A 115,343-nucleotide genomic window follows, 5' to 3' on the forward strand; every position below is an offset into this window, starting at 1 on the left:
AGGGACCATCCCCGCGGGTGCGGGGAGCAGGCGGACGGTGAGGACCCGCGGTCGGTGCTGGCGGGACCATCCCCGCGGGTGCGGGGAGCAGGCGGACGGTGAGGACCCGCGGTCGGTGCTGGCGGGACCATCCCCGCGGGTGCGGGGAGCAGGCGGGAGGGGCGGTGCCGTACATGGTGCCCTAGGGACCATCCCCGCGGGTGCGGGGAGCAGTCAGGGGCCGGAAGCTTGGTGGGCGTGGGCCGGGGACCATCCCCGCGGGTGCGGGGAGCAGCCAAAGGAGCTGTTGCCCCCGGGTACGCCGTCAGGACCATCCCCGCGGGTGCGGGGAGCAGTAGGCGCCGGCGGCGCCCGCGTTCGCCGGTTGGGGACCATCCCCGCGGGTGCGGGGAGCAGCAGACATGGCACTGATCAACCCCGGCATCTCCGGGACCATCCCCGCGGGTGCGGGGAGCAGGCTGTCATCGACCGCGTGATTCCGGTGAGCCCGGGACCATCCCCGCGGGTGCGGGGAGCAGGGCTGGTTCGTTCCGTCGTAGAACCCGGAGAAGGGACCATCCCCGCGGGTGCGGGGAGCAGGCGCAGAACGCCAAGGAGGAGATCCTTGCCGCGGGACCATCCCCGCGGGTGCGGGGAGCAGCGCCCGATGCGCATCCACCACCCCGAGCGGTTCGAGAAAGGGACCATCCCCGCGGGTGCGGGGAGCAGAGCCACGTTCCGGCCGCCGCGCCGCTGTTGACGGGACCATCCCCGCGGGTGCGGGGAGCAGGTGAGGCCGCTGCAGTCGTAGCCGTTCGGGCCGGGACCATCCCCGCGGGTGCGGGGAGCAGGGAGCCACTACGGCTTCGAGAGCGGGTACTTCGGGACCATCCCCGCGGGTGCGGGGAGCAGACTCCACGACCTGCATGTTTGCAGGACTGGACTCAAGAAAATTAGCACTTGCAGGGAAAGCGACAATTGGGACCAGAAGCGGAGCCGCCGCCAGATGGCGAGTGGGCGCGGACTCTCTCGGTAGCCGCCCTTCCTTTGCGCGGGGGTCCAGATGGCGCAGTCGACCGCACACCTCGTCGACGTCCTCGCCGATGCCGACGACGTGCTCAGTGCCGGTGTGCCTCGCCCACCAGACGGGCTGCCAGTGGAACACAGCGGCGACCCGCCGCAGCGTGACGTCACCGGCCTTGGCTGGGGCTCACACACCTTCGTTGGCGACGCGGGCCTCCTGCTTCACCTCGGCCTTGAGCAGGCTCATCTTACGAATGCCGTGATCTTGCACGCGCACCATACGGTACAGCGCTGCGTTGCCGAGCATGGTGGCCGTGGAGCCGTCGGCGTTGAAGCAGCGGACTTCGCGGTGGCGGACCCGGTGTCGCGGGGTGCTGGGACCAGGCCGTCAGGTTGGGGGCCAAGTCGGTCTACTCACTGCAGCTTGTACTCCTGGGTCGACGGGGGGAGCGCCCTTCCCCGACCTGGCGCCGGGAGGGAGAGAGCCAGCGATGGGTCTCGGCCTTGCCCATGGGTGGGCCGCCCATGCTGAATTCGGCGAGGGCGTGCAGGATGACAGCCGTCGGCGACCGGCTCCTTGTTGCTCATCTCCTCGAGGGCGTCGCCGGTCGCGATGTCTTCGTGGCGTCCTGGCCGTCGGCTCCCAGCCGCAGTTCCATCAAGGAGCTCCGTCAGGCCGGCGCCACCGACGTGCTGCCCGACCTCACCGACGCAGCCGCGGTCGTGGCCTCTCTCGTGCACCGGTAACTCACCGCGGCAATCGCACCGCCGGCAGGTGGCTGCGCAGCAGCGTGCACGGTTGCGCATCGGCCGTTACTTGGTCGGGCTGCGCAGCCCGACGCGGGATGGCGTGCTGCCTACTCATGGGCATTCGGCTGCTCCTGCGCGTTGCGCTGCAGAGCCGTGATTGGTCGTGTGCGGCGGTGAGTTGGGGCGTTCCGGCTGTGACCTGCGGTGGTGAGTGCCAGGCGCTGAACTCACCGATCGGGGATGGCAACTCACCGATTCGATTGAGGCCGAACCGTGATCTCAGACCCCCCAAATCGGTGAGCGAATCGGTGAGTGCTCTGAGGCTTCATAGGTGGCGTCACCTGCGTCTACCTGCTCGGGAGCCCGCCCATGACCGCCTCTGTTCTCCGACCGCGCCCACCCTCGAAGGCGGGTGCAGCCTCCCCGCCACTGCACACGCCACGTCCTCCTCTGAGCGCGTTGAGGGTGACCCGCCGGGGTGTATCGGTAGCCCGGATAGCGGTGTGGGCGGCGCTGGCGGCAGGACCGCTGGCGCTGGCCGCCCAGTGCGCAACAACCAGCGTGCCAGCTACAGTTACGCAGCCGCAGCCCACGAGCAGCACGACGGTGCGCAGCGCGGACCCGGCCGGCGTGGCGGAGCTCTTCACCGATCTGTGGTTGCGCAGCGATCGTGCGGACGAGCAGAGCGGCACTGCGCAAGCGGCGCATGCGCTGGCGCCCGAGGTGCCGCTGCCGCAGCGGTCCGGCAAGGCAGCACAGCAGGTGCTGTTGCGGACAACCGCGGTGCGCAGCGTCCGGCTGTCCGACGGGTCGTGGTCGGTGATCGTCGCCGCCCAATACGCGCCCCGCACGGCTGCGGCCTCGCCGGACCCGTCAGACGCGGTGGTGCGGTACTTCGCCGTCCCCGTGCTGTCGAGCGACGGAGCCGGCGGGGCAGGTGCATTCACTGTGCGAGCGGCACCGGCAGAGGTCAGCGGTCCCGCCGTCGCCCCGATACCCGAGGCGCCCACCGACCGCATCCTGCCTGGCAACGGGCTGGTGGCGACGCCACTGCGGGAGTTCTTCGCCGCCTACCTCACCGGCGTCGGCGAGGTCGACCGCTACCTGTCTCCCGGCACCACTCTGGCGCCCGTGCGCGGCTCCGGATATACGGCGGTGACCGTCGACCAGGTCTCCGCGGACACCGAGGCCGCTGACGGCCCGGTTCCCGAGGACGGCCGGCGCGCCAGGGTCCGGGCGCAGGTGACCGCGACGGATGCCTCCGGTGACCGGTGGCCGCTGGCCTACGACCTGTCGTTGACGGCCCGGGACGGCCGCTGGGAGGTCACCGCCTTGGACGCCGGTGCCCCCACGCTCGCTGGACAGGACTCCCCCACGCCCACCACCACGACGACCGGAGGTGAGTCCCGATGAATGTCACCGCACCCGTGCAGTTGGCCGGCAAGTTCGCCGACGTCGGCAACAGCCTGTTGTCCCTGGCCGGGGACTGGGCGGAGAAGGCCCTGCCGATCGTCCTGCTGACCATCGCGGTCGTGACCGCCGCCCGGAAGTTCAGTCTGAAGGCCGGGCTGGGCGCGCTGATCGGTCTGGCGCTGTGCATGGGCATCTACGCCTCTCGCGACAGCCTGTCCGACGCGTTCAGCGACGAGATCAACAACCCCGCCCACGGGTCGGCGCCGATCGTCCGCACGGTCTCCGATCTGCCGGTCCCGCCGCAGTACCGGGCACCGGGTGCTTCGGCGGGTGCGCGGTGAGCGCCGCGGCCGGGCAGGCCAGGGTCGCCCGCGTCTACACCTCTGCGCGCCGGCACCCGTGGGTGCTGGGCAAGCTCGGTGACTGGACGCTTCCGTTCGGGCCGTACACACCGGCGCAGCTGGTGGTCATGGCCGGCGGTGCCATGGTGCTGATCAAGATGTTCTCATGGTGGTCGTGGCTGGGGCCGCTGCCGGTCGCCGTGTGGGGTCTGTCGATCTGGGCTGTGCGCGGCGCGAGGATCGGTGGACGGAGCCCGTTCGCGGCCGCGATGGGGTGGCTGGCGCTGGCCGCGCTGCACCCGGCCGGGCGGATCGGTGGCCGCGCCGCCCGTGACCGCCGTCCCCGCCCGCTGACCGGTGCCTTCGTCATCGAAGCAGCCCCTGCCAGTACCGAGCTCACCGCCGCGACGGGCCGGGCGCGCAAGTGTGCTCCGGCGCAGCGGTCAGGTCCGGTCAGCGGCCTGGCCCAGCTGCTGCAGCGGACCGACACCGCTGGGGGGTGGACGTGATGCGGGTTCCGTTCCGGCACATCGCCGGTCACCTGGTGTGGTCCACCTCCGGCACCGTGTGGGCGATCTGGCGGGTGGCGCCGATGGGCGGCCGCCATGTTCCGGCGCGGGTGCGCGAGGAGATCCTGGGCTGTGTGACGGGGCTGGTGCGCTCCCTGCCTGGGGCCCCGCGGTTGTTCGGTCTGGCGGCCCGGGTCGACCCGGGCGAGCTCGCCGAGCAGATGGTGACCGGGCTGGACTGGCAGCGCCTGCCGGCGTGGAGGGAGACCGCCGCGGCGTCGCTGGAGCTGCTGGCCGGGCAGGAGATGCACCGCCGCACGCTGTGGCTGGCGGTGCCGCTGACGGCGTCAGGTAGCAAGTACGACCTGTCGGCGTCCGTGCAGGCGATGTGGTCGGAGCTCGCGGCCGCCACCGGTCTGCCGCCGGCCCCGGTGCCCGAGGCGGAGGTCCTCGACTTCACCGAGCGCGCGCAGCGGGTCCAGGCGGCGCTCGGAGGGGGCCTGTCGGTGCGGCCGGCGTCCCCGGCAGAGATCGTGTGGATGGTCCAGCACGCCCTGCACCGGGGCCTGGAGGAGCCGCTACTGGCCGACGCCGAGGCTTCCGTGCTGTTCGGCGGGCAGGTACGCGACGGAAGGCTGCGCTCCCCGTCCTACGCCGACCTGGGACAGGTCCGGCTCGCCGAAGGTGGCCGCCCCGCGGCTTTCGACGAGGTTGAGCAGCCTGAGGACGCCGCAGGGAGCTCGGGCAGGAGGAAGCGGGCGCGCGAGAAGCGGCGACCGTGGTGGCGTCGCGAGGACGGTGCCTCGCCGCTGGTGCGGCGCTGGCTTCAGGTCGAGTGCGAGGCCGGCACCGCCTACCAGGCCCACCTGGCGCTCGCTGAACTGCCCGCCGCCAGGGCGGTCGAGGCCTCCGACGTCCTTGCACAGCTGGAGGGCCTGGACTTCCCCGTGGACTTCACCGTCGACCTGCAGATCGTTCCCGCTGACAAGGCCAAGGAGCAGGTGCAGCGCAAGAAGCGGGAGCTGCTGGACCAGGCCGAGCAGTATGGCGCCCAGCCCACCGGGATGCCGCACTCGCTTCCGCACGCGGCCGGTGACCTGGCCGAGCAGGACGCGCGGCTGTCGCAGAGCAGCGTGGAGGTCGAAGTTCAGTCGGTGACGGTGCTCACCGTCTGGGGCGATGATCCGCGCACCTGTGACGCCCGCGCGCGGGCGCTGGCCGCGGTGCTGTCCGGCGCGGACTACCGGGCGATCCGTCCGCACGGCATGCAGGAGCACCTGTTCTCCCTCGGTCTGCCCGGCGCCGCGCGGCCAGCGGTGGTGCGGGAGTTCACCCAGCACCAGCTCTCTGGGGACTGGGCCGCAAACGGGGCGTTCACATCGATGGTGGTGGGCGACCCGACGGGGCTGATGGTCGGGGTGGATCTGGACTGCGGCACCATCCGCCCGGTCCTGCTGAACATCGCCGACGCCCCACAGCGCAACGCCTCCGCGTCCCTCGGGATCGTCGGCGACCTGGGCGCCGGCAAGAGCGTCGTGGAGAAACTGCTGACCTGCGGCGTGGTGGACCGTGGCGGGCGGGCGATCGTCATCGACCGCACGCCGGTCAAGGAGTGGGCGGCCTTCGGCCGGTCGGCGGCCGGAGCGGGCTGCCAGGTCATCGACGCCGCGCATGCGGAGCTGTCCATCGACCCGCTGCGGGTATTCGGCGGCCGGATCGGCGCCCACTACGCCCTGTCCTACCTGACGCTGCAGCTCGGGGTCGGGCCGATGTCCGCGGCCGGCGCCGTCCTGCACCACGCGGTCGAGCAGGCCGCAGCCGCACCGGACCCGTCCATGGCTCACGTCCTTCAGGCACTGACGGGGCTCGCCTGCGACGAGACGATGCCGGGCACACGCCGGGATGCGGCCGCCACGATGGCCGACCTGATCCGCATCGTCTCGGCCAACCCGCTGGCCGCCATGGTGTTCGACCCCGCCCTGCCGCCGGTCTCCCTCGAGGGCGACCTCGGCTCGGACATGGTCGTGGTCACCACCGCGGGCCTGACACTGCCGCCGAAGGAGGCGTTCGCCAACCCCGACGTGCTACGGCAGCAACCCTTGGAAGCGCTGATCGGCCGGGCAGTGCTGTATCTGCTCGCCGCTCTGGCCCGGCAGGCCGCCTTCACCGACCCGGGCCGGTTCTGCGCGATCGCGCTGGACGAGTGCTACTGGCTCACCTCGTCCGCGGAAGGCTCGGCATTGGTCGCCGAGATCCTCCACGACGGCCGCAAGCACGCCGCCGGCGTCATCCTCGGCGCCCACAACGTCGACGAACTCGGCGCGGACGCCGGGCTGCTGGCGTACAAGCTGCTGGCCCGCACCAGCGATCACGCACGCGCCGCCAAGGGACTTGCCTTCCTCGGCCTCGACGGCGAGTCCGACGACCTGGTGCGGCTGGTCACCACCGGGCTGTCGCCGGTCGGGCAGGCCGGCCGGGAAGGCGAGATGCTGCTCCGCGACCCTCGGATGCAGGTCGGCCGCATCAAGGTGCACGTACCGCCCGTGCCCCGTATCCAGCAGGCAATCTTCACCACTCCCGGTGCAGGCAGCGCCACGCCGGCTGAGGGAAGCGTCCGATGACGCGCCCCGGCCGAAGCCGAGTGCGGTTGCTGCTGAGCGCCGCGACCGTGCTGGTTCTCATCGGCTGCACCGCAGCGGCGTGGCTGTTACCCCGGCCGCCCGCGGCGTCTGCGAGCGGCGCGATGCTGCAGGACACGGCCACGGTCACCGTGGCCGGCAGCTCCAGCCCGTGCGAGCTGATCGCCGGGCCCGCCCGCGCCTACTGCACCGCGTCCAAGAGCAATTCCGTCACGGCTCCTGCTGCGGGCTGGGGCGCGCAGGGGTGGTGGCTGCTGGGGTTCTCCACCGCGGCCATCGCGGCCGCGGCGGCGCTGATCGTCACCACCGGGAGGGACCGATGAGGCGCTTCGATCGCGGCACCGCACGTGCTGCGGGCTTCGTCGCTCTGCTGGTCATGGTGTTCCTGACGGTCAACACCTCGGTGGCGGCAGCCGCCGACCACGCAGCCACCGGCGGCGCGGGACTGCTGGCACCACTGAACGTCACCACCTCCGAGGGAGCACCGCTCAGCGGGTACGAGCTGCGGGCCGACGGCGGAGACATCACCGACGTCACCCGCCAGTTCCAGACCCTCATCCTCGGCGGGCTGTTCTCCCTGGTGCGGCTCCTGGTCGGGCTGGCGTGCTGGCTGATCGGGTTCGCGTTCAAGTTCCCGCTGCTCACCGCCATGCTCCGCCCCGCCCAGGCCGTCTCCGACGCTTACGCCACGCACGTGGTCGGCGCGATCGGCCTGGAAGGGGTGCTGCTGTCCTGGGCGTTCGTGTTCGGGCTGATCCTGGTCGCCCGCGGCAAGGTCGGCCGCGGACTCGGCGAGATCCTCCTGACCCTGGTGATCGCGGCCCTGGCCGCGTCGGTGTTCGTGCGGCCCGACTACCTTCTGGCCAAGGACGGCCCGCTGGACCAGACCCACCAGGCCGCGATCGAACTCGCCGCAATCACCAGCAACTCCTACTTCGGCTCCACTCCCACCAGCGGCCCGGGCAGCCCAGCCTGCGACCGGGTCGACCGCCCCGCACCGGCCAGCTGCACCGGGGCGATGGCAACTGGCGGAGTTGACGTGGCGAAGTCCGTGCAGGACGCCCTGACCAACGCGCTGGTCGTCAAGCCATTCCAACTGCTGCAGTACGGACGGCTCCTGGACGACGGCAAGCCGGAGAACCGGGCCGCCTACGCGGCGCACCTGAAAATGGTGAAGAGCACGGATGCCGACACCGACCGCGACTCCAGCGCGTGCGATCGGATCCCGGGACCGGCAAAGGACTACTGCAACGGCACCGCTACCTCTCCGCTGGACCAGAGCCCCGAGGACGCGAAGTTCAGCGCCCTGCTGGACGAGCTGGAGGACGCCAGCGACGTCGGCAAGCAGGCCGCCGACTACGCCAGGGCCCCGTCGTGGGACCGGATCGGCGGAGTCCTGCTGCTGGGCATCGCCGCCGTGGTCGTCACGGCCATGGCCGTTTCGCTCGCGCTAATCCTGCTCGGCACCCAGGCCGCCGACGTCGGTGCGGCCGCCGTCGGTGGGATCACGTTCATCTGGGGCATGCTTCCTGGTCCGTCCCGCATGGCGGTGTGGCGGTGGCTTGGAGTCTTCCTGGCCTCGGTGATGGTCATGTTCGCCACCGCCATGACCATCCCGATGTTCGGCATCGGCATCGACGCGCTCCTCACCTCCTCCGGCGCAGGCCCGATGGTCGAGCGGCTGCTGCTGCTGGACGCCTTCGCGATTGCCGCGCTGGCCTTCCATCGGCGGCTGATGGCCGCCACCTCCCAGTTCGGTCAGCGTCTCGCACTACGGATGCGCTACGCCAAGGTCGGTGGCACCCACCTGCCCGGCGACAACTCCGAGCTCGGCGCTGCGATCGGCGCGCACCTGTCCAACCTCGGCGGGGGCGGGCTCGCGCTGGGGCGGGGCGGGCTTTCCGCGCCACACGGCGCGCTGCTGCTGCGGCACCGGTTCCTGTCCCATGCGCTGGCGATGACCGACGGGGCCGGCATGCCCGCCGATACGGGGCGGCTCGCAGGCGACGCCCTGGCCGAAGCTCGCCGGGGCCTGGCTCCGCTGGGCATGGCCGTTACCGCAGCAGCGCTTGGGGTGCGCGGCGCCTACGGCACGCTGATCGGTCGGCGCCCCGACGACGAAGCGCTGGCTCGCATGCGCCGTCCCGTGGGCCCGGGCGAGGAAGACGCCGAAGGGAACGTCGTCACCCCGGGCGAGCCTATGGTGGCCAACCGGCACACCGGTGAGCTCCTCCACGACCCGGATCAGCACCGGACGCTGCTGAGCACCCGCTTCCACAACCGGGCCGTCCGCTTCCGCGGCTACCGCATCGCTCGCCGCGGCGCCCTGGTCGCCTACGGTGCCACGCTCGGCCTGCCGCGCAGCGCCTCCGATACTCGCCGGCACGCGAGCGAGTTCACCCAGGACGCCCTGCACCAGTTGCGGGTCACCGGTGGCCGCCTGCGCGAGGACGTCGACGACTGGACGGCCGCCGGGCGTGACGTCGGTCGCGGGGCCGCGCACGTCGGCCAGCGCTTGGCCACCGCCATCGACGTCCACGACCCGGCGATGCGCACTCGCGCTTTCGTCCGGGACGCCGCCGTCGGCGGCTGGCTGCTCGGCGCCAGCAGCTCCGGCAGCCAGGCCGCGCCCTACGATCCTCGCCCGTCCGGGTCACTGCCGGACACAGGACCAGCCTCCGACCGGCGGCGGGTTTTCGAGGCGCTGATGGAAGCTCAGCGTTCCCTGTGGGACTGGGATGACAACGGCGGTGACCGGCGGTGAAGGCCATACGCAGAAGCTGCCTATTGACCGCCCTGTTGGTGGCGGCCGCGGTGTGCTGCGCCGGCCCACTCGGCGCGATCGTGGTCGCCGGGATCAGCCAGACCGCCATGACCAGCGGCCTGGCGGCCGTGACGGGAATCCCGGCGAGGATGCTCACCGCCATCGCCCACGGCGCCCAAGCGGTGCACGACACCTCGCCCCGGTGCCGAGGAATGCGCTGGCAGGTCCTGGCCGGCATCGCCACCATCGAGTCAAACAACGCCGCCGGCCACACCATCAACCCGGGCGGGGACATCAGCCCGCGCATCCTCGGGCCGCGCCTGGACGGCTCCGGCGCCGGCGGCAACACCACGGCAATCGAGGACACCGACGACGGCCGCTGGGACGGCGACCGCCTGTTCGATCGGGCCGTGGGCCCGTTCCAGTTCCTGCCGGCCACCTTCGCCACGTACGGGCGGGACGGCAACCGCGACGGCCGCATCGACCCGCACAACGCCGACGACGCCGCCCTCGCCGCCGCGACCTACCTGTGCGGCGACGGCCGCGACCTCACCAACGAAGACCAGTTGCGGGACGCGGTGTACTCCTACAACCACTCCACCGCCTACGTCACCGACGTCCTGGGCGCCATCCACCGCTACGACACCACCGGAACCACCGGGGGCGGAGGTGCCGCCGCAACGGGCGACGCGCGCACGGTCGTCGCCGCGGCGCTGGCCCAGCAAGGGGTCCGGTACTCGTGGGGTGGCGGCAACGCGACGGGGCCGGCGCCGGGGATCTGCTGCTCGCCCGGGCAGCACCAGGACGGCCGCCAGATCGTCGGCTTCGACTGCTCCGGGCTGACCCTGTACGCGTACGCGCAGGTCGGGGTGAGCCTGCCGCGTCTCGCGCAGGACCAGGCCTCGGTTGGCCGCCGTATCCCGGCTTCTGCCGGATACGGCGCGCTACGCCCGGGCGACCTGGTCTTCTACGGCCCGAATCCGCACGGCAACGCCGGGATCCACCACGTCGGGATCTACCTCGGCAACGGACAGATGATCAACGCCCCCAAGCCCGGCACCCGCGTGCGGATCGACCCGCTGACCGCCCTTCCCGACTACGCCGGAGGAGCCCGCATCCTATGAACGCCCACCCCACGCCCCGGCTGTCCGGAACCGCCCTGACCGGCATCGCCACCGTCCTGGCCGCCATTGGCGCCGGACTGCTGGCCATGTCCGCACCAGCGAGCCCGACTCACCCCGCGGCGGTGTCCCAGACCGCGGCTGACGAGCCGCCGACCGTCACCCAAAACCCCACCGTGACGACGCCGGCTCCATCCGCCGTGCGCCTCACGGGACAGTCGCGATCTCCACAAGCCAGTCCGGCCCGACAGCACGCCGTCAGCACGAGCGCGCCCGGCACAGGCAGCGCGCTTCCGCCGCCCGGTGCCGAACCGGAGGCCGACCCCCTCGTGCAGCACGGCCTGGACCAGGCGCGGGTCGAGGGCCTGACACCGGCCACCGCCCGGCATCTGGTCGCGCTGGCCAAAGCAATCTGGACAGCGGATGTCACCGGCGCCGGCCGGGACCGGTGGCCGGGCTATTTCACCGACCCCGTTCCGCAGGCCGTCTACACCCGGTTCCGGATTCAGGCCGCCGTCGCCGACCGCGACACCGCGCGCCCCAAGGCCGCGGTGGTGCGGCTGGTGTGGGCGGGCGCCGACCCGGCCGGCACGTTCCTGGACGGCCGCACCGCCACCATCCGTCTGACCAAGAAGGGAGCGTCATGGACCCCCGTACGGTGATCCTCGCCGACAGTGCGCTGTGGAGCGGCACGGCCGACCTGTTGCTGGTGGCCTGGAACGTTCTGCTGTGGGTGCTCGCCAACGCGTGGTGGCTCAGTTTGATCGCCGCCCTGGTCTGGGTCGGCTGGGAAATCACACGGCGCATCCTGTCCACCATGGCGCTCAAGGAGCGCACCTACGTCGAACTGGTGCCCGGTGGGCAGTTCGAGACATCCGAGGAAGAGATCCTGCGGTTCGGTGCCCAGTTGATCCGGGCCGCGTCCGCGGGCAAGTGGTGGGTGCCGCGCGACGCCCGCACCGTACGGATCCGCCTGCGCGCCGACGGTACACGGCCGCTGACGTACCGGGTCGAGGCCCCGGCATCAGCCGCACATATGCTCCAGCAGACCCCCTACGCGCGGGTCCGCAGCGAGCCCGCGCGCCCCGTCGCCGACAAGACGCGCCAGCACACCGTCCGTGCCGTGTTCTCCCTGCACGGCACGTCCGCGTCCCGCCTGCGGGAGGTTCCGCTCGAGCCGGACCCGCTGCAGCCACTCATTGACGCTGTCGCCGACCTGCGCGCGGACCTCGGCGACCTCGCCGAGGTGTGCCTGGACCTCTCCCCCGCCTCCAAGTGGCACCTGGGGAGCCGTCGGCAGCAGGTCGTCCACGCCTCCCGGCAGCGAGCCCGTCAAGAAGCGCGCCGCGAGGCGCAGTGGATGGCGCAGGACGCCGCGACGTTGGAGGACTCGCTCGGCTGGCAGCTCACGCAGCTGCTGACGCCGCCGGATCAGCGCACCAGCCGGCGTCGGCTGATGATGTCGCCGCGGCCGCCGCGGATCGACCGCGAGAAGGCCCTGGGCAAGCTGATGGAGGACACCGGCCTGGTCCGGGTGCAGCTGCTCGTGCGGTGCGCATCGGACCAGCTAGGGCGGGCGGAGCGGCGCCTGCGGCACATCGAAGCCGCGTTGGATGTCTACGCGGCCCGCACAAGGTTGTCGTCGGTGGGCTGGTCGTGGGGCCCACTGCGGTTCGGACCGGACCGGTGGCCATGGCGGACCCGGTTCGACGAGCGGTGGGCCAGCGGCCGCATCCGCCCACGCCGGGACTCCTGGGCGCGGATCGATGAGCTCGCCGGGCTACTCAAGCCTCCGACGACGCATGCGCGGCTGCCCCTGCTGGCCGGCGACATCCCCACCTACCGGCCGAACAAGAACCTGCTGCCGCAGGGCTGGTACCGCAGTGCGGACGGCACCGAGCGGCTGCTGGCCACCCGGGAGGCGGACACCCTCTTCGAGATCCAGGTCGGCAAGGCTGGCTGGGGCAAGACCACCCGCGCCCTGGTCCAGGCCGTCGCCATCGCGCACGACCAGGGCGGGCTGGCGTTCATCGACCCGCACCGCGACTCCTGGGCGACCGTCGCCCCTTACCTCGCCCACGACACGATCATGAACCGGGCGTGGCTGTTCGACCTGACCGTCCGCAAGGCCACCGACCGGCTCGCGTGCTGGAATCCGCTCAGCATGACCTCGGCTGCGGCAGGCCACGAGGTCACTGCCGCGGTCGTCGATGCGTTCGCCACCTCGCTCGGGTGGGGAGACGCCAACGCACCCCGTGCCATCACCATCCTGACCAAGGCCGTCGAAGCCCTGGTCACGGTAAACACGCAGGCGGTAGCGGCCCGCAAAGCCGACTGCCAGGCCACCGTCTTCCAGATCCGCTCACTGCTGACCGACCCGCTCTTCCGCGCCCCGGTGGTGTATCGCCTCGACGACGACGCCAAGCGGTGGTGGGCCACTTCCTTCCCTGCGATCCCCGCCGACGCGCTGCCCACCGTCCTCAACCCCATCGACCGCCTCGCCGCCTCACCGGTCATCAAAGCCTTCCTCGGTTCCCCGATCGGCAGCTACGACATGCGCCACGCCATGGACCGCTCCAAGGTCGTATGGATCTGCCCGGCCGGCACCGGACCCACCGACCGACTCCTGACCTCAATGATCGTGCGCGACATGCTCCGCGCCGGGCTGTCCCGCCGCGACCTCCCCGAGCGCGACCGCACCCCGTTCCGGCTGTATCTGGACGAGCTGATCTCCCTCAACGGCGCCGCCTCCAGCTCCCTCGCCGAGATCACCGAGCAGCTCCGCAAATTCGGGATCCGGATGCACGGCATGACCCAGCTCCTGCACCGCATCAGCGCGGACGTGCGCACCGCGCTCCGGCAAAACGCGTCGTCGCTGTCGACGACCGCAGGCTCCATCGAAGCCGTCCGTCACATCACCGACGAGTGGGGCGACCAGGTCAGCCCGGCCGACGCCGCCGAACTCGGCCGCTACCAACACTTCGCCTCCTTCACCGTGAACGGCAACCGCATCGGTCCCCTACGCCTGCGCGGCCCCGAACTCGACCACGTCTTCCGTGGCCTGGCCCGCCCCAACGCCAGGGGCGCCTTACACCGCGCCACCCACGAGAACACCGGCGCCCGGCCCCTGGCCGAACTCACCGCCGCCGCCTCCACCCACGAAATATCAGTCCTTGACTTCCTCACCGGCCCAGAGCCCGGCACCGACCCGGATGCCGGCGGCCAGGGCCCCGACGAGCCCAATCCGACACCCACCCAGCCACCCACCACCAACACCCAACAGGGGCTGTTCGCATGAGCACGGACACCAACCGCGATGCCCTCACCAACGCGTCAGCCATAAGCACCAAGCCACAAAGCCAGCCCAGCACCAACGACACCTACGCCCACAAGGTCCTCGCACTCGTCGCGCAGCACCGACTCGCCACCAGCCCACAGCTGCACCAGCTCATCTCCCCCGAAGGACGCCGCCAGACCATCTCCGCCGTCCTCAACCGACTGCGCGAGGACAAGCTGCTCTCCTACACCGTCCTGCCGGCCAGCAACCGCACCCGGGCCTGGTACCTCACCCCTCAGGGAGCCCGCGTCGTCGCGAGCTGGCCCGAACTACGCGGCCGCCCCGTCCAGGCGCCCTCCGGAGGGACCGATGCCGGCCTGCGTGCCGCCCACACACTCACCGTCCTACGCGCACACCTGGCATTCCTGCACGACGCCCGAGCACGCGGCGATGAGTACGGGCCACTCGACTGGGTGCCCGAGGTCGCTCACCGGCTGCCGGACACCGGCGGTGAGGACCGGCTGATCGCCGATGCCGTCCTTCACTACACCGCCATCACCCCACGCAGGCTGCAGTTTCGGGCGTTCGTCGAGGTCGACCGGGCGACCATGAGCAGCGAGCGCCTGTCGAGAAAACTGATCTCGTACGCGAGGTTCCACGAGTACCTGCCGCAGCTACCGGGCCGTCGGGGCACCGTCGCGGACCAGGACGCGATGCTCGCCTGGCAACGGTTCTACCCCCGCTTCCCACGGGTCCTGTTCGTCCTCACCGGCGCCGGACCGGACGCGCTGCAGCAACGGATCAACGACCTGCGGGCCATGGTCGCCGGGCACCCACTCGTGACTCAACTGGCGGGGAAGGTACAACTGGGTGCGGCAGTGCTCGAGGACCTAGAGCAATACGGCGCAACGGGTCCCGTGTGGAGCCCGCTGTCCAGCACGAACGACGAGCGCCGCTCGTGGATGGAGTTGTAGGCGCCGATGAAGAAGCTACGCAGCCGGCCGCCGCGGATCATGGCACTGGACAACAGGGCTGTCGACGATGTGCGGCTGAGCGTGTTGGACGTCGCGATGCCCGCCGTGGCGCTGCGCTGCCCGGATGGCTGAAGCATGCGGAGCGCCTACAGGCGGCGGGAAAGTTAGCGCCGCTACCGGCGCGTGCACCGCCTCCAGACGCTGACCCGAGTGACGCGCCTTGCGCTTCAGCGGTGAGATCACTTCGATTGGACCAGGGTCCACACAGGGGTTCCATGCATGCGCCGGGTGCGCACTGCCTCCAACCCCGTCGGTGGTCCGTTACAGGGCACCTCAGTCGTCCGGATACGAAGGGTAACGCATGACCCCCAGCACAGGAGACCGCCAGATCTCGGGAGACGACCAGGTCCTCGCCTCTTGGAACCGCATCGAGGGGTGGCTGACCCAGCACGCACCCCGTACTCTGCGCTCTCTCAATCCGCCCGGGCAGTTCGAAGCGATACGTGCGGCGGAGCGGTCGCTTGGAGTCGTTTTCCCAGGGGACCTCGTCACCTCTCTTCTCCGGCACGACGGTGTGCGTGGGGAAGACGATCAAGGTGAAGTCGATCCCGCGGCCTTCTGCCTGCCGTCGGAACACCGGCCCCTCTCCGTGACTGAGATTGTTGCCATGACCGGGTTGCTGCGGTCCGTCCAGGGCGATTCCGCGACTGGGGAGTGGTGGCGGCCCTCGTACCTGCTGGTGGCGTCGTACGACGTCACGACCGACGGCACGGTGCTCGACTGCAACAGCGGCAGGACGGGTGTCTTCTCGCGCATGAGTGGCTGCACCTTCGTTGGTCCGGCGTCTCTTGGTGGACTCCTGGCTGAGGCAGCCGACGGCCTGGAGCAGGGTCGCGCGCTATTCATCGACATGGATGAGGAGGAGATTGCGGACCAGGCACTCGATGCGGTGCCCTTGAACGAACGGGCCGTCATCTGGCCGTAGTCATCTGTCCAGCAGTCGACTGCTTGGGACGGCCGTCTCGCGGCCGGCGGTCTCGTGCGTGACGAGGCGGCGCGGACATCGCCCGCGCCGCCCCTTGCTGGTCGGTCAGGCTATGGCTTGAGCTCGCACTTCACCGTGGTGCCGGAAGCGTCGCAGTCGTCCAGGCCGGGGACGTCGACCCAATATGGGTCGGTGTCCAACATTCTGAACTCCGGCACGAAGGTGGAACCGAAGCGATTCATGGCGGCCGAGTTGATCCATCCGGACATCGACGACCGGCCGCAGACCTCCGACCACGTCGGATCGGCGTAGCGGAGGTCGTTGTACAGCATGTCCCTTGTGGCGTAGGTCTGTACGCATTCGGCGCCGCGCAGTTCACCGACCGGGTTGGTGCCTCCGAGCAGCGAGGGCATGCCGCCGGACTGGTACGTGGCGTTGAACGCGTACTCGTCGCACGACTTGGTGTCCGGGGTACCGGTCGACACGAGTTCGTCGAACGTCCCGGTCTGCGGGTGCTTGACGAACTTGCCCTTGCCCGTCCGGGGACAGATCACCTTGCGGTTCTCCTTGTCTGGGACGATGTTGGGCGCGTTCCGCTCCTGGTTGGGCAGATAGGTCAGCGGGTGCAGTGGATCGCGTCCGTAGTTGCTGGGCATCTTCTCCTGCATCAGCCAGGCGTGCGCGGCCGCAGCAGGGGACTTCGCACTATTGATCACGTAACCCGGCACGTACTGCGGGAAGACGCAACCCGGAACCTTGTTTCCCGGCAGCTTTGCCTTGTCGCACCGGGCGAGGAACGTCGGGGTTGCCAGGTAGGGGTCGACCGGTCCGGCGCCGGGCAACTGCGAGGTGTAAAAGCCCGAGATGCTGAGGGGCAGTTGCTTGGAAAGGTCCGCATCCTTGGCGCTTGTGGCGTTCGGCACGCTGCCGTTCCACTTGAGTGTGGCGTTGCCCTGCGCGAGGTCGCCGTCGAGTGAACCCGCCCACGAGGGCGACCGGCCGGACTCCCAGTCGAAACCTGTCTCGCCGTCGGTTTCCGTGCAGGCTGTGCCCGGGCACAGGGCGCCCACGTTGAAGTCGATGGCATCGGGCTGCGCCGGATACGGCAGGTAGGGGGCGTAGGAACCCGCGATGGGGGTGAACTGCAACCACTGCTTGATCTCGTCGCCCTCACGATTCAGCTTGATCTGCCACATCAGCTCGAATTCCTGGTGGTAGATCTTGGGCGGGGAGGAGGACGTGTCCGTGTGCGTGACCTCCCACAGGTAGAGCAGGCAGGCCTCGTCACGGGTGAAGTAGGACTTTTGCGCCGTCAGCGTCGGGTCGCACCACCTGTCGGTAATCACGGGGCCGGTGTAGGCCGCGGCCGCCCTGGCGGCACCGGTGCTGCTCTGGCCCGTGGCATCCGCCTCGGCCTTCTTCAAGGCCTCTGCTGCCGCCTTCGTGCGCTGCTGGAGCGGCGTCACCTTGAGGGTCGTTCCGTTCTTTTCGGACGTCCTCGGGGCAGAGTTGGCGAGCGATTCCCAGCCGCGCCAACCGAAGGCCGGCATAGGGTCGTTGAGGTACTGGGGCTCCGTCGCGTCCTTGTTCGGGGTCGGCAGCTTGATCTCGACCGTGTGCGGCCGGGTCACGTCGGCCCCACCCGCGATGAAGCCATATGGCAGGACAGGACCGGCGTTCTCGGCACGGTCGACGGGCTGCAACTCGAGCTCGTGGCCACCGTCCTCGGCCGGGGTCGCCGACAATGTGGCCGTCGTGCCCGAGCCCGCCGCGGTTGTCGGGGCGCTGGAGAAGGCGCCGGAGTCCGGGACGTCGTCGCCGTCGGTGTCGGCTCCATCCAAACGGTAACGGATCGTGTTGGCATCACTGGACGCTGCCACGGTCCATGTGCCAGGTGTGCCGGCACCGCCTCCCACCCAGTCCTCCGGATAGGTGGAGGACGTCACCGACGACGGAGCCGTAGGTGCGGTGGTGTCGACCACGAATTGTGTCCATGGGGACCAGGAGAGGTTGTAGTGAGTGCCGTCGTAGGCGTTGGTGCGGAACTTGTAGGTTTTGCCGTTCTGGAGCTGTCCCGCTGGGACGGTAACGCTGACGGGTTTGCCCTGCTCCCCGAAGTTGGAGACGAGGAGGCCTTCGCCCGCCGGAGTGGTGATGGGGGTGTCGGTGGCGGCGTCGTAGACCTGGAAGGTGCCGTTGACGGTGTCGCCGTCGGGGTCGGTGAAGGTGTCACGCAGGGTTGGCGTCGTCGTGTTCACCGCCCACACACCGGCGTAGGACTTAAAGGGTGCGCCTGCCTGACGGTTGGTGCCGTCGGAGGGACGGTAGTTGTATGTGACGGTCAGCTTCGGCTGGTTCGTGGTGGCGTTGCCGGAGTTGACGCGCTTCCAAGCGCGGGTGTCGTCACTGATGGCGCGTAGGCCCATGTAGCCACGGGTGGCCTTTGCCGAGGCCCAGGTCTGGACGAGGGTGTCGACGTCGGCGTTGATCCACCCGTCGGGCTGGGTGGCGGCGCAGTCGGTGTTGCCTCGTGTCTGGGTGGAGGAGTGGTACTGAGCGTTCCAGGTGGGCTGGTTGGTCCACCGGGATGAGGTCGACGCCGCAGTGGTGTCCCAGATGGTCCAGGACTGCGCGGTGCAGTCGGTGTTGCCAGAGTGGAAGTTCCACAGCGCCAGGTTCGTGTCGGTGATCAACGCGTCTTGGATGGGCGTGGTGTTCCAGTGGATGAACGATCGGGCCACGCGCGTGGTGCCATCGGCGTTGGTGGTGCCTGGGTTGCCGAAGTCGAGCTCGGTGTCGGCAGACCAGTCGACCGTCTCACCGCGCTGCACGTAGGTGTCGAACGTGGACGCCAGGGCGGAGGTAGAAGGATCCACGGTGACCGGATACGTGGTCTTCGGGTCGGAGAGGAAATCCGGGCTGGGCGTGACGACCAGGTCGACACGGCCGGCGCCCTTGTTCACGACCTTCATGCCGACGCGGGCCCGGCGGGTGTGCTCGCCGGACCGCTTGTCCACCGTGGCGTCCCACATGACTGGGGTCGGCATCGTCGCGCGCCGCTCACCGGTCTCAGCGTCGGTGAACGTCACCGACCCGTCCGTGTTCGCCTTGGCCTTCAAACCCTTGGCCTTGACCGGCAGCGTGTAGGAGTAGGAACCGGAAGGCTTCTTGTTGATTTCCACGAACTGCTCGAAGCCGGTCCTGGTGGCCTCGACGACGACGTCGGCGCCGGGCACGGCCTCACGGTAGCGGGCCGTAGTGCCGTTCAGCTCTGGCGCGGGAAGGCCTCCCTTCCACTGCAGTGTCACCGTCTGATCACCGCTGCCGAGGGTGACGAGGTCCCGCGGGGCGGCGTCTTGCGCGGCCGCCAGGGTGCGGGGAGCGGTGCCGCCCTTGCCCCCCAGACGTAGCCCGTTGGGGTGTTCCTTCGCCATCACTGTGCCGTCGCCAGCCCGGGTCAGGGCGACGTCGACCTTGCGCCACTTACCGCCACGCCAGACCCGCTCGGGCCCAGAGGTCAGGTCGGTGGTCAGGGTGCCATCCGGGTTCGCAACCGTGTACGAGGTGGCCGTCGTCTCGTCATAGGCAACGACCTTCTTGCCGGTCCTCTTCGCCTCGAGGATCGCCCACGCCTTCGAGCCCTTGGCATGTTGAGCGGCCCAGTCCATGTCGGCGTCAAGGATCTCCGCCTCGGAAGGCTGGGAGACCGCAGCCTGCTCGCTACCGCGCTCCTTCGCAGGAGCCGCGGCGGCCTGGCCCGTAACGGCAATGCCAGCCTCGGCGATCAGCAGCAGTGCGGCCGCCGCTGCAATCTGATTGCGTCGTCTCCGTCTTGTCGCGGTGGATCGTATAGATGGATACACGAAGTGCAGTGCCCTTCCTCATCGGTCAGCTCAAAGTCTGTGCAAAGTTGCACCGACGGCAGTGACCCTAGGTAGGAAGATCCGCACTGATGAAGCTGGATTCAGGACACGTGCATGCGTCAACTACAACGCTCAGAACGAATCCGTGACACCACTGGACGCCCCCATGGTTAAACGTCAGGTTGCTCACAGGGCGCGGTCTGGCCCGTACGCACGGGGCCAAGAGGCGCAGGCTAAAGGCCCCTTCTCGCTTGCTGTGTGAGCTCGCCGATCCACAACAGAAGGGAGTCATGGTGCTCTATAAAGGCTATCTCCGGAACGTAACCGACAAAGCAGGTCCATTCAGGGTCTGTCCCTAAGTCGGCGTGACTTAAAAGCAGTGCTTGCTGGATGCGTGACGCACGGATATGACGTTCCTTCGCCTGGATGCCCTGGATGGCTGCCTTACGGCACCTGGCCCGGCAGGACACCATGACTTGAGGTGGAGACGTCCGTGAACTCTTTTCCAACTTCACGCTGAACCTGTCAGGGTTCAGCGTGAGGGTGATCTAGTCGGGTCTGCGATCTAGTTGGCGCTGCGTGGCGGTGCGGCGGGGAGCGTCGCCATACTGGCCCACTTACGAGATGAGGAGTCCATGGCCGACGGTCCGTCGTGCACCGTGGGGACTCCGTTTCGACCGAGAGGCCGGCAAGTGGACCGTGATGAGGCGCGTACCAGGTGGAGCGGGTGGCGCAGCCGGGAGATCGAGATCTCGGAGGATCTGCCGGAGCGGCCGGTACCGGTGGAGATCAGGGGCGGGTGGACGAGCAACTTCCAGATATTTCCGCTGCGGAGGACGTCCTCGGAGATCGTCACAGGAGGCGAATTGGGCTGGACCAGGGGTGTCCGGCCGACCCGGGCCGTCGTGCCCGCCGGCTTCAACTCCCTGCGGGTGGTTCGCCGGTGCCCGGGGCGCAGTGTCGGTGGGGTCGCCCGCTGGCGGCTGTCGGTGCTCTCTGGTGAGGAACTGCCGCATCTCTCGGGGACGGTGTCCGGCAGTGGAGCCGCCGTGTTCCGCTACGAAGGTGGACCGGCCGGTGTGGCCTTCGACTTCCATTCTGAACTCGCGGCCAATGCCCTGGTGTTCAACCGGGCCAGGGGCGGGGAGGCGATCCACCTCTCCCGGCATTCCCAGTTCAAGGGTGTGGGCCGGTTGCCCGGTGCGGGGTTCCTGAGCGTTCCCGACTGCCGGCGGTGGGTCGTCAAGGTCCTTTGAGGGCCGCACCAGGGGTCGCTCCGACCGGAGCGACCCGGACGCTTCCCGCGGGCCCCTCGGCTGCGGCGGCACGGGTCAGGCGGGAAGCCAGCCGGGCCACCACGGAGGTATGTTGCTCGGCGGACAGAGCCCCGAATCGCCGGGATAACCGTCGGGGGTTCCCTCCACCATGAAGTACCAGTCCGCCAGCAACGCCAGCGCCGTCACGACCAGCAGCAGCGGCACACAGACGCGCAGGAGGGTCGGCGCGCGGAACGTCGCAATCCAGCCCGCACCGTGCACGACGAGCGCGCACAGGCCGTAGCCGATGACACTCGCAGGGAGTTCGACGACCACGAGCCCGAGCTTCTGGCCCGGTTCGAACGCGGCATCGCAGTACGCGCGCGCGTTGACGACCAGCAGCCAGGCGCCGTAGCCCGCGAACATCCCGAGGACGGGTGCGCCGACCCACAGGATCCTGCCGTATGACCGCGACTTGCTTTGGCTCATGATCGAACAAGACGCCTGGGCATGCCTCACAGTTGCACGCGCCTTGCCGCTGCGGCGCGAGGCCCCGGGGACGTCTTCCGTGCCGCCCGGGAGCCGGGATGCCGCGCGCTACAAGACCCACAGGGCGGCGTCGACGGCGATGAGCACGAATCCCAGGGTCAGTCCGATGAAGCCGTTCTTCTTCACCCGGTCCACGGTTTCGGCGGCGCCTTCCGCTCTGTCCCGTCGGGCCGAATTGAGCATCATGACGGCCAGCAGCAGACTGATCAAGCCGACTGCTCCGAGGAAGACCCCGGCGAGCCTGCCGAGCACGAGCAGTGTTCCCGCTTCCGTCGCGGCGATCAATGGGCGCACCGCGTGGCCGTCCTCGTCGGCGCCGTGCGAACCGTGACGGAAACGGTAGGGGCCCCCATACCTGGGCAGCGATCTGCTCGGGGGTGGGTTCGACAGGAAGAGGGTTGGAGCGATCCGCGTCGTCGCTGCTGACGACGCGGATGGCGGTCTGACCTGTGTCGAGCCTACGGCTGTCATTGCCGCGTGGCAGTGTAGGGGTGTGGTCCCGCCGCGTTACGTCGCCCGTCGCGGCAGGGCCACTCGCGTCTACTCGGCGCCGTGCGCGGTGCAGATCTCGTTAATCCGGCGGGCTAGGTCGAAGTCGGCGGCGGTCAGCCGGTTACCCATGTCGTGCGTGGTGATCGCGAATTTCACGGTCTCCCACCGCAGGTCAATGTCGGCGTGGTGCCCGATGAGCCGCTCGATGTCGGCGACGTGCACGATGAGCGCAACTCCGCCGTGATACCGACCGGTGCGGAAGGTGCGCACGATCTCGTCGCCCACGCGCTCCCACCCCGGCAGCCCGGACAGCTCCCGCTCGATCTCCTCATCGGACAGTACAGGCGCCTCGGCCATGGCTTACCCCTCCACGACGGTCGCCAGAACCTCCGTCAGGTCCCGGCCGACCGGCGCATCATGCCACGGCCGCATGGCCTGTTCGAGAGTCCGCAGCTGCCGCCGCATCCGGGCGCTGCCCGTCTCGACGGCGACGGTCGCGACCTCGCGGGCGATCTCGACGGCCTGCTCCGGGTCCTGCGCGGCGGCCGCGGCGGTCGCCTGGCGGGCCATATACACCCCGCGGTCCCGGCGAGCCGTCGTCGGTACGGCGTCGAGGACTTGGGTCCACAGGTCGCCTGCCTCGCGGCCGAGGCCGAGCCGGCCGTAGCAGGTGGCGCGCTGTACTTCGAGGTAGCCGGGCGTGCGGCGGCACGCGTTGCCCTACGGCAGGTCGTCGTCGACGCGGCCGACGATGTACGAAGCCTCGTCGATGAGCCGGTCGACGGCGGTTCGGTCGCCAGTCAGGGATGCGCCGTGGGCCTGCTGTTGCAGAGACATCACGGCCACCTTCGGCGCGAGCTCGCGGCGGTAGTCGAGCGCGGCCTCGCACAGGTCGATCACGCCATGCCCGTCACCGAGGTCGGTCCGTACCTACGCCAGGTTCACGAGCGAGTACCCGACGAGGTTCACGTCACGGGACCGCATGGCGATCTCCTGCGTTATGCCCCACCAGAAGCTCGCGGCGCCAAGGTCGCCGGCGTCCTGGTACAGCCAGCCAACGAGGGCAGCGTAGGCGGCGCCGACGCGGAGCAGACCGCGCCGGGTCTCGCCGTGCGCGACGCGGACGTGCCGGTCGATGACGGCGTACAGCACGGCACCACGGGCCCAGGCGCCGCAGCGCCGCACATCGGCCAGCCAGCCACAGCACCGCTGTGCCGGGGCCATGCGGGCAGGGCGCCCTGATTTGGCGATCTATGTCAGAGGATGTTCCATCGCGATTGCCATTCCTGACGGTGTAGACCCTCGACACGTTGCCGCACTTCATTCAGGCTGTTCGGGTTGTGGTGGACTTTGCGGGCATTCGTGGTGATCATCCGTAGCTCGCGGATGGCCGTCAGTGTGCGGTAACCCGACCAGCGGGTCACGTCCCAACCGTATGCGTCAGCAAATGCCGCGTAGTGGGCCTGCCCGTGGCCGAAACGCCTGCAGTGAACCTCGACGGTGACTAGGTCCCACTCGGGTTGGCCAATGGCTGCGGTGTCCCAGTCGCAGAGGAGGGTCTCGCCAGCGCCAGCGTGTAGGGCATTGCGGTGTTGTGGATCGCCTTGGATTACCCCGTGCGGTAGTGCAAATTCCACCTCGCTGAGATCCGACTTGAGCCGATCGGTGAGTTCAGTGAGGAAGAGGATTTCCTGGTCGGGAAGGCATGTGATGGCTGTCAGGGATCGGTGGATTGCGGCGATGTTGTCGTGTGCAGGAAGGTCAATGGGCGGAGTGGGCAGCGTGTGTAGCGCATATAGAGGCTTTGCCAACTGGGCTGCAGCGACAGGATGATTGGGTTGGGGGAGATACGTCCAGAAGGTGATGGCGTGTTGATCGACAACGACAGGTTGATCGACTGGGTGCAGGGGGGCCGTGGGAAATCCGGCCTCGGTAAGCCAGCGGACAAATCTGACAGTGCGTGTGACGTGGTCGATGGGCGAGCCCTTCCGTGCGATCTTGACTACGACGTTCTCTGCGTTGAGGTGGACAACTGCATTGGTGTGTCCGCGCAAGAGGCGAGCGTCTGCAGTGTTGAGGCCAACGATCGAGCAGCCTCGGTCCAGCACGCGCCGCATCTCAGCCTCGTCAAACCCGCCGGGCGCCGGCGTCGTGTCTGTCATGACACCCAGGCTCGCCGACTTTCCGCGTCGCTGTCACACCTGTCCGGGAGGAAGCGCCAAGATGTCACGAAGCTCACGTACCGCGCGCCCGTCCCGTATGCCTGGAGGCAAGGCCTGGATCACCTCGTGAGCGCGCTGCTCCACGATAGGCGTGCGATGCGCAGGAGTGATTCGCAGGATCGCGGTTCCTGCGACCTGACAGGCCTCGGCTGCGCTGCGCTCTCGGGCCAGGCAGATGGCCGTTTCCAAGCTGAGGAGCGCTGGGTCGATGCCGGTTCTGGCTGGATAGAGGCGTAGTGCCGCGTCTTGAGTACGTCGGGCTCGGCTGGTGTGGCCCAGGGAGGTGAGTGTTCCGCTTTCGTAGAGAAGGAAGCGTCTCTCGGGGAAGCCGAAGGCGTCGTTGTCGGTCGGCCCGCCTGCTCCGCTTTGTTCGAATGCGGAAGCTGCGTGGCGTAGTGCTACGTCCGCGCCGAGAGCGTCGCCCATTTTCGCCAGGGCCCGGGCTTCGGCCGCGGCGGCGAACGCCGCGGTGGCGGAGGGTCTGCCCCGGCAGATGATCCGTGCTTCCCGTGCCAGGTTCACGGCGGCTTCGAGGGGGCCGTAGTAGAAGGGGAGCATTGCGGCCTGTGCCCTGACCCGTGCCCGCAGTTCTGCGTTGCCGCTGTCATCGGCGGCATTGCGGGCCGTCGCGTACCAGGACTGCGATCTGGAAAGCTGTCCGAGCTTCATAAGCGCATCGGCGACCAAGGTGGCAAGCATGGCCACCAACTCCGAGAGTCGGACTTGCACCGCTGCCGGCTGCCGGTGGGCGGAGAGCTCGTCGACCTCTGCCAGGTGCCGGAGCAAGGTTTCGATCATGGGTGCTGGCGGAGTGTAAACGTACTGCTCGCGGGCCCAGAGCACCTGCTCGTCCAACAAGTCGAGCTGAGTCGCGCTGACGGTTCCGGCTGTAAGGGTACGGTCCACGGACCACCTGGCTGCGTCGACCTGCTGTGCAAGGGTGTCGGTGTCGGTGAAGCCTTTCTGGGGTGAGCGCGGAATCAGGGCCTGTATGGCGGGCACGTTGGTGGGCGACATGGCGCTGCGTGCGAACCCGATGTCCGCCACGGTGCAGTCGAAGAACTCGCAGAGCAGTTCGATGGTGTTGTTGCGCGGTCGGCGGCCTGACTCCCAGTGTCCCAGTTGATCGCCGTCGGTCCGCGGAGCGTCGGCGCGGCCTTCTGCGATGCGGTTGAGATCGTCGGCGGTCTGCTTCAAGGTGAGGCCACGTGCGAGGCGCTGTGCGCGAAGTTCGGACACCCCGCAGTGCACATGGATGATTCGAGCGATTTGCTGGTTCGAAGCTCCCCGCTGGCTGGCTGCCTGCCGGAGCTGCTTTGCGCAGGATGGTGGGTGCGCCGCCTGGGGCATCAGCCCTCCTTCGCTCGGTGGTCGCGTTAGAAAGAGCGTAGTGACGGGCCGTCATAGGCGCTGCCAATCAGTCAGTCATTTCCCGCGCCGGACGAGAATCAGTGACTTCTTTCCTTCGCAGTAACTGATCAGTGACTGATGCGGCTTGCCTGCCTGGTCGCCTTGGGAGCACCTTTCTGGTCTCGCAACGCAGAGCTTCTCCTCGGACGACCCCGCCTCCAGTCAGCGGAGGCACCGTCCCTCGGCATAGGAACGCGGCTTGTCCCCAGGTCAGGCCATAACCCAGGAGGTGTACAGCATGACGGCGCCGACCAGCAGACAGTTCCTGACAGCGCTGGCGTCCGGGGAGGGAGTCGATCGCGTCTCGGTTCACCTGGAAAGCACGGCAAGTTCCGTCGGCAAGGCGCGCCGCTTCGTCGAAAGGCAGCTCGTCTCTTGGGGGTTTCCGCCAGACGAGGACGTAGTGCAGCGGGTCGTGCTCACGGTCAGCGAACTGGCCACCAATGCCGTGCTCCACGGTAGGTCGCGACCGCCGGCCGAGGATGAACTGATCGAAGTAGCCCTCTCGCTCAAGCCGGACTTCGCGCTGGGAGTCGCGGTCACCGACGACTCCGATGCACTGCCCCTGACTCCGACAAGCACTTCAGCGACGGCAACGCGCGGGCGAGGGCTCGTTCTCGTCAGTGCCCTCGCGGACAGCTGGATGACCGCGCCCCGCCAGCGCCAGGAAGCCCATCAAGGCAAGGACGTATGGGCGTTCTTCCGTTGCCACGAAACCAGCGTCGCGCTTCCGCGGACAGCGTGACCACGGTAGCGACCTCCCCCTCTATGGACAGCCGATCGTTCTGGACCCCAGCGGTCGAAAGCGAGCCCATGATCACACCGCCTCGGAGTTCTCTTCTGTGGTTCCCGCCAATCCCCCCGCGGCGTGCGCACGAGGGTGCCGGACCGCGACACATGACGTTCCCGTCACTCGGCTCTGCGATGACTGGTGTCCGGCGTCATCGTCAGCCAACGGCCATGTCGTCCTATGGACCCGGAGCGGTGTCATGAGGCCGACGACCTTCCTCAGCAATGGGCTGCGTGTCCCGTATGTGGTTGCGTGGACAGCCGAGACACCGCAGGTGGCACCGGTGAGAATTCGTCCGGGACCCAACGGAGCGCGTCTTGGGTACGTGCACGAGGATCCCGTGGCCGACCTGTACGAGAACGTGCTGTGGGTCCGGCAGCCGATCGCACCAGGCCGCGGGCGGCCCCACTTCGCTGGCATCCACTCGCGGCGCCAGCGCCGATGCCTGCAGTACATGCTGTGCCAGGTCTGTGATGTGACTACCTTCGCAAGGGCAGACGGCCGTCACCTGTTTCTGTTGCGGGCGAATGGCGAGCAGCCGATCGCAGAGGGCGAGAGGACCACCGCAGGACCGGTGTGTGTGCCGTGCGCAGTGCAGTCCGTGGCCTTCTGCCCGCACCTGCGAGGCTCCTATACAGCAGCGCTCGTCAGCTACTGCCCGACGTGGGGAGTCGCAGGTGTGGTCTACGACCCCGACACCCTGCACCCGCTCTCCGCAGGGCCTGACAACCCTCTGGAACTCGTGGCTCATGACGACCCGCGGATCTCGTGGACGCTGGCCGCGCGATACGTCGTGAGCCTGCACGGCTGCGAACCAGTCAACGTTGCGGATCTCGAGAAGGCCGAAGCCGACACGCTTCACCCCCCGGCCAGCGGCTCGGCGCCAGGGGCGACGGTCATGAAGGGCATCCATCCGGTCCATCGTGACCAGCCTCCCGCTCTGCTGCCCGAGGGCCTGCCGAGACGCCTTCCCCCTAGACCGCTGCCCGCCCCACCGGGCAGCTAGGACGCGTCGCCGACCGCGTCCGACTCGTCACGGCTCCGTTTCCCCCTGACGGATCCGGGACGTGGCAATACCCCGTGCCGACGTCGCGACCCCATCGTGCGCGTCGTCGGCACGGGGGCACCCCAGTCCCGCCTAGGAGATGCCTGCCTTGAACGCGAAGCACCTGAGGATTCTTCGCATCGTGGTGTTCGCGCTCGCGATCGTGATGATCTTCCTGGCCACGTGGCTGCCGCACCACTGAGAGAACCCAATTTCTGCCCACCTTGGACGGCCGTGTTCGTCCCGACCGGAGTTTCGATGCCATCCCCTTCCAGCACGATCCAGCCCTGGCAACTCGCGCTGTCCGAGTGGCCACGTCCGGCAGGGCTGCCCGCACAGCACGACATCGTGGCCACCGCGATGGGCGTCGGCCTGCCGGCCGTTGAGGCATTACGTCTCCAGCCGGCCACGGTGGGACCCATCCTGTGCTGCCCGCTGCACAGGTTCTTGCTGATCCCCGTGCCCGCGGGGACCGCGGAGGTGTGGCAGGCGCCGCACTCGCGGTGCTTGCCGGGTGGGCGCTGGGACTGCGCCGAACTCCTGGGGTCCGGCCCGGCTCGCTGCGGCAGCCGCTTCTGGCTTTTCGACGGCGTCCAGGCCCCGGCTGCGGTCACCAACGCCCGCGACCTGTACGACAGCCTGAGTCGGACCCGTTCGCGCTTGCGGACGGGCGTCCACCGGTGCTCGGGTCACATGGTTCGCGAGGTGTCCGGTGTCTGATCACGTCTCTCGCACGGGCGCAGCGTCTGGTCGGCGGCGCCGAGCACACAGCGCGGGGTCCCCGGGTGTCGCTGCCGCGCCAGGGGTGATGGTCGCTGCTTTGACGAGCGCCGCGGTTGGTGGCGGGTGGCTGGCGGACAGTCTCAGCATCGTCCCAGCGTCGGCAGCAGCGGCGGCTTCGGGTTCGCTGGTCCTGGCCGTGGGTGTCTGGGCGGGTGTGCGCCGCATCGATGCCCGGAGGCGGACTGCCGCCCAGATAGGCCAGCTCAGGCATGAGAGGGACCGGCTGCAGCAGGCCCTGCGCGACGTCTCTGACGCGGTCGCCGTGGGCAGGAAGCGGGTCGCCTGGGCTGTGGATCAGGCCTCCCAGGGACAGTTCGCCAGAGGCGAGTCGGCGATTGCGCCGGTGGAGTCTGGGGACCTGTGCACGGATGTCCTGGCGAGTCTGCAGTGTGCGCTGGCCGAGGGTTGGCAGGCGGTGTTGCGGGCTGCCGAACAGCAGCACGAGGCGTTGGCAGCCGAGGCGGAGCTGGCTGATCTTGCACGCTCCATCACCCCGCGCATGCAGAGCCTGGTCAACCGCGGCATTGCTCTGATCGAACGGGTCGAGCGCAGTGTGGAGGACCCGGACCTTCTTCACGAACTGTTCCAGGTCGATCATCTGCTCACTCAGATGCGCCGGGCCGGGGAAAGCCTCGCGGTCCTGGGCGGCAGTACTCCCCCTGAGCATGCGCAGCCGCTCCTGGTCGCAACCGCGCTGCGGCGGGCGGTGGCCGAGATCGAGCACTACCCCCGTGTCCGGATCGCGCAGCAGCTTCAGCCAAGCCGGCCGTTCGCCCTGCCGGGCTACGTGAGCCCAAGTGTGGTGCACCTGCTGGCCGAGATCATGGACAACGCCGCACGCTATTCCACCGACAAGGTGGAGGTGTACACCACCGAGGTACGCGGCGGGCTGCTCATTGAGGTCCTGGACCGCGGCGGCGGCATACCGGATGACAAGCGCGCCGTGCTCAATGACCTGCTGGCCAGACCGGAAGCAGTAGAGCGGCGCGCCAGGGTCAAGGATGGGCAGATCGGGCTGCTCGTGGCCGCTCTGCTGGCCCGGCGGTACCGCATCAATGTCCAACTGCGGCCCAGTCTTTGGGGTGGCGTCCAGGCGATCGTCGCCATCCCCGAAGCCCTGCTGCTGCAGCATGAGGCGGAGCCGGCAGAAGCCACCGCAGAGCTGCGCCTTCCGGCCTCGCCGGCTCCCCAGCCGTCCTTGCTCGAGGTCCCCTCTCCCCCTCCCGGGCAGGCTGCAGCAGGGCTTCCTCGCCGGCGTGGTACCTCGTCTTCGCATGCCGCCTCGCAGCCCCCTTCCGACCCTGTGACCCCAGATGCGACGGGGCGCGAGGCGCACCGTCCACCGCTGGTCCGGCGAAGCTCCGTCCCGCGGGAACGGGTGCCCCAGCGTCCGGCACCTGCTCCTCGAGGGACCACCGCTGGTTCTCCCGCACACGACTTCATGGCGCAGTTCACTGCGCGCGAGACCCCCAGCCCGACGCCGAGCGACCACTGACTCTCCATCCCCACGACCTGGCAGGAGACTTTCGATGGACACCACCCCGAAGCGTTCGGCTCGCAATGAGGCGGGCGGGCTGCTGACGGACCTGATGCACCGGGTTCCGGGTACGCAGCGTGTGCTGCTGGCCACCGGTGACGGCCTCAAGATCGCGTGGACCGACCAGGACGCGGCGGAGGCGGACAAGCTGGCCGCGCTGATGACGGGTCTCCACTCGCTGGCGCGCGGCGCCTTCGTCACCGCTGCGGGAGGGGTGCGACAGGTCGCGGTGGAGCATGACGCCGGGGGCCTGTTCGTGATGAGCGCGGAAGGCGACGCCGCGAACCCCCGCCTGGTCGGGACACTGCTGGGCGTCGTCACCACCCGGGAGGCATCCCCGGGGCAGGTGGGTTTCGAGATGACCAGGGTGATCAAGGGCCTGGGGGCCCAGCTGGCGGTGCAGGCCCGAGACAGCCAGCCGGCCGGGCGGGGGCAGTGACATGCCTGCGGTGCCCAGCGACGCGTGGGCCGGCAGCCGCTTAGGCGACGTCCGCCCCTATGCCGTCACCGCCGGCCGCACCCAGTCGCGGTATGACCTCAGCCTGACCTCCTCGCTCTGCAGCAGGCCGGCCACTGTGGGCGCGGCGCTCACCCCGGAGTGTGAGGCCCTGCTGCTGCACTGCAGTGGCCACCCCCGCTCGATCGCCGAGCTTGCCGCTCGAACAGGCCACCCGGTGCAGGTAACCAAGATCCTCATCGGCGATCTCCTCGACGCCCGCGCTGTGACCCTCAACGCCCCCACGCCCCGCAACAACCCGGGCACCGACCCGCAGCTCCTGGAGGCCGTCCTTGCCGGACTCAAGTCCCTCGTCTGACCGCCTGCCGACCGCGCCTGACGAGGTGAAGATCGTGATCGCCGGGGGTTTCGGCGTCGGCAAGACCACCTTCGTCGGCGCACTCAGCGAGATCCCCCCGCTCGTCACCGAAGAAGTCCTCACCGACGTCGGCCAGGGCACCGACAGCCTGGACGGCATCAGCGACAAGACGACCACCACGGTGGCCATGGACTTCGGGCGGATCACCTTCACCCACCCCCAGCCGATGATCTTGTTCCTGTTCGGGACCCCCGGCCAGCAGCGCTTCTGGTTCATGTGGGACGACCTATGCCACGGTGCCATCGGCGCCGTGGTCCTGGTCGACACCCGCCACGTGGAGAAATCCTTCGCCGCCATCAACTACTTCGAGGAGCGCCACATCCCCTTCGTCGTCGCCGTCAACCAGTTCACCGACGGCGACCGGTACGGCGCCGACGAGGTCCGCGACGCACTGGAAATCGCCGCAACCGTGCCCGTCCTCATCTGCGACGCCCGCAACCGCCACTCGGTCCTCACCGTGGCCATCGCCCTGGTCACCCACGCCCTCACTGCCGCCACTCCCCGTCCCCTCACCCGCCACGGAGCACACGCATGACCCACACCGAGCACCAGCACGCCAGCACAGAACAACGCCGCACCGAAGTACAGCGGGAACTCGGCCTCACCGGAGACGCCGATCCCGAACTCGACGCATTCGCAGCCCGCCTGGCCCAAGAGGCGGGCGTGCCCTTCGCCATGGTCAACGTCTTCACCCCGGACCGGCAGCAGTTCGTCGGCCTACACGCCCCCGACGGCCCCGACGCCGCACCGGTGGGCCGCACCATGCCCCTCCACCACGGCTTCTGCCGTGCCGTGGTCGACCGGGCCCGGCCACTGGTTCTGCCGGACGTCTTCGCCGCCCCGCGCTTCGCCGGCGACCCCGTGATCGACCTGCTCGGAATCCGCACCTACGCCGGTGCACCCCTGATCCACGACGGCGTCGTGCTCGGCACCGTGTGCGCGGTCGGCCCCGACGAGAAGCCCCAGGAAACCGGCCAGGACTCACTGGCCCTGGTCAACCGGATCCGCGACGAGGTCATGGCCCACCTCTACCGGCGGGCCGGACACCAGCAGCCGCACACCCCCTAGCCCTGCCTCCTGCGATCTCATCCGTCACCGCGCGCTGCTGTCGCCGAGACGCGGCGCCGGCGATGGCAGCGGCCTACCCATCCGGCGCCCACGTGCTGTCGAACGCCACGACCGATGCCCCCACAGCAGTGAAGGGAGCCCCCACGATGTCCGACTGGTACCTGACACCGGAACACCAGCGGCTGCGCCACGAAGTCCGAGCCTTCGCCGAGACCGAGATCGCACCCCGTGTTGCCGCCATGGAACAGTCCGGGGCTGTCGAGCACGACCTCGCTCACGCCATCGCACGTCAGGGATGGATCGCTGCCACCATCGACACCCTCCACGGCGGCATGGGCGCCGGCCACCTCGCCAAAACGATCATCATCGAAGAGCTCTCCCGCACCAGTGCCGCCATGGGCGCCATGGTCCAGGCCTCCCAGCTCGGCGTCGCCAAAGTCGTTCACTTCGGCACCCAGCAGCAGAAACGGTTTTGGCTGCCCCGGTTCGCCGACGGCTCCTGCCTGCCCACCATCGCGGTCACCGAACCCGTCTCCGGCAGCCACGTCCTGGGCATGGAAACCACCGCAGTCCGCGACGGCGACGCTTACGTCCTCACCGGCCGCAAGACCTACGTCGGCAACTCCCACATCGCCCACGTGCACGGCGTCGTCGCCCGCACCGCACCCGGATCACGCGGACTGACCGCATTCCTCGTCGAAGCCAACCGGCCCGGCCTGACCCTGCTCCCCTACCGGCCCACGCTCGGGCTGCGCGGCTTCAGCTTCGGCGAACTCCTCTTCGAGCAGTGCCGCATCCCTGCGGGCAACCGTCTCGGAGACGAGGGCGACGGCCGGGACGTCGCCTACTCCTCCAGCGTCCTGTACGGCCGCCCGAACCTGACCGCCGTCTCCCTCGGCATCCACCAGGCCATCCTCGACGAGGTCGTCCGCTTCTCCTCCGACCGCCTTCGCTACGGCAAACCCCTCCACCACCTGACCAACATCAAACTGAAGATCGGTCAGATCACCTCGCGACTGATGACCGCACGTCTCGCCGCCTACCACGCAGCCCACCTCCTGGACACCGGCGTGGCCTGCGACAGCGACCTCATGAACGCCAAACTCATCAACGCCGAATCCGCCATGGACTCCGCACGCGCAGCCATGGAAATCGAGGCAGCCGCCGGACTGACCACGGACCGGCCCCTGGAGCGCTACCTCCGCGACGCCCACCACATCTACGCCCCCGCCGGCACCTCCGACATACAGCTCCTCAGACTCGCCGAATCGGCGCTCGGCCTGGACAAGGGCCAGTGGTCCAGGCGACTGGCCATGCCCAAGTCGGCAGATCAGTACGCCGCCGCGTCCGGCTTAACCGAGCAGCAGTGCCCGCCGGGCACTGCCCGACGCGAAGTCCTCAACAGTTCTCAGCCGTGAAGCGGTCATGCGGTCCGTGCATCGATCCCGGGACGTGTTCGGCTCGTAGACGGCGTGATTCAACTGCCCGCAGAGACTTCCCGGTTCCTACGGCCTTCGTCGACGGGGACCGGGAGACCGGGCCTGACCCAGCGCGGCAACCCGCTGTGCTGCCAAGGCCTGGCGAGATCGGTACGACCCATCCAGATCAACCCAACGATTCACAGGAGTTGCCATGCCCAACAACCTCGGCCTCGGCACCACCCACGTACAGCCGCAGACAGCGGACTCGACCACGTCGGACGGCTTCGACCTGGACATCACCCTGCTCGAGGTCGGCGACGCGGCCGGTCTGACCAACCTGACCGACGACGGCTGCGGCTCGACCTGCGGTGCCTGCACCACCGGTGCCGCCTGACAACGACACCTGTCCCTTGTCCGGTGCCGCCACGCCCAGGCGTGGCGGCACCGCTGCCCGCTCCCGTCAATTGGAGGACACTGTGGCTTCTTCCCCTTCAGCGTTCCGGGCTGGAACGACTGCACTGGTGCGTGCGGTGGCCTACCCAGCCCGTCGGTATCCGCCGCTTCCCGATCTCGACGAACGCTCCTCCCCAGGCACCTCGGCCTCCTTGACCTGGTTGCGGACGGTCTGCTCGGATCCCGACATCGCCGAAGCGCTGCAGCATGCAAGCCCGGTCCTTGCCGCGCGAGTCGATGCGCTCCTTGCCGCGAGTGCACCAGTTTTCAAAGAGGTGCGGCGCGTGGTGCTGTCGGTGAGCCGCTACCTGCTGCGGGCCGAGCACAGGGCGACTCCATTCGGGTTGTTCGCCGGCGTAACCACCGCCGACCTCGGATCCGACCCTCACGTGACATGGGGCGCTGAGCCGGCAGTTACCGCTCGGGCCGGGGCCGGATGGATAAGCAATGTGATCGAGCGCTTGGAGGCGTGTTCCGAGCTGCTGGAACGCGTGCCCGTCGTGGTCAACAACACCGCCACCATCCGCGGAGACAGGCTGGTGGTGCCGTTCCTGTCGGAAGCTGCGGGAAACGGCGACGCCACGCGTGCCGTCGAAGCCTCTGTGTCCTTGACCGAACCACTGCACCTGGTGCTGTCCGCTGCCCGCGCACCCATCACTGTCGGCGAACTCGCCGACAAGCTTGCCACTGCATTCCCCTCCACCGGGAACGCGAAGGTCCGGCGCATGATCAGTGAACTGGTCCACCGTCGTGTCCTGATCACGAGCCTGCACGCACCCAGCACGCACACCGATGCCCTCGGGTACTTGCTCGAACAGCTCGACGCCCTGGGCGCCGACAGCCTCCCCTCCAGTGCCCCGCTCGTTTCCCGGCTGCAGGCCGTCGCTGGGGGCCTGCGGGAGTGCGCCACCCGTCCTGGCCGGGAGGCGGTGACTGCTGCCATGTGCTCGATAGCTCCGGGACAGGCGTCCCATCCGTTGGCGGTGGATCTGGCCTTCGACGCACAGATCGGTTTGCCGGCATCGATCGCTCGCGAAGTCGAACGCACCGCCTGGGTGCTGACGCGTGTGAGCGCGCACCCATTCGGTACGGCGCAGTGGAGTGCGTATCACATGCGGTTCTACGAGCGGTACGGCATCGGCACGATGGTGCCGTTGCAGGACGTCGTGGCGGACAGCGGCATCGGGTTTCCCGACGGCTATCCCGGCGCTTCGTCCGGCGAACGGCGGCCGCGTCTTTCCGCCCGGGACGAGGTCTTGGTGCGGTTGGCGCAGTCGGCTGTGCTCGATGGGCTCGAGGAGGTGGTCCTTACCGACGAGCTGGTGGCAGCGCTGGACGTGGGGCCCGAGGAGGTCCGGGTCCCGCCGCATCTGGAGATCGGCGTGCGTGTGCACGCCACCGGTGTCGCCGATCTTCGGCGCGGCCGGTTCCGGCTGGAGGTTGCCAGCGTGTCCCGTGGCGCCGGCGTTTCCATCGGCCGGTTCCTGGACATCCTGCGTCCGGGCGAGCGGGCAGCTTTGTATGCCGAGTTGGCTGACCTTCCGGCCGGTGACAGCAAAACGGTGCCGGCGCAAGTCTCCTTTCCCCCGCTGCTACCGCAGACCGCACACGTCGCCAGGGCTCCGAAGGTCCTGTCGACGGTGATCAGTTTGCAGGAGCACCGTGTACCTGGCCCCGAGGTGCTGACTCCTGCGGACTTGGCGGTGGGCTGCGATGGCCGCCGGATGTATGTCGCTGCCCCCGGACGGGGGCAGCGCATCGAGCCGGTGGGCCTGCACGCGCTCAATTTGGTGCGCCACACCCCACCTCTGGCACGGTTGTTGGCGGAGTTGCCCCGCGCCCAGTGCGCTCAGGTCACGCTGTTCGACTGGGGCGCTGCGGCGGCGATGCCGTTCCTGCCTCGGGTGCGGTACGGCCGGACGGTGCTGGCTCCGGCCCGCTGGCGGCTGGAGCCATCCGAGCTGCCTGGCCGCGGGCGTTGTCGAGCCGAATGGGACGACCAGTTCGCGCAGTGGCGGGTGCGGCGGCGCCTCCCGCAGCGGGTGTTCCTCGCCGAGGGCGACCAGCGCCTGTTCCTTGATCTTGACCAAGCGGGCTACCGGACACTGCTGCGGCACCATCTGGACGGTGCCCGTCCGGCGGTTCTCGTCGAAGCGCCCGGCCCTGAAGCGTATGGCTGGTGCGAAGGTCGCGCCCACGAGATTGTGGTCCCGGTCAAGGCGACCCGTCCGCCGGCCTGGCCGGCTCTGCCCGCCCCGACCTGGGCCCGCGCGGCTTCTCCCGCCCAGGTACAGGCCCCCGCCGGCTCGTCGCTGCTGCTCATCTCCCTGTATGGGGACATCCGCCGCCAGGACGCCGTACTAGCCAACCATGTGCCTGCGCTGCTTGCGCGGCTCGGGGACCCAGCGTGGTGGTTCGTTCGCTTCCGTGACCCCGATCAGCACCTGCGCCTGCGGATCGCCCTGCCCGGCCCAGGCGCCTTCGCGAAGACCGCTCGCACGGTGAGCGCCTGGGCAGATGAACTGCGCGAGGCTGGATTGCTGTCCGACTTACGGTTCCCCACCTCCTACCGTGAATTGGGCCGCTGGGGCTCCGGACCGGCTTGGGAAGCGGCCGAGGAGGTGTTCCGTGCGGATTCGCGGGCTGTCCTGGCCCAACTCCGCCAGTATCCGCGCCCGCACCAGCGGGCACTGGTGGCCGCACACTTCGTCGCGATCGCTTCCGCGTTCCTAGGCAGTACCCAGGCCGGTATGCGCTGGCTGATCGGCCATGTCCCTCCCACTGCGCCCGGACCCGTGCCTCGCGAGCATTTCATCGACGCAGTGCACTTGGCTGACCCGTCCGGCAGCTGGGCAGCCCTGCGTGAAATACCCGGCGGAGCCGCCATCCTTGCGGCGTGGGCCGACAGGGACGCCGCGTTGGCGGCCTACCGGCCGCACCTGCCCGGCCCCGACACCCAGGGCATCGACGTCGACGACGTCCTGACATCCCTGCTGCACGTCCACTTCGTGCGACACGTGGCAGTCAACTTCCCTGAAGAGGAGATCTGTCTCTACCTCGCGCGCGCCGCAGCGCTGGCCTTCACTGCCCGCACCAGCAGGAGTGCCCGATGACCGAGCATCCCGCACTCGCCCTGGCCGACGCCGTTGCCACCGAACTCACCGACCCTGCAACAGCGCCGCTGGACAAGCCGGCCGTGACATCGCACCGGCAGTCCCTCGCCCACGGTCTCCCCGGCATCGCTTTGCTGCACATCGAACGCGCCGCAGCAGGACGAGGCCCGTGGCAGCACGCCCACACCTGGCTTACTGCGGCCGCCAGCACTCCCCTGACCAGCGGGCCGGACAGCCACCCCTTCTACGGTGCGCCCGCCCTTGCCCACGCCCTCGCCTGTGCTGCTGAGCACCTGCCGAATGCCTACGCGAGCGCCCTTGACGCGCTGGATCAGCAGATGCGCATGGATGTAGCCCGCCGCTTGGACACCGCGCGTCGCCGCCTCGACGCAGGGGACCTTCCGGCCCTCGCCGAGTTCGACGCGATCCGGGGCCTGGCCGGCTACGGCGCCTACCTCCTGCGCCGACCAGGCAGCGAGGACGCCCTGCGCGCCATCCTGGAGTACTGCGTGCACCTGACCGAACCGATCACTCACGACGGAGCGAGCCTTCCCGGCTGGTGGACTCCCCTTGGACCATCCGGCCGGCTGGACGAACGGTTCCCCGGCGGGCACGCCAACAACGGCATGGCACACGGAGTCGGCGGCGTCCTCGCCCTGCTCGCCCTCGCCGCCCGGCGCGGCCACCTCGTAGAAGGCCACCACCATGCGCTACGCACGATCCTGGCATGGCTGGACCAATGGCAACACAACACCGGCAGCGGCCCATCCTGGCCGTACTGGGTCACCCAGGAAGACATGCGCACCGGCGAGCTCCCCCACACCGGGTCACAGCGACTGTCGTGGTGCTACGGCACCGCAGGTATTGCCCGCGCGCAGCAGCTTGCCGCGCTCACGCTCGGCGACACCGCCCGCCAAGTCGTAGCCGAACATGCCCTGTCAGTGGCCCTGCACGAACCGTCGCAGCTTCGGCACACGACGGACCCGGGCATGTGTCACGGCGTCGCGGGCCTGGCACACATTGCGGCCCGTGCCCTCCAAGACGCCCATGCATCGACGCGCCCGCAACTGCTCGCGGTCCTGCCCACGCTCCTGGACGTAGTCCACTCGCCGCAGGCCCACCCCACACCAGCAGCACAAGCACTGCTGCACAACCACCGTGCCGGGGCGGGATTCCTCGATGGTGCCGCCGGCATCGCCTTGGCCCTTCTCGCCCCCACCACCGGCTCGTCACCCCGAACTGCCTGGGACGCCTGCCTGCTCCTGGGCTAGCCCTGCCGACCGCGTAAAGGAATCCTGTGTCCCCCACCCTCTGGCACCAGCACAACGTCGTCTTCCCTCACCGCAGAACCGCCCAGCAAGTCATTGCCGAGCGCATCGGCCCGACCCTGGAGCTGGCCCAAGAAGCCGACCAGCTCACCGGCTGGTGGTTCATGAACAAACAGCCCTGGCCACTGCGCTACCGTGCCGCGCAGCCCTCCGAACTGATCGAGACCCTGCTCACCAGCCTCGTCCACGACGGCACGGCACTTGCGTGGCACCCAGCCATCTACGAACCCGAAACCGACGCGTTCGGCGGCCCACACGCCATGGCCACCGCCCACCAGCTCTTCCACCACGACAGCCGCCACCTTCTCGCCCAACACCACAGGCCAGCACTCCTCGGCCGCCGGGAGACCGCTGCACTGCTGGCCAGTTCCATGATGCGCGCGGCAGGACTGGACTGGTACGAGCAAGGAGACGTGTGGGCCAAGGTCGCCGCTCTGCGACCCACCGCCCCCACCCTGGCCCCTGAGCGCGCGACCGCACTGACATCGGCGATGCGCGCCTTGATGACCACCGAGCCCCATCGCCTGTGCCGGCCCGGCCGACCGCTCGACGGACACAGCACATGGGTGGACGCCTTCGAAGAAGCCGGGGCCACCCTCGCCGACCTCGGTCGTTGCGGTCAACTCACGCGAGGCCTACGTGCCGTCATCGCCCACCACGTGATCTTCCACGCCAACCGCGCCGGTCTCCCCCTGGACGACCAAAGCGCCCTGTCCCACATCGCACGAGAGGCCATCATGGGATCCAGTGACAACACCGCGTCAACCAACAAGCCCACACCCACCGCCAGTAGCGTCGACACGGTGACCACCGACGCCACCACCACGCCAGCAGCCGACGCCGAACAGCTCCGCAACGCACTGGTCGACCAGCTCCAAGCCGACGGCCACGCCCGCACCCCAGCCGTCGCAGCCGCCCTGCGGAACGTTCCCCGCCATCTGTTCGTACCCGACGCCCCACTCGAAGACGCCTACGCCAACACGCCGGTACACATCAAGTACGACACCGACGGCACCTCGATCTCCTGCGCCTCCCAGCCCGAAGTCGTCGCCCTGATGCTGGACCAACTCGACGTCCAACCCGGCCAGAACATCCTCGAGCTCGGCGCAGGGACCGGCTACAACGCCGCGTTGCTGGCCCATCTCGTGGGCGAGCACGGGCACGTCACCACCATCGACGTCGACGAAGACCTCGTCCAAGGCGCCCGGGCGCACCTGGCTGCGGCCGGCTACAGCAACGTCGAAGCCCTCACCCGCGACGGCGCTGTCGGTCACGCTTCCGGCGCCCCGTACGACCGGATCATCGCGACCGTCGGCGCCCACGGCGTACCCCACGCCTGGACGCAGCAGCTCGCACGCGGCGGCCGGCTTCTGACCCCGCAGCGGCTGACGGGCAGCGTCTCACGCTCCATCGCCTACGAACACCACGAAGGGCGGTGGATCTCCGTCGACAGCGCGATGAACACCTTCATGCCGCTACGCAAGGGCATCGCCGACGACGACCGCCAGACCGTCCCCCTCGCCGAAGACGGCACCGTGCGGCTCCAGGCCCCGGCAGGACACGAGGTCGACATCGCAGCACTGGCCGGTGTCCTTGCCCAGCCACGCACCACACAGACCTGGACCGGAGTGTTGTTCCGGGCCATGGAGAGCCCCGAGTGGATGGAACTATTCGTGTCCTGCTCCGTGCCCTCCGGTCTGTTCCGGATGCTGTTCCCTCCATCCGCAAAGGGCACCCTCCTCACCAGCGACCCCTACCCGTCCTCCACCGCGGCCGTCGAGGAGGGAGCCCTCACCTATCTCGCCCGGCGCCTGTCGCAGCAGACCACCCCGGACGGCGGCAAGCTGTGGGAGTTCGGAGTCATCGGGCACGGCCCCGGAAGCGAGGACCTCGCCGCCATCGTCGCCGAAGCCATCCGCACCTGGGACCGCCTCTATCGCGACCGGCAAGCCACCTTCGAGATCCAGCCCCTCGATGCACCCGCTGACCCACCATGCTCCGGCCACTTCACACTTGCTACTCCGCTAAACCGCATCGCCGTCGCCTGGCATTGAGCCTTCCCCGGGTGCCTGCCGACCCTGCGGTCGGCGGGCACCCTGCCCCACTCCCCGATTCAAGGGACGCCCATGGACCTGGATCCGCGCGGCGCCATAGCCCAGCGCATCCCATTGATCGCACGTTTCCGCCCCGCCTGCCTTCCGCTGCCCGAACGCATCCAGTCGCTCGTCGAACTCGCCCGCTCCGCGGCAGACCGGGTTGACCAGGGCAGTGCTTCGGCTGTCTTCAATCAAGCCGCACTCCTCGCCTCCGACCTCGATCTCCCGGACCTGGCCAACAGGTGGTGTCACCAGCACGCCGCCGCCTACCTCCATGCCTGCCCCCTGCCCGGCATGAGCGCGATCCGCGCGCTCGAGCCGATCGTCAACCTTGCCCGCCTCCACATCCGCGCCGGCCGCGCCAATGACGGTCACACGCACCTGCTCTCCCTCTACAACGCCGTCTGCTCCGGCACTGCCTGCGACTTCGGCACCATCACGGTGCCAGCCCAACTCACCAGGACAGAAGAAGACCACAACGAAGTCCGCGCCTGGCTGTGGCGCGTCCTGCTCGCCGACGGCACCCGCGCCCTCACCGCCACAGGCCGCTGGGACGAAGCCCTCACCCACGTCCAGGCACACCGCGGTGTCGGTAGCCGCATGCTCGACGGCCGACAGGTAGCGGTGATCGCCGCTCTCACCCAGCGGGACACCGCACAGGCCGCCAGGCTCATCGTCGAAACAGCCCCCGGCGAACCCTGGGAACAGCAGATCACTCTCTGTCTGAACGTCCTACGTAAGCGCACGGACGGCAAAGCCAAAGAGGCAGACCTGGAAGATTTGGCGAACTCCTACACCGAAGACGGCCCCTCAGGCCACGGCATGACCGTCTTCGACATCCGTCACGGCCTGACCATCCTGGACCTCATCGAAAACGCCGAAAACCCCCACGCCCGACGCCTGGCCGAAGATCTATACCGACGCACCATGCACGCCCTCGACGGCTACGCCGCCCGGGAAATCACCTCAGACCCACTCTTCACCACCGCGGCTACAAGCCCCCAGATCGACTCCTGCCACGCCCTGATCCAACGATGCGGTCTCAACACACGAAACCTCAACCAGCCAGACCACGCGCTAGTTTCCCGTGCCCTGACCTCCAGCAGCAACGTCATCCACCGCAGCCTGGCCCCATAGGAAGCCCCCAGTGCACTCACCACAAGGTCGCAAGAACTCCCGCCAGCGTGACTGCATTCCATTGCCATAGACAAGGCCGATGGTGCTGCGAGTCGCCAAGGGCCTGTACCAGGCCTGAACGACGCTGGCCACGCAGCGATCCTCGTCGGCCAGCACAGCCCGACATCCCCATGGACCCGGTGCTGTCCTCCTATCTCGACCACCTCAACGAGCTGGTCTACCGGCGCGACCTCCCCATCGCGAAGGAATGTGGTGACCACTACAGGCCGCTGGCGCTAACCTCACCCTGCCCCCAGCCGACCTCGGCCGGATCGACGTGGTCTTGTGAGAGGTCGTTAAGTCCGATTTCCCTGGTTCGCGATCGCTCGATCGTGGTACTGATCCTCGTCCGGGCCGACTGTTCGTCATGCCCATGCTGAGATGTGGGCATGGAGCGAAGACCGTATCCGAGCGACTTATCGGATGAGCAGTGGGCGTTGATCGAGCCGATGATCACAGCCTGGAAGCAGGGCCGGGTAGCGCGGTCGGCGACCGGGGATCCCGGGTCCTGCGACCTGCGGGAGGTCGTGAACGCGATCTTCTACCAGAACCGGACCGGCTGCCAGTGGCGCTATCTGCCCCACGACCTGCCGACCTGGTCGGCGGTGTTCTACTACTTCACGCTGTGGCGTCAGGACGGGCTCGACCAGCGGGTCCAGGAACTCCTGCGTTGCCAGGTGAGGGAGAGAGCCCGCCGATTAGAGGACCCGTCCCTCGTGATCATCGACACCCAGTCCGTGCGCGCGGCCGCCGGTGTCCCGAAGACCACGACGGGACTGGACGCCACAGGAGGATGTCGGGCCGCAAGCGGGGACTGGCCGTCGACGTTCTGGGGCTGATCATCGGCGTCGTCGTGCTCGCCGCGTCCGCCCACGACAACGCCGCCGGCACCGCTCTGCTCGACCAGGCGGCCGAGCGGTGCGGGATGCGCCTGGAGAAGGCTCTGGTGGACCAGGGCTTCAAGGACGAGGTTCTCATCCACGGTGCCCTGCTGGACATCGACGTCGAGGTCGTCCGCCGCAACCCGGCTGACCAGGGCAAAGGCTTCGTCCCGCAGCCCAAGCGGTGGATCGTGGAGCAGGTCAACGGCACGTTGATGCTGCACCGGCGCCTCGCCCGTGAGTACGACCACCGACCCGACACCTCCACCTCGCGCGTCTACTGGGCCTCGATCGCGAATATGGTCCGCCGCCTCACCACACCGAGTCCGGCCTGGCGCGACGCCCTCGGGCTGGCCGCGTGAACGTCATCGAGCTCCTGGCCGACCTTCAGGCCCAGCACGACGAGACCACCGCTCGGGCCGTTGAACTGCGCGAACAGATCAAGCACTTGACTACCGCCCTGGCCGAGATCGAAGCGCGACTCGCGGACCTGGCCACCACCCGGAAGGTCATCGCCGAACTCGCACCGGCTGGAGGCCAACCCGCACCGCCCGAGACGAACACCGCCTACCAGGCCATCGTGAACGCCTTCAACCAGCACCCCGACCAAGAGTTCCGAGCCCGTGAGCTGCACGAACTCCTCGGCATGCCCACCGACGAGGCATCCGTCAACATCACCCGCAGCCGTCTCGGACGCCTCACCCGCCAAGGCTTCCTCACCCAGCCCGGACGCGGCCGCTACCAGAAACGGACTTAACGACCTCTGAGCAGCAGGGGTATCACTCAGTGACCCCCGCAGCGCGGCCGGCCGCCAGGCGATTGACGTGAGCGCGGATCCGTCCGCGGTCGTCGGGAAAAACACTGTCCCACTCAGCGTCCAGGCGAAACCACGCGGCCTGCTGGCCCTGCTCGCCGCGGAGCGGCACATCGCGTCCGACAATCGCGGCGTAGGACAGGCCCAGCGTCGGGGACCAGTCGGCCCGATAGGAGCGGACCGCCACGGCCGCGGGCTGATCAAGCAACTCGGCCTGCAGGCTGGTCTCCTCAAACAGTTCTCGGGCCGCCGCCGCACGCGGCCCCTCGCCCGGCTCCACCTTGCCGCCGGGCGGCACCCAGCCACGCACACGGTGCTTGACCAACAGCACGTACTCCAAGCGGGGGTCGGTGACCCACACCTCGGCCGCAAGCGGCTCCATCGGACGCTGCAGCGCTTCCTCCAACCACGACCGAGCGTCGTCGAACTCCCACGCGGCGAGGCCAGCATCCGCTACAGCCTCGTCCAAGGTCGCCTGCCCCTCATCATCATGACTCACCCGCACCACCCTAGAGCGACGGACCAGCCACTTGTTGCAGGGATGGCGGACCGCCCTCCGGTCGTGTCCGGGCGAGCCGCCCCGGTTCTGGAACGGTTGGGCGATCGCTCATGGTGTCCGCATTTCACGGAGGAGCCAACGGCACAATGACCGAACGTCGGAACTGCGGGCCTGAGTGGTACGGGGCGGCGCTCACCTCCTGACCGCACCACACCGCGCCGCGCCGCGCCGCACCAACGAACCGATCGTGCTGGTTCACGTGCCACCGCAGGAGGTGTGCCGGCCGCACTGTTGGTGGAGGTGTATCAGCACGGCGAGGGCGCGGTGGAGCCGTTGCCGTGGATCCTGATCCGTGCAGCCGATGTCGATCCAGAGCAGGTTTGGCAGCTCGCCGACGCGATCGCCACCGCCCGGCATCTGCCGATCACCGTCGTTCTGCCCGCGACCCCGGCGACCCGGCAGGCCTTCCCCCACAAAAGAGAGGGGGACGGCCATGAGCGACACCACGTGGGCCGCCGGTGAACAGCACCTGGGGCTTCGGCGACCTGGACTGGTAGCCGACAAGAGCGAAGGGGCTGCTGCCGCGATGATCGCGGCAGCAGCCCCTTCGGCTCTTACAAGGGGTGTCACCCGACACGTCCCCGCTGCAGATGGCGCGCCTACCTGCCTGGCGAGGTGTAGCGGGCTCCGCCCGGGGGCCGGGCGGTGGTGTGCGGTGGTGAAGTCGCGGGCTGCTGCTCACCCGAGGGCTGGCAGTGCGGGCAGAGTGGCGGCCGAGGTCGGTGTCGATGGTTCCCCATCCGCGGCAGCGCTCGCAGTCGCGGGCCAAGACAGCGTTGGCGCAGGGAGCGGGGCTTGCCCCGTCGGTCATACCGCGCTTCCTCCGACTGCGTCGGGCGGTAAGGGGCAGGCGCGCCGATCGCGCACCCGCTTGGTTCGTCACATGTGGGTGAAGATCTTCTCGGCGTCGAAGCGGGAGACTGGCTGGCGAGAGACGCGTGTCTCGTCCGGGTAGCCGAGCATGACGAGCAGCGTCGTGGTGAAGTCGGTGTCGGTGAGGTCGAACGCTTCGTCGATCGTCGCGCGGTCGAAGCCTTCCAGCGGGGTGGCGTCGACTCCGAGAGAAGCGGCGGCCATCATGGTCGCGCCGACCACGAGGTAGGTGTTCTTCTCCAGCCAGTGGAGTACGTCGCCGCCATAGTTCTCCGACTGGATCTCCACGAAGTTGGACGCTCCAGCCTCCCATCCCTTCTGGATCTCCGGGTCCGCGAAGCGACCGTCCGCGCGCTCCTTCGCGAAGATCTCCTGCAGGTGCTTGTCGGGAATCGTCTTGCGGGTCGTGAACACGATCGCGTGCGACGCGTTTCGCACCTTCTCCGCGTTGTCCGCGAAGCGGCCGACGAGAGCGTCCGCAAGCTTGTCCTTGCCGGCCTGCGACTCCAGCACATGGAAGTGGTTCGGCTGGATGTTGACCGTCGTCGGCGAGCTGCGCAGGTAGCGCAGCAGGAGCTGAATGGTCTCCTCCGGGATCTTCTTGTTCGGGTCGAAGTAACGGGTGAGGTGCTTGGTGATCAGAGTGTCGAGCTCCATGGCTGGCTTTCGTTTCCTTGTCGGAGAGATCGGTTCAGGAGGCGGATTACGGGTGTGGGAGTCACGTCAGTACGGGGCGAAACGTCGCTGTCATGGCGACCTCTGTGCCAGTCGACGTGTCGTGAGGTTGCTGGTTACGCGCCCGCACCGGGGATGTCGACGGCGGTGTCGTTGACGTTGTTGAGGTAGTTCGTGAGCAATGTGACGACCACGACGGTGACGATCGCCTGGATCTCGGGGTCCGTGTACCCGGCCTCGCGGACCGCGGCGATGTCCTCGTCGCCCACCTGACCGCGGGTCTCGATCACCTGCTGGGAGAAGCGAGCGACTGCGGCACGCTTGGGATCGGTGGATCCGCCGGTGCGGGCCAGCTCGATCTCCTCGGTGGACATGCCTGCGAGGTTCGTGGAGATGTATCCGTGCAGCGCCGAGCAGTAGGCGCAGTTGTTGGAGTGGGACGTGGCCAGCGCGATCGTGTGGCGGGTCTTCGCGTCGAGGAGCTTCGCGATGCTGCCCTGCAGGCTCATCACGATCTCCAGGACGGCCGGGTTGCCGGCGAGCGTGGTGAACATGCCCGGAGCGAAGCCGAACTGCTTGGCGATGGTGTCGAGCGTGCCCTGCGTCTTGGCGTCGATGTCGGTGAGCTCGGGCGTGGTGAGACGAGACATGGTGGTGGTCCTCCGGGCGGTATCAGTTCTGGGCTGCTCAGCCCACTCAGAGTCAACCCGACGCGGAATGGGCTGTCAAGCCCAATCAGTGTTCATGTTGGGCTGCTAAGCCCAATCTGCGGGGTAGGGTGGTGACATGCAGATGAACGATGGATCGCGTGATCTTCGCGGGCGCACCGGCAAGGGGCTGGCGACGCGAGGTCGCATCCTCGAGCACGCCGCGGACTTGATCTACACGCGGGGGGTCCACGCGACGAACAACGAGCTGGTGCGAAGATCAGCGGGGATCAGCGGCTCGCAGCTGAGCCACTACTTCCCGAACAAGGAGAGCCTGGTGCGCGCCGTCATCGACTGGCAGGCCGAGAGCGTGCTCGGCTTCCACCGAAGCGAACGGTTCGCCGGCTTCGAAACGATCGAGGCGTACCAGGAGTGGGCGGACTTCTACGTCGTCTCCGGGCGCCCGTTCGAGAACGGCTGCAGCCTTGGATCCCTCGCGAGCGAGATCGTCAAAACCGATCTGGATGTCCGCGACGACCTCACCCGGGTCTTCGCCGAATGGCAAGACATCTTCCGAGCGGGACTCGAGCGGATGCAAGATGCCGGACGACTCGACGCGTCGGCGGATCCCGCGCAACTCGCACACATGCTGATCGCCGCCTACCAGGGAGGCAGCCTGCTCGCGCAGATCGCCCGCGACGTAGCACCATTGCGTGACGCGCTGTATGCCGCGGTCGAAAATCTTCGCGCCTACACAACGTCAGACGACGTCGCGCGAACCTGATACGAAGCCCCGGCCTCTTGTTCCAGAGTTCCGTCGGCTTGGGCCAGCGGGCCCCCACAACGCTGCGGGCTCGCAGCCAGCCTAGGGCTGGCCGGCGCCGTTACTCCTGGCCAGGGACACAGCCAGCCTCCACGTGTCAGTCCCCGCGTCGCTGGTCGTCGCTTTCCTGGCGCAGCTGCTCAGCGCGCTGAGTGAGCGCGTCGACGCGCGCGGCAACCTCTGGATGGCCGGGCAGGAGGTGGGCGCGGGTGGCTTCGAGGGGGACCATCAGGCGCGCCGCGTCGTCGCGGGCGAGGGCTGCGTCGATGTCGGCGATGGCTGATCGGGCTCCGGGAGGTAGGTCGGTCAGCTCGGTGACGTGAGCGGCCAGGCGGCGCAGGTCAGCGGCGTTGTCGCGCGCCCAGGCAGTGACGAGGCGGTCGGCCGCGCGGCGGTCCCGGGTCGCTTTCACGCGCTCCTCTCCCGTGCAGCCCGCCGCTCCCGGCTGGAGACGTAGGTAGCGGCGTTCGGCGGCCTGACGACTGGCAACCCCGAGCGGACCGGCCAGGTCGGCCCAGCTCGCGCCGGCGGCTCGGGCGGTTTCGATCAGCCCTCTCTCCCAGCTGGCGAGCTGCTCGCGCACCTCCCGCAGGAGCATCAGCGAAGCGAGAGCCTGCCCGGTGTCGCCGGCAGGTGCCGGCCCCGCGTCGGCGGCACGGGCCTCGCGCAAGGCGCGGTCGATGGCACCGAGAGCGGTGGCTGCGGCCATGAGCGGTACGGGGCCGTCGTCATCGGCATCCCTCAGCGCGGGGCGCGCCGTAGCGTCCATCAGGGCCGCCTTTCGTCATCCGTTTGACGACACAGGGTTTGTCATCATCTGGATGACATGCTACAACGGATGTAGGTGAAGCGCATTGGCAGTCACTGCCCGAACCCTTGGAGGTGTTTCACGATGTTGATGCGCACCGACCCCTTCCGTGAGCTGGACCGTCTGACCCAGCAGCTCCTGGGAACGTCTGGCACCTGGTCGAGGCCCCAGGCGATGCCGATGGACGCCTACCGTGAGGGCGACCGTTACGTGATCGCCCTCGACATGCCCGGCGTGACCCCGGACGCGATCGACATCGACGTCGAACGCAACATGCTCACGGTCAAGGCCGAACGCCGCCCGGTCGCCAAGGCCGACGACGTGCAGATGGAGCTGTCCGAACGGCCCCTCGGTGTCTTCTCCAGGCAGCTCGTGCTCGCCGACACCCTGGACGCCGAGCACATCGAGGCCGACTACGACGCGGGTGTCCTGACCCTGCGCATCCCAATCGCGGAGCGGGCCAAGCCCCGCAAGATCGCGATCACGTCCACCGGAGACCGCAGGCAGATCAGCGGCTGACCCCCAGCCGCGCTTGATCCCGGCAAGCAGCCAGCGGAGGACGGTCACCGTACGCACGCTCCTCGGGTCCGTCCTCCGCATCACCGCAAGGGGGAATCGTGGCCATGCGACCGGAGGTGTTCCTGGCACAGGTCCAGGAACGCGGTGAATACTCCACTCCGCAGGAGGCGGACCGGGCGGCCCGCGTCGTACTTGGACTGCTCGGCGCCCATGTGGTCGGCAAAGAGCGTGCCGAACTCGCCGCCCGCCTGCCGGAGACCTACGCACTCATCTTGCTCAACCCACTCCAGGCCGTCGAGCCACTGGACGCCGAACGGTTCGTGCGGGCCACCGCCGCATGGATCGAAGGCGCCAGCGAACAGACCGCCAGGTGGGACGTCGGCGCCGTCCTTAGCGTGGCTGCCGACGAGGCCGGACCAGACCTGCTGCGACGACTCCTACTCCAGTTGCCGCCCGGCTACGACCTGCTGTTCGGCCACCTTGAGCCGGCCTGACCTTCACCGCCGAGGGGCGGGGCACGCCGCTCCCGCCCCACAGCATCACAAACAGAGAAAGGCACACCGATGTACGCGCAGCGCCAAGCGGCCGCCCCCGTCTCGGCGATGACGTTCGAGGCGATGGTTGAACAAGTCCGCTACGACGGCGCCTACCCAACCCACGACCGGGCAGAGCAAGCCGTTCGCCATGTGATGGCAGGCCTGGGCCGGCAATTGATCGGCGATGAACGCGTCGCCCTCGCCGCCCGGCTTCCCCTCGAGGCCGCACTTGAGCTCACCGCCCAGGTTCCGCGCACCGAACCGCTTACCGGATTCGATTTTGTCAGCGACCTGGCCGCCCGCACCGGCGGAACACCAGCCACCGCACGCTGGGACGCCGGGATCGTCTTCGCGGTACTCCGGCGCCTGACCGGGGACGACCTCATCAGCAGCGTCCTCGCACAGCTGCCCAGCGGGTACGCCTTGCTCTTCGGCCGCGCCGAACTAGCTCCGACTGGGTAACCCGGTGGACAACCTGCAGGTGACGGGCCCCACTACCCCCGAACACCAGCCAGCTCGCTACCCGCTCCCCTGACAGCGCCTACTCCCGGGTCCTCGCGCAACGAGGACCCGGCAGAGCGCCGATGGCAGGACAGCCCACATGCGCAGTCCATCCAGCGCTCCACAACCGCAGCGACGCCAGCAGGACCAGTAAGCCAGGGGTGTCCCACTCCTGAACTGAACCTCGCCGCGCCACCCCAACGACCCGATCGTGCTCGTTCGCGTGCCACCCAAGACGTGTGCCAGCCGACCACCACCGTGGTCATCCGTTGGAACGCTCTCGGTCTCTGCGCAGTGGACGCGCTCTACCCAGACGGTCCCCGACTCGGGTCGGCCCGGATCGACGGTGGCGAACTGTTTCCCGCACGCCATCGCAGGCCCCGCTTCACGTGAACTGGTCGGCGCCGACAACGCCCCAGGACTGGGTGGCGGACCAGTGGGCGTTTACCGTGCTGCCGAGGTCGGTGCCGCTGGGTATAGCAGGCTGGTCGTGATCACTCGGCGCAGGTCATAACGTAGCCCAAGCGTGGGTGAAGGCGGGCGTCGCGGACCTCCCGCGGCCTGCCGGGCCGGCGACGTACTGCGGGAGCTGTGACTGCAGCTGGGTCACCGGTGAGGACGGCCAGGCCGGCAAGTGCCCCTGTCGGACCGGCGAGAGGCCGTGACCGGGCCTCGATTTCACTCACCGGAATCAGTGGTGACGTGCCGTGAAAATTCACCGCCCCGCATACAAGGACAAAGGCGGATGAGATGTGTCAGTGCGCTCATGATCTCTATTGGAGGCGGTGAGTTGGAGCCGTACGGTGCGTCGTATGTCGCACCGCGGCACCCGCCGCATGATGCGCTGCTGTCCCGGGAGCACCGTCCCGGTGAGCGCGCGTCAGCGGCGGGCGTTGCTGCGGTTACGCAGCCGATGCCAGGGGGAGGCCGTCCCGTGCCGAGCACCACCGACCAACGCCGCCGTCAGAACCGCCAGGCCCGTCAGGGAGCAGCAGTGGCGGCCGCCGTGTTCGCGGGCGTTCTCGCCCTTGCTGCCTGTGGTGGTGACCAGGACTCCGCCAAGCTGGCCGCCGCATCGGGCAGCGCCAAGGCTGCGCCGTCGAAGGCTGCCGCCGTGTCGACGGATCCGACTCCGGTCGCCAAAGACAAGGTCGAGGCCGCCTTTCAGGGCTTGGTCGACGCGGAGACCGCCGGCTTCGCGAAGGCCACGTTCGAGGGCACGGACATCGAGCACTACGCCTCCGGGCAGGTCCTCACCGACGACAAAAGGACGCTGCTGATCAACCGGGCCAACAACGTCGTCACGAAGGGGAAGCCCACCTTCTCCGTCACCAAGACCACCGTGGACCTGTCGGTGACCCCGCACCGCGCCGCACTGACGGTGTGCTGGGACGACACGAACTGGACGCCGGTAAAGAAGGCGACCGGCAAGAGCGTCGCCGCACCGAACCAGGCCAAGCGCTACGTGGTGAACTCCACGCTCCGAACGATCGGGACCCGGTGGGTGGTCACCGATAGCACGGCCGACCGGGAGCAGTCGTGCTGAGGCGGCCGCTGGCGGCCCTCGCCGTCACGAGCGGTCTTCTGGTCGCGGCAATGAGCCCTGCTGTCGCGGACACCGGGGTCGTATGCCCGTCGCGGGGGTCCTGCCAGGTCGGGGTGACCGTGCCCGGCAAGTCAGGCGGCACCACGCCCAGCAACCAGGGCACCGGCAGCGGACCTTCCTCCCGGCGGTGCGTGGACACGCTGCAGGACGTCGAGGTGCCCTGCTACCTGAAGGATCTGGGGTGGTGGAGCCCGAACTGCTACTTCAAGGTCATGGAGCCGCAGCCGCCGACTGGGGACCCGGCCTGGCAGGGCCACAAGCCCGGTGACGGCGCCGTGTACGACGCGTACTGCCCCGATGAGGGGCCGCCGGTGCAGTGGCGTGCCGCGCCGCCGCCGGGCATGGACGGCAGTGTCGATCCGGCTCAGCTCGCCGCCGAGGCCGTGAAGCGGCTGCCGATCGACGGCCCGGACATCGGGGTCGTGCCGGAGCCCGGCAAGACGGGTGTGGTCGGGATGCCGGTGTGGCTGTGGAACCGCACCAGCCCCCGCACCTGGGGCCCGGCCGTGGAGTCGGTGACCGCGGGCGGCATCACGGTGACGGCGACGGCGCACGTGTCGCAGATCGTGTGGGACATGGGCGACGGCCACACCGTCACCTGCGGCGCCGGCACCCCGTACAAGGAGTCGGAAGGCGCGAAGGACTCCCCCAGCTGCGGCTACCGCTACGCCACCACGTCCAACGGGGGTGAGGGCGACGTGTTCTGGGTGACCGCGACCGCCACCTGGGACGTGCACTGGGGCGGCGGCGGACAACGCGGCGACCTCACCACGACAGGCTCTTCCCAGGTCCAGCTGCGCGTCGGCGAAGTTCAGGTCCTCGGCCAGTGACCAGCTGACGTCCCCACACAGGAGGCACTCCTTATGAGCAGCACCGCCCGATCCGTCTCCCCGGCCTCCGCGGCCGCGCCGACAGCCTCAGCGGGGCCGCAGGCCGGGCCGGTCGCTGCGCCGCGGATGGTCCGGCAGCGCCGGCGCCGCCCCGGCTTGATCGCCCTGTCGGTCGCGCTGATCGCCGCTGGCGGCCTGTCCGGGGCGGTGCTGTACTCCCGTTCCGGTCACCGCACTCCGGTGATCGTCGTCGCGCGCGATGTGCCGGTCGGCTCCCGCATCACCGAGGCCGACCTCGCTACGGCGTCGATCGCCCTGGACTCGGCCGTGCGGTCCGTGAAGGCTTCCCGAGCTGGCGGGCTGGTTGGGCAGCGCGCCGCGACCGATTTGAAGGCGGGCTCTCTGCTCGCGCCGTCCCAGGTCACCGACCAGTCCCTGCTCGGGCCCGGTGAGCAGCTGGTCGGGGTGAGTGTGAAGCCGTCCCAGCTTCCGGCGACGCCTCTGGTGCCCGGGGAGAAGGTGCTGATCGTGTCCACCCCCGACTCCAACGGCGCGCCGTCCCGGACCGCGACCAACGGCGACGGCTCCACGGCAGAGAACGGGGTGGGGCCGGTGGCGTTGTCAGCGAAGGTCGTCGCGGTCGGTCGGCCCGCGGCCGCCGCGGGAGCGTTGGTGGTCGACGTTGCCGTGCCCGCCGCCGAGGGGCCTGCGCTGGCGGCGCAGGTCGCCACTGGGAACGTCGCCCTGGTCGTGGTCGCACGGGACGGTTCGTGATGGCGGTCATCGCGCTGGCCGGAGGCCTCGGCGCGCCGGGTGTGACGACCACGGCAATGGCGCTGCTGCTGACCTGGCCGCTGGAGGGCGGGCATCGGGTGGTGCTGGCGGAGTGCGACCCGGACGGCGGGGCGATCCTGCCCGGAGCATTGCAAGGGACTCTCGGTGGCACGCATGGGCTGCGGAACCTCGCGCTCGCGGCGCGTCAGGGTCAGCTTGGTGAGGCGTTCTGGCGGCAGCTGGTAGACGTCACCGACGCTGGCACCCGCGACCGGCTGGTTCTCCCGGGCCTGTATGACCCGGCGCACGCGTCGTCGATGGGTCCGGTGTGGAAGCCGCTGTCGGCGATGTTCGCCGGGATCGAAGCCCACGCCCATGACGTGCTGGTCGACCTCGGCCGGCGTGGCGCGTTCGGCCCGTCGCAGGTCCTCGCGCAGCGCGCCGACGTGATGCTGCTGGTCGCCCGGAACACCCTGCGCGGACTGCAGAGCGCCGAAGTCCGTCTCGCCGCGCTGCGGGAGCAGCTCGGCACCACGTCGGAGGTACGGCTGCTGCTGGTCGACGCCGGGCCCTTCCCCGCTGGCGAGGTCCAGCGGCAACTGGGTGCTGAAGTTGTCGCCACCCTGCCGTGGCGGCCGGGCGAGGCCGCGGTGCTGTCCGACGGCGCGGAGCAGCCGCGGAAGTTCGAGGTGTCGGAGCTGATACGCGCGGCCCGGTCGGCGACCACGCGGATCCGGCAGTTGGTGGCTACTCGCCGGGCCCGTCTGTCCGTTCCGGCGCGGGGTTCCCTCGAGGCAAGGGCGGTGACCGGTGCGCGCTGATCCCCTGCACCCTCAGCCCGGTCCCCCGTCGGGTGACGCTGCCGCGGTTCTGCCGCTGCGGGCTGCTGCATCGCGGGGTCCCGTGCCGCGGCCGCCAGGTGTGGTCGACTACGCGGCGGTGCGGCTGATCAAGAAGGAGGTCGGTGAGCGGCTCGGTGAGCTGCTGCGGGCGAGGCCGGGGATGAGCGCGGCCGCGCAGGAGCAGCAGGGCCGTGCGCTGATCAACGAGCAGGTCGCAATCTGGTCGGACGCCGAGGCCGTTCGCCGCGGGCAGGCCACCAGCCCGACCGAGGACGCGGCCATCGCCCAGGCCGTGTTCGATCTGCAGTTCCGCGCCGGCCGGCTCCAGGCCCATCTGGACAACCCGGCGGTGGAGAACATCTTCATCAACGGCTACCGCACTGTGGTGCTGGACTTCACCGACGGCCGCCGCGCCCAGGTCGCGCCGGTCGCGGACTCCGACGAAGAGCTCCGCGAGCTCCTACGTGACCTGGCGCGCCGTACCACCGGGCAGTCGGAACGGAGTCTGTCGACCGCGGATCCGTTCCTCGCGCTGCGGCTCGCGGACGGGTCGCGGCTGCAGGCGGTCATCGACGTCACGCCGGGGACGTATGTGACGATCCGCCGGCATTCCATGCGCCACGCCTCCCTGGACGACCTGGTCGCCCGGGGCATGCTCGACACCACGCTGCAGGCCTTTCTGTCCGCGTGCGTGCGGGCGGAGAAGAACGTCATGGTCGTGGGCGGGCAGGCCGCCGGGAAGACCACCCTGCTGCGCGCCCTGCTGCGGGAGATCGACCCGGCCGAGCGGTTCGCCACGCTGGAGACGGAGTACGAGCTGTTCGCGCACGAGAACGGCTACCACCAGCAGGTCGTGCCGATGGAGGCGCGGGAGTCCAACGGCGAGCGGGTCGACGGCCGGGCCGCTGGTGAGATCACGCTGATGGACCTGATGTACCGGGCGTTGCGGATGTCGCTGGCGCGGATCGTGGTCGGTGAGGTCCGCGGCCCGGAGATCGTGGCGATGCTGCAGGCCATGACCAACGGACAGGGCGGCAACCTGTCGACCTTGCATGCGATCCACCCGGGCGTGGTGTTCGACCGGATCGCCGAGCTCTACCTCCTGGCGCAGGCAAACATGAGCGAGGCGCTGGCATACCGGCAGGCCGCGAACGGGTTGGACTTCATCGTGTTCGTCGCGTCCATCGATGAGACCCGCATCGGCGGGCACCGGCACCGGTTCGTCTCCCACGTTCTGGAGGTCACCGGGATCGGCGAGGGCGGCCGGCCCGACACGAACCTCATCTTCGGGCCGCGCCCGGAGTGGGACGAGCCGAGAGCGATGCCGCTGATGCACCCGCGCTGCATTGCTGACCTGCGGCGGGCTGGCTTCGCCCCGGAGCTCCTGGACGAGTCGGCCGGTACCTGGCCGGGCCAGCTGCAGCTGCTCATCCGGGAGGCCTCTTGAACGGCACCGGACTGCTGTTGTGGGGCATCACCGGCGCTGCCTTGGTCGCCGGGCTGGTCGGCATCGTCATCGGCGTGACCGGCACCGAAGCCCCCAAGCGCCCGCCGCTGTGGTCCCGGCTGCGGGCAGCGAGTGCTGCGGGCGCCGCGCACCGGGCGCTGGAGCAGCGCAGGACCCGGCTCGCGATCGGTGCGGTTTCAGGCGCGGTGGTGTGGGCGGTGACGGGGGTGTTCGTGGCCGGCGTGCTGGTGCTGCTGGCGGTACCCGGAGTGCCGTGGCTGTTGGCACCGACCAAGGGCGCGAGTGCGCGGATATCCCGGCTGGAGGCGCTCGGGGACTGGACGCAGCGGCTGTCGAACGTGCTGCGGCTCGGCCGGGGCCTGGACGAGGCCCTCGCGCTGTCCGGGAAGGGGGTGCCCGAGCCGATCGCGCGCGAGGTCGGCGACCTGGTCGACCGACTCGCCGTCGGCTGGCGGCCGACTGAAGCGCTGCGCGACTTCGGTGACGCCCTGGACGATGTGACCGCGGACAAGGTCATCGCCGCCTTGGTGCTGTCAGCGGCCGATCGCGGACCGGGGCTGGCGCAGGCCTTGGACGACCTGGCGGCGTCGGTACACGAGGAGGTCGCCAAGCGGCGGCAGATCGAGGCGGACCGGGCCAAGCCCCGCACCACGGTGCGATGGATGACTCTGATCACCCTCGGTGTCGTCGCTTTCGGGTTCCTCATCCCCGGCTACACCGCCCCCTACGGCTACCTGCTCGGCCAGCTGGTCCTGGCACTGCTCGCTGCCGCCTTCGTGGCGGTGCTGGTATGGATGCGGCAACTCGCCGACCATCACCCCGTGCCGCGGTTCCTGATCGCCGACCCGCGGAGCCGGGTCACTGCGCCCACACTCACGACCGCGATCGCGCGTCCCGGCGAACCTGAGACCGCGCATGGTCTGCCCAGGCCGACCGGAAAGGGGGCGCGGTGATTCCGGTAGGTGCGCTGCTGGCCGGCGCCACGGTCGGCGCCGGGATGGCGCTGCTGGCCAAGGAACTTCTGCGTCCGGCACCTGCGTTGGGCCCGGCGCTGCAGCGTCTCAATCACCCGACAGCCCCAGCCCCCGAGCTGGACAGCGCGGACCGCGATGAGCGGTGGGGGGCGTGGCTGGTCGACCATCTCGGCTCGGTCCCAGGCGTCAGGATTCCTCGCAGAGATCTCGCCCTGGTGGGCACGTCCCTGGGCAGGTTCCTGCTCATCAAAACCGCGCTCGCCGCCGCTGGGCTACTGGTGCCGCCACTCGCCGGGATCCCGCTGCTCCTCCTCGGCCTCCCCTTCTACCTGCCTGCCGTGGTCGGCGTGCTGTTCGCGGCAATGCTGTGGTTCGCCCCCGATCTCGCCCTGCGCGACCAAGCCCGACGTGCCCGTGAGGAGTTCGCGCACGCCATGGCCGCCTACCTGGACCTGGTGGCGCTGCGCCGGGCCGGGAACGTCTCCGCCGAACAAGCGTTGGAGCAGGCGGCGCAAGTCGCAGGCGGGTGGGCGTTTGTACGGATCCAGCAGGCCCTGATGCAGTCCCGGGTGGACAAGGTCCCGCACTGGGAAAGCCTGACCCGGCTGACCGCCGAACTGGACCTGCCGGCGTTGGAAGACCTCGCGGCGATCATGCGGCAGTCCACCGACGACGGCGCCGCCGTCTACGCCACTCTGCGGGCGCGCGCACGAAACCTGCGCACCGAACTGCTCGCCGCACAGGCCGCCGAAGCCAATGCCAACAGCGAGAAGATGACCGCCCCCGGCGCGCTGCTGGCGGTGCTGGTCATGCTTCTCATCGCCTTTCCCGCGGTCATCCGCATTCTCACGACCTGACGCCATGCCGAAGGAGCGCCCGACGATGAACCACCTCACCCGCGCCGCGTCCGCCGCTGTCATGTGGGTGCGCGGCCGCCTCGAGCAGGGCCGTGCCCGTGGCAGCGACCGCGGTGACATCTCCATCACCACCGTCATCATCTGGGTAGCCGCCGTCGGCGGCGCACTCGCGATCGCCGGCACCATCGGCGTCATCGTCAGCAAGTACAACGGCCTGCTCAACGGGATCTGAGCGCCGATGGCCAGGGCAACCGGGACGAATAGCAGCGCGGTACGCGTCACCCGTCGAGTGGCGGCCGCGGCCGGGCGTCGTGGTGACCGGGGCGAGGCGTCGATTCAGATGGCGATCGTGTTCCCGTTCGTCATCCTGCTCACCCTGGCCGTGGTGCAGGCCGGGATGTGGTTTCACGCCCGCAACATCGCCCTGGCGGCCGCACGCGAGGGCGTCACCGCCTCCCGCACCTACCAGGCCACCGATGCTGACGGCGCTGCCCGAGCACGTGAGGTCCTGGGGCGGATCGCTGGTGACAGCCTCCGGGCCTCGGCCGTCAGCACGGCAGGCAGCGGAACAGAGTCTGTGCGGGTCACGGTGACCGGGACCGCCCCGTCGCTGCTGCCCAGTATCGGAGGCTTGCACATCGATGCGTCCGCCACCGGCCCGCGCGAACGCTGGACTACGCCATGACGCGCATGACGCGCCGACTACGGCTGCGGGGCGACCGGGGAAGTGAGTCGGTCCAGGCCGCGATCGTCACTCCGTTGCTGATCGCGTTCCTGTGCCTGGCCATCGCCGCGGGACGCCTCGCCGTCTCCGGTGGGAAGGCCGATGCGGCTGCCGAGGCCGCGGCCCGCGCCGCCTCGTTGGAACGCACCCAGCTCGGCGCCGAGTCGGCCGCCGCCGACGCCGTCACCCGCTCGCTGGAAGACCAAGGCGTCCGCTGCTCCAGCACCGACGTGGACGTCGACACCTCAGGACTCGCCGTCCCAGTCGGCCAGGTCGGATACGTCACCGTCACCGTCCGCTGCACCGTGGACCTGTCGGACCTTCTACTCCCGGGAACTCCCGGAACCACGACGCTGACCAGCAGCTTCACCAGCGTCGTTGACGCCTTCCGCGCCAGGCAGGACGCATGACGCGAGCCGCGCCCCGTTCAGCGGGGCGGGGCGACCGCGGCGGTGTCGCGGTTTCCGTCGCGATCTGCACGGTGGTGCTACTCGCGATCGCCGGGCTGGTCCTGGACGGCGGCGGAAAGCTCCGCGCTACCGAACGCGCCGACGCCCTCGCCCTGGAAGCCGCCCGCGCCGGCGGGCAGGCCCTCGATCCCGCCGCTGCTGTCACCGGCGCCGCGATCCGCGTCGACCCCGCAGCCGCGCAGGCCGCCGCCATGGACTACCTGCGCCAGGCCGGTGTCCACGGGACCGTGACGGTCTCACCGGACCGCACTCGGCTCACCGTCGTCGTCGACACCAGCTACGCCACCCGGTTCCTGCCCGTGATCGGCATCGGCTCCATGGATGTCACCGGGTACGGCACCGCGACGCTGCTGCACGGCGTCGACCAGCCCGAATAGCCCACGAGAAGGGCCACCCGCCATGCCCCAGCCCGCTGTTGTCCGTCCTCCCCGCAGACCACCCACCCGTCAAACACGAACCCGTGGCGCCACCATCGGCGCAGTCGTACGAGCGGCCGCGAGTCTTTTGCTGCTGGCCGCGCTGCTGCTCGGCCTGCCGGTGCTGTTGTGGTGGGGAACCGCCATCGTCGGTCCTCCCGGCATCCAAGCTCTGGGCAACCTGCTGAGCACGCAGGACTCCGGGCAGGTGTTCCTGCTGGCCCTCGCGGTGGCCGGCTGGGCGGGGTGGGCGGGCTTCGCGGCCGCCGTTGCTGTCGAGGTCCCGGTTCAGCTGCGCGGCCGGACCGCACCGAAGCTGCGGCTGCTAGTCGGGCAGCGCGCCGCCGCCGCGCTGGTCGGCGCGATCCTGGTCGCTCTGCCCACCGGCACTGCTCTGGCCTCCCCCACCCCCGCCCACGCCGTCACCAGCGCCGCTGCGGCAGCCAGTTCCCCGGCTCCGGCCCGAGGCGGGCATGCCGCGGCCACCCCGGCCGCGACCGCTCAGGCAGAGCAGGACGGTGCGGTCACGCACACGGTGCGGGCCGTCCGGCCGGCGGAGAGCTTGTGGTCGATCGCCGAGGACCGGCTCGGCGACGGCTACCGCTGGGAAGAGATCGCCACCCTCAACGACGGACGCACCATGAGCGACGGCACCGTCTTCCGGGCGGAGGATCCGATCCAGCCCGGCTGGGTGCTGCTCCTGCCCGACGACGCCGCGCCCACCGGACCCCGTGCGCAGGGCGGCCGTGGGAGCGCCCTCGACGAAACCAGGCCGGAGCCGTACACGGTGCGTCCGGGCGACACTCTGTCGCAGATCGCCGAAGACGAGCTCGGTGACGCCGACCGCTTCCCGGCGATCTTCCGTCTCAACCGGGGCGAAGCCCAGCCCGGCGGCCGCCACTTCACCGACCCCGACCTCATCTACCCCGGTCAGCACCTCGACCTCCCCAGCTCGGACACGCCCACTCCTGCTGCCGGCCCGCAGCAGGACAATCGCGAGCACTCGCGCGACCGCACCCCTCCCCCGGGCAACACCGACGTTCCCAGCGGACCCGACCGTACGGCGCGTCCCTCCACGGCACCGCAAGCGGCGCCCTCTACCGCAGCTGCGACACCGCTGGCGGTCGCATCGCCGAACGGGGAGACGTCGCGGCCGACGTCCACGCCCAGGTCGGCAGACCCCTCACGCCCGGCCGATACCACTGTGCCCGACAGGACTCCTGACCACACACGGGCGACGCAGCGCACCAGCGCAGCCACCGAACCGACCGCTGCTACCCCGACCGGGTCGCCGCGGTCGGGGGCGCCTTCCGCGGCCGAGGCGCCTGCCGCCTCGCCGTCGACACCTCCCTCGCCGTCGGTCTCCGCAGACGCCGCCCCGGCAGGCCGCGCTGACACCGCGCCAGCTTCCGGGATGGAGCGGCAGGTCGTGCTGACGGCCGGGATCGGCACGTTGCTGGCCGCGTTGCTGACGGGTGCCCTGGGGGTGCGGCGAATTCTGCAGCAGCGCCGACGCCGGGCGGGCGAGACCATCGCGATCGACGACGACCCGACCCGGACCGAGCAGGTCCTGCAGGCCGCGGGCGAGCCGGCCGGTGTCGCGCTGCTCGACTCCGTGCTGCGCACCCTGGCTCACCGGGCAGCCGAGTCCGGCGACCAGGTGCCGACGGTGCAGGGTGCCCGGGTCACCGCGTCCGGCGCGGTGCACCTGGTCGTCGACGACCCCGAGGCCGACCCGGTCCCGCCGTTCACCACAGGCAAGTCGGCAGGAGTGTGGGTGCTGGACAGCGGTCTGCCGCTGCTGCCGGCGGAGCAGGGTCGGGAAGTGCCCGCACCGTATCCGGGGCTGGTCACGCTGGGAGCGGCCGAGTCCGGCGACCTGGTGCTGGTCAACCTCTTTCAGGCCGGTGGGCTGCTGCTGGACGGGACGCCGGAGAATGTGCTCGCGGTGGCGCGGGCGTTGGCGTTGGAGGCGGGCACCTGTGTGTGGAGTGACCATACCGAGGTCCTCACCGTGGGGTTGGGAAGCCGTCTGGCGGGGCTGTTGCCGAAGGGCCGGTTGCGGGCGATGCCGCATCTGTCGTCGGTGGTCTCCGACCTCGGGGCGCTTTTGGTGGAGGTGTATCAGCACGGCGAGGACCAGGCGGTGGAGCCGCTGCCGTGGATCCTGATCTGTGCGGCCGATGTCGATCCCGAGCAGGTCTGGCAGCTCGCCGACGCGATCGCCGCCGCCCGGAACCTGCCGGTCACCGTCGTCCTGCCCGAGACCCCGGCGACCCGGCAGGCCTTCCCTGACGCCAGCGCCGTTCCGGTCGCCGGGACGACGACGGCGAGCTTGCCCGCGTTGGCGGCTGGCCCGGTGGAGTTGCAGCGGCTATCGGATGAGCAATACCGGGAACTGGTCCACGCTCTCGGCGTCGCGGATCAGCCCGCGGCACGTGCGAAGGGCGCGTGGCAGCTCGCCGAGGCCCATGCTCACGCTGCCGCGACCGCGCGGCCAGCACCACATCCCATGCTGTTGCACCCGATTGCCGACGATGCCAGCGCGGCCGCCGAGGCAGGCAGGCCGTTCCCGGCTCTGCTGGCCACCGCCGACCCGGGCCGGATCCACCTGGTCAAAGAACCTGCGCCGTCCGGCCCGGACTCGGCTGTGGAGCCTGAGAACTGGGATGTTTCCATCGCTGCGGAAAGCGGGGAGACCGTCAGCGCCGCCGGTGAGGTGGCGTCGATGCCTGAGCCGTCCGGCCCGGAGGCTCCGGAGATCAATGTGCTCGGCTCTCTGCAGGTGTCCGGGATCACCGGCTCCGGGCATGGACCGCGCTTGGAGACGCTCGCGGCGCTGATCTACCTCAAGCCCGGCCGGAACGCCGACGCGCTGTGCACGTTCATGGACCCGGCCTCGCCGTGGACGACCCGCACCCTGCAGTCCCGGCTGTCGGAGATCCGGGCCCGCTTCGGAGCTGCCCCGGACGGGCGGCCGTACCTGCCCCGGCCCAGAGCAGGGTCGGGATACGCCTTCCACCCGTCGATCCGCTCGGACTGGGCGAGGTTCCAGGACCTCGCGACCCGGGGCCCGGCCGCGGGCCCGGTGGCGGGCATGGCGGACCTGGAAGCTGCGCTCGCTCTGGTTCGCGGCCGACCCTTCGACGGACAGGAGTATCCGTGGGCGGTGTCAGTGCAGCAGGAGATGCTGTCCCGCATCGTCGACGTCGTGCACACCCTCGCCGCCTGGCACTGCGCAGGTGACGCGCCGGACTGGGACGCGGCCCGGGGCGCGGTGCTGCGGGGCCTGGACATCGATGAGACCGCCGAGGTCCTCTACCGCGACTGGATCGCCATCGAGCAAGCCGCCGGCAATCACTCGGGGGCCCGCAAAGCGGTGGCCCGGGTCACCGAGGTCACGCGGGCCTACGACATCTCGATGGACGCGCGCACCGAGCACGCGGTGGCCGCGGTCCTGGAGGCGTCCGGGGATCCGGCGGCCGCGACGGGAAGCGCCTGACACGTCACACGGACCAGGTGCCGGCCGCGACGGCGGAACGCTGCCGACACCCACTGCAGAAACCCTAATAGCGACCAGCACGGTCTTACCGGGGCTCCCCTTCAATTCCGGCCCACGCCAATCCCGCAGCTGCCCACTCGGCGTGTGCGCCGCGTTCGCTGTCTCCGGTGAGGGGCCGACCACCTCGGCCGATTGGCCGGGCATCGACCCTTCCTCCACCGCGCCCGAAACGTGGGCTGCGAGGAGACCGCATCACCCCTGTGTCGGGCTCTGCCAGGAGCGCAGGCGATCTGCGACGTCGAAGACGGTCACGCGAAAGGCCCTGATGTCGGTAATCAGGTCGCGCCACTGCTCGTAGGTGGCGTCGACCCTTTCGCCGGACGCTTCGATGTAGGCGACGGCGATGCCGTAGCCGTACAGCTCGTTACGGGCTGGCAGGGGGCGCTGAAGGATGATCGTGTCGAGCAGCGCAGCAGCCCGCCAGTAGGCATCCGGGGTGTCGACCTCGAGGCTGGGGGTGTTGACCCGGTGCCGCGCTACGGCCGCGACGAGCCCTGAGTAGTCACGGACGGCGAGGTCCTTGCCAAGGAGGTCTTCCTGACGGTCCAGGAGCCAGCGATGGTCGATCAACAGTTCCAAGGCTCAGGCCGCCCGGTACGGAGCACGCGCCGGCGGTGCGCCGAAGTCGCGGTCGAAGGCCTCAGCGAAGCCGGGTCGGGAAACAGCAGCACGGAAGGAATCGGTTGCCTTGCCCAGGTTGGCTTGGTTCTCCTCCGCCACCGCCAGCTCGGCAAGGTAGGCGCGGACGCTAAGGCCGCGGGCTGCGGCCAGAGCCGCGAAGCGGTCCCGCGTCTCTGTGTCAATCTTCACGGTGGTGTCAGCCATAAGGACAGTATGCACCCAGGTATACCGACGCGAATACCGTTCGGTGCGGGATCTGCCACCCGACGCGTATAACGCGAGGAGATGCACACCGGCACGTTCGGCCGGCGGGCCCTGCCGCACCCTACGACGTTGGGTGATCACGCATAGCGAGCTGTTCGCGCAGCTTGAGTGCCCGATTCTGAACAGCCCGGTGCGGTAGACGCGGCCAATGCACAGCTCTGGAGACTAAGGGCCAGCCCCCGGCTCTTCTCCCACGACACTGTGCGCCTGGCCCGACACCTACCGTGAAGGCATCGCTTCGGGGCTCTTCCTCACCGAACGCGGAAGCGCCCCCGCTCTACTGGGAGTGGGGCGGCAAAGATCACAAGTACACCGAGAAGACGCCGCCAAGCCCATCCCGGCGTCGTTCCGGACGGCTACCTCCGCGACCAGGGCCCAGGCATGGGCGCAGCGTTCGACGAGGCCGCGAGGTCTGGCAGACCCTCAAGATGCCGCCCAACGCCGAGGGCGGGATCACCCTGCCGCAGAGGCCTGCCTCTCGAACGCCGCGCGTGGACCGCATCTGGCGGCGCGGCCGTCCTCGGCTCCCTCACCGGGTACGCCGTGCAGTTCCTCGCCTGGCCACCCATAGCGCCCCGTACGGTCGCTCAGGGTCGCGCAAAGCCCTCAGGGACGGCGTTCGCAGCGACTCACTTACCGCCCGCCTTGATCCACCGCCACACAAAAATGCAGACGACGAAGGGTGCGACGACCATCGTCAGCATCCACAGGCCGACAGACGCAGGCGAATAGATGTACCACTGCCACCGCTGCGGCAGGAGTGAGGGCGCTATCAACGCCACGATCAGGCAAAGCCACGTGGCGAGCACTGTTGCCGCCATGCGTACTGCCAGCATCGCTATCGGCCCCTCAACACCTCTCACACCCCTACGGCCGGATCCTAGTGCTGGGACCCTTGGCAACCGCAGCGCCCCCGTACGGACTCACGCGGCCGTACGGGGGGCGTCTTTGGTTTATCCGGAGATCACTGGTCGGGGCGGCACTTCGGGCACGACGTAACCTCCGGCTGATCGAGGGCGACGTCCCGCTCCTTCCGACTCAGCCATCCGCCGGCCGCGGCCGGGCAGTCGCTCCGATGAATGACGCCACGTCCCGGTCCCTTGCCGGTCGGAGGCGGGATGCTCTCCAGCCGCCACCCGCGGCCGCCACGGGCGAACGACTGCTCGTCGCGTGACGGCCTGGGCGTCGTCACCGCGGGGGGCGCGGCGGCCGCGGCCTGCTCGATCTTCGCGTCCACCGCAGCGAGCTGAAGTTCCAGATACACGCGGATCACACGGAGGCGTTCCACATCCGGCGGCAGTTCGCTCATATGTTCGACTTTAGGACGGGCGCCTCCGCTCCGGCCAGTCGACTACGCAAACGGCACTCGGACGTGTCGGTGCGCTGGTCAGCTCAGAGGCTCACTGGCAGGCCAGGTCAGTTGACCCAGTCATGCCAGCGCGAGTGGGGTTTCTCGCAGGCGCCAGAGTCGTAGGCATCCTGGTAGGCCTTGGCTCGGAGTTCCTTGACTGTCGTCGCTTTCCCGTCCGAGCCCATAACCTTGCCGCCAATCGTTACGTAGCCGAACGAGACTGCACAGTCGGGGCGCACGAGTGTTCCTGCCACGACGATGGCGCAGATGCCGAGGACAAGCCAACGCGGGTTCCGAGCCGTGCGGCGCGCTACGAGCGGATCCCTGCCTGAGCTGAGACGCCGGACACCGAAACACGGACGCCGCCGGTACGGGCGGCCGGCCTCGGCCAGCAGGACTTCCACCGCAGGTCGTACCAAGGCGACCGCCCGGGCACAGGCCATTCCCGCCGGACCAGCACCCGCGACGATAATGCGCCGACGTGCCGGATCATGGTGCATGCCCCCCGGTGCGCTGCGGAAAGGGCAACGCGATCGGGGGACGGGTGGTGCGGCCGGGCTTTTCCGCAGGGCGACGCGCGCCTTGGGCTTCCTGCGTTTGCGTGGTCGTACTGGTTGTCTCCGATGCCATGACGTTCTGCCGAGCGACGTGGAGACCCGGCGCGCCGGATGCTGAGGCATCGGCGCCTGCCGGGACGTTGGGGACTGCCCCTCGCCCAGCCCCGCGACAGCTACAGGCGTGAGGGCAGTCCTGTATGCGACCGATGAGCACACGCGGCGTCGGCCAGCGGTACTGGGGTCCGGCGTGTAATGCCGGAAAGGAAGCGAGCGTTGACTCGCTGGAATGGGATCCGCGGCAAGCGCGGTTTCCCGGGCTCGGAAGGCTCCACCCGACGCCGCATGTTCGGCGCGGCGGCAGAGCTTGCCTATCTCGCGGACTTTGTTGTTGCTTAGTTGCGCACCCTCGCCTCCGCTGATCCACTGCTGCCGGTCAACTTCTCCGCCGTGGCCAGGGACGCCGGGATCGGAAGCTTCCCGCTGCCCTGGGTGAACCTCCTGCGCGAGGACCTGGAGCGGGCCGTGACCGCGGTAGGTGTCGAGGCCCCGCTCGGCCGTGACGCGGCCCCCGTGCCGAGGGCCGATGGCAAGGGACCCATCCCCTGGACCGCACCGATAGGCGAGCTGGACGTGGGCCCTCTGGTCGCGCGCATGCGGTCGGCCTGCCTGCTGTTGACGGCGGCCGTCAGCGGAATGAGAGCCAGCGAGCTCGCCGAACTCCTCGTGGGATGCCGCCGTCCACCGCAGGAGTCCTACCGGGGACTGCGGCGCTTCCGGATCGGCGGGAAACTGATCAAGGGGCAGGCGCTTGGCGGCACTGACGACGAATGGGTGGTGACCGAGGAGGTCTACGAGGCGATCGCACTGGCCGAGCGCCTGCATGACTCCTCCAGCCCGCATCTGTTCACCGTGTCCGGGTTCGCCTCCGCCTACAAGACCTTCCCGGCACTGGGTGAACGGTCCGGCCGGCCAGCGGCTCGGACTCGCGCCGATCCCCGACGGGTCGGTGAATCTGCGCATGCTGAGGAGAACGCTCGCCGTCGAACTGGCCTATCGGCCCGGTGGTCTCCTCGCTGCGAAGATTCACCTGAAGCATGTGTCGGTGATCACCACCGAGGGCTACGCGAACCGTCCTGGCGGATCACAGTCCCGATTCCTCGCGGAGGTCGGCAAGGAGGAGGAGAAGCGGAACCTCGCCATCGTCACCGAGGAGTGGAAGAACGCCCGAGCGGGGATCAAGCCGTCCGGCCCTGGCGCCCGTGACCTGTTGGACTTCTTCCAGAGCGTGGACGGCCAGCTCGACGACGCGCTCCGGACAGCACCGAATGTGATCACCAACGACCAGCAGGTTCGCGGCATGCTTATGAAACGGGCCAAGACCCTGCACCTGGGGACCGCGAACTACTGCTGGTTCGCCGACCCCGCGAAGGCGCTGTGCCTGAAACTCGCGGGGACACCGACCGCGGATCGGCCGTTGATCGGCATGTGTGACTCGGCTCGCTGTCCGCAGGCCACCCATCATCCCCGCCATCGCCCGGTCTGGGAGAAGACCGTCGAGCAGAACAAGGTGTTCATCAGGATGCTCGGGCGCGGGCAGAAGGCCGAACGGACCTGCCTGGAAGCGGAGTTGGCCCGCGCGGAGAGGGTCATCGCGGACATCGACGCAGCCAGCCGGGGCCCGACAGTCGCGGCCGGGATGGAGGACTGAGATGGGACGTCTGACAGCAGAGACCCGCGCCCGGAACGAAGCAGCGATCCGGGCGGCGATGGACCGGCTGCTGGCCGGAGCGATCCCGCCGGGCGGCGGGTGCGATCTCAAGACCCTGGCGGCCGAGGCAGACATCCGATGCGGTTGATCTGTCAAGCCACGGTGGGGAAGGCGATCTCTTCGCTGTAGGGGATCCGCGTGGTCAGGCAGTGGTGGAGGCAGCCGAGCATGCGGTTGAAGAGGTTGCGTTGGGCGGCGGTGTGGCGTTCTTCGGTGGCTCGGCGGCGGTCGTAGTGGGCTCGGGCGCCGGGTGATGCGGTGAGGGCGGCGAAGGCCCACAGGTAGCCGACGGCGGCCAGTCGTTGGTTCTTGATGTGCCTGGCCAGCACCACTGTTTTCTTGCCTGAGGCGCGGGTGATGGGGGCGGCGCCGGCGTAGGCCTTGAGTGCCCGGGCGTCGGCGAATCGGGTGTGGTCGTCGCCGAGTTCTGCCAGGACGCGGGCGCCGGTGAGGGCTCCGAGGCCGGGAAGCTGGTGATGATCTCGGCGTCCGGGTGCGTCTCGAACGCTGCGACGGTGGCGGCTTCGAGCTCGTTGGCGCTGGTGCAGGCTGCGTTGAACTGTCGTAGCAGGGCTTGGGTTTTGGCGCCCATGGCCTGTTCGACCAGGGGTGGTTGCTGCATCTGCGGTTCGCGCAGCAGTTGGTGAAGGCGTTCGACCTCGGGGGTGATCTCGCGTTGGCGGCCGGCCTTGACGAGCAGGGCGCGGAGCTGGCTGCGGGACAGGCGGGCGGCCTCGATGGGGGTGGGGGCGGCGGCCAGCAGGGTGCGGGTGACCGGTGAGGTGATGCCCTCGCGGAAGTGAACGAACACCGTGAGGAAGCCGGGGAAGTATTCGCGCAGGTGGGAGCGGAGTTTGTTGCCTGCTTGTGTGCGGTCCCAGACGGCGTCTTGCTGGGCGCGGGCCAGGACTGCGATGGCCTGGGCGAGCTCGCTGTCGGTGGGCAGGGGGCGGTGCTCGTTGATGTCGGTGCGCAGGATGTTGGCCAGGACCTTGGCGTCCAGGTGGTCGGACTTCTTGCGGGTCAGGGCGTAGCGGTCGCGGTAGCGGGCGGCGGTGAGTGGGTTGATGGCGTAGACGGGTCGGCCGGTGGCGCGCAGGCAGGACACCAGCAGTCCGTGGGAGGTCTCGATGGCCACCGGGACCGGGGACTGTGGGGTGTCGCCGTGATCGGCCAGCAGATCCAGCAAGTGGGTCAGGCCGGCCGCGTTGTCGTCGATGCGGAGCTTGGCTAACAGGGTGCCGTCCTGGTCGATCAGGGCCACGTCGTGGTGGTCGCTGGCCCAGTCGATCCCGCAGAAGACGCCGGGCATGGGTTTCTCCCTCCGTGTTGGCGCTGGTCACAGCCGTGCGGGGATGCGCGGCTCCCTAATGGAAGGGCTCGTGCGGCCCGTCATCCGATCAGCCGTTCGCGATCCCGGCGGCCGGCAGGGCCCTCGGTCTGCAGGGGAACTCTGTGGTTCTCGAAGCGGTGAGAGGTGATCCCTGCTGGCGGCCTGGTCCACGACGCTAACGATTTCAACGCTTCTGGGGGCGTGGCCCGGAGGGGCCGGGCGAGCTGGACGAAGGCTGGAGCGTGGCCCGGGCCCCGCCGGGCCACGCGTCCCCGACGGATGTCGGGGATGGCCAGCCCGCGGGACCGGCTCTGCCTTGGGAGGTCAATGCCTCAGGAGCGAATACGGCTCACCACGTGCTGGCCATCCCCAACGCTTACGTCCCCATTAGGAGTGACGCGAACAGGCTTCTATCCGAAGGGAGAACGCCCCGGTCCCTACCAGCACCTCGCGGAGGAGTTCGAACGGCGGGTGAAGGAGGCCCAGGCAGCCGGGATCGTCACGGACCCCAGGGCCTCCCAGATCGAGCGGTTGAAGGCCCAGGTCGCCGAGCTGAAGGAACGGCTCGCCGAACGGGACGCGGATCTCGCCGAGCTCATGGCCTTCAAGAGCCTCGCGATCTCGCGGCTGGCCGCGCAGCACGCTGAGATCGAACGGCTGCGACACCAAGCTGCGTCAGACGAGGACATTCGCCGGTTGCCGACACGCGGGAGCTCGGTGACCACGCACCGGCCGTGCAGTTGAGAGAAGCCTCATGCGGGTTAGCGCAGGGGGCAGCTCGGCGGAGAGCCGTGCTCTCGATAGTCGGGACATTCGGGTGTCAACCCTGACCATCGTCCAAGTCCGGCTCTGCCATTCGGCTCAGGCTTCCGACTGCTGCCGCTCCTACGTTCGGGGCCATGGAAACGCACGCTCAAGAGAACTTACGGGTCACCCGACTGCTGGGCTCCATGGCATTGCTGGGAGCGGGAGCTGGAACGGTTGTCTGGCTGTCTCCAGGCGGGCTTGGCGAGGTTGGCGCAACTGAGGTCACGAAGGGGGCTTCGGTATCCGCGTATCGGTCGGTGACCGAAGCTGTGGCGGACGCACCGGCGTGGATGGGCTCGCTGCTTGAGGTGGCCACCGAGGGCATCCTGGTGATCCTTGGACTGTTGCTGGTCTGGCTGTGCTGGACTGCAGTCCGCTGCAAGGACGCGGCCAGCGCCGCAGGGGCCGTCGTGATCGGTGTCGGCACCGTTGCCGCCTATGGGATCAGCGAGGCACTGAAACTGGTCGTGGACGAGGAGCGGCCCTGCCGAGCGCTGCGCGGGGTCGAGGCGATCGCGGAGTGCCCGGGGGCGGGGGACTGGTCTTTCCCGAGTAACCACGCCACCTTGGCCGCCGCTCTCGCGGTCGGGCTGACCATGCTGCGACCTCGACTGGCTTTCGCGACACTGCCGTTGGCCGGGGCGGCGGCGCTTCTGCGCGTCCTGGTGGGAGTCCACTACCCACACGACGTTCTCGCTGGCGCGATTCTCGGCGGCACCGTCGCGGCTGCTGTGTTGCTCGCCGTGACGCCGCTCGCGGTACGGGCAACATCAGTGCTGGTCAGGCGCTGGTGGGGGAACGATGCCGGCCTCATGCGCTACGACGGCGGCAGCGGCCCGGTTGTCCACACCCAGACGGGCCAGCACGGAGCTGACGTGCGCCTTGACCGTTCCTTCCACCACATGCAGTCGGCGGGCGATCTGGCCGTTGGACAACCCGCTGCCGAGGAAGGACAGCACTTCCCGTTCTCGGGCGGTGAGCCCATTGACCCGTTCACGAGCGGCACCGCGCCGACTGGCCAGGGCACCAGCGCCGCTCGACGCGAGGTGCGCGACCACCCGGGCCGCGACCTTCGGTGACAGGTAGGCGGCGCCGTCAGCCACCGCGCGGACTCCCGTGATCAACTCCTCGGGCTCGCCCGACTTGATCAGGAAACCGGCGGCGCCGCCGCCCAGCGCCTGAAGGATGTAGTCGTCTTCTCCAAACGTCGTCAGCATGATCACACCGGTGGTCGGCACCGTCCTGTGGATCTCCGCTGCCGCCTCGATGCCGCTGACCTTCGGCATACGAATGTCGAGCACGGCCACCTGGGGGCGATGGCGCCGAACCAGTTCCACAGCGTCATGTCCGTCGGCGGCCTCGGCAACGATGTCGATGCCTGGATCGGTGGACAATATGGCCCGCACGCCGGCACGGATCATCGCCTCGTCATCGGCGATCAGCACCCGGATCATCGAACGCTCAGGGAGTCAGGGCATCGAGGGACACCAACATGTTCCTCTGAAAGCACAGCCGGTACGCGTCTCCGGACCGATCGTCGAACCGGTCGGCTGTCATTGCGTAGTACTCGCACGTAATACCTCGTCCCTTTGGTTCGGTAGCCGACAGGCGGTGGATCGTCTGACGGTCCGGCAGCACACGCTCCACCTCGGAGCGATCCTGCCCTACTCGCAGGCGGGCGTAGTCGCGCGGATCCAACACCGACTGCGACGCGGACAGCATCTCCCACCCCATCAGCGCTCCGCTCAGCACCGCGCCAGTCACAAGGGGCAGCATCACCGCTGTGACCAGGGTGCGGCTGGCATGGCGTCGAGCACGGCGATATTCCTGCGGCAATCCCCCCTGCCGATGAGGAGTGGGAGCGGCAGGTCGCAGTGGCTGCGCTGGGGCCAGGTGCGGAAGCCTGGCGACGACGGCGAACCCGCCGTCGTGGGGGCCGTACTCGAAGGAGCCTCCGGCCAACCGGATGCGTTCATCGAGACCGATGAGGCCGCGGCCTCCACTCCAGGGACGAGGACCGGCCGCAGCCGACGCGGGGTCGTTCTTCACCAAGACCTTTGTTTCTGTCGCCATATGCGACACGTGGACCGTCGTCGCCGCATGGGGAGCGTGCTTGGCCACATTGGTCAGCGCTTCCTGCACGACGCGGTGTGCGGCCCGCTCGACCACTGGGGGAAGGCCGGATGCCTCACCATCGACGCGCAGTTCGACCGCGAGCCCGGACGCGGATGCCTCACCAACCAGATGCGTAAGGCTGGAGTCGGACGGCCGCATCGGTGCGTCACCCGTCTCCTCGCGCAGGACACCGATCACCTCGCCAAGACGCTCCACCGCAGCCGCAGCCTTGGCCCTGATGTCCTGGGCAGCCAGCCGGTGATGGTCTTCCAGGCCAGGCGCGAGCTTCAGAGCGCCGGCCGACAGCGCGATCAGGCTCAGGTCATGGCCGAGTACGTCATGCATGTCCTGCGCAATGCGAGCCCGCTCAAGCAGCCTGGCCTGCTCAGCGACCAACCGCTGTTCTCGTTCCAGATGCTCGGCCCGCTCCCAACCGGCCCTGATCAGTTCCTGGTACTGGCGCCAGAACCGGCCCACGAACCAAGGCAGCATGGCAGCGAGGACCACCACCCCCACGAACCGGCTCCCCAACCCGAGCCACGAGGGCACCACGGACGCTGCCACCACTCCGGCTGCGAGAACTGCGACCAGTACCAGTGCTGTCGGGCGGATTCTTCCAGGCTGCCGCCCTGCCAGAAACGCGGTGATCACGGTCGGCAGGGCCCACCACAGGCTCACCACGCTCAAACCGGCCGCTGCCGTTGTAGCCGCCGCCAGCAGGTTGCCCGGATCAAGAACCCACCGTAAGCCAGCCGCCCCGGCTCCGGCCACGCTCCCGTCTTCGGTCATCGTCTCGTTCACGGACGTGACGGTACGGAAGACGTGGAGCATCCGATACTGCCGAAAGTTCAATCCGTAACGGCATCAAGCGGATAGCTCACGACTCGGCCACGACGAACCGCCCGAGGCCGCGATGACCGAGTGGCCGGTCCGGAGACTGCAGCGGTGCCTTTGCAGCCCCGGAACAGCATGTGACCTCGGTCACCTGTTAGTCTCACTTCCGCTCTGAGAAAGGGACATGGTGTTCTGTTCCAACGGGACACAGCTCGAAGTGCTCGCACGCCTCTAAAGCGACACGACCTGCATGGGACACAGTCTCTGCGGCGACAACGGGCTGGAAGGCGCATGACGCCGGCGAGAACGGCTTGGCCCAGCGCTACTACCTCCACGCTTTTCAGCTCGCCAAAGAAGCCGACCCGCGGGCCCACGCGGGATACGTGCTGCGGATCCTCGCGCATCAGGCTTTCGACACCGGGCACGTCGCAGTCGCCGCGTGTGTGCCCCTCGCGGAAGCGGCCCGCGACCGCATGGCCGGACACGTCGACCGCGAGACCGAAGCCCTCGTACACCTGACCGTGGCCCGGGCGCACGCCGCGCGCAGGGACCGCCGTCCCGCCGCGCAGGCCCTTCGACAGGCCGAAAAGCTGATGGACCAAGCCCGGAAGGACGAGACGCCGCATTGGGCCTTCCTCGGTGGTCCCGCAGAGGCTCGCCTGGCGAATCAGACCGGCAAGGCACTGATGGCGCTGGGTGACCTTGCGGCAGCCGAACGGGCATTCGCCCAGTCCGTACGCTGCTGGAACCCCCTAACCCACCCGCGCATTCACGCCCTTACCGCGGCAGATGTCGGCGTCGCCCAATGCCGCCAGGGCCGCGTCGAAGAAGCCTGCCAGACGTGGAACGATGCCCTGGACCAGATGACCGGCATCGCCTCAGCGCGCACACGCGCAGCAGTGGCCGACGTCCGATCGCACCTGGCGGTCTTCCGCCAGCGCGGCGTCCACGCGGCGGCAGCACTCGATGCGCGGGCCGCGGCCCGGCAGGCGGCCCATGCCTGACCTGAGGAACATCCACGGCCTGGGCAACAGAGCCAGCCCAAACGCGTGGCGGTTCCAGTAGGCGAAAGCTGCTGTCTGTTCATTTCGCCAGCTGAACGCCCAGCCGCCCCAGCAGCCTGCGCGAGTTCCCACCGCGCGGGGTCCTTCCTAGCGTGATGGTCTTCCCCACGTCCGGGGGCTTCACACGCACACGGAGGAACCATGCGCCCGAACCGCATCCGCCCCAACCGCCGCCCGAACCGCGCCCTCCGGCCGAACCGGGCCGTCCGCCCCAACTGAGCGCCCCCGCTCCCCTGGTCAGAAGGCGGCCGCACCCCGCGGCCGCCTTCTGCTTGCCCGCACACATCCGCCGTGATTTGCAAGGGGGACCGTCTCATGGCCACCACCGATGCACCCCTGACCGCCACCCGGCCCGCAGTGCCAGCCCGAGCAGGCCGCTCGGTGGTCTGGGCTCTGATCGCCGCCTCGCTGGCTGTGAAGTCCGCCGGCTTCAGCTGGGACTTCTTGGGCTACTACGTCGCCACCGCACACGGAACCACCGCCGCAGGGGCGTCCATGACCCTGTTCGGCGTCGGCTAGTGTCTCGGGCAAGCCGTGGCCGGCCATCTGACCGACCGCGCCGGCCAGCGCACCGCACTGGTCGTCATGATGACTTTCGCCGCGCTGTCCTGCGTCGCACCGACCTGGGCAGCGTCGCTGCCCGCACTACTGATCGTGTCGGTCTGTCTCGGCCTGACCATGGAGACCTACCGCCCGGCCGTCTCAGCCGCGATCAACACCCACATCGCCTCCGCCGGCGGCCGCGCCCGGGCGCAGACCGCGCTGTACTGGTCGATCAACGTCGGTATCGCGGTGTGCGGCGGCCTCGGCGGCTACGCCGCCCATCACTACGGCTACCGGCCTCTGTTCGTCGCCAACGCCGTCGTGTGCGCGGCCTTCGCACTGCTGGCCTGGCGTCTCCTGGCTGCCCGCAAGCTCACAACGGCCGGTGACGATGCCGGCGTCACATACCGCCAGGTCCTCGCCGACCCGACCCTGCGGTGGATCGCCGTGGTCTCCGTGGCGGCCATGGTGTGCGCGTGGGGGTTGGTGTCGGTTCTGCCGCTGCTGATGACCTCGGACGGGCTTCCGCCCACCGCGTACGGCACCGCGATGATCGCGAACACCGTGGCCGTCCTGGTGCTCACCCCGCCCATGACGCGGCTGCTCATCGGTCGTGGGGAGGACCTGCGGTTCTCCCCCGTCGCCGTCTTGGCCGTCGGCACGGCAGTCCTGGGAGCGGGGTATCGGCTTCGCTGCCTACCAGCACACCACCCTCGGATACTCGATCGCTTGCGCGGCCCTAGTGCCTGGCGAGGTCTGTTACAGCATCGCCGTCGGCGCCTATCTGTCCACCGCGACACTGGACGGCGCGGTAGGCCGGTACCAGGCCGTGATCTCCGCCTCCTCCGCCGTGGCGTCCGTCCCCCGCTGGGCATCGCCATCGCCCTCAACACGGGCGGCAGGCCGCTGGTCGCTGCCCTGCTCGCTGGCTGCGCACTGCTCGGCGTCGCGGCCTGCCTGCCGCTCTCCCGCGCCCTACGCAACGCTCCCCGTCCTCACTAACCCCTCGTTTTCGGAAGGACCTAATGTCGCGACCGCGAACTTCTTCCAGGTGCCCTGGCCGGCCCCGCTGCCGTCAGCTCCCGCCGAGCCCACCGAGCCGACACCGCCAGTGGAGCCCAAGGCGCCGGTGCCGTCGTACGCCACCAAGGCGCCGCCCGTCCGGGCTGCTTCGGACGGTGACCGAGCGGCGGAGGGCGATCCCGCACTGCTGGACTTCGGGCCGCAGCCCCCGGCCTATTGGTGAGCAGCAGGGGCGCCGGGCGGTACCCCGGTCTGGTGAATCCGGGTGTTGAAATTTGTACGACCCAACAGGTGATCGCACTGGGTGACTTGGCTTAGCGTGGCGGAACGTCTTGCTAGCTCTTGATCGGCACGAGTGGAGCGATTTTGACCGCGTTCGTCACCTGTCCTCGTATCGTTCTGCCGCCGCACAAGGTGACCACCGGCGAGATCCTCGACGACATCCGCGCGCACCATTCGGATCATGCCCGTCTGGCCGTGATCCTCCGGGCGGTGACCGGATGCGGGGTGGACACGCGGTACTTCACCCGGCCGCTGTCGGAGGTCGCCCACCCTCGCGGCGCGCAGCAGCGGATCGAGGAGGCCTTCGGTGACGCGGCCGAGATGGCCGTGCAAGCGGCCCGGCAGGCCCTTGAAGCTTCCGGTGTGCGTGCTGCCGAAGTGGACTGTGTCATCACTTCACACACCACGTCCTGGGCGGTCCCCAACCTGGACGTGCACCTTATAGGCGCCCTGGGGCTGCGCCCTACGGTGTCGCGGATACCTCTGGCCACCCTCGCCTGCGCCGGCGGCGTCCATGCCCTGGTGCGGGCTGCGGACTATCTCAGAGCCCGGCCGGGCAGCCGTGTGCTCGTGACCGTGGCGGAGGTCCTGTCGGCGATCTACCACCGCACGGACACCACGATCGAATCCATGATCTACCGGGCGCTATTCGGGGACAGCGCGGGCGCTGTCCTGGTCACCGATGAGCCGCTCGGGTCCGGTTTGGCGGTGGAGGACGGCGTGGAGATCCTGCTCCCCGATTCCCTGGACCGGTACTGGGGGCGTCTCGACCACGAGGGCTTGCACTTTGACTCCACGAAGAAGGCCGCTCGGGCTGCTGTAGACACGCTGCCGCTGCTGCAGGAGTGGATGGGCCCGTGGCAGCCGGACTGGGCCGTCGTCCATCCGGGCGGGCCGCGCATCATCACCGATATGGCTGCGGGCATCGGGCTCGTTCCGCAGGCTGCCTGGCACTCCGTGGACTCGCTGCGTGAGGTTGGCAACCTCGGCGGCGTGGCCGTGCTCGATGTTCTCGCCCGGACCCCCACCGATCCACCCGTCAACGGCAGCGAGGGCCTTGCTGTGGCCGTCGGCCCCGGCTTCACCCTGTCCGGCGTGCGCGGCCACTGGCACAGCTGACACGGCCAGCAGCCCCTCGGGCAGCGGGCCGGGTGCTACAGAGACTGTTCTCTGTAGCACCCGGCCCGCTGGTGGGTGCGCTTGGTGGCGGTCAGGCGGCCACCGACGCCGCGGTGCCCGTTTCCCGGACGGCCGGTGCGGGGTGCAGCTGGGGAAGGTGCTGCGCGAGTTCGCCGAGCTTGCCGGTGTAGTGCAGGGTCTGTATCCCCAGCTGTGCGGCGGCCGCGCAGTTCTCGCTGCGATCGTCGATGAACAGCGTGCTTGCCGGGTCGGGCCATCCGGCCGCGGCGAGCGCCGCCTCGTAGGCGCCGCGGTGGGGCTTGTTGAGTCCGATCCTCGCGCTGTAGATGGTGCGGGACATCAGGCTGCAGGACCACTCGGCGACGTCGATGGCGTCCGCGACGGTGTGTGGCGCGTTGCTGAGGAGTGTGAGGCGCGCTCCAGCTCGGTGGGCGGCGCGCAGAAGGTGGATCACGGCGGGGTCGACTTCGGTCCACATGGCCGTGTCGGTGGCGATGAGTTCGGGCAGCAGGTCGCCGAAGGTGCGGTCGGTGCGCAGCACCAGCCCGGAGGACCAGAATTGGGCGCTGGTGATGACGCCGGCGTCGTAGCCGCTGCGGCGTGCCCAGAAGGCCTGCATGAACTGGGGGGTGCGGTCGGCGGGCCAGCCGGCGAGCTGGGCGAGGCGTTCCCAAGCCTCGGGCGGCGGTTGGACGCCGATCACACCGTTGTAGTCGAAAACGAATGCTTCGAACGCGCTGCCGGGTGGGCGGAGGGTCATCGGGAGGTCTCCAGGGCGTGTCGGGAGGTGACGGCGACGGCGGCCGCGAGCAGGACGGGCAGAGCAAGGGCGACGGGCACAGACCCGGTGAGCGCGGCCAGGGCGCCGATAGCGGCGGGTCCGGCGAGCAGGCCGATGTATCCGGTGGCCGTCACAGCCGCGACAGCGCGGGGACCGTGGCGTCCGGCGGCGGTGATCAGGGCGGGGACCGTGGTGGACAGGCCGAGCCCCAGGGCAGCCCAGCTCGCCAGTGCGGCCCAGGTCGTACCGACCAGAAGACCGGCACCGAGGCCCGTGAACGCGAGCACCGCGCCCACGCGAACGAGAACGGGTGCGCCGTAGCGGGTGGTGAGGCAGTCTCCGGCGAGGCGGCCGGTGGCCATGGCGGCGCTGTAGACCGCGTACGCGGAGGCCGATATCGCGGTGGTGGCGTGCAGGCCGTGCAAGTGGACCGCGGACCAGTCGGCGGCCGCGCCCTCGGCCAGCAGGCAGGCTGCGGCAAGGGCACCGAGCAGCCACAGCCCGGTGGCGCGGCCTGAAGCGCCCGGTCCTGCCGGGTCGTCGTGTGCGTTGGCAGGGCTTGACGGGAGGTCGCTGATGCTACGGACGACCGGAGAGGCGAGCAGCGCCGCGGCCGCGGCCGCCAGTCCTGCAATGAGGAAGACCCGACTGTGCGGAGTGAGGGCCGTCATGGCGGCCGCGGCGGCACCGAAAAGCGCGCCCACGCTGAAGCCGGCGTGGAGGGACGCCATGATGCTTCGGCCGTAGGCGTCCTGGCATTGCACCGCCGCGACGTTGGCGCCGACGTCGAGCAGCCCGTGCGCGAGTCCGAAGACGAGTGCGGCTGCGATCAGCGTGGGCAGCGTCCGGCACCCGCCGAGCGCGGCAAGAGCGAGGGCGAGCACCACGGCGGGTGCGGTCAGCAGGACGGCCGGGCCGCGCCGTTGGGCAATGCGCCCGCCGGCGTAGAGGCCGGCGACCATTCCGGCGGCGGCCCCCAGCAGCACGAGCGACAGCTGGCCAGCTGACAGGTGGGCGGCGGACTGGACCGCGGGCATCCGGGCTCCCCAGACGGCCATCAGCGCACCCATACCGACGAAGTAGCCGGTCAGCAGACGCCGGGCGGTGGCTGGCGGCGAGAGGACGGCAACAGCGGGGGTCGCCGTGGTGGTCACCATGCCGATACCTCCGCGGCGGCAAGGCGGGCCAGGACATCGGTCATCAACCGAGCAGGGTCGGTGTCGACCATGACGCGGTCGAGGTCCGCGTCCGACAGGAACCCGCTGTGAGCGGCGGCACGAAGGAACTCCATCAGGTGGTCGTAGAACCCCGCGGTGTTCAGCAGCGCGATCGGCACCTGGTGCAGGCCGAGTTGAGCCCACGACCACACCTCGGCGACTTCCTCGAGGGTGCCCAGCCCGCCGGGCAGCACGAGGATCGCACCGGCCAGCTGCAGCACGCGCGCCTTGCGCGCATGCATGTCCGCCACCACCTCGAGCGAGGTGAGCCCTCGGTGGACGACACCGGCCAGGTTGAGGGCCTCAGGGATCACGCCGGTGACCCGGCCGCCGGACGACAGCGCGGCATCAGCGACCGCTCCCATCAGGCCGATCCGCGCACCGCCGTAGACGATGTCGATGCCAGCCGCCGCCAGCAGCCTGCCCGTGTTGCGCGCCACCTGCCCGTGGAGCGGGTGGCGGCCGTACGAGGAGCCGCAGAACACCGCGAACCGCCGCGGCCTGTCTGCTGGACGGGCGGCGACGGCCGCCGACGCGATGGTGGTCAGATCTCGCACAAGGTCACCTCGAATCCGCGCTGGACCAGTTCGGGAAGCGCCGTAGCCAGCGCGAGGCGCTGCCGGCGGGCGTAGTCCAGGTGCGCGCTGGTGATGGCGGTCGCGCACTGGGTCCGGCGCAGGCGGGCGGCAAGGCCGCGCAGGTACATCGGGTCCAGGCCCTCGGCGGCGCACAGGTCGATGACCTCGCGGTACCCGGCGATGCTGTGCAACCGCGGGCGGGCCTCGGGGTGCAGCCACAGTTCGGCAAGTTCGTCGAGCATCGTCCGGCCGCTGTGGTCGCTGTAGCCGAGCATGTGCTCCACGCGCTCGGTGACCCGGGCCTCGTACGCGCTGGCGCTGGCCTCCAGCCAGCACTCGACCGCCATGGTGGCGTCCTCGTACCAGTCCGTGCGGGTCAGGAGCTCCGCGAGGATGGAGATGGAGCCGCCTTCGAGGATCAGGCGGTCCACGCCGCTGTCGTGGATCATCTTGCGGTGGTGGATCAGCCGGTCGACGGCGTCGGCGGCGGTGATGACGCCGTGGTGGAGCGGTCGTTCGGTCAGGTAATACCGGACGGTGTCCTGCAGTTCGACCTGCGTGGGGCGGCCGGAGCCGATGGCGAGCTGGGGGTGGCACTGCACGCGATCGAGCACCAGGACCGGGGTCTCGTGTCGGAGCGCGAGCGCGACGGAGCGGCTGGTCTTTCCGACCCCGGTGGGGCCGAGTATGAGATGCAACGAGATCAAGGGAGTCTCCTGCCGCAAGGCGCCGTTCGGAGAGCGGGATGGGGGTGCCGCCCGCCCGGACGTGAACAGGGGCGTTGGGGTGATCCGGGCCGGCGGCACCGTCTGCGGTGGGCCGGGTCAGGGGGTCATCGGTTGACCGGGCACGACGGCGCGTTGGCCGTGCAGGTCTGGATGTCCAGGTAGCTGGCGCTGACCCAGCCGTAGGTGCCCTTGGCGATGCCGGTGCGGGTCTTGGTGTCGGTCGAGACGTAGTACCAGGAGGTGCCCTTGCGGCAGCGGGCGGTGAGCCTGTCGGAGGTGTAGAGCAGCCCCTTGGCCGTGTAGCTGATGCCCGGGCCGCTGCGGAAGCGGAGGCCGTTGTCCGGCCAGACGTCCTGGTCGGTGATGTTGGCGGTGCAGGCGCTGGAGCCGACCGCGGAGGCGGTAGGGGCCAGCGCGATGCCGCCGCCGAGGAGGAGGGCCGCACTTGCGGCGATGGTGACGGCCTTAGTGGTTATACGCATGGGGAGGTCTCCCGGTGAGGTCTGGTGGGACGGTTGCGGTGGATCAGGAGCGTGAGGGCGGCGGCGAGGGCGGCGGCCGCGCACAGGTGGAAGCCGGGCCCGGCGCGGCCGCCGGCCGCGGTGCCAAGAGCGAGGCCGCAGTTGATGGCGGACACCAGCCAGCCGATGGCCTCGGTGACGGTGCCGGGCGCGGCAAGGTCGGTCACGGCCTGGTAGCCGACTGTCAGAAGCGGCAGGAAGATCCCGCCGGGCGCCGCGATCAGGGCGAGTGCGAGGACCGGCGGTGGGTCCATGAGCAGGGGGATCCACGCCAGTGCGAACAGCGCGGCCAGTGCGTGGAGGTGGGTGGTGCGGCTGCCGGGCCAGGCCCACCGGCCGTAGACGAGACCGCCGGTGATCCCGGACAGCGACAGCGCCGCTGGCAGGGCACCGGTCAGCCAAAGCGCGTCATACCGGTCCGCGGACCCCGCGGCCGCCACGTTCAGCGCCCCGATCGCGACGCCCACACAGAAGTAGGCGATGAGCACTACCGACATCCCTGTCGGCCGCAGAGCCGCAAGTAGGTCACGGTCACGGCGGGGCTGCGGCCGCCATCTACGAGAAGGCTGGGAGGCGGCGACCGCGAGCGCACCGGCCAGGCCCACCACGGTGACGGTGAGCAGCGCCGCGCCCGAAGAGATCGTCGTCGCGAGCGCGGTGGCCAAGAGCGGCCCGACTACGTACACGCCTTCCTGGGCGCTGGAGTCCAGCGCATACGCCGCCTTCACTTCCGCCGGGCGCCGCTCGAGCAGAGTCGGCAGCAGAGCGCGCAGACACGACTCCAGCGGTGGGCTGCCAAGGCCCGCGACGATTACGCACACCGCTGCGGGCCACCTGGTCGCGTCCAGGAATGTCACGGCGGCCAGCGCCGCGGCGGACAGTGAGGCGCCGCCGGCCAGCGGCAGCGTTTGCCCCCGCGCATCGGCCAGACGCCCGAGTAGCGGCTGGCTGAGGGCGGCCGCCAGCCCGTACGCCGCGGCGAGCATCCCCCGCTGCGCCAGACTCGCCCCGTCAGCGCCCGCCACGAACAGCAACGCCACCGGCGTCATGCCGCACGGCAGGCGCCCGATGTGCGTGGCCAACATCAGCCGGGCCACGTGCGGGGTTCGCAGCACCGCGGCGTAGCCGACAGCAGTATCTGAGGCTGCGGCCGCGCGAAGTGGTGCCGTTGCAGGCAGAGTCATCTCAGGGAACTCCGGGCGAAGGGGAGGATGGTCAGCGCTTCGTGGTGCGAGGGCCGAGGTGTGGGGCCAGCCGTCAGGCGGCCGTCAGCTGTACCAACCGAGGAGCGGCGTGGAGATCCACCCGGTCCGGCCCTTCGCCAGACCGGTCACGCTCCGCTTGGTCAAGTAGCCGTAGGCCCACTGGTTCTTCGCCCCGTAGCACTGGACCCGGAAGATGTAGCCGTCGCTCCTGTAGAGCAGGCCCTGGGACGCGTAACCCGTCGACGGCCCAGTTCTGTAGTTCACCCCGTTCCCGTCGATCTTGAAGGTGAGGGGCGATGGACTCCAGGTACAGGCGGACGAACCGACGGCCGATGCGGTCGGCGCGAGCGCCACGCTGCCTCCCACCAGGAGTGCGGCCGTGGCGGCCAGCGCCGCAATGCTGCGGTTGATCTTCATCAGTGGTCCCGTCTCTGCCGTGCCTGCGCCGTGATGGGCAGCACGGCAGACGCATACGTGGGTTGTGGAGACGTTCCAGGCGCGCACCTGGCTAGCTGGGCAGACTGCCCGGAAAGCCAATTCGTGCGGCGCGCGCACCTACTTGACCGCCTTTCAAAGGCATCTGCAACGGCCGAGAGTTGCAGAGGCCTCAGGCTTTCACTGGCCGAAAACACGCGAGTGCCGCTTTCATGCGATGAAACCCTCACCCACAGATGGGACAGGCACATTCGGCGTCTGCTCCGTGTGACCATAGCGGGCTGGATTTTGCCTGGCGAAAAATGCCGACCGCAATTTCTACACCTGAAACCGCAGCGGCACTCGTGGCAGTCCTGTGCAGGTGGAAGCATGGGTAAGCCCAGAGTTGGGCGGCATCGGAGGCAGCGAGCGGTCGTCACAGAGACGGCGCGGCGCTATGTACTTCCCGACTCTGCGGTGTACCGGGTCTCGGCCTGGAACTTTACCGAGCCGTGAAAACAGCGCCGCGGGCGACGCGCACGAATCGCGGGTGAACAGGCCCAGGTCAGATTCGGTTATCCACCAAGCGGGCAGCACGCGAATTGGTGGCGAATTGTGTGGGCCCCAGGTCGTCGCAGAGGGCGTTGATGGAGTGCCGCGTGACGTGGGGGACCGTTACGAGGTGGCATCGGCCGGCTTCGTCGCAGGACAGATGCCAGCGGTCGACAACCGCCTGAGCGGGCCGGTCGAAGACGACGGTGATGGACGACGGGTCGGCGCGCCAAGCGCGCCAGCCGAGTTCCTGCAGGCGATTTATCGCGTACGCGGCGGTCTCCTGACACCGGCGGACCCGCGCGCACAGCCCGGCTTCACCGAGACGGCGCAGGCCGTGCCAGGCGATCAGGGGCGCGAGCCCACTGCGGGAGCAGCTCAGGGTGCGGTCGCTGACGGATCCGACGTATGCACCTGCCTTCTGCGCGGGGACCAGGTCGGCGCGGGCGAGGACGACGCCGCCCGGGACGGGCGAGCCGAGCAGCTTGTGCATGCTCATCTGGAGTGAGTCCACACCGGCCGAGAAGTCCCAGGGGCGGGGTGTGGGGGCGTAGGCGGCGAGGAGACCGCCGAGAGCCGCGTCGGCATGCACGTGGACCTCGCCTGCGGCGGCAGCCATCGCCCGAAGGGCGATCGGGTTGTCGAGCGCTCCGGTCATGGTGGTGCCGATCGTCGCCAAGACGATCGCGCCGCGCGGACTCATCCGCCCGGTCAGCAAGTCGCGGCGCCGGCGACTGAGGCAGGCCACGTGCAGGGCGTCTGGGTCCATGGACCCGTCGGGACGGCTGGGAATCGTCACCAATTCGGCGCGGAGCAAGTCGGCGCACTTGCGGATGGAGAAGTGGGCCTGGTCGCTGACGTAGATGGGGGCACGCGGCAAGCGACGGCGCGCGATGTGAAGCCCGAAGAGGATGCCTTCGGTGCTGGAAGCCGTCATGTATCCGTAGGTCCGCTGCGGGTCTCCGTGGGCTACGTCGGTGAGGAACCGTACGACAGCGGCTTCGTAGGGCTTGGTGTGCGTGATGTCGTCCGGGTCGCTGCTGTCCGGGTCTCCGACGTTGTTCGGAATGACGGCCAACGCTGGTGCGAGGAAGGAGTAGTCGAAGGCGCGGTTGCCGGGGTAACCGAGGATCCGCGGTGACTCGCTCTTGAGCCGGGCGACCAGGTCCAGAAGGTGGAGCGCGTCCCGATCGACGTCATGCGGAAGAGCACCGATCCCCAGCGTTACGCGGTCGAACCCTGCGGCAGGCGTGTGGAGCGTGGTCATGGCGTTCCCGAGGTGAAGGGGGCGGGCCCGGCGTGTGCCGCACACGCTGACCCGGTTGCCACTGCCGGGGCAACGCGTTCGGCGCTGCTGCGGGCACGGGCGATCGCCTTCTGCCGTCCGGCGGGCGTGAAGCCGATCCGCCGTGCGGTGTATCCGGAGCCGGCGATGCGGTGCCCGCAGGCGTGGTCCCAGGCGCGGGGCGCGGTGGCGGCGTAGATGGTGGCGGTGCCGGACCAGCCGCCCTGCCCGGGCTTGCCCGTGTTCGTGCGCGCCCCGTGGACAACCCAGGCGAGTAGTCCCAGCTCGCGTAGGTAGGCGACGTGACGGTCCACGGTCCGCAGGCTGACCGGGAGACGGTGCGTCATGCGCAGCCTCTGGTAGAGGACCTGGCCCTGCCGGTTCATGCGGCCCGCGAGGTCTCTTGCCACGATCAGGGTGGTGGCATTCACCTTGGGATGGAGTCGTTGCTCGACGGCCCATCGGACGGCCTCGAGGAAGTCCCCCTTGCCTACGCGCCGGGAGGATGTGGTGGTGGTCTCCTGCAGGGCGTGATCGCGGACGAGGACCGGTGAGCTCCAGTCCTGCCGGCCCGATGGCAGCGGCCGGATTGCGGGAAGGTCTTGGTTGTCAGTGTGGGCATGCTGCATGATGGTTGGGCACGCCCTCCTTCCGGGCATGCAAGGGCCCCGTTGGCGCGGGGCCGGTTCTTAGGGGAACCAGAGACCGCCCCTTGTGGGGCGGCAACCCCGGCCGCCTTGACGGCCGGGCTTCGCGCGTCGAGCTGGACACTCGGCAAGCGGTGATGTGAGGTCGGGCGGGGCTCACGGTGCTGGACACACCAGGGCCCACCGCCGAACGAGGCAGACCACAAGAGGCCGATGAGGTCACCGGATCGGGCCGGCGCTCACGTCAAGCAGTCATTCGCCTCCAGAAGTCGTCGGCGGTGATCCGATCCGTCAGACGGCGCAGCGCACGTCGACGCGGGTGAGATGGCGGCTGATGACGCCGGCGGTGTCCATGACGCGGTCGACGTAGCGGGCTCGGCGTGCCACGTTGCGCGCCAGATGCTCCTGGGCAAGCAGCGTCACGGCCCCCGCTACGGTGCTCGCGCACCACAGCGGCACGGCGATTGCCTGCCAGCCCTCGACCGGGGCCGCTGCCGTTGCATGGCCCTGCTCTTGGATCCGTCGCAGATCCAGGGCTCTGGCCGCGGCGGGCCTGGGTTCGGGCATCGGCGCGCGGACCTTGGTCAGGGTGCTGCGGAAGGCGCGGATGACCGCACCGGAGGCGTCGGCATCCAGCGGGGCCTGCCACAGCGCGTGCAGCTGCGCGGTGGGCGCGGTCAGGAGCGTGCCGCGGTGGACGCCCATGGCCCAGCTGGTGCACATCCGCATCGGCGGCACGCCCACCGACGCGTACAGCAGCGCGACTTGGCCCGTCTCGGCCTGCAACTTCACCAGTTCCGAGCCGACGACGCGCGCGGACTGGTCCGCAATCCTGATCGGCAGATCCTCGAACGGCCGGGCCTGCTGCTGGTGGGCCGACGCAGTCAGAGCGTAGGCACCCGAGCCCAGCTTGCCGATCCGCTCGACCCGGCCGGCGCGCACCAGTCCCTGCAGGTAGCGGTACGCCGTGGGCATCGGCAGCCCCGCGCGTTCGGCGATCTCGCTGAGCTGGAGCTGATCGGGGCCGCGGAAGGCGTCCAAGACGGCAACGGTGCGGACCACGGCGTCGGTGGGTCCAGCAGCCACGGATGTAAGCATGGATCATCCCCCTTGCATCACGGACCGTTGCGGGAGCAACGCCCTCGTCCAAGATGCCGATTCTTGCCAGGCCGGAATGGGTCTGCCAGATCATGTCTTTTTCCGGCTCTACCGCTTCCGGTTATTCGAACAGCCGGTAAGCCTCATCGGCCCCACCCGTTTCGTGCCTGTTGCGGCATATCAGGTGTCGCGACACGGGCATATGCCCTGACGAAGGAGCGCCGTACAGGCCCAGCACACGGTGTGCCTGATTCGGTCACGCCGATTCCGGCCAGACGAGCAGGCTCACCACCTGGCTGGGCAGATGGGCAAGCCGTCATCGGCCCGGGCAAGCAGGGATGGTAACGACATCCTGGATCGCGGGCGCAGCCGAGCCCGGGCGCGGGTTTCCTCACTTCCGACTGCTTCCAGGCGATCCAGAACCGTCTTGGCAGGGATAGCGCTGCGGAGCAGTTTCCAACGTAAAGGGCCACAGAGACGAGGACATGCTGAGTCCGCGTTCACTGGAGCAACTACCCGCCGCGGCACCGGCCGTAGACGGCTTTGCCGACCAGGTGGCGAAGGTTTCGGAGTGAGCCAGCGGCATGGTTCTCGGAAAGCTGGACAGGTATGAGTGCTCCGCAGCAGGATCTGTGGGTTGATCACGGGTTGCTGGTGCGGGGAGACGGCTTCGGTGCCGGGACGCCGGCAGCTGACGAACGCGACCGGAGGCACCCTGCATGAGTGGCGACTTGGAAGCCCCTGCTGACCTTTCGCCGGTTGAGCGTGGTGTTTGGGAAGCGTTTCGTACGGGCATGACGCTCGACTTGCGGCCGGGCTCGTCCGAGCGGAGTGCTGGCGCTCCGACAGGGAGCCCAGGTCCGGTTGGGTCTCGCGTTCGCGCGGAGTTCCTTGCGCAGCTTCTCCTGAGTGGACCTCCTGCTCTCCCCGGAAGAGTCACAGCGCTGAAGCTGAAGGGTGCTCACATCGTAGGCGTGCTTGACCTGTCAGGCGGTGATGTGGCCACTTATGTCGAGTTCCAACAGTGCACGTTCGGCGATTCAATATTGGTCACCGATGCGCGCGCATCTACACTTCGATTCGTGAATTGCACCATCCCTCACTTTGATGGCACGCGGCTGCACACCATTGGTGACCTACATTTGCCGCGGAGTGTGATCAGTGGTGGCCTTGTGCTGAGGAACGCCCGTATCGGCATGGACTTGTTGTTGAACCAAGCTCGTTTGCAAAATTGGCGTCAGGGTTGTCTTGCAGCAGATGGGCTGACAGTTGGTCAAGATCTTATGGCTGAGGGGATGCAGGCTTCTGGTGAGATATCGCTTGCCGACGCCCAGATTGGGTCTTCACTCAGCTTTCGTGGAAGCCGTCTGATGTCTCGGGCTGGACAGGCTCTCAACGCGCCGCGTCTTTCTGTTGACCGGTCTGTCTATTTTTCTCCTTCTCAGGGGCAAGAAACCACCGTTGAGGGAGGGTTGAAGCTGGACGATGCGCGGTGTGGGCGTGCGGTCGATCTGGAAGGAGTTCGTCTGAACCTGCGGGGTGAGAGTCTTTCCTTGCGGGGCATGCAGGCTTCGGAGTTGCGTTTTACGCCTGCGGAGGTGAGCGGTGGTGAAGTAGTGCTCGCCGAAGCGGTGGTGAACACTCTCGTGGACCAGGCCGAGAGCTGGCCTGAGAACAATCTCGACCTCTCCGGCTTCACCTACCGGAGGCTCCTGCCGAGCAGGGTCTTTTCGATCGAGCAGAGACTGCAGTGGCTGGCCGCGGCGACATCGGAGTACGACCCCCAGCCGTACGAGCAGTTGGCCACATGCCTGCGTGCCAGCGGTGAGCCTCACGACGCGGATACGGTCTTGCTGAACCGTATGCGTCGCAGGCGGGAGACTCTCAGCCGGGCGGCCAGGGCGTGGGACGTGCTGCAGGATGTGACGTTCGGCTACGGGTACCGACCCGCCCGGGCGGCCGGCTGGCTCATTCTGTTCTGGCTCGCCGGTTCGGTCTGGTTCAGCCTGCGGCCGCCCGCGCCAATGAAGGCCGGCGAAGGCCCTACCTGGAGCGCCCCCGTCTTCACCTTGGACCTCCTGCTGCCCATCCTTGATCTCGGCCAGGAGAACCAGTGGCGCACCGCCGGGGTGTCTTTGTGGCTGACCGTTGTCCTTTCCTTCGTGGGTTGGGTCTTGGCGACCAGCGTGGCGGTAGGAGCTGCTGCTGTACTCCTGCGTCGGAACTAGGGCTGTTGGGGTCGCCGGCGGTGTCGGGTGGGCGCTGAGGGTGCTCGTCGTATTGCGTTTCAGAGGGTGTGGGTCGGGGTGTAGGTGCCCCAGACCTCGCGCAGGGCGTTGCAGACTTCGCCGACGGTGGCGCCTGCTGCAAGGGCTTGTTTCATCGGGTAGAGGACGTTGGCGTCGCCGGCGGCGGCTTTTTGCATCTGGGTGATGGCGGCGTCGACTCGCTCGTGGCAGCGCCAGGCCCGCAGTTTGGCGATGCGTTCGGTTTGCTGTGTTTCGATGGCTGGGTCGACGCGTAGCGGCTGGTAGGGCTCTTCCTGCTCGAGCTGGAAGCGGTTGACGCCGATGACGATGCGCTCGGCGGTGTCGGTTTCCTGGGCGATGCGGTAGGCGTTGTGTTCGATCTCGGACTTTTGGAAGCCGCGTTCGATGGCGGCTACGGCGCCGCCGAGTCGTTCGATTTTGGCCATGAGGGCGGTGGCGGCGGCTTCTACGTCGTTGGTCATGGCTTCGATGGCGTAGGAGCCTGCGAAGGGGTCGACGGTCGCTGTCACGTCTGTTTCGTGGGCGAGGACCTGCTGGGTGCGCAGTGCCAGGCGTGCGCTTTTGTCGGTGGGGAGGGCGAGGGCTTCGTCGAAGGAGTTGGTGTGCAGGGACTGGGTGCCGCCGAGGACTGCGGCCAGGGCTTGGATGGTGACGCGGACGAGGTTGACCTCGGGTTGCTGTGCGGTGAGCTGGACGCCTGCGGTCTGGGTGTGGAAGCGCAGCATGTGCGACTTGGGGTTTTTCGCGCCGAACCGGTCTTTCATGGTGTGGGCCCAGATGCGGCGGGCGGCGCGGAACTTGGCGACTTCTTCGAGGATCGTGGTGCGGGCTACGAAGAAGAAGGACAGGCGGGGTGCGAAGTCGTCGATGTCCATGCCCGCGGCGATGGCGGTGCGGACGTATTCGATGCCGTTGGCGAGGGTGAAGGCGATTTCCTGGGCCGGTGAGGCGCCGGCTTCGGCCATGTGGTAGCCCGATATGGAGATGGTGTTCCATTTCGGGAGTTCGGATTTGCAGTACTGGAAGATGTCTGCGGTCAGGCGCAGCGAGGGTTCAGGCGGGAAGATGTAGGTGCCGCGGGCGATGTATTCCTTGAGGACGTCGTTTTGGATGGTGCCGGTGAGTTGGTCGGGGCTGGCGCCTTGTTCTTCGGCGGCGAGTTGGTAGAGCAGGAGGAGTACGGCGGCGGGGGCGTTGATGGTCATGGAGGTGGAGACCTGGTCCAGGGGGATGCCGCGGAAGAGGACGCGCATGTCGTCGATGGAGTCGATGGCGACACCGACTTTTCCGACTTCGCCGTGAGCGAGGGGGGCGTTGGAGTCGTGGCCCATTTGGGTGGGCAGGTCGAAGGCGACGGACAGGCCGGTGGTGCCGTGGGCGATGAGTTGCTGGTAGCGGGCGTTGGATTCGGCGGCGGTGCCGAAGCCTGCGTATTGGCGCATCGTCCAGGGGCGGGCGGTGTACATGGTGGGGTACACGCCGCGGGTGTAGGGGAAGGTGCCTGGTGCGTTGAGGTGTTGGGTCGGGTCCCAGTCGTTCAGGGCGGTGGGGTTGTAGACGGGGTTGATGGGCAGTCCGGATTCGGTTGGGCGCGTCATGGTGGGTGTCTCCGTTCCGGCTGAACCGGCGCATGGTGGGCTGCCTGTGTTGGCTGGTTGGGGTTGCGCGTCATCAGCGAGTGCTCGTCGCGTGGGGCCGGGGCCTTGGGCTGGGCTGCTGGTGGGTTTTCGGTTGCCGTTGTGTGTGGCGGGGTGGCAGCCGTGCCGCTCGCGTGGGGACTGTGACTAGCCTGTATCGACATTTACCGAAGCAGGGTCAGCATGGCGTTCGCTGTTGCGGGATGTCAACGGCTTCCTGTTGCTCGCCTGGCTGTGGGGTGCCGGGCCCTTACCGGAAGCAACGTGCATATTCGGGGCATCTGTGTGCTTAAGCCGGGCTACCATCCGGGCATCGGCGTGAGCCGAGGGGGCATCGGGGGGCACATGGATCAAGAGGTGCTGTTCGGCCAGCGGGCGTACACCGACCCGTGGGGGACGCTGCGGGAGTTGCAGCAGGCGGACATGCGCCAGCCGTCGGCGGGCAGGAAGGCCCGCATGGCGGCGCTGCACGCCGTCGTGGGCGACCTGGTGGAGTCCGTCATGCTGGCCGGCGCTGTCGTCCAGGCTTCGGAGCCTGTCGCGTCTTTGGAGCGGGCTCGCGCGCATGTCTCGCTGGCCGCATCGTGGGCCGCGGCGGGCGGCCTGAACGTGCCCGTGCGTGGCATGACGCCACGGCAGCACATCGCGGCCGGTCTGCGGATCCTGGCCGAGGCCGATCCCGGCGGCGGGTATCTGACGGCGGCCTCGCTCATCAACGCCGCCACCGCGGAGTACGCCATCGGGGACCTGGACGCTGCGTACCGGCACCTGGGCCGGGCGCGCGGCCTGGTCTCCTCCTGGGGGAAGAGTGCGCCCATGCGCGGCCCCTACCTGGGGCTCATCGAGTTCAACACCGTCGTCATGGCGGACCTCGACGAGCGGAGCATGGTGGCGGCGTTGCTCGGCGTGCATGACCAGGCGCGCAGGGAGGGTGTCCTGCGCACGTGCGGTCTGGTGGATCAAACTCTGGCCGGGCGTTTCGCCGCGGCCCATCTCTACACGCCCGCTCTCCTCCACGGCGAACGCGCCCGGGAGATCTGGCACCGGTGCCGGCGGCCGGAGCGGGTGGCCAGCATCGACTACACCTTGCTGGAGATCTACAAGAATTTGGGCGCCGAGGAGGAGCGGGAGCGCCTGGAGCGGCAGTTGATCGGTATCACCCGGCCGGAGTCGGTCTTCCGGGGCATCGCGACGCAGGCCAAGGCGAAGGTGTCGGAGCACTACCACGACCTGGCTGACTACCGCAGGTCGGAGCAGTACGAGGAGAGCGCCTGGAAGACCATCGAGCCGGTCCTGAAAGCCGAGGGCGGGCATGTGACGTCGGGAGGCGCCCTGGGACTGGTATTTGGTGGGGTCAGGACCGCCCGCAAGCTGGGTGACGACAGGCTGGTTGCCAAGTGGCGGTCCAGGGCCGCTTTCATGGCGCGCGGGATCGATGCCTACCTGGAGTCGTCCACGGGGTGGGGTGCCTCCTTCGGCCGGTACCTGGAGGCGATCATCGATGGTGACCGGCAGGCCGTCGCCACTCTGCAGCAGGAAATCGTCCGCAAGACGCTGGAGGTCAACGCCTACGGCAAGGCGGCCCTGCCGGCAGTGATAGCCCTGCAGGAGCACCTCGACACCGTGGAGCCGGGCGACGATCTCGATACCGACCTGCGGGAGTACTGGCAGCACCTGAGGAGCCTGGCGTCCGAGGACGCCGAAGAGATCCGCTCCCGTTTCCGGAGCGCCAACGTCGTCCCGGTCCTCAACCGGATCCTGGGCAGCAACCCCGATCTGGACCCGTGGATCCAGTTCGAGACCGTGGAACTGGCCCGGACGGGCAGTGTCACCGGCCCGCAGGCGGTGGGCCTGCCCGACAAGAGCCTGCTCCCGTGCCGGAACGTAGGGAGCACGCAACCGTTCCCGCCTGACCGGGCTAAGAGGCCAGGCGGGAACGGACAGTCCCAGCAGGACCTCCCGACCGTAACCCAGGACGCCGACAGCGCCCCGCCTGCCTCACCGAGCTATGGCCGCGTGGGCGCAAACGCCATAGGCCGCCACCCCCCGCAAGGCCCGCGCAATACCTCCTGCCCCGCCCTGTGCGCACCCCACGGGCTCTCGCAGCAGTCACGACCCGGTCCGGCAGCGCATCTTCGCGGCTGCCGCGCCCGGTATCTCGTTCGGGTGATCCGTCGCCGTGCCGGGTCCGCGCGGGCCGCATCTTCGTTACGCAGGCTGCCTAAGGTGATCAAGGACAGGAGACGGCATGGGGCTGGGCATGCGGCGAACGGCGGTCGCCATGGTTGCCGGAGGGATCCTGAGCGGAGTCATGACGGTCCCGCAGGCCTCAGCCGACGGCTCTGACGGTCTGCCCCTGCGGGAGGCGATCTCAGCGCTGCCCGTCATCGGCGAGGACCGCCTCGGCTACGAGCGCACGGCATTCCGGCACTGGATCGACGCCGACAGGAACGGCTGCCCGACCAGGGCCGAGGTCCTTATGCAGGAAGCCGTCGAGCCTCCGGCCGTCGGCGCGGGATGCACGTTGTCAGGAGGCCGCTGGTACTCCTACTACGACGCCACCTACGTCGACGGAGCGTCCGGACTCGACATCGACCACATGGTGCCGCTCGCCGAGGCCTGGGACTCCGGTGCCTCACAGTGGACCGCGGCGCACCGCCAGGCCTACGCCAACGACCTGGACGAGCCGCGAGCGCTGGTCGCGGTGACCGCGCGCAGTAACCGGGGCAAGGCTGACAGGGACGTTGCCGAGTGGCTGCCGCCAGCCGCGGCCGCGCGGTGCGGGTACCTGGTCGACTGGGTGACGGTGAAGACGCGCTGGCACCTGGCGGTAGACGACATCGAACGCGACGCGCTCGTACGCGAAGCCGCAGCGTGCCCGGACGTACCGATCGTCACCACACCGGCGGACACCCCGCTGCCGAGCTGACACCGACAGCGCAGAGCAAGCTCATCTTCCGGCCCCACGCCCGCTCAGCGCCCTTGCCGCGCGGCGGTGCCCGCTACTGGTGCCAGAGAGGGTCCGAGCACAGCAGTCAGTCCAGTCGGTATTCACGATGCGGGTCTATCGGGCGCGATGACGACGCTGCGGTCCTCAGGGTAGGGGTAGTAGACGGTGGTCTCGGCCGCCTCCGGGTGCTCGCGGGACAACAGGGCCTCCAAGGCGCTCCGCGCCTCGTCCAGCGCCCGCAGAGCGGCACCCACCTTCTTGTGGGGTACGCCCTCGGGTCCCCTGCTCGGGTACACCGCATCGAGCTGGACCGCCCGGTGGGCAAGCTCATCACGGATGCCGGCAAGAACACGGCCCATCTCAAGGTGTTCATCCAGGGTGAGTCGAGGCTTCCTTGGCACCCGGGTCTCCGATCGGCTGATGGCTGGGGTGAAAAGCTCAACGACAGAGGCACGCGCGGGTCCCCGCAAGCTGCTATCTGTTCCTGCACTACCTGCTACTCGGCGAACTACGCGACGCGCGGCACTGGAACCTGGGCCAGGACGCCTCGGCGCACTCCGCATGGTCGCGCCTACGGCTTCACTAGTCCCGCCAACCAACGCTTTCGCACACGCTGCGCCACTCCCAGCCCCGGCGGATCTGCTGGCGAAGCAGGCCGTCATCGAGGCGTAGCTACCTCCTGGCGGCTGCCCGGAGAACGGTGCTGCTCTGGCCCCGCCGGGCAAGACCTATACCGATTTCACCGGAGAACTGCTGTACGTCCTTGAGTACGGCATCGACGGCGAGCCTGCGGAGCTGGACCTGGAGACCGTTTAGCGGCACCTGCGCACCACTTTGCGGGCCAAAGGCCGGCCTGTGCCGCGAAAATGCGACCGCAACACCGCCGGCCGGCCAGCAAGTTGCCTACCTAGACAGTAACGCCGGGCTAGCCGCCATTTCCAATAAATGAAACACCCTAGTTAATACCGCCTTCGACCGCCCGCTGAATAGATGATTCCCGTGCCGAGAGACGGAGCTCTCCCCATGGCATGAAGTCGAGCGTGACCGCCTTGATAACTGAGCCGATCGGCGGGAATGATTCGGGGCCGACCTGCACTCCCGGCTCAGCCAGGAGCACAAAGTCGATGAACGCTTCAACCCCAGCCACAGGTTCAGTTATCTCAACGTCCACACCGAACCTGCCTCGGTGCTCCTTCACCACACACGTGACCCTCTGCGACGGCTCAAGCCCCACGGCGCCCCATAGGTCAGCCCGGTCCGTTACCATTTATACCCCTGGTAATAGTTGATCCACTTACTCTCCACAATCAGCGAATTGAAGAGCGGAATTTTTGCCCTGGGAATCAACCACTGGAATTCCCCAGGCTTGTTGTCATGCACCGCCCGGAATTTATCGGCCGGGAAGTGCTTGGCGAAGTCTTCATGCATGGTGTATTCCCAGTACCCGTCTTCAAAGATCCCCTGGACAGCATACTGCTGAGCGACCCCTTCGCTCTCTCCGATGTATGCGGTGCCAGCATGTCTGCCGTGATCCGGATGGTTGGCGGGATCCATGCCGCGCTCCTCCGCCGCCTTGTTGCCCTTATGCGGCGACCGATAGAGCTTCGGGCCACAGTTGTGGACGAGGACGGGTGTCGTACCAGCCAGCACGTAGTACGTGTGCAGATCTTCGACAGTGAGGTTGTACATGTCGCGGTCGCCGAGGCGGACCTTGACGCGGGTGACTATGGCGTGGTGGCCAGTTTCGGTGTTGAGCGCGTGGCCAGCGATGAGCTTGCTGGTCGGGACCCATTTGTGGACGGTGTCGTCCCAAACAAGGTGCTTGGCGGTGGTGTGGATGGTGGCGACAGTGCCGTTGGGCTGGCGTACGTCGAGGTCGACTAGGTCGTAGTCGTGGTTCTGCCAGACTGTGGTGACCTGTCGGGCGCCCTTGCGTTTTCCGGTGTCCGGGTCGGCGGTCGCTACTCGGTCGCCAATCGCGATGGTGCCGATCGCCTTGGATGTGCCATCCGCCAGGAGCACCGGCGTGTCCGGGGTGAAGCTCCTGCATTCCGTTGCGCTTTTGCCTGCGCTCGCTGCCTTAGCGCCGACTGACTCGGCGGTCGCTGCGGTGCGTGTGGTGGCGGGACTGGCTTCCTTGCTTGCACCAGCGACGACGGCTGCCGTGCCGCCTGCAAGGGCTACGGATGCACCGAGGGCTAGTCCGCCTTCGGCGATGACGGTGGTGGCGCCCGCGACGACGGCTGCTGTGGCTCCCATGGTGGATGCCTCGGCTACCGCAACAGCGGCACCCATGGCGATTGCTCCACAGGCGACGGTGGCGATGCAGGCGACCGCTCCCACGACGACGGCGGTGGCAACTACGGCGGTCAGGACAGGGTGTTCATGCCAGACCTTTTTCGCGTGGCAGCCAACGTCATACCAGGAGCATTTCTGCGGTGCCTCCCGGTGGCCACCGCCGCCACCACCGTGGTGGCCACCGCCACCGCCACCGCCACCGCCACCCGGGACGACGCCGGACGAGTCAGCTGTTCCATCAGGCTTCGAGTCGTGGCAGTAGATGTCCGGGTCGCTGCAATCGTCACCCGCGTGACCGCACTTAAGGCCGCCGCAGGGATCCAGTCCCGTGGGATCTGATTGTGTCACCGGCGAGTTGAGAGCGTATGCGTATCCGTTCAGAGACTGAGCGGCCGTCACGTTGAGGACGGGGTCGACGCTGATGAAACGGCCATTGGCCGGGTCGTATTCGCGGGCGCCGAGGTGGGTGAGACCTGTGGGGTCGTTGGTGCCGCCAACGAAGCCCTTGCTGCCAGACCATGTGGTGGGTTGGGTGCCGCGGGGGGCCCCGAAGGGGGTGCTGCGTCGGACGGTTGTGGCGCCGGTGGCGGCGTCAATGGAGACGTCAGCGGTGTCGTGGTGGTCGCCGGCGAGGAAGGAGATCTTGCCGTCGTCCGTCTTTACGGCGGTGGCGCCGTCGAGGTCGTAGTAGCGGGTGCAGGTCGGTGCGGTCGCGCCCTTGGTGAGGCTGAGTTCTGTGTTACCGAGGTATAGAACGGTCTTCTCAGCTGACGGCTGCGCGGTGTCCTTGACGTGCTGAACCAGGCGGTTGCCGTCGGCGTCGTAGGCGTAGTCGGTGGTCAGGGTTCCTTGCGTGACCGTGGACAGTCGGCCTGCGGCATCCCACGCGTAGCTGCTGCCGGTGCCGGGCGTGGAGGTGTGGGTGACGGTGTTGCCGGTGTTGTCGTAGGTGAAGCCCTCGGTGTTGGGTGTAGGGCCGGCTGTGGTGACCTGGCTGAGGCCGTGCGCGGTGTGGGGGGCGTCGTAGGCGTAGTTGCGGGTGACGTCCTTGGCGGTGTTGCCGGCGGGGTCGTGCTGTTTCTCGCTCTGGCGGGTGCCGTCAGTGTTGTAGGCGTAGTCGGTCCAGTACGGGGCGGGGCCGCCGATGATGCCGGTGCTGGGTGAGTCGGCGCAGGTGTCGGTCGACTGGGTCCATGCCTTGGTCAGGCGCTGGAGGTAGTCGTAGGTGAAGCACTGGGTGTCGTGGACGGCGCCGGCTCGGTCCGACATGGCGAGGACGTTGCCGGCCTGGTCGTAGGTGTAGGCGACGGCTCTGGCGGCTGCGGAGACGTTCTCCCGGTCGGTGCGGGTGGAGGCCAGGCGCTGGGTGCCCCACTCGTATTCGTTCTGGATCTGGACCTTCGGGCCGCCGGTGCTGAGTGTGTACTGCAGGGGCTTGCCCGTCAGGCTGTACTTGACGTCGGTGAGGAAGCCTGTGATGGCCGTGGCGCGGTGCAGAGTGTCGTAGGTGGAGGCGACGACCTCGTTGGGAAGGTTGCCGGCTGCGGGGTAGCTGGTGGAGGCGAGGGTGCCGTCGGGGTTATAGGTGGTGTTGACCTGGAGGCTGTCGGGGAACGCCTCCTCGCCGGGCACGTTCGGTATCGCCGTGGTGGTGCGGGTAGGCCGGTAGAGGTTGTCGTAGAAGTTGACGGTGGTCTTGTACTCGTACTGGGTGCTGCCAACGGTGCGGTAGCTGCTGGAGGAGGCGAGCTGGCCTTCGTAGCCGGACGGGTCGTACTTCCAGGAGGCGGTCAGCGGGCCGGTGGCGCTGCCGGTGTGTACGCCCAGCTTGCGGCCCAGCTGGTCGTAGTCGTAGTACAGCTGCCGGTTTTCGGAGTCCTTGGTCCAGGTCAGCTGGTCGCGGTCGTCGTAGTGGCTATCGCTGGTGCCCTTGTCGGGGTCTATGGCCTGGATCTGACGTCCCTGTAGGTCGTAGGTCCACGACCAGTGGGCGTTGTCCGGTCCGATGAGGGTGGTCATGTGACCGGCGGGGTCGTACGTGTACTGGGTCAGGTCGTAGGCGCCGGTGGCGTCCGCGTTGTGATACTGGCGCACCTCGGATGTGCGGCCCTGGGCGTCGGTGACAGTGGTGGTGGGAGTGGCGCCCAGCGGGGGGATGACCGTCGTCCGGTCGCCGCCGTAGATCGTGGTGGTGGTGGACAGCAGTTTTGGCTGGTCGCTGCTGCCGGCGGCGGTCTTGACGGTGGTGGGCCGGCCCAGTCCGTCGTAGGCGGTGATGGTCTGGGTCTCCACCTCCTGGGTGTTGTCCAGGGACAACAGCTTTCCGGCGGTGACGGTGGTGCCGCTGGCGTAGTAGGGGGCGAAGCCCAGAACGCCCTGGCCGCGGTCGTCGTAGAAGGTGTCGGTCAGCAGGTAGCCGCCGTCGGGTCCGGGATTCTGGGTCTGGCGGGGGCGCAGGAAGCCGTCGTAGAGGGTGTAGGAGCTTTCCTGGCTGCCGTCCTTGCGCAGGGCTTTGGACTCGACCGAGACGATGCTGTTGGCGTCTACGTGGTAGGCGTACTCGCTGTTGGGGGTGTCCTTGTTGGTCTTGGATCGGTTGGGCAGCCATACCTTGTTCAGGCGGCCGAGGGCGTCGTACACCAGGTCAGTGCGCTTGTTGTTGGTGTCGACCTGGGCGCTGGCCAGTCCGCGCAGTGCATCGAAGTAGCTGGTCGTGGTCTGCGCGGAGGTGCTCACGCCGGGGGTGGCGGGCGGGGAGGTCACCGTCATGCTGGCGGGCCGCGGATTGGCGGTGCTGATGGGGGTGTAGCTGGTGGTCGTGGTCCGCGTGTCGTTGGCCTTGGTGGTGATCGGGCTGGTCTGGCCGGTGGTGTCGTACTTCGTGGTGGACTCGATGTCGGACACCGTCAGCGGGCGGCCGTAGGAGTCGAAAGTGGCCTTGCTGTCCTGGTAGGTGGCGTAGCGGCCGTCGTGAGCGGTCAGGGTCTCGGTAATGACCGATTCGTTCTTGGTCGGGGCGGTGTTCCATGCCTGGCCGTCGTAGAGCGTGCGTACGTCCGACAGGATTTGAGAACCCGTGCCGTCGGCCTTGGTGATGCGGACCGGGGTGGTGTCGCAGTCGACGGAGACGGCTTCGACCTCGGAGGGCATGTCGAGGATGCCGGTGGTGTTGGGCGGGTAGGTGGTGCGGGTGCAGGTGGCGGTGCCGTCGTCGTAGGTGTGCTCGGCCTTGGTGATGCGGCCTGCGAGGTTTTCGTAGGTGGGGTCGGTGGTGGTGACGCGCCACTTCTGGCCTTGGCCGTCGTCCAGGGAGGTGTAGTCGCGGGTGGTGTCGGCGCCGGTCAGGTTGGCGGTGGCGGTGCCCCAGGAGCGGACGCGCTTGGCTGTCTCGTGGTGCCACGGGGCGCGGACGGTCTTGCTGAGGACGCCGCTGCCGGGCTTGCTGTAGGTCTCGGTGCGGTACTCGAAGCCAGCCGCGGACTCGTGGTCGGTGAGGGTGTCGCCTTCGCCGTCGGGAATGGTGACCGTCTTGGTACCGCCGGAGCCGTCCTTGCGGTCGCCGTCCATGCCGCGCAGGAAGTAGTGGTCGGACTGGGTGTCCTTGGTGGCGATGGAGCCGGTCTGCACTCGGACGTGGGCGTAGCCGCGCCACTGTGACCAGGTCTTCAGCTTTTCTTTTGTGATGCCGTCGTCATCGTCGTAGTGCCAGGCGGCGTCACCGAGGTAGGTGTAGGCGGTGACCATGTCGGGCGCGCCGCCGGTGCGGTCGGTCTGGATGACGGTGTCGACGACGTACTTGTTGAACCATTCCAGCGTCTTGGGGACTTCGTTGCTGGGCTGGTAGTACTGCGGCATGCAGCGGGTGGTGTTGGTCTCCGGGACCGGGGGGCTGTCAACGCTGCAGGTGCCGGGTTTGTAGTTGATGTCGATCTGGCCGCCGTACTCGTCGTCGACGGTGCCCAGGCGTTCCTTGATGAACGGTGCGCGGCCGTCCTCGGGCTTGTCGGCGCGGTTGGGCAGCTGGTCGTAGTCGAAGGTGACCTTCGGCAGGTCGAGGGTGCCGCCTGCCTTGCCGGTGTGCTGGATGGAGTCCAGCAGGAGCTGGTAGTCGGTGTCGGCCATGCCCCAGTGGTGGCCGAAAGACCAGGAGTCCACGGGGAGATAGGTGCCGTTGGACTGCAGGGTCTGGGCGGTGACCGAGGTCAGGCGCTTGCGGGTGAAGAACACTGGCGACAGACGGCCGTTGGTGCAGTCGGTGCCCGCGTCACAGTTCAGGTCCCAGGGCGTGTCGTACCAGTAGAACTTGTTGGCCTTGATGTCGTTGCAGGTGGTGCCTGCTTCCAGGCAGCGCTCGCTGTTGCCGAACACGACCTGGGCGGCCGGCAGGTTCGTCGTGGAGTAGATGTCCTTCTGCCGCTGGCCGTAGTCGATGCGGTCGAGGTAGCCGCCGCGGACGTACGGGGTGTCGTCGGTGGCCTTGAGGTTGCGGCCGTAGGAGTTGCTCTCCTGGGTGTACCAATAGGTGATGTCGTTGCCGTGCGGGTCCAAGACGTAGTCGAGGTTCCACCGCCATGCCTGCTGGCACCATGAGGTGGCGAACGTGGAGGCGTGGCAGGGGTCGCCGCTGTCGTTGCCGAAGACCGGGGCGGTCCATACGGACTTGGTCTCCGGCTTGCCGCTGGTCCAGTTCGGCAGCCGGTTGTAGCCGAAGAAGTACTGGATGCCGGAGGGCAGGGTGACCTTCCAGTACTCGTTGTTGTCGTCGCCGTTGGCGCGGGCGGAGTCGCCGTCGATACGCTCGATGCGGGTACCGTCGTCGTTCTTCAGCTTCCACAGCCCGGCAGTGGAGGTGGGGATCAGTTCCCCGCCCTTGCCGTTGAAGCTGATGGTGGCGTTGTCGTAGGCCCAGCACTGGTCGCCGGGTTCCACGCCGTCGGTCTTGACGCCGTCGTCGCCGCAAGGCTTGTAGCGTCGCTCGATGTAGCCCGGCCACATGTCGAAGCCGTCGCCGATCCAGGAAGCCTGGTTGTTGCTGTTCGACGATCGGCCGTCGATCGATCCGGAGGAGTAGGAAAGGCCCAGGTCCGGTACAAGTTTGCCCGGCACGTCAGGTACCGGCATGTCATACGACCAGGAGAAGTCACCGGTGTTGAGGTTGGTGCTCCAGGTCGCTGACGCCGACAGCGAGGTGGCCTTGTAGTCGCCCTTGTCCGATGCCGTACCGGCGGTTGCGGCCAGTACCGTCACGGCGGCAGCGCTGGTCTTTGCTGCAGCGCCTGGCACAGTGACCGAGTCCGCCGTCAGGACGTGCCGCTCGGTGTCATTCCTCGAGGGCACGGGGACACCGGTGCGGCACGCCGCCTTGTCCGGGGTGGTCAGGGCACATTGCGGAAGCCGCACGAGGCGCAGGCGCGCGCCGTACCCGCCGCCGTATGCGTCGGCGAAACCGCTGTAGTCGAGGGTGAGGCGTAGGTCTCCCTGCTGGGTGGCGCCGTCGGCGCGGCCGGCGGTCAGCATCACGCCTCGCACACCGGCGGCGCGGGCCGCTGCCTGGCCCAACATCGAGATCTTGGCCTTGCCGACGGCCTGCGCCGGGGAAGCTTTCGCCGTCTGCGCCTGCAGGCGCTGCGGTCCGGCATGGGCGGGGCTCACCAAGACAGGCAGGCTGCCCGCCTTCACTGCTTCCGTGGCAGTGGGTGATGCGGCGGCAGCCCGGCTCGAGGATTCGGCGCCGGTCGGCAGGGCAACGGTCGCTGTGCCTACCTTGGGCCATGCCGCCCGCGGAGCATGGACCTTGCCCGCATGCGCCCCGGCTCGTGGTTTGACCTTCCCTACGGTGCCGGAGACCGGCTTTTCCGAGGCGGGCAGGTCGGGAAATCCCTGCCAGTCGGTCGCGGAGGCCTGTGACGGGAAGCCCTGCAAGAGAGCCGCCATCACCACGCCCGAGACGACGGCGGCTATCCGCGCACGTGTGCGTTCAGTCCTGCCCATGCCCTGTGTTCCGTCCCCTGCAAGGTGAATTACGGATGGGTACTGCTGCGCCCGCGCATCGCTGTGGGCGTGTGCGGCAGCGCGAAGTGTGCTCGGCCCGACGGGGCGGTCCTCGCTCAAGCGGGACCGCCCCGTGGGTGTGTCCTACGATTGGGCGGCCGACGGCAACTCTGTCGGGTTGGCGAGCATCTCGATCTGGGCGTCGCTGAGGATGCCCTGGTAGGCCCAGACGTCGTCGACGAGACCGGTGTAGTACTCCTTCGCCGTGCCGGCCGACCAGGTCCGGCCGAACTGCAGACCACCGGTGCCGTCGAAGGGCTTGACGTCCTGCGTGATCGAGGTCGCTTCGTCGGACTGCTGGAGGTCACCGTTGACGTACAGCCGCATTTCGTTGGCGAAGGCGTCGTAGACCACTGCCACGTGATTCCAGCTGCCATAGCTGCCGTCGAAGCTGAACGAGTGCTCGGCTGTCTTCCACTGCGCCGACGAGCTGTCAACGTCCGGCACGGCGACCTGCCAGACTCCCGGCGCTGGGCTGCTGGCGTCTTCGGAGTACCCGGTCACGTGCCACCGCAGCGTGAACGCACTGTGATAGGGGCCGGTCGCCTTGCCTTGCTGGCTCAGAACCGTAATGTCGCAGTCGGCAAGCGCCTTTGGCGCCTGGCACACCGGGCCGGGCCCGCCCATGTCGGTCCAGCCGGCCACCGTGAAGCTCTGGTTCGAGTGCACTGGCGACAAAGCGGTGTTCGCGTAGCCGCCGGCGTTCAGTTTCAAGTCCCCGGTCCCGACCAGGGGGCTTTCGGTGTCGATCGTCGCGCCCGCGTTCAAGGTGGCCGGATGCCGGTTGCCGACCGCATCGTCAGGCGTGACGGACGGAGTCCCGGAGGCGGAGTTGAGCATCCACCGGCCGGTCAGCTGCGGACGCTGCCTGACCGTGTCGGCGGCCTCCGACGCGGTGACCACACGGCCGAAGATCTTGACGTCGTCGACGGAACCCTTCCAGTAGTCGGTGTAATTGCCCTGGTACCGGAAGCGGCCTAGTTGCACTCCTGCGTGCGCTTCCCACACCGAGGGGGCCGCCACGGGTGTGCTGGGCACGCCGTTCACGTACAAGGTGATCTGGTTGGTCTGGGCGTCGAAGACACCCAGTAGATGAGTCCACTCGTTCAGATCGGCTTCCGCGGCGGAGAAGACGCTTTGAAAACTGGGTCCTGTCGCGTCCTGGTCTGGCAGACGGAAGGCCCACTTCTTACGCGTCACCTCGTAGCCGAGGGTGTAGGCGCCGTTGGACGTGCCGCTCTGGCTGACCGCAGCCTGATTGCGGGATCCGTCCTCCAGCTTCACCCATGCGGCCACAGAGAAGCTGCGGTTGGTGTCGACCGTTTCGCGGCCCATGGCTCCATAGCCCGTGGCACCGTCGAGGTGGATCGCGGTGCTCGCGGCACCGGGAACACCGCTTTGGACGCCACCGTTGAGAGCGAAGTCCTGGGTCTCCCCGAGACCTCGCAGCGGGCCGACTGAGTCCTCCATCGGCCAGATCGCCATCGCCGGCCGGCCGGACGTCATCACGCCGTCGGTGTAGAGCTGCTGCACACTTGTGGCGGTCGAGGTGCGGTCCCAGACGCGCAGGTCGTCAATCTGTCCTGCCCACGGATCCGCCCATGCCTTCTTCCACTGCAGCCGGCCGACCTGGAAGTTCCCGCGGGCATTGATCGCGGTGACCGTCACCGTCGCACCGGGCACCCCGTTCACGTATAGCGTGGCAGTGTGGCCGGAGGCGCTGTAGACACCGGCCAGATGGGTCCACTGCCCCGGTGTCACCGGCGCATCGGACACCGCCATCTGCGAGTTGATCGTCGCGGTGGAGTCGTCGGTGGTCGGGAACCTCAGCGCCCACTTGTTGGTGGTGCCGCCAAGGTAGCCGAGCGTGAAACCGCTGTTCTCGTTGCCTGCCTGCGACACCACGGTGCGAGAGGTGTTCAGGTCATCGATCTTCACCCAGGCGGAGACCGTGAAGTTCATCGGGATATCGACCAGCGCGCCCTCGGACTCCGCATACGCGTCGCTGCCCCTGAGCGTCAGAGCAGAGCCCTCGTGCCCGGCGTCGCCGAGGCTGGCCCCAGGTCCAAGGTCCAGTTGGTACGCACCACCACGGCCCGCCGCCGTGGTCGCTCCAGCCGCTTCGTCCAGGGCCCATCCGGCCCGCTCGGGCTGCCCGCGGCGCACCTTGAAGTAATACGTCTCCGGCTGGCTCGGATTGTTGTTGGCGTCCAACGCCTTCACCGACAGGAAATGCAGGCCTTCCTCTGCCGGCAGGACGCTGATCTTCTGAGCGGCTCCGCCGCTCGTCGTCACCTGGTGCGCCGACGAGGCCGCAGCGTCCAGACCCCACTGATAGGCGACAACGTCGGTGGCAACAGAGTCGAACGTGAAACTCCCATAGCGGCCGATACCCACCGTCAGTGGCAGCTCGTCAGTCAGTTCGTCCGAGCCCGGGTAGTCCGTGGACGTGACCTTCGGTCCGTCCGGGGCTGTTGCGTCGTAGTTGAACACGCATCCGGGGTCGGCGTTCCACTTCCCCCACTCAGCGCCGTCCCAGGCACGCACATACCATCTCACTGTCTTACCCGACGGTACGGCCGTCGTCGGTGGCGTGATCGAGAACTGGGAGCCGGAGTTCTTGAACGACGCACTGGACGGTGTGTTGCCTTCCGCGCCAGTCGACCACCAGCGCCGCACCATTCCCTTGCCGTCCCCGGCGTCCCACGCGGTGGCGAACTCGGCCCCGATCTTCTCGCCGTTCGGGTCGACCAGCTTCTTGGCCGTGATCTGCGGCCGGCGGTTGATGCGCACTGCGGTCGACTGACACACCGAGCCGGGAGACATCGACAGGTCCGATGCCACCGGCTGCTTCGGCGGGAGGTTGTACTTGACACGCAGGTAGGCGTCGTCCGACCAGCGCTTCCAACCATACGGATCGTCCTCGTCGTACGCCTTCAAACCGAACGTGATCGTCGGCCATGAGGCATTCGCCGCTGTCTGGACGATCGACTTGACCGCAGAGGCGCTGAACTCCACGTCCGCGTCGGGGCAGCCATCGCCCCAGCCATGGGCGAACGTCGACTTCTCCAACAGGTTCGTCCAGAAGCCTGAGGCGGTCTGTGCCTTCCAGTCCGTACTCGACTTGATCGCTTTGGTCTGCCACAGCTCGACGGACTTGGCGGTGCAGCTGTAGGAGTGGGTCTCGTGGGCCGTGAACGTCGCTTCCAGGATGTGCTGGCCCGCGAATTTCGACGTCGGGAACTGGAAGAACACACGCTTGAGGTCCTTCGGCGCGCAGTACTCCGTGTCACCGCAGTACCCCATACCGAAGTCTGAGTCTCCGGAGTAGTGCCAGAACGAGGTGTCGCTCCAGTACCGCGATACACCGGCCCAGTCCGGCGCCTTGGGCGTATACACGATCGGGTCGATCACCAGGGGGAACCGGGTCGCCGGCCCGTTCAGGAGTTCCTGGTCCGGCGTCAGCACCAGGGTGTCCGCATCCGGGTTCACCGCCACGTCCACCGGTGCCATATGTGGAGCCTCGTCCTCGGCGTCCTGTGAGGCAGTGGCCTTGGAGGTCCTGGCCGAAGCAGACGGTGCCGACAGAGAGTCGCGCGTGGAGTCCCACATCATGGGTGTGGGCGCGGCCAGAAGCACGCTGCCGGTGTCCTCATCGACCGCCTGCAGACCACCCGATGCATCCTCGCGGACCTTCAAGCCGTCTGCGTCGATGAGAAGCTTCAACTGCTGCAACTCAGGGTTCTGCGCGGCTTCCGGCGTGCGCACCACGATCGACTCGGCCACACCGGAATCCTGAGCGGTGACCTTCACATCGACGTCCGGAAGCACAGACTTGTACGTCGCGGTGTCGCCATCCAGCACCGGCTCGGGCAGCGGCTTGGGCCACGACAGCCGAAGTTCCCGCCCCGACTGGCGGACCCGAATCAGCGGCTGGTCGCTACCTCCACCGGAGAACGCCACGTCCAGAGCGGTCGCGGCGGGGGCCACCATCCCGTCGGTCTTGCTCAGGGTCGTATCGATCGGGACCCACTTGCCGCCGCGCAGAGTCCGCACCGGCTTCACGTGTTCGACCGCCGTGAAGGATCCGTCCGGCTCCGCGAACACCTCGTTCGCCTCGCCGCGGCGCGACGTCACCTCCACGGACTTACCCGACGCCTCGGCCTGCGCGAGGGCCTCGTCCTCCGTCACCACGGCATCGGCGGACTGCGCACCACGCGAGACCGCTGAGGGCGCGGTCTGCTGGGAAACCCCCGCAGCGTGGGCGGAGCCGCTGAACAGCGGCAGCCCTCCGACCAGCAAGGCCGCAGCGGTCAGACCGCCTAGCGACCGAACGGACCGCCCGCTCCTGCCGCGTCGGCCTCCACGACTCCACCCCATGATCCCCACCCAAGCCTTACGTGATCTTTACGGCGCACGACAAAAACATGGCTGCGCCAAACACCTCAAGACCACAAAGACTCCGGGAGCCGTCCTATTTAGGCCGGGGCCTAATCCGGACGACTTTAAGTGCATCAGCACCGGATCTCCGGTAAATGCAGGATGAACGAATGGTTACCGGATGACTATTGTCTCCCGCGTGAAGCTGTCGAAAATTTCTACCGATCGGGCGCTCCGACTGCGGGTGCATCGCCGCAGGCTTCGGTTCACATGCCACACGCAAGATGCAGAGAGGTTACCAACCTTTGAGGTAGTGCTGGGCAATTCTTGACTAAGTCAGCCGCAATACACGGTCGCCAGCAGCAATGACGGACACACACCGGTGCGGAGGCGGGCGTGGTACCCGGTTCGGTCGCCCGGCATGGCGCGGCAGGCACTGGCCGGACGCTGCTGACCTGGCTCTTCGGGGATCACAAACGTCCCGGCCGCCCCGTCGGGCTGGCGCAGCGGCGCCGACCTGCCAGCGGCACTACCTGGGGCGTCAACGGCCGGGCCTTTGAACGTGCATTGCCCGTCCGTGTGCCATCTGGTGCTGCCCGTCTGAAGCAAGTACCGCAACAACATCCCCGAATCCTCTTTGTGCAGCCCCACAGATCGACACTTCGCCGTTTCCCGGCCGGTCGCGCTTGTGCCCTAAGGTGTGTCGCGTTATCGCAAACGGGCGCCTTTCCCTGGGCTGCAACTACCGCCGCCGTCGGTGACGGAGCCCAGGGACGGCCGAAATCAAAGCGGAAGAACTAGGCATGAATCGACAGCAAGTGTCTCCGGCGGCGGGTGCCGGTGAAGCGCGGAAGCGGATAGAACAGGGAGACCCGCGCAAAGCCGTCCGCCCTGCGGGCTCGACCACCGTGTATGCCCCCGATGGGGACACGGTGGCCGTACAGCCCGGGGAAACGGTCCTGTCGCTGGCCGGCCCGGGGCGTCGTACAGTGGCCAAGGCCATCGACTTCGCTGTGTTCTTGATCATCGAGGTCGTGTTGATGTATCTACTGGGCGCAGTCGCCGACTTGGAGGGCGGCGCCTACTTCCTTCCGCTAATCCTCGTGTCCGTGGCCTGGTGGTCCGCCTACGGTGCGGTTCAACTGCACCTGTGGGGGTGCACACTGGGCAAACGTGCAGCGGGACTCAGGGTGTACCGCGTCTGGGAGGGCACGACGCTGCCCACGTGGCGGCAGGCGTGGCTCCGCGAAGGGCCTGCGTCCCTCATCTACGTGATCCCGGGACTGAATGTGCTGGCAGGCCTGGCCAGAATCGTGAAGCTGCACAAGAACCGGCCCTACCACCACAGCCAGGTCGACTTCGCACCAGGCACCGTGGTCGTACACCACCTGGGATGAAACACGCCACCAGCCAGGGCACATCCCTTCCCCAATGAGCTGCCAGCTTCTGCGGGGTCATCCAGCAGTGCACCCGCGCCAACGGCCCACGAGCTCTACAGGTCAGCGAACGCTCGAGCACCGCTGCGCATACGGTCAAGATCCTTCTAACCTGGACTCGCCAGTGCATAGAGCACCTCTTCGATGCCTTGGGCCAAAGCACTACCAACCAGTGCGCTGAACGGCCTGCAGGTCGTCCGCCTCCTGCCCCTCGGGTGAGCGGACAGCCCATGAGTCCGCGAATCGGCACGGGGCTCGCGATAAGCCGGGACCATCGCGGCCCGGCAAGGCTCGGTGACTGGGGCGCCTCCGTGACCCGACGAACCACGCCGTACCCAGCCGTCACGCGGCGGCCGTATCGCCCCTTGCCCAGGGCGGTGCGGCCGCCGCCTTTGCGTGCGCAACATGTCGCACGAGAGGGGAGGGAACACGAACGACACCGCATGGTCCGCCATGGACGACAGCACGTGGGCCGCGAGCGAAACGAGTTGGAGCTTCAGCGACCTGGGCTGAAGCCCACGCAGACGACGACGGCGGACCTCACTGCCTGCGGGTGGTGGGCCGGCAGTCACAAACGCCGGACGCTGCCACCCCACTGCGGGAAGAAGTTGGCCAACCCACCAGGACCGGCAAAGACATCCAACAGTCGGTGCAGGTCGAAAGGACGAAGATGCACCCGCTGGTGTCACTCACCGGGCGTGATGTGCATCACATGGCCGTGTGTGGGTGTCCATGATGGGCGACCCACAAACCGCTGAAGACTCGCACAGATGCTGGGAGCCTTCAGCAGACTCGAGGAACCTCTTCGACACGGCGTCCATGATCGCGTTCGCGGGGGCCCGTCATCCGGACCCGCGTGCAACGGAGTTGGCGGCACCCGGATGTATCGTCTGGCCAAGCACAAGGGAGCCCAACCCAGCCACCTGGCGCCAACCGAGGGCTGAACGGACTCCCTGAGTGCCACCCTGTCCGAACCGCGTGGAGACGCAAGCACAGAAGAAGGCAGCGATGCATCTTAGGCACTTCTACTCCCTGGCGAGCAAGTACCGCCGGACTCTCATGCTGCACATGGCGCGCGGCGCCGCGTACGGTGCTGGCACCACGGCCGTCAGCCTGTTCGCTGTCTGGTGGCAGCGCACGCACTAAGCCGAGTAGCTGAGCGGCCCGCCATCCACGCGATAGCGGGCCTCTCGCCGTACTCCGCCGTCTGAAGCGGGAGAAGCCATGTCATGGACGACTGGTTCAAGCAGAGGCCGGTATGTGCGCTGTGCTGTTGCTGTGATCGTGGATCTAGAAGTCGACGTTGACGATTCCAACCCGACGGATCAACGAGAACGCCAGTTTCACCGCCCCAGCTCGCGGACTCTGTCCTCGCGCCAACGGTCTGCGGGTCCAGACGCGGTCGGCGGGCCCGTCGTCCTCACAGCAGGCTGGCCGTGTGGCCGCGGGTCAGTAACTGATGACGGCGGTGCCCTTGAAGAGTTCGCCGTCCTCAATCTTTTTCAGCTCAAAATAGTATGAGCCGTTTAGCGGGGCCTGGAGGAACTCCGCGCGCTGCTTGGCTTTGCAGTTGATCGTCTGTGATCCCATTGCCGTGTCCAAACCCACGCGTGAGCGCCAGAGTGTGACCTTGAGGTTCTTGGCAGGGGACGCGATACATTTCGTGATCAGGAGTCCGCTCTTGCCCCCATACTTCAGGGGGAAGGGCTTGGTCTCCAGGGTGTGAAGAAATTCGAAGGACACGGTCCTGCTGGTCGCGCTCGCGGGCGTACCCTGTCCGAGGACCAGGGTCGCTGCACAGATCGCAGCGGCACCGACACGGATAATCCGTCGCCATGGACGTGAATCGATGGGCACTTAGCTCTCCTTCCGGGAGTGAGATTTGAGCCTCCCAGGGATCCCGGATTGCAAAAATCCCGCAACCGGGTGAATGTTCGCAAGTCGAGAGATGGCCACTTCCAGGCCGGCCACCGCCGTGTGCCGTCGTGATTCGGCCGCAAAACCGGGAGCCGGTCAAATCGGTGGTGCGGGGCGACAACCCAGCCTTCCTTCTGGGTGTTTGTCGATCCATGCCAGGCTGCCGCGGTCCAGGCGGTTGCGGGCGCGGGTGACTGCGACGTAGGCGAGTCGGGCTTCGCCCTGGTCGATCGGGCCGGGGATCGGGTGGCCGTTCGGGTCGTTCTGGTCGGTGTCCTTGGGTGGGGTGAAGTCGGCGGCGATCCTGACGGCGGGCCATTTCCCTTGGCCTTGTGGGCGGTGGAGACGGTGACTTCGGCGGTGGACTCGTCGCCAAGCTTGTCGATGGCGTCCAGGATGGTTTCGGTGCCGTGCCGGTCCACGAGGTCGGTGAGGGGCTGTAGGTCTCCGCCGGCCGGGTCGTGGGGCGATCGCAGGGGACGAAGGGCGCGGGCGTGCGCCGTCGACCCGGACCCGCCGGCCGCCGCTCGGCGACGGCGGCATCACGATCACGCGGCGTTCGTCCACGTCCGCGCCCAGGAAGCGCGGACCCTGGCCCGGTTCCCCGAACCCTTGCCCGGCGGGGGTGCTGGCGCATCACTCGTATGGGTCGCGTGGCTTGTGCACCCATCTAAGGGGCACACGGCCGCATAGTCGCCCGGCCGGAGGGTTCCCGGGAGTGCGCTGCCCTCCCCGCTGTACGTTTCACTGCTCCTTGGACGGTGCTCAATGCGCCAACGACGCCATACAGGACCCGTCGTTGTGCTGCGGCTTCATCCGTCCACACCGATCCGAGCGCCACGGTCGACTCGCCAGCCGCTCGGTCAGCACGGAAGATGGCTGAAGTGAGTAAGGGAGGAGCGATGGGCAGCCTGGTCGTTGTAGGAGTGGACGGCTCGTCATCGAGTGATACCGCAGTGGCACAGGCCGCCCGGGAGGGCCAAAGGCGTCATGCGAAGCTCCGTGTGGTGCACGCCTTCAGTTGGCCGGTCGGGCCCATGTATGCGCCTCTGGACCCCTCGCCCCTCAATCGCATGGCGCACGACGCCGCACAGCTTGCCCGCGGTGTGGCGCCTGGCCTAGAGGTCACCGGCACTGTGGTGATCGGCGGTGCGGTGTCGGTGCTGACGGCCGAGTCTCGCGCTGCGGACCTGGTAGTCGTCGGTAGCCGCGGCGTAGGGGGTTTCATCGGCATGCTGCTGGGTTCGACGGCGGTGTCTTTGGCCGCCCATGCCGAGTGCCCGGTGATGGTAGTCCGGGAGGAACCGGATCGCACCGGGCCGATCGTGCTGGGCGTCGATGGCTCTTCTCATGGTGAGGAAGCGATCGAATTCGCCTTCGCCGAAGCAGCACGGCGCGGAAGTGAGATCATCGCCATGCACGCGTGGCTACCGGACTATGCGCCGCCCGGTACGGGCGTGGAGAGCGCGGAGCGTCTGCTGGCCCTGGCACTCGCCGGCCGCAGGGAGAGGTATCCGGACGTCGCGGTCAGACAAGAAGTGGCGAGCGGCGACACCCGCGAAGTCTTGATCGAGGCGAGCAAGACCGCTCAGCTGATGGTTGTCGGAGCCAGAGGGCGCGGCGGTTTCACTGGGTTGCTCCTGGGCTCGGTCAGCCAGGTGCTGCTGCACCACGCGCACTGCCCAGTCGCCGTAGTGCGGGGTAAGGCGTGATCACACGCATCTTCGTATGCATTACCCCCCGCGGCGACGTGCCGCCGGGACTGACGGAGACCGTGGGGGATGCTAGTCGTTCGTCCGCCCCTGTGAGCTCCGCACGTCGGGATCTGCGCCGCGCCATTGGGCACCGAACCCAGAAGCAAGCTGGCAAATCCGCCACGTCCTCGCGCGCCAACCACCGTGAGGTGGGCGGTTTTGCTGGCATCGATCAATGCCTCGCGAGCGCTGCCCTGCACCACCGCGTGTCTCACTGCGATGTGGGGGGGCGTCTTCCAACAGCCGGCTTCTGCGGGCTGCTCTTGGCACGCCATCGGGCGGCGTTGGCGCCGTTCGTCCCGCCGCGGCCCGCCTGCCACCGCTCTTCTTCGGCCTGGTCAACCGGCTCCTCGAGAGAACCTCGTGCACGGCTCATACCCAAACAGCAGCCACGGTGACGATGTTTCGATCAAGCATCGTCGCCGCGGCTGCTGCTTGCCTTGAGGCCGCGTCAGCCGGTCATGTCGTACTCGGCCCGGGCCTGGGTGAAACGGCCTGCGGCCAGGTCGTCCCGGCGGATCACCCAGTGGACAAGGCCCATGTCGCCTTCGACCACCGCGCTTCCGATCTCCGCGAGCAGCACCCAGTCGCCCGGGCCGTGGTCGATGTCCATGACGGGATCGTTGTTCTCGACCCAGGGGTAGCCGCCGATCTGCACCGATCCGCCCGTCTGCATTTCGTCGGAGGTGTCCCACCACACCTCGCCCAGCTCGTCATTGTGCGGGAACCCCTCGATGTGGTCGCCGCGGTTGGGCAGCGAGGGATCGATCGCCAGACGGAGATCTCCGCCCGGGTAGACCTTCGGCGGCCGCTCACCGCCCGGACCGCGTTCGGCAACCGGCCTGCCTGCCGGGACGTGGACGAGCCGGGACCAGTCGCGATCGTCGCCGTACGGGGCGTTTTCGGATGTTTCCGCGAAGAAGAGCAGCGTGCCCTCCTTCGGCAGCGGGAGGTCCGTCGCGCCCGGTGGGATGACCGCGAGGTCGACCGAGGCGAGGAACGGCAAGTTCGGCACGGGCTCGTCCTCGGGCATCGGCGGCAGCCCGCCGAGCCGTCCGGCCACCGGGCCGTCGGTCGGCTCCCCTGTGCCCAGCGACGCGCACGGACGGACGATTGTGCCGAGCCACCGCTCGACCTCGTCCTGCGGTATGCCAAGGCGGAGGGCTTCGTCGCGGAACGGATCCATCGATCTCATCTTCACAGAATATCCAGGGGGTGATCCGGGTGGTCCCCGTTGCCCATCCAGGCTCGCCACCATGCGCCACAAACCTCGCAAGACAGTCACACGCCGGTGCACCGGAAGGGGACGAGGAAGGTGCGGACGCGACACAGTGGGACATCAGGGCCTCCTGTCCTCGGCTGACTCGACATCAGTGAGATGTTCAAGAGGCCCTGCTGCTATGCGCGGCCCAGCCTTGATCGCCTGAACAAGACCCGCTTGGACGGCAGTTCGAGCAAGACCCTGCCTTCCGGTTTGGGAATCGCTGCTCAGAGAAGGCCTTCCCCTGGCAAAGGGCAGCAGGCTCCGCGGCGTCTACGGGCCAGGTGGACGCCGCGGGTCGTACCGAAGAACACCACGTCGTCGGCACCCTTGGCTTTGACCGGTGGCAGCTGGCCTCCGCGCCATGATGCGGGACCGGGCATCACAGACTGGGCCGGGAAGCTGCATCCCGCATCGCTCCCACTCCCACCGCTTGCCGCCCCGGCTACAGCTGTCGCGCCAGCAGCTTGATTGCCAAGTCGGTTAGCGCGTCGGGAGCCGGTGTCGCGTCCAGATCGGTTCCTGGCTCGTCCGGTTCGAGGGGTTCGAGGGTGGCGAGCTGCGAGTTGAGAAGCGAGCCTGGCATGAAGTGGCCGTGGCGCCCTCGGAGCCGGTCCGCCAGCAACTCGCGGTCGGCCGTCAGCTGCAGGAAGAAGATGCCCGGGCAGGCCGCTCGCAGAGTGTCCCGGTACCGTCGCTTGAGTGCGGAACATGCGACCACCGCACCGGTGCCCGCCGTGTCGTGCTCGTACAACCAGCGGCCGATGGACTCCAGCCAAGGCCGGCGATCGGTGTCGTCGAGAGGCGTGCCGGCCGACATCTTGGCGATGCCGGCCGGGGAGTGGAAGTCGTCGCCGTCCGCGAAGGGGACGCCCAGCCGCTGCGCCAATAAGCGTGCCACCGTGGTCTTGCCGGTCCCTGCGACGCCCGTGACCGCGACGCACGGGGGTCGACGCTCAAGGCGGCCCATCAGACCCGTCACCCGGTAGCGCTTCGGGATGCAGCAGGTCGCTGCGCCGCCGTTGCGCGCCCTCGTGCGGCCGGGGAGGCGGTCCGTCGGAGCCGGCCGGGTACTCCTCCATCGGGACAAGGTTGTTCTCCCATGCGCTTAGCACGGGGGTCAGGACCCGCCATGCCTCTTCGGCCTCGTCGCCGCGGATGGACAGGGCAGGGTCGCCCTTCAGGACGTCCAGCAGGAGCCGGCCGTAGGCGGGCAGGTCGGGCGGTTCCATCCGTGCGGTCAGCGACAGCTGGGTGAGGTCCTGGGCGTGTGCGCCGATGCCCGTCATGTCGAGGGTCATCCCCTCCGGCTCCAGACCGAATCGGAGCACGTTGGGCAGGGCCTCTCCGTCGCGGCCGAAGGGCAGGTGGGGCACGGAGCGGAAGCGCACCGCGACCTCCTTGCGGTCCTGGCCGAGCGCCTTGCCGCTGCGCAGCCGGAACGTCGTCCCGGACCAGCGCCAGCTGTCCAGTTCCAGTTCGACCTCGGCGAAGGTCTCCGTGCACCGCCCGGGATCCACGCCCTCCTCGTCGATGTACGCGGGAATGCTGTGGTCGCCGATCCGGCCGGATAGGTAGCGCGCGCGGCGCGTGCGGTGCACGACGTCGTAGTCGGTGAGGAGCCTGACGGACCGCAGCACGTCGACCTTCCGGTCGCGCAGGTCGCGCTCGCCGAGGGTGATCGGGGGCTCCATGGCCACGAGGCACAGGAGCTGCAGCAGGTGGTTCTGCACCATGTCCTTCAGCGCGCCGACGCCGTCGTAGTAGCCCGCCCGGCCTTCCAGGGCGAGGGTCTCGTCCCAGACGATCTCTACCTCCGCGATGTGGGTGCTGTTCCAGATGGGCTCCAGCACCCGGTTGGCGAGTCGGCTTCCGAGCACGTTCTGGACGGTCGTCATGGCGAGGAAGTGGTCGACCCGGAACACCGCCTGCTCCGGCACGAGACCGACGAGCAGCCGGTTCAGTTCGCGCGCGCTCGCCAGGTCCTCGCCGAACGGCTTCTCCAGCACGATCCGGCTGCCGTGCGGCAGGCCCGCGTCGTGCAGGGCGGTCACCATGTGCGGGAAGAGCGCAGGCGGAAGGGCCAAATAGACGGCGATCGGGTCGTCGCCGGCGACGACCGCGGCGACGTCGGCGGCGTTGGTGACGTCGGCCTGCCGGTAGCGCGCCGAGACCGCGACGGCCTCCCGGGCATCGGCGGGGCAGGAGCCTGCGTGACGGTCGAGCTGGTCGGCGCACCATTCGCGGAAGTGGTGCGTGTCCCAGTCCTCCCTGCTCGCGCCGGTCAGCTGGAAGCTGTCGCCGATGTGCCCCGCGGCCCGCAGGGCGGCGAGTGCCGGCAGCAGGTAGCGGGCGGTGAGGTCACCTGTGGCGCCGAAGACGGCGAGCCGATCGATCATGTCCGGGCGCCTGGCTTCGCCCGGGCGAGGTTCACGCCGCTGGCGATGATCCCGATATGGCTGAAAGCCTGGGGGAAGTTGCCCATGAAGTCTCCAGTGGTGGGGTCGATCTGCTCCGGCAGCAACCCGAGCGGGCTCGTGCGGGCGCACAGCGAGGTGTACAGCTCCTCGGCCTCGTCGATACGGCCCTGTGCGGCCAGGTTGTCGGCCAGCCAGAAACTGCACAGCACGAAGGCGCCCTCGTCACCGGGCAGGCCGTCGGGCGACTCCTCGTGCAAGTAGCGGAAGAGCAGTCCGTCGCCGGCCGACAGGCGCTCGGCAATAGCCGCGGTGGTCGCCGTCATCCGTGGGTGTCCGGCCGGCACCACATGGCGCAGCGGAAGCGCGAGCAGGCTCGCGTCGAGCACTCCGCCGCCGTCCAGATGCGCGCTCAGGGTCTGCGCGTCCTCGTCCCAAGACTCCTCCAGGATGAGTCGGCGCAGCCGATCGGCCGAGGCGCGCCAGGACGTGGTCGGTCCGGGCAGGCCGAGCCGCTCACCGATGGCCGCGGCCCGGTCCAGGGCAACCTGGCACATCGCGGCCGAGTACGTGAACACCCGGCCGTCGCTGCGCACCTCCCAGATTCCCTGGTCCGGCTGGCGCCACGCCTGCTCTGCGGCGTCCGCCAGCCCCGCCAGGCCCGCCCACAGCGCGGGCTGCACCTGCCTGCCCGAGCGCAGCCACTGGTCGGTGCGCAGCCACTGGTCGGCGCAGTCCAGGATCTCGCCGTACACGTCGTGCTGGCGCTGGTCGGCCGCGCCGTTTCCCCACCGCACTGGGGCCGAGCGGCGGTACCCCTCCAACTCGGTGTCCTCGATTTCGTCGGGTACGGGGCCGCCGTCGAGGTTGTACATGATCCGGGGGCTGCGGCTTTGCTCGACGGCGTCCAGGACCCAGCCGAGGAAGGCGTCTGCCTCGCCGGTGAAGCCGATGCGCCGCAGGGCGAACACGGCGTAGGCGGCGTCCCGGATCCAGGCGTAGCGGTAGTCCCAGTTCCGCACTCCCCCGACCGGCGCGGGCAGGGAGGAGGTGAGTGCCGCGACCAGGGCGCCGTTGGCCCAGTCGTCGCACACCTTCAAGGTGATGGCGGCGCGCCGGACCAGGGCCTCTTGGGGGCCGGAGTAGTGGAAGTGCTTCATCCAGCGTCGCCACGCCTGCGCGGTGTCCGCCAGTGTTGCTTCGGCTTCGAACCTGTGGTGGCGATGGAAGCGGCCCCAGGACAGGACGAGGTCGAGGTGTTCGCCCTGCCTGAGGTCGTGGATGCTGTGCAGGCCGGTCAAAGGATGGTTGGAGCGCAGGTGCAGGCGCAGGTCCGGTCGCCGCGAGGGTCTCAGCTGCAGGCCGCTGAACAACGTCTGCGCCGCGCAGCCGCCACGGGGTTCCACCGTCACCTGCAGGCGGACGTGTCCGGACAGGACCACGGCGGAGCGGACGAGTTCGTGCCGTCCAGCTGGAAGGTCGTCGGAGAGGTCGGCGCCGGGCCGCACGGTCAGCGCGTCCGTGACGCGCACCAGACCGGTGGCAGTGCGCATCTCGGTGATCAGTACACCGGTGTCGGGCTCGTAGCGCTGCCGGGCCTCGACCAGGTCCTCGGGCGTCACCGTGAAGTGCCCGCCGCGGGCGCGGTCGAGCAGGCCGCAGAACAGCGGATCGGAGTCGAACCGGGGCAGGCACATCCAGGCAATCGACCCGTCCAGGCCGACCAGCGCGGCCGTCGAACCGTCCCCGATGACGCCGAGGTCCTCCAGCGGCAGGTAGCCCTGCCGCCTGCGGACTGGGCGGAATGGGGGATCGGGATCGTGCACGGCTCCTCGCTTCCGCATCATCGCGCACCGTCCGCGGTGCTGTATCACGTCGGGGACGGCACCAGCTAGAAGGTGATCAGCACCTTCACCACGTCTTCGAGCTTCTTGTCCGCGACCTCGAAAGCCCGCTCCATGTCGTCAAAGTGGAACGTGTGGGTGGTCATGGGCGTCGGATCGAGGCGCTTCGCCTCCAGCAAGCGCAGCAGCCGTTCCATGCGGAGCCGGCCGCCGGGGCACAGTCCGGTCGCGATCGTCTTGTCCGCCATGCCGACGCCCCATTCGACACGGGGAATACGCACGAACTCGCCCTCGCCGAAGTAGCCGATGACGGAGACAGTGCCGCCGGGCTTGGTGACTTTAACGGCCGTCTGGAAGGTGATGTCCGCGCCCAGTGCCTCGATGGCGGTGTCGACCCCCTGGCCGCCGGTCAGCTCGTGGATCCGCTCCACGACGTCCTCGCTGGTGAAATCCACGATCTCGTCGGCGCCGTACTCTCGGGCCAGCTTCTGCCGGCTCGCGACCGATTCGACGCCGATGACCCGGCCGGCGCCGCGGAGCCTGGCCCCCGCGGTGGCCATCAGACCCACCGGTCCCTGCGCGAGCACGGCCACGGTTCCGCCGATCGGGATGTTTCCCTTCTCCGCTCCCATGAATCCCGTCGACAGCATGTCGGCGCAGTAGACCGCCACATCGTCGTCGATGGCATCGGGAATCCTGGCGAGATTGGCATCGGCGTCATTGACGTGGAAGTACTCCGCGAAGACACCGTCCTTGGAATTCGCGAACTTGAAGCCGCCAAGCGGGCCACCGGACTGTGACGGGAACCCGTTCTGGGAGGCCAGGTCACCCCAGTCGGGAGTGATGGCGCCCACCAGCACCCGGTCGCCGGGCCGGAAGTCCTTCACCTCGCTGCCCACGGCATGCACGGTGCCCACCGCCTCATGGCCCAGCGTCAGGTTCTCCCGCGGGCCGATGCCCCCTTGAACAGTATGGGAATCGGATGTACA

98 protein-coding genes, 5 pseudogenes and 1 CRISPR repeat array (1 of these 104 cut by a window edge) are annotated in these 115,343 nt (G+C 68.6%); of the genes and pseudogenes, 60 read left to right on the forward strand and 43 right to left on the reverse strand.

Annotation, left to right across the window (positions count from 1 at the left end; translation table 11 throughout):
- Position 1: 1 nt before the first annotated feature.
- Positions 2-891: a CRISPR direct-repeat array (repeat unit 29 nt; unit sequence GGGACCATCCCCGCGGGTGCGGGGAGCAG).
- Positions 892-1,554: 663 nt separating this feature from the next.
- The 13 genes from CHF15_RS30610 (at position 1,555) to CHF15_RS30665 (ending at position 15,775) form a co-directional block, all read left to right on the forward strand.
- Positions 1,555-1,749 carry a hypothetical protein gene (locus tag CHF15_RS30610; protein WP_143681662.1) on the forward strand — a complete coding sequence of 65 codons (195 nt, stop codon included), beginning with the start codon at positions 1,555-1,557 and terminating at the stop codon, positions 1,747-1,749.
- A 564-nt stretch (positions 1,750-2,313) separates the two neighbouring features.
- Positions 2,314-3,165: a conjugal transfer protein gene (locus tag CHF15_RS30615; protein ID WP_245939112.1), complete on the forward strand. Its 852-nt coding sequence runs from the start codon at positions 2,314-2,316 to the stop codon at positions 3,163-3,165.
- Positions 3,162-3,506, forward strand: a complete 345-nt coding sequence (locus tag CHF15_RS30620; protein WP_089227154.1) for a hypothetical protein — start codon at positions 3,162-3,164, stop codon at positions 3,504-3,506. The genes CHF15_RS30615 and CHF15_RS30620 overlap by 4 nt, the downstream gene beginning before the upstream one ends.
- On the forward strand, positions 3,503-4,015 hold the full coding sequence (locus tag CHF15_RS30625; RefSeq protein WP_089227155.1) for a hypothetical protein: 513 nt from the start codon (positions 3,503-3,505) through the stop codon (positions 4,013-4,015). Before CHF15_RS30620 ends, CHF15_RS30625 begins: the two co-directional genes overlap by 4 nt.
- Positions 4,015-6,636 carry an ATP-binding protein gene (locus CHF15_RS30630; protein ID WP_089227256.1) on the forward strand — a complete coding sequence of 874 codons (2,622 nt, stop codon included), beginning with the start codon at positions 4,015-4,017 and terminating at the stop codon, positions 6,634-6,636. The genes CHF15_RS30625 and CHF15_RS30630 overlap by 1 nt, the downstream gene beginning before the upstream one ends.
- Positions 6,637-6,758: 122 nt before the next feature.
- Positions 6,759-6,977 (forward strand): hypothetical protein, encoded by a 219-nt coding sequence (locus CHF15_RS30635; RefSeq protein ID WP_143681663.1) that lies wholly within the window; start codon positions 6,759-6,761, stop codon positions 6,975-6,977.
- A complete protein-coding gene (locus CHF15_RS30640) occupies positions 6,974-9,418 on the forward strand; it encodes a hypothetical protein (RefSeq protein ID WP_089227157.1) in 2,445 nt (814 codons plus the stop codon). Before CHF15_RS30635 ends, CHF15_RS30640 begins: the two co-directional genes overlap by 4 nt.
- A 23-nt stretch (positions 9,419-9,441) precedes the next feature.
- Positions 9,442-10,542 carry a C40 family peptidase gene (locus tag CHF15_RS30645; RefSeq protein ID WP_245939113.1) on the forward strand — a complete coding sequence of 367 codons (1,101 nt, stop codon included), beginning with the start codon at positions 9,442-9,444 and terminating at the stop codon, positions 10,540-10,542.
- A complete protein-coding gene (locus CHF15_RS44510; RefSeq protein ID WP_143681664.1) occupies positions 10,539-11,201 on the forward strand; it encodes a hypothetical protein in 663 nt (220 codons plus the stop codon). Before CHF15_RS30645 ends, CHF15_RS44510 begins: the two co-directional genes overlap by 4 nt.
- A complete protein-coding gene (locus tag CHF15_RS30655) occupies positions 11,183-13,837 on the forward strand; it encodes a hypothetical protein (protein ID WP_089227159.1) in 2,655 nt (884 codons plus the stop codon). Before CHF15_RS44510 ends, CHF15_RS30655 begins: the two co-directional genes overlap by 19 nt.
- On the forward strand, positions 13,834-14,790 hold the full coding sequence (locus CHF15_RS30660; RefSeq protein ID WP_089227160.1) for a replication-relaxation family protein: 957 nt from the start codon (positions 13,834-13,836) through the stop codon (positions 14,788-14,790). Before CHF15_RS30655 ends, CHF15_RS30660 begins: the two co-directional genes overlap by 4 nt.
- A gap of 6 nt (positions 14,791-14,796) precedes the next feature.
- Positions 14,797-14,922 carry a hypothetical protein gene (locus tag CHF15_RS46465; RefSeq protein ID WP_265737413.1) on the forward strand — a complete coding sequence of 42 codons (126 nt, stop codon included), beginning with the start codon at positions 14,797-14,799 and terminating at the stop codon, positions 14,920-14,922.
- Between the two features lie 229 nt (positions 14,923-15,151).
- Positions 15,152-15,775, forward strand: a complete 624-nt coding sequence (locus tag CHF15_RS30665) for an SMI1/KNR4 family protein (RefSeq protein ID WP_089227161.1) — start codon at positions 15,152-15,154, stop codon at positions 15,773-15,775.
- Between the two features lie 110 nt (positions 15,776-15,885).
- Here CHF15_RS30665 and CHF15_RS30670 read toward each other — a convergent pair whose 3' ends face one another.
- Positions 15,886-19,443: a DNRLRE domain-containing protein gene (locus CHF15_RS30670; RefSeq protein WP_089227162.1), complete on the reverse strand. Its 3,558-nt coding sequence runs from the start codon at positions 19,441-19,443 to the stop codon at positions 15,886-15,888.
- A gap of 830 nt (positions 19,444-20,273) precedes the next feature.
- Here CHF15_RS30670 and CHF15_RS30675 point away from each other — a divergent pair.
- Positions 20,274-20,894: a hypothetical protein gene (locus tag CHF15_RS30675; protein WP_143681665.1), complete on the forward strand. Its 621-nt coding sequence runs from the start codon at positions 20,274-20,276 to the stop codon at positions 20,892-20,894.
- Between the two features lie 75 nt (positions 20,895-20,969).
- Here the strand turns inward: CHF15_RS30675 and CHF15_RS30680 are convergent, their stop codons facing one another.
- From CHF15_RS30680 to CHF15_RS30710, 8 genes are all read right to left on the reverse strand, one after another.
- The gene (locus CHF15_RS30680) at positions 20,970-21,383 is read right to left on the reverse strand and encodes a hypothetical protein (RefSeq protein ID WP_143681666.1); all 414 of its coding nucleotides are present in this window, start codon (positions 21,381-21,383) and stop codon (positions 20,970-20,972) included.
- Positions 21,384-21,491: 108 nt separating this feature from the next.
- The gene (locus tag CHF15_RS30685; RefSeq protein ID WP_143681667.1) at positions 21,492-21,737 is read right to left on the reverse strand and encodes a hypothetical protein; all 246 of its coding nucleotides are present in this window, start codon (positions 21,735-21,737) and stop codon (positions 21,492-21,494) included.
- A gap of 246 nt (positions 21,738-21,983) precedes the next feature.
- Positions 21,984-22,292, reverse strand: coding sequence for a 4a-hydroxytetrahydrobiopterin dehydratase (locus CHF15_RS30690; RefSeq protein ID WP_089227166.1), 309 nt, complete (start codon positions 22,290-22,292; stop codon positions 21,984-21,986).
- A gap of 3 nt (positions 22,293-22,295) precedes the next feature.
- Complete coding sequence (locus CHF15_RS45940; RefSeq protein WP_245939114.1) at positions 22,296-22,505, reverse strand: hypothetical protein; 210 nt, start codon at positions 22,503-22,505, stop codon at positions 22,296-22,298.
- Positions 22,506-22,655: 150 nt separating this feature from the next.
- Positions 22,656-22,835, reverse strand: coding sequence for a hypothetical protein (locus CHF15_RS45945; RefSeq protein WP_245939115.1), 180 nt, complete (start codon positions 22,833-22,835; stop codon positions 22,656-22,658).
- 30 nt (positions 22,836-22,865) lie between these two features.
- On the reverse strand, positions 22,866-23,159 hold the full coding sequence (locus CHF15_RS30700; RefSeq protein WP_143681668.1) for a hypothetical protein: 294 nt from the start codon (positions 23,157-23,159) through the stop codon (positions 22,866-22,868).
- A 32-nt stretch (positions 23,160-23,191) separates the two neighbouring features.
- The gene (locus CHF15_RS30705) at positions 23,192-24,097 is read right to left on the reverse strand and encodes a phosphotransferase family protein (protein ID WP_089227168.1); all 906 of its coding nucleotides are present in this window, start codon (positions 24,095-24,097) and stop codon (positions 23,192-23,194) included.
- Between the two features lie 33 nt (positions 24,098-24,130).
- Entirely contained in the window at positions 24,131-25,507 is a 1,377-nt protein-coding gene (locus tag CHF15_RS30710; RefSeq protein WP_245939116.1) for a helix-turn-helix domain-containing protein, read from the reverse strand.
- A 298-nt stretch (positions 25,508-25,805) separates the two neighbouring features.
- Here CHF15_RS30710 and CHF15_RS30715 point away from each other — a divergent pair, with 298 nt between their 5' ends.
- From CHF15_RS30715 to CHF15_RS30780, 15 genes and pseudogenes are all read left to right on the forward strand, one after another.
- Complete coding sequence (locus CHF15_RS30715; protein WP_089227259.1) at positions 25,806-26,312, forward strand: ATP-binding protein; 507 nt, start codon at positions 25,806-25,808, stop codon at positions 26,310-26,312.
- Between the two features lie 385 nt (positions 26,313-26,697).
- Positions 26,698-27,363, forward strand: a complete 666-nt coding sequence (locus tag CHF15_RS44515; RefSeq protein ID WP_143681669.1) for a hypothetical protein — start codon at positions 26,698-26,700, stop codon at positions 27,361-27,363.
- Positions 27,364-28,222: 859 nt separating this feature from the next.
- Positions 28,223-29,680, forward strand: coding sequence for an ATP-binding protein (locus CHF15_RS44065; protein WP_143681670.1), 1,458 nt, complete (start codon positions 28,223-28,225; stop codon positions 29,678-29,680).
- Between the two features lie 34 nt (positions 29,681-29,714).
- Complete coding sequence (locus CHF15_RS30725) at positions 29,715-30,161, forward strand: roadblock/LC7 domain-containing protein (RefSeq protein ID WP_179280040.1); 447 nt, start codon at positions 29,715-29,717, stop codon at positions 30,159-30,161.
- A 10-nt stretch (positions 30,162-30,171) separates the two neighbouring features.
- Positions 30,172-30,537, forward strand: a complete 366-nt coding sequence (locus CHF15_RS30730; RefSeq protein ID WP_245939117.1) for a DUF742 domain-containing protein — start codon at positions 30,172-30,174, stop codon at positions 30,535-30,537.
- Positions 30,538-30,571: 34 nt separating this feature from the next.
- Positions 30,572-31,132 carry a GTP-binding protein gene (locus CHF15_RS30735; RefSeq protein ID WP_410169670.1) on the forward strand — a complete coding sequence of 187 codons (561 nt, stop codon included), beginning with the start codon at positions 30,572-30,574 and terminating at the stop codon, positions 31,130-31,132.
- A complete protein-coding gene (locus CHF15_RS30740; protein WP_089227173.1) occupies positions 31,129-31,665 on the forward strand; it encodes a GAF domain-containing protein in 537 nt (178 codons plus the stop codon). The genes CHF15_RS30735 and CHF15_RS30740 overlap by 4 nt, the downstream gene beginning before the upstream one ends.
- Before the next feature lie 146 nt (positions 31,666-31,811).
- Positions 31,812-33,083, forward strand: a complete 1,272-nt coding sequence (locus tag CHF15_RS30745) for an acyl-CoA dehydrogenase family protein (protein WP_089227174.1) — start codon at positions 31,812-31,814, stop codon at positions 33,081-33,083.
- A 214-nt stretch (positions 33,084-33,297) separates the two neighbouring features.
- Positions 33,298-33,480: an FxLD family lanthipeptide gene (locus CHF15_RS30750; RefSeq protein ID WP_089227175.1), complete on the forward strand. Its 183-nt coding sequence runs from the start codon at positions 33,298-33,300 to the stop codon at positions 33,478-33,480.
- Between the two features lie 211 nt (positions 33,481-33,691).
- Positions 33,692-36,652 carry a lantibiotic dehydratase gene (locus tag CHF15_RS30755; RefSeq protein ID WP_089227176.1) on the forward strand — a complete coding sequence of 987 codons (2,961 nt, stop codon included), beginning with the start codon at positions 33,692-33,694 and terminating at the stop codon, positions 36,650-36,652.
- Complete coding sequence (locus CHF15_RS30760) at positions 36,649-37,923, forward strand: lanthionine synthetase C family protein (protein ID WP_089227177.1); 1,275 nt, start codon at positions 36,649-36,651, stop codon at positions 37,921-37,923. Before CHF15_RS30755 ends, CHF15_RS30760 begins: the two co-directional genes overlap by 4 nt.
- A gap of 26 nt (positions 37,924-37,949) precedes the next feature.
- Positions 37,950-40,034, forward strand: coding sequence for a methyltransferase, FxLD system (gene fxlM, locus CHF15_RS30765; protein WP_089227178.1), 2,085 nt, complete (start codon positions 37,950-37,952; stop codon positions 40,032-40,034).
- 78 nt (positions 40,035-40,112) lie between these two features.
- The gene (locus tag CHF15_RS30770; RefSeq protein ID WP_179280053.1) at positions 40,113-41,213 is read left to right on the forward strand and encodes a hypothetical protein; all 1,101 of its coding nucleotides are present in this window, start codon (positions 40,113-40,115) and stop codon (positions 41,211-41,213) included.
- 428 nt (positions 41,214-41,641) lie between these two features.
- A pseudogene (locus CHF15_RS30775) lies at positions 41,642-42,495 on the forward strand (IS5 family transposase).
- Positions 42,492-42,890 (forward strand): hypothetical protein, encoded by a 399-nt coding sequence (locus CHF15_RS30780; protein WP_179280041.1) that lies wholly within the window; start codon positions 42,492-42,494, stop codon positions 42,888-42,890. Before CHF15_RS30775 ends, CHF15_RS30780 begins: the two are co-directional and overlap by 4 nt.
- Before the next feature lie 22 nt (positions 42,891-42,912).
- Here CHF15_RS30780 and CHF15_RS30785 read toward each other — a convergent pair whose 3' ends face one another.
- Positions 42,913-43,446 (reverse strand): NUDIX hydrolase, encoded by a 534-nt coding sequence (locus CHF15_RS30785; protein ID WP_245939118.1) that lies wholly within the window; start codon positions 43,444-43,446, stop codon positions 42,913-42,915.
- A 276-nt stretch (positions 43,447-43,722) separates the two neighbouring features.
- On the opposite strand from CHF15_RS30785, the gene CHF15_RS30790 reads away from it, so the two are divergent.
- Positions 43,723-43,968 (forward strand): hypothetical protein, encoded by a 246-nt coding sequence (locus tag CHF15_RS30790; protein ID WP_089227179.1) that lies wholly within the window; start codon positions 43,723-43,725, stop codon positions 43,966-43,968.
- A 417-nt stretch (positions 43,969-44,385) separates the two neighbouring features.
- Here CHF15_RS30790 and CHF15_RS30795 read toward each other — a convergent pair whose 3' ends face one another.
- Both CHF15_RS30795 and CHF15_RS30800 read right to left on the reverse strand, forming a co-directional pair.
- Entirely contained in the window at positions 44,386-45,036 is a 651-nt protein-coding gene (locus tag CHF15_RS30795) for a nitroreductase family protein (RefSeq protein WP_089227180.1), read from the reverse strand.
- Positions 45,037-45,170: 134 nt separating this feature from the next.
- Positions 45,171-45,704, reverse strand: coding sequence for a carboxymuconolactone decarboxylase family protein (locus CHF15_RS30800; protein ID WP_089227181.1), 534 nt, complete (start codon positions 45,702-45,704; stop codon positions 45,171-45,173).
- A 136-nt stretch (positions 45,705-45,840) separates the two neighbouring features.
- Here CHF15_RS30800 and CHF15_RS30805 point away from each other — a divergent pair, with 136 nt between their 5' ends.
- A complete protein-coding gene (locus CHF15_RS30805; protein ID WP_089227182.1) occupies positions 45,841-46,485 on the forward strand; it encodes a TetR/AcrR family transcriptional regulator in 645 nt (214 codons plus the stop codon).
- 136 nt (positions 46,486-46,621) lie between these two features.
- On the opposite strand, the gene CHF15_RS30810 is transcribed toward CHF15_RS30805, so the two are convergent.
- Positions 46,622-47,293 carry an HSP18 transcriptional regulator gene (locus CHF15_RS30810; RefSeq protein WP_179280042.1) on the reverse strand — a complete coding sequence of 224 codons (672 nt, stop codon included), beginning with the start codon at positions 47,291-47,293 and terminating at the stop codon, positions 46,622-46,624.
- A 123-nt stretch (positions 47,294-47,416) separates the two neighbouring features.
- On the opposite strand from CHF15_RS30810, the gene CHF15_RS30815 reads away from it, so the two are divergent.
- The 15 genes from CHF15_RS30815 to CHF15_RS30890 all read left to right on the forward strand — a co-directional run bounded on the left by CHF15_RS30815 (position 47,417) and on the right by CHF15_RS30890 (position 61,351).
- Positions 47,417-47,851: an Hsp20/alpha crystallin family protein gene (locus CHF15_RS30815; protein WP_089227183.1), complete on the forward strand. Its 435-nt coding sequence runs from the start codon at positions 47,417-47,419 to the stop codon at positions 47,849-47,851.
- Between the two features lie 104 nt (positions 47,852-47,955).
- Positions 47,956-48,345, forward strand: a complete 390-nt coding sequence (locus CHF15_RS30820; RefSeq protein ID WP_179280054.1) for a DUF2267 domain-containing protein — start codon at positions 47,956-47,958, stop codon at positions 48,343-48,345.
- A gap of 69 nt (positions 48,346-48,414) precedes the next feature.
- Entirely contained in the window at positions 48,415-48,849 is a 435-nt protein-coding gene (locus tag CHF15_RS30825; protein ID WP_089227185.1) for a DUF2267 domain-containing protein, read from the forward strand.
- Positions 48,850-49,822: 973 nt separating this feature from the next.
- Positions 49,823-50,434, forward strand: a complete 612-nt coding sequence (locus CHF15_RS30835) for a hypothetical protein (RefSeq protein WP_143681671.1) — start codon at positions 49,823-49,825, stop codon at positions 50,432-50,434.
- Positions 50,428-51,324: an ATP/GTP-binding protein gene (locus CHF15_RS30840; RefSeq protein WP_143681672.1), complete on the forward strand. Its 897-nt coding sequence runs from the start codon at positions 50,428-50,430 to the stop codon at positions 51,322-51,324. The genes CHF15_RS30835 and CHF15_RS30840 overlap by 7 nt, the downstream gene beginning before the upstream one ends.
- A gap of 33 nt (positions 51,325-51,357) precedes the next feature.
- Positions 51,358-52,098 carry an SAF domain-containing protein gene (locus tag CHF15_RS30845; protein WP_089227188.1) on the forward strand — a complete coding sequence of 247 codons (741 nt, stop codon included), beginning with the start codon at positions 51,358-51,360 and terminating at the stop codon, positions 52,096-52,098.
- Complete coding sequence (locus tag CHF15_RS30850) at positions 52,098-52,919, forward strand: hypothetical protein (protein WP_089227263.1); 822 nt, start codon at positions 52,098-52,100, stop codon at positions 52,917-52,919. The genes CHF15_RS30845 and CHF15_RS30850 overlap by 1 nt, the downstream gene beginning before the upstream one ends.
- An 82-nt stretch (positions 52,920-53,001) precedes the next feature.
- Entirely contained in the window at positions 53,002-54,387 is a 1,386-nt protein-coding gene (locus CHF15_RS30855) for a CpaF family protein (protein ID WP_245939119.1), read from the forward strand.
- Positions 54,384-55,361: a type II secretion system F family protein gene (locus CHF15_RS30860; RefSeq protein WP_245939120.1), complete on the forward strand. Its 978-nt coding sequence runs from the start codon at positions 54,384-54,386 to the stop codon at positions 55,359-55,361. The genes CHF15_RS30855 and CHF15_RS30860 overlap by 4 nt, the downstream gene beginning before the upstream one ends.
- A complete protein-coding gene (locus CHF15_RS30865) occupies positions 55,358-56,239 on the forward strand; it encodes a hypothetical protein (RefSeq protein WP_245939121.1) in 882 nt (293 codons plus the stop codon). Before CHF15_RS30860 ends, CHF15_RS30865 begins: the two co-directional genes overlap by 4 nt.
- Positions 56,240-56,264: 25 nt before the next feature.
- Positions 56,265-56,471 carry a hypothetical protein gene (locus CHF15_RS30870; protein ID WP_089227190.1) on the forward strand — a complete coding sequence of 69 codons (207 nt, stop codon included), beginning with the start codon at positions 56,265-56,267 and terminating at the stop codon, positions 56,469-56,471.
- 57 nt (positions 56,472-56,528) lie between these two features.
- Positions 56,529-56,924 carry a TadE family protein gene (locus CHF15_RS30875; protein ID WP_265737415.1) on the forward strand — a complete coding sequence of 132 codons (396 nt, stop codon included), beginning with the start codon at positions 56,529-56,531 and terminating at the stop codon, positions 56,922-56,924.
- Entirely contained in the window at positions 56,921-57,373 is a 453-nt protein-coding gene (locus CHF15_RS30880) for a TadE/TadG family type IV pilus assembly protein (protein WP_089227192.1), read from the forward strand. The genes CHF15_RS30875 and CHF15_RS30880 overlap by 4 nt, the downstream gene beginning before the upstream one ends.
- Complete coding sequence (locus tag CHF15_RS30885) at positions 57,370-57,810, forward strand: TadE/TadG family type IV pilus assembly protein (RefSeq protein ID WP_089227193.1); 441 nt, start codon at positions 57,370-57,372, stop codon at positions 57,808-57,810. The genes CHF15_RS30880 and CHF15_RS30885 overlap by 4 nt, the downstream gene beginning before the upstream one ends.
- 127 nt (positions 57,811-57,937) lie before the next feature.
- Positions 57,938-61,351 carry a LysM peptidoglycan-binding domain-containing protein gene (locus tag CHF15_RS30890; RefSeq protein WP_089227194.1) on the forward strand — a complete coding sequence of 1,138 codons (3,414 nt, stop codon included), beginning with the start codon at positions 57,938-57,940 and terminating at the stop codon, positions 61,349-61,351.
- 252 nt (positions 61,352-61,603) lie between these two features.
- On the opposite strand, the gene CHF15_RS30895 is transcribed toward CHF15_RS30890, so the two are convergent.
- From CHF15_RS30895 to CHF15_RS30910, 4 genes are all read right to left on the reverse strand, one after another.
- Positions 61,604-61,990 carry a toxin Doc gene (locus CHF15_RS30895; RefSeq protein ID WP_089227195.1) on the reverse strand — a complete coding sequence of 129 codons (387 nt, stop codon included), beginning with the start codon at positions 61,988-61,990 and terminating at the stop codon, positions 61,604-61,606.
- Between the two features lie 3 nt (positions 61,991-61,993).
- Positions 61,994-62,236: an antitoxin MazE7 gene (locus tag CHF15_RS30900; RefSeq protein ID WP_089227196.1), complete on the reverse strand. Its 243-nt coding sequence runs from the start codon at positions 62,234-62,236 to the stop codon at positions 61,994-61,996.
- Positions 62,237-62,925: 689 nt separating this feature from the next.
- Positions 62,926-63,132, reverse strand: coding sequence for a hypothetical protein (locus CHF15_RS30905; RefSeq protein WP_245939123.1), 207 nt, complete (start codon positions 63,130-63,132; stop codon positions 62,926-62,928).
- Between the two features lie 128 nt (positions 63,133-63,260).
- Positions 63,261-63,605, reverse strand: a complete 345-nt coding sequence (locus CHF15_RS30910) for a DUF6233 domain-containing protein (RefSeq protein ID WP_089227198.1) — start codon at positions 63,603-63,605, stop codon at positions 63,261-63,263.
- Between the two features lie 1,551 nt (positions 63,606-65,156).
- Here CHF15_RS30910 and CHF15_RS30915 point away from each other — a divergent pair.
- Positions 65,157-65,912, forward strand: coding sequence for a hypothetical protein (locus CHF15_RS30915; RefSeq protein ID WP_143681673.1), 756 nt, complete (start codon positions 65,157-65,159; stop codon positions 65,910-65,912).
- A 1-nt stretch (position 65,913) separates the two neighbouring features.
- Positions 65,914-66,060: a hypothetical protein gene (locus CHF15_RS45135; RefSeq protein ID WP_179280039.1), complete on the forward strand. Its 147-nt coding sequence runs from the start codon at positions 65,914-65,916 to the stop codon at positions 66,058-66,060.
- A 4-nt stretch (positions 66,061-66,064) separates the two neighbouring features.
- Here CHF15_RS45135 and CHF15_RS30920 read toward each other — a convergent pair.
- Positions 66,065-67,284 (reverse strand): annotated as a pseudogene (locus tag CHF15_RS30920) (IS110 family RNA-guided transposase).
- A 492-nt stretch (positions 67,285-67,776) separates the two neighbouring features.
- On the opposite strand from CHF15_RS30920, the gene CHF15_RS30925 reads away from it, so the two are divergent.
- A complete protein-coding gene (locus CHF15_RS30925; protein ID WP_322975709.1) occupies positions 67,777-68,049 on the forward strand; it encodes a hypothetical protein in 273 nt (90 codons plus the stop codon).
- Between the two features lie 155 nt (positions 68,050-68,204).
- Positions 68,205-68,921: pseudogene (locus CHF15_RS46905) on the forward strand (phosphatase PAP2 family protein); the annotation flags it as partial.
- Here the strand turns inward: CHF15_RS46905 and CHF15_RS30935 are convergent.
- Together CHF15_RS30935 and CHF15_RS30940 are read right to left on the reverse strand one after the other, a co-directional pair.
- Positions 68,883-69,566 (reverse strand): response regulator transcription factor, encoded by a 684-nt coding sequence (locus tag CHF15_RS30935; RefSeq protein WP_089227200.1) that lies wholly within the window; start codon positions 69,564-69,566, stop codon positions 68,883-68,885. The pseudogene CHF15_RS46905 and the gene CHF15_RS30935 sit on opposite strands and share 39 nt — an antisense overlap.
- Positions 69,567-69,573: 7 nt before the next feature.
- Positions 69,574-71,016: a sensor histidine kinase gene (locus CHF15_RS30940; protein WP_245939131.1), complete on the reverse strand. Its 1,443-nt coding sequence runs from the start codon at positions 71,014-71,016 to the stop codon at positions 69,574-69,576.
- A 356-nt stretch (positions 71,017-71,372) separates the two neighbouring features.
- Between CHF15_RS30940 and CHF15_RS30945 the strand changes: the two genes are divergently transcribed.
- From CHF15_RS30945 to CHF15_RS30955, 4 genes are all read left to right on the forward strand, one after another.
- Complete coding sequence (locus tag CHF15_RS30945) at positions 71,373-72,065, forward strand: hypothetical protein (protein WP_089227202.1); 693 nt, start codon at positions 71,373-71,375, stop codon at positions 72,063-72,065.
- A 375-nt stretch (positions 72,066-72,440) separates the two neighbouring features.
- Complete coding sequence (locus CHF15_RS45955) at positions 72,441-72,644, forward strand: hypothetical protein (RefSeq protein ID WP_245939124.1); 204 nt, start codon at positions 72,441-72,443, stop codon at positions 72,642-72,644.
- Positions 72,645-72,659: 15 nt separating this feature from the next.
- The gene (locus tag CHF15_RS30950; RefSeq protein WP_245939125.1) at positions 72,660-73,670 is read left to right on the forward strand and encodes an MFS transporter; all 1,011 of its coding nucleotides are present in this window, start codon (positions 72,660-72,662) and stop codon (positions 73,668-73,670) included.
- Between the two features lie 387 nt (positions 73,671-74,057).
- The gene (locus tag CHF15_RS30955; protein WP_089227267.1) at positions 74,058-75,092 is read left to right on the forward strand and encodes a PhlD; all 1,035 of its coding nucleotides are present in this window, start codon (positions 74,058-74,060) and stop codon (positions 75,090-75,092) included.
- A gap of 91 nt (positions 75,093-75,183) precedes the next feature.
- Here the strand turns inward: CHF15_RS30955 and CHF15_RS30960 are convergent, their stop codons facing one another.
- From CHF15_RS30960 to CHF15_RS31005, 10 genes are all read right to left on the reverse strand, one after another.
- On the reverse strand, positions 75,184-75,873 hold the full coding sequence (locus tag CHF15_RS30960; RefSeq protein WP_089227203.1) for an HAD-IA family hydrolase: 690 nt from the start codon (positions 75,871-75,873) through the stop codon (positions 75,184-75,186).
- Positions 75,870-77,051, reverse strand: coding sequence for an MFS transporter (locus CHF15_RS30965; protein WP_089227204.1), 1,182 nt, complete (start codon positions 77,049-77,051; stop codon positions 75,870-75,872). The genes CHF15_RS30960 and CHF15_RS30965 overlap by 4 nt, the downstream gene beginning before the upstream one ends.
- Positions 77,045-77,668: an LOG family protein gene (locus CHF15_RS30970; protein WP_220093340.1), complete on the reverse strand. Its 624-nt coding sequence runs from the start codon at positions 77,666-77,668 to the stop codon at positions 77,045-77,047. Before CHF15_RS30970 ends, CHF15_RS30965 begins: the two co-directional genes overlap by 7 nt.
- Positions 77,656-78,396, reverse strand: coding sequence for an isopentenyl transferase family protein (locus CHF15_RS30975; RefSeq protein WP_179280043.1), 741 nt, complete (start codon positions 78,394-78,396; stop codon positions 77,656-77,658). Before CHF15_RS30975 ends, CHF15_RS30970 begins: the two co-directional genes overlap by 13 nt.
- 125 nt (positions 78,397-78,521) lie before the next feature.
- Complete coding sequence (locus CHF15_RS30980; protein ID WP_089227206.1) at positions 78,522-78,899, reverse strand: SH3 domain-containing protein; 378 nt, start codon at positions 78,897-78,899, stop codon at positions 78,522-78,524.
- The gene (locus tag CHF15_RS30985) at positions 78,890-80,122 is read right to left on the reverse strand and encodes an MFS transporter (RefSeq protein WP_089227207.1); all 1,233 of its coding nucleotides are present in this window, start codon (positions 80,120-80,122) and stop codon (positions 78,890-78,892) included. Before CHF15_RS30985 ends, CHF15_RS30980 begins: the two co-directional genes overlap by 10 nt.
- 84 nt (positions 80,123-80,206) lie before the next feature.
- On the reverse strand, positions 80,207-80,560 hold the full coding sequence (locus CHF15_RS30990) for an SH3 domain-containing protein (RefSeq protein WP_089227208.1): 354 nt from the start codon (positions 80,558-80,560) through the stop codon (positions 80,207-80,209).
- Between the two features lie 562 nt (positions 80,561-81,122).
- Positions 81,123-82,376 (reverse strand): pyridoxal-dependent decarboxylase, encoded by a 1,254-nt coding sequence (locus tag CHF15_RS30995; RefSeq protein WP_089227209.1) that lies wholly within the window; start codon positions 82,374-82,376, stop codon positions 81,123-81,125.
- Positions 82,373-82,825 carry a hypothetical protein gene (locus CHF15_RS31000; protein WP_143681674.1) on the reverse strand — a complete coding sequence of 151 codons (453 nt, stop codon included), beginning with the start codon at positions 82,823-82,825 and terminating at the stop codon, positions 82,373-82,375. Before CHF15_RS31000 ends, CHF15_RS30995 begins: the two co-directional genes overlap by 4 nt.
- Before the next feature lie 507 nt (positions 82,826-83,332).
- Positions 83,333-84,127, reverse strand: a complete 795-nt coding sequence (locus tag CHF15_RS31005; RefSeq protein ID WP_179280044.1) for a helix-turn-helix domain-containing protein — start codon at positions 84,125-84,127, stop codon at positions 83,333-83,335.
- A 986-nt stretch (positions 84,128-85,113) separates the two neighbouring features.
- On the opposite strand from CHF15_RS31005, the gene CHF15_RS31010 reads away from it, so the two are divergent.
- Positions 85,114-86,367: an oxidoreductase gene (locus tag CHF15_RS31010; protein ID WP_322975710.1), complete on the forward strand. Its 1,254-nt coding sequence runs from the start codon at positions 85,114-85,116 to the stop codon at positions 86,365-86,367.
- 59 nt (positions 86,368-86,426) lie between these two features.
- Here CHF15_RS31010 and CHF15_RS31015 read toward each other — a convergent pair whose 3' ends face one another.
- Positions 86,427-88,007 carry an acyl-CoA mutase large subunit family protein gene (locus CHF15_RS31015; protein ID WP_089227213.1) on the reverse strand — a complete coding sequence of 527 codons (1,581 nt, stop codon included), beginning with the start codon at positions 88,005-88,007 and terminating at the stop codon, positions 86,427-86,429.
- 384 nt (positions 88,008-88,391) lie between these two features.
- Between CHF15_RS31015 and CHF15_RS31020 the strand changes: the two genes are divergently transcribed.
- Positions 88,392-90,392, forward strand: coding sequence for a hypothetical protein (locus CHF15_RS31020; RefSeq protein ID WP_143681675.1), 2,001 nt, complete (start codon positions 88,392-88,394; stop codon positions 90,390-90,392).
- A complete protein-coding gene (locus tag CHF15_RS31025) occupies positions 90,358-90,975 on the forward strand; it encodes an HNH endonuclease family protein (protein WP_245939126.1) in 618 nt (205 codons plus the stop codon). Before CHF15_RS31020 ends, CHF15_RS31025 begins: the two co-directional genes overlap by 35 nt.
- A 122-nt stretch (positions 90,976-91,097) precedes the next feature.
- Here the strand turns inward: CHF15_RS31025 and CHF15_RS31030 are convergent, their stop codons facing one another.
- The 4 genes from CHF15_RS31030 to CHF15_RS31040 all read right to left on the reverse strand — a co-directional run bounded on the left by CHF15_RS31030 (position 91,098) and on the right by CHF15_RS31040 (position 103,536).
- A complete protein-coding gene (locus tag CHF15_RS31030) occupies positions 91,098-91,355 on the reverse strand; it encodes a hypothetical protein (RefSeq protein WP_089227215.1) in 258 nt (85 codons plus the stop codon).
- Positions 91,356-91,951: 596 nt separating this feature from the next.
- Entirely contained in the window at positions 91,952-92,197 is a 246-nt protein-coding gene (locus CHF15_RS44520; RefSeq protein WP_143681676.1) for a hypothetical protein, read from the reverse strand.
- A 59-nt stretch (positions 92,198-92,256) separates the two neighbouring features.
- On the reverse strand, positions 92,257-99,285 hold the full coding sequence (locus tag CHF15_RS31035; protein WP_143681677.1) for a polymorphic toxin-type HINT domain-containing protein: 7,029 nt from the start codon (positions 99,283-99,285) through the stop codon (positions 92,257-92,259).
- Positions 99,286-99,429: 144 nt separating this feature from the next.
- The gene (locus CHF15_RS31040; RefSeq protein ID WP_143681678.1) at positions 99,430-103,536 is read right to left on the reverse strand and encodes a LamG domain-containing protein; all 4,107 of its coding nucleotides are present in this window, start codon (positions 103,534-103,536) and stop codon (positions 99,430-99,432) included.
- A 992-nt stretch (positions 103,537-104,528) separates the two neighbouring features.
- On the opposite strand from CHF15_RS31040, the gene CHF15_RS31045 reads away from it, so the two are divergent.
- Both CHF15_RS31045 and CHF15_RS45140 read left to right on the forward strand, forming a co-directional pair.
- Complete coding sequence (locus CHF15_RS31045; RefSeq protein ID WP_089227218.1) at positions 104,529-105,122, forward strand: RDD family protein; 594 nt, start codon at positions 104,529-104,531, stop codon at positions 105,120-105,122.
- A 1,047-nt stretch (positions 105,123-106,169) separates the two neighbouring features.
- Entirely contained in the window at positions 106,170-106,307 is a 138-nt protein-coding gene (locus tag CHF15_RS45140; protein WP_179280046.1) for a hypothetical protein, read from the forward strand.
- Between the two features lie 303 nt (positions 106,308-106,610).
- Here the strand turns inward: CHF15_RS45140 and CHF15_RS31050 are convergent, their stop codons facing one another.
- Together CHF15_RS31050 and CHF15_RS45960 are read right to left on the reverse strand one after the other, a co-directional pair.
- Positions 106,611-107,018, reverse strand: coding sequence for a hypothetical protein (locus tag CHF15_RS31050; protein WP_143681679.1), 408 nt, complete (start codon positions 107,016-107,018; stop codon positions 106,611-106,613).
- A gap of 156 nt (positions 107,019-107,174) precedes the next feature.
- Positions 107,175-107,542 (reverse strand): annotated as a pseudogene (locus CHF15_RS45960) (3'-5' exonuclease); the annotation flags it as partial.
- Positions 107,543-107,980: 438 nt separating this feature from the next.
- Between CHF15_RS45960 and CHF15_RS31055 the strand changes: the two are divergent.
- A complete protein-coding gene (locus tag CHF15_RS31055; protein WP_089227220.1) occupies positions 107,981-108,790 on the forward strand; it encodes a universal stress protein in 810 nt (269 codons plus the stop codon).
- A gap of 125 nt (positions 108,791-108,915) precedes the next feature.
- Here the strand turns inward: CHF15_RS31055 and CHF15_RS45965 are convergent.
- From CHF15_RS45965 to CHF15_RS31085, 6 genes and pseudogenes are all read right to left on the reverse strand, one after another.
- A pseudogene (locus CHF15_RS45965) lies at positions 108,916-109,107 on the reverse strand (universal stress protein); the annotation flags it as partial.
- 176 nt (positions 109,108-109,283) lie between these two features.
- On the reverse strand, positions 109,284-110,027 hold the full coding sequence (locus CHF15_RS31065; RefSeq protein WP_179280047.1) for a DUF1963 domain-containing protein: 744 nt from the start codon (positions 110,025-110,027) through the stop codon (positions 109,284-109,286).
- A gap of 511 nt (positions 110,028-110,538) precedes the next feature.
- Positions 110,539-111,063, reverse strand: a complete 525-nt coding sequence (locus CHF15_RS31070; RefSeq protein ID WP_089227222.1) for a gluconokinase — start codon at positions 111,061-111,063, stop codon at positions 110,539-110,541.
- Entirely contained in the window at positions 111,050-112,492 is a 1,443-nt protein-coding gene (locus CHF15_RS31075) for a glucose-6-phosphate dehydrogenase (RefSeq protein ID WP_089227223.1), read from the reverse strand. Before CHF15_RS31075 ends, CHF15_RS31070 begins: the two co-directional genes overlap by 14 nt.
- Entirely contained in the window at positions 112,489-114,336 is a 1,848-nt protein-coding gene (locus CHF15_RS31080; protein ID WP_089227224.1) for a glycoside hydrolase family 15 protein, read from the reverse strand. Before CHF15_RS31080 ends, CHF15_RS31075 begins: the two co-directional genes overlap by 4 nt.
- A gap of 65 nt (positions 114,337-114,401) precedes the next feature.
- Positions 114,402-115,343: the 3' portion of an NAD(P)-dependent alcohol dehydrogenase gene (locus tag CHF15_RS31085; RefSeq protein WP_089227225.1), read on the reverse strand. 108 nt of this gene lie beyond the right edge of the window; the window shows 942 of its 1,050 coding nt (coding positions 109-1,050); its start codon lies beyond the right edge, outside the window; the stop codon is at positions 114,402-114,404.

It is taken from the genome of Actinacidiphila glaucinigra (genome assembly GCF_900188405.1).
GTDB lineage: Bacteria > Actinomycetota > Actinomycetes > Streptomycetales > Streptomycetaceae > Actinacidiphila > Actinacidiphila glaucinigra.

Coding starts and splice junctions, on each gene's coding strand:
- CHF15_RS30610 (WP_143681662.1), top strand. CDS start 1,555: ATGACAGCCGTCGGCGACCGGCTCCTTGTTGCTCATCTCCTCGAGGGC.
- CHF15_RS30620 (WP_089227154.1), top strand. CDS start 3,162: ATGAATGTCACCGCACCCGTGCAGTTGGCCGGCAAGTTCGCCGACGTC.
- CHF15_RS30630 (WP_089227256.1), top strand. CDS start 4,015: ATGCGGGTTCCGTTCCGGCACATCGCCGGTCACCTGGTGTGGTCCACC.
- CHF15_RS30635 (WP_143681663.1), top strand. CDS start 6,759: ATGCTGCAGGACACGGCCACGGTCACCGTGGCCGGCAGCTCCAGCCCG.
- CHF15_RS30640 (WP_089227157.1), top strand. CDS start 6,974: ATGAGGCGCTTCGATCGCGGCACCGCACGTGCTGCGGGCTTCGTCGCT.
- CHF15_RS44510 (WP_143681664.1), top strand. CDS start 10,539: ATGAACGCCCACCCCACGCCCCGGCTGTCCGGAACCGCCCTGACCGGC.
- CHF15_RS30655 (WP_089227159.1), top strand. CDS start 11,183: ATGGACCCCCGTACGGTGATCCTCGCCGACAGTGCGCTGTGGAGCGGC.
- CHF15_RS30660 (WP_089227160.1), top strand. CDS start 13,834: ATGAGCACGGACACCAACCGCGATGCCCTCACCAACGCGTCAGCCATA.
- CHF15_RS46465 (WP_265737413.1), top strand. CDS start 14,797: ATGAAGAAGCTACGCAGCCGGCCGCCGCGGATCATGGCACTGGACAAC.
- CHF15_RS30665 (WP_089227161.1), top strand. CDS start 15,152: ATGACCCCCAGCACAGGAGACCGCCAGATCTCGGGAGACGACCAGGTC.
- CHF15_RS30670 (WP_089227162.1), bottom strand. CDS start 19,443: ATGGACTGGGCCGCTCAACATGCCAAGGGCTCGAAGGCGTGGGCGATC.
- CHF15_RS30675 (WP_143681665.1), top strand. CDS start 20,274: ATGGCCGACGGTCCGTCGTGCACCGTGGGGACTCCGTTTCGACCGAGA.
- CHF15_RS30680 (WP_143681666.1), bottom strand. CDS start 21,383: ATGAGCCAAAGCAAGTCGCGGTCATACGGCAGGATCCTGTGGGTCGGC.
- CHF15_RS30690 (WP_089227166.1), bottom strand. CDS start 22,292: ATGGCCGAGGCGCCTGTACTGTCCGATGAGGAGATCGAGCGGGAGCTG.
- CHF15_RS45940 (WP_245939114.1), bottom strand. CDS start 22,505: ATGGCCCGCCAGGCGACCGCCGCGGCCGCCGCGCAGGACCCGGAGCAG.
- CHF15_RS30700 (WP_143681668.1), bottom strand. CDS start 23,159: ATGGCCCCGGCACAGCGGTGCTGTGGCTGGCTGGCCGATGTGCGGCGC.
- CHF15_RS30705 (WP_089227168.1), bottom strand. CDS start 24,097: ATGACAGACACGACGCCGGCGCCCGGCGGGTTTGACGAGGCTGAGATG.
- CHF15_RS30710 (WP_245939116.1), bottom strand. CDS start 25,507: ATGCCCCAGGCGGCGCACCCACCATCCTGCGCAAAGCAGCTCCGGCAG.
- CHF15_RS30715 (WP_089227259.1), top strand. CDS start 25,806: ATGACGGCGCCGACCAGCAGACAGTTCCTGACAGCGCTGGCGTCCGGG.
- CHF15_RS30725 (WP_179280040.1), top strand. CDS start 29,715: ATGGACACCACCCCGAAGCGTTCGGCTCGCAATGAGGCGGGCGGGCTG.
- CHF15_RS30740 (WP_089227173.1), top strand. CDS start 31,129: ATGACCCACACCGAGCACCAGCACGCCAGCACAGAACAACGCCGCACC.
- CHF15_RS30745 (WP_089227174.1), top strand. CDS start 31,812: ATGTCCGACTGGTACCTGACACCGGAACACCAGCGGCTGCGCCACGAA.
- CHF15_RS30750 (WP_089227175.1), top strand. CDS start 33,298: ATGCCCAACAACCTCGGCCTCGGCACCACCCACGTACAGCCGCAGACA.
- CHF15_RS30760 (WP_089227177.1), top strand. CDS start 36,649: ATGACCGAGCATCCCGCACTCGCCCTGGCCGACGCCGTTGCCACCGAA.
- CHF15_RS30795 (WP_089227180.1), bottom strand. CDS start 45,036: ATGGAGCTCGACACTCTGATCACCAAGCACCTCACCCGTTACTTCGAC.
- CHF15_RS30800 (WP_089227181.1), bottom strand. CDS start 45,704: ATGTCTCGTCTCACCACGCCCGAGCTCACCGACATCGACGCCAAGACG.
- CHF15_RS30805 (WP_089227182.1), top strand. CDS start 45,841: ATGCAGATGAACGATGGATCGCGTGATCTTCGCGGGCGCACCGGCAAG.
- CHF15_RS30810 (WP_179280042.1), bottom strand. CDS start 47,293: ATGGACGCTACGGCGCGCCCCGCGCTGAGGGATGCCGATGACGACGGC.
- CHF15_RS30815 (WP_089227183.1), top strand. CDS start 47,417: ATGTTGATGCGCACCGACCCCTTCCGTGAGCTGGACCGTCTGACCCAG.
- CHF15_RS30820 (WP_179280054.1), top strand. CDS start 47,956: ATGCGACCGGAGGTGTTCCTGGCACAGGTCCAGGAACGCGGTGAATAC.
- CHF15_RS30825 (WP_089227185.1), top strand. CDS start 48,415: ATGTACGCGCAGCGCCAAGCGGCCGCCCCCGTCTCGGCGATGACGTTC.
- CHF15_RS30845 (WP_089227188.1), top strand. CDS start 51,358: ATGAGCAGCACCGCCCGATCCGTCTCCCCGGCCTCCGCGGCCGCGCCG.
- CHF15_RS30850 (WP_089227263.1), top strand. CDS start 52,098: ATGGCGGTCATCGCGCTGGCCGGAGGCCTCGGCGCGCCGGGTGTGACG.
- CHF15_RS30870 (WP_089227190.1), top strand. CDS start 56,265: ATGAACCACCTCACCCGCGCCGCGTCCGCCGCTGTCATGTGGGTGCGC.
- CHF15_RS30880 (WP_089227192.1), top strand. CDS start 56,921: ATGACGCGCATGACGCGCCGACTACGGCTGCGGGGCGACCGGGGAAGT.
- CHF15_RS30885 (WP_089227193.1), top strand. CDS start 57,370: ATGACGCGAGCCGCGCCCCGTTCAGCGGGGCGGGGCGACCGCGGCGGT.
- CHF15_RS30900 (WP_089227196.1), bottom strand. CDS start 62,236: ATGGCTGACACCACCGTGAAGATTGACACAGAGACGCGGGACCGCTTC.
- CHF15_RS30905 (WP_245939123.1), bottom strand. CDS start 63,132: ATGCTGGCAGTACGCATGGCGGCAACAGTGCTCGCCACGTGGCTTTGC.
- CHF15_RS30910 (WP_089227198.1), bottom strand. CDS start 63,605: ATGAGCGAACTGCCGCCGGATGTGGAACGCCTCCGTGTGATCCGCGTG.
- CHF15_RS45135 (WP_179280039.1), top strand. CDS start 65,914: ATGGGACGTCTGACAGCAGAGACCCGCGCCCGGAACGAAGCAGCGATC.
- CHF15_RS30935 (WP_089227200.1), bottom strand. CDS start 69,566: ATGATCCGGGTGCTGATCGCCGATGACGAGGCGATGATCCGTGCCGGC.
- CHF15_RS30940 (WP_245939131.1), bottom strand. CDS start 71,016: ATGACCGAAGACGGGAGCGTGGCCGGAGCCGGGGCGGCTGGCTTACGG.
- CHF15_RS45955 (WP_245939124.1), top strand. CDS start 72,441: ATGGCCACCACCGATGCACCCCTGACCGCCACCCGGCCCGCAGTGCCA.
- CHF15_RS30960 (WP_089227203.1), bottom strand. CDS start 75,873: ATGACCCTCCGCCCACCCGGCAGCGCGTTCGAAGCATTCGTTTTCGAC.
- CHF15_RS30965 (WP_089227204.1), bottom strand. CDS start 77,051: ATGGTGACCACCACGGCGACCCCCGCTGTTGCCGTCCTCTCGCCGCCA.
- CHF15_RS30980 (WP_089227206.1), bottom strand. CDS start 78,899: ATGCGTATAACCACTAAGGCCGTCACCATCGCCGCAAGTGCGGCCCTC.
- CHF15_RS30985 (WP_089227207.1), bottom strand. CDS start 80,122: ATGACTCTGCCTGCAACGGCACCACTTCGCGCGGCCGCAGCCTCAGAT.
- CHF15_RS30990 (WP_089227208.1), bottom strand. CDS start 80,560: ATGAAGATCAACCGCAGCATTGCGGCGCTGGCCGCCACGGCCGCACTC.
- CHF15_RS30995 (WP_089227209.1), bottom strand. CDS start 82,376: ATGACCACGCTCCACACGCCTGCCGCAGGGTTCGACCGCGTAACGCTG.
- CHF15_RS31015 (WP_089227213.1), bottom strand. CDS start 88,007: ATGACGCGCCCAACCGAATCCGGACTGCCCATCAACCCCGTCTACAAC.
- CHF15_RS31020 (WP_143681675.1), top strand. CDS start 88,392: ATGGATCAAGAGGTGCTGTTCGGCCAGCGGGCGTACACCGACCCGTGG.
- CHF15_RS31025 (WP_245939126.1), top strand. CDS start 90,358: ATGACGGTCCCGCAGGCCTCAGCCGACGGCTCTGACGGTCTGCCCCTG.
- CHF15_RS31030 (WP_089227215.1), bottom strand. CDS start 91,355: ATGGGCCGTGTTCTTGCCGGCATCCGTGATGAGCTTGCCCACCGGGCG.
- CHF15_RS31035 (WP_143681677.1), bottom strand. CDS start 99,285: ATGGGCAGGACTGAACGCACACGTGCGCGGATAGCCGCCGTCGTCTCG.
- CHF15_RS31045 (WP_089227218.1), top strand. CDS start 104,529: ATGAATCGACAGCAAGTGTCTCCGGCGGCGGGTGCCGGTGAAGCGCGG.
- CHF15_RS45140 (WP_179280046.1), top strand. CDS start 106,170: ATGCATCTTAGGCACTTCTACTCCCTGGCGAGCAAGTACCGCCGGACT.
- CHF15_RS31055 (WP_089227220.1), top strand. CDS start 107,981: ATGGGCAGCCTGGTCGTTGTAGGAGTGGACGGCTCGTCATCGAGTGAT.
- CHF15_RS31065 (WP_179280047.1), bottom strand. CDS start 110,027: ATGAGATCGATGGATCCGTTCCGCGACGAAGCCCTCCGCCTTGGCATA.
- CHF15_RS31070 (WP_089227222.1), bottom strand. CDS start 111,063: ATGGGCCGCCTTGAGCGTCGACCCCCGTGCGTCGCGGTCACGGGCGTC.
- CHF15_RS31075 (WP_089227223.1), bottom strand. CDS start 112,492: ATGATCGATCGGCTCGCCGTCTTCGGCGCCACAGGTGACCTCACCGCC.